Here is a 113,271-nt window from a genome sequence, read left to right as displayed (position 1 = left end):
ATCATGAGTGCCACCCTCGCTGTACTGCTCAAAGAGCTCGACCCCGCAATCAAGCTGGAAGTCGTCGAGCTGATGGATTCGGGTGCCGCGGAGAGTTCCAACCCGTGGAACAACGCCGGTACCGGCCACGCAGGCCTCTGTGAGCTGAACTACACGCCACAGGCCGCCGATGGCAGCATCGACATCAAGAAAGCCGTACACATCAATACCCAGTTCGAAGTGTCGAAACAGTTCTGGTCCTACCTGACCAAGAAAGGCACGTTCGGCTCGTCCAAGTCCTTCATCAGCCCAGTGCCGCACCTGAGCTTCGTGCAGGGCGACAAGGGTGTGTCCTTCCTCAAGAAGCGTTTTGAAGTGCTGAGCCAGCACCATGCCTTCGCGGACATGGAATACACCGAAGACAAGGCCAAGATGGCCGAGTGGATGCCGCTGATGATGCCGGGCCGTCCGGCAGATGAAACCATCGCCGCGACCCGGGTGATCAATGGCACCGACGTCAACTTCGGCGCCCTGACCAACCAGTTGCTCAAGCACCTGACCAGCGCACCCGATGCCCAGGTCAAGTACTGCAAGCGCGTGACCGGTCTCAAGCGCAACAAGGACAACGGCTGGACCGTGAGCATCAAGGACGTCAACAGCGGCAACAGCCGCGAAGTCGACGCCAAGTTCGTGTTCCTCGGCGCCGGTGGCGCGGCCCTGCCGCTGCTGCAGGCTTCCGGCATTGAAGAAAGCAAAGGCTTTGGCGGCTTCCCGGTGAGCGGCCAATGGCTGCGTTGCGACAATCCGGAAGTGGTCAAGCAGCACCAGGCCAAGGTCTACAGCCAGGCCGCCGTGGGTTCGCCACCGATGTCGGTGCCGCACCTGGACACACGCGTGGTCGACGGCAAGAAATCCCTGCTGTTCGGACCTTATGCCGGCTTCACCACCAAGTTCCTCAAGCACGGCTCGTTCCTCGACCTGCCAATGTCGGTTCGCGCCGGCAACATCGGTCCAATGCTGGCCGTAGCCCGGGACAACATGGACCTGACCAAATACCTGGTCAGCGAAGTCATGCAGTCCATGGAGCAGCGCCTGGAGTCCCTGCGCCGCTTCTATCCACAGGCCAAGGCGGAAGACTGGCGCCTGGAAGTGGCCGGGCAACGGGTGCAGATCATCAAGAAAGACCCGAAGAAAGGCGGCATCCTGCAGTTCGGTACCGAGCTGGTGGCGGCCAAGGACGGTTCTCTGGCCGCCCTGCTCGGCGCTTCGCCAGGTGCATCGGTGACCGTGTCGATCATGCTGGAGCTGATCGAGCGTTGCTTCCCGGCCAAGGCCAGCGGCGAATGGGCTACCAAGCTCAAGGAAATTTTCCCGGCGCGGGAGAAGGCCCTGGAAACCGACGCGGCGCTGTATCACAAGATCAACAGCGAAAATAACCTGAGCCTGGAACTGGTCGAGCCCAGCAAGGAAACCGAAAGCTGCGCCTGATCTGACGCCCATAAAAAACGCCCCGGCCTGCAAAGGACGGGGCGTTTTTTTATGCCTTCCGAGCGGGTCAGCCGCGGGCGTTGTCCATCAGCTCGATGTAGTCGGCGGCGTTGCGCTGATCCTTGATCAGATCAACGAAGGTCTGGCCGTGCTCATCCTTGCCATCCAGATCCAGACCGGCTGCTACGAAGAAGGTCAGGAAGCGCTCGAAATCGTCGATTCGCAGGCCACGGTAGGCCTTGATCAGTTTGTGCAGGGACGGCGAAGTGGCGTCGACCGGCTCGAAATCGAGGAACAACTTGATCTGCTCGTCGCTGATCTCGTCACCAATCACTTGTTTCTTATCTTTACGCATCGCCGACTCCAGCTCGCAGACATTTCACGGGGCGGGCAGTTTACCCTCAGCCCGCCTCGGGCCTCAACGCGGACGCACGCTGCCGGTGTGCAAGTCAGCCCAGATATGACCATTGGCATAACTGAGAAACTGGCAATACACCGTGTCGTTACGCAGCAGGTCCATCACTGCCCGGTACTGGGCCAGGGGGTAATACAGGGTCAAGGTCCTGGACTTGGCGTCGTACTGGGGCTTTTTCAGGCTTTTGCTTTCACCGTCGAAATTCACCAGTACCTGGCTGATGGTGGCCCCCTTGTTCAGCGGCTTGCCCTTGAGGCGCACCCACACCGTCGATGTCACCGGAATCGGCTGCTGATTGGATTGGCGCTGGCTGCCGATCACCACGGAATACTCGGTCACCTGCAACAGCTGCTGCTGTTCAGGGACCGAGTCGCGCAGGGTCAGGTCGTCAGGCGGCAAGAATTGCCCGTGCAGAGGCGCCGGGGCGGCTGCCAGGGGCAGGCTCAAGCTCAGAAGAAGGGCCGCGCTAGTGCGAATCAATAGGCTCATGACAGGCTCCAATCAAGGGCTGAGCACTCTAGCATGGGTTTTTGCTGCAAATCCTGCACCGCAGTCTGAGGCGCCCGCCGCAGGCTGCGGATACGACAAACGGGGGAACACAATCAGTCGAATTGCGCACGCATCCAGGCGTGGTATTGCGCCACTCCCGGCTCGCCTTCACGAGGCGCCCAACTGGCCTGTTCGCCCTCGCCCACCGGACGGTAAGGCCCGGCCTTGCATTCGAACATCAGGCTGTCGGGCTCAAGCACCACCAGGCCATGGAAAACCCCGGCCGGCAGATCGACACCGACGCAGTCACCACCGGCCTGCAAGACCCGCTTGCCCAGCACCTGGCCCGCCTCATCGAAAATCAGCACACCAAGCCGCCCCTTGAGCACCAGCAGAGTCTCGGCCTTGTCTGCACTCAGGTGCCGGTGCGGCGGAACGTAGGTGCAAGGTTGCAGCCCCACTGCCATGCGATGGCAGGGCTCTTCCATGGCATGGAAGTTGTGGTGCTGACGACCACGGGGATTGGCCGAGGCCTTCTCAGCCAGGTCGCTGAACAACGCTTGATCGAGAAAGCTCGGCCCGGACATGTCTTACATCCCCTTCACGGCGTAAATGCCGGCTGCGTTGCGCCAGTAGCCTTTGTAGTCCATGCCGTAGCCGAAGACGTAGCGGTCGACGCAAGGCAGGCCCATGTAGTCGGCCTTCAGGTCCGGACGGGCCTTGCGATCGTGTTCCTTGTCGATCAGCACCGCGGTGTGCACCGCACGGGCACCGGCGTGCTTGCAGAAGTCGATGATGGCGCCCAGGGTGTGACCTTCATCAAGAATGTCGTCGATGATCAGCACGTCGCGATCAATAAAGGAGACTTCCGGCTTGGACTTCCAGAACAGCTCGCCGCCGCTGGTTTCGTTGCGATAGCGAGTGGCGTGCAGGTAGGAGGCTTCCAGGGGGAACTGCAGGTGAGTCAGCAGTTTGCCGGCGAAGATCAGGCCGCCGTTCATGACGCAGAACACCACCGGATTACGCTCAGCCAGTTCTTCAGTGATTTGTGCACCGACACGGGCGATGGCCGCCTCGACTTCAGCTTCGGTGTACAGGCAGTCAGCCTCGCGCATGATTTGACGGATATGCTCGAGATCAGCGGACATGGCGCTCTCCAAGGGGGTGGCAGTTTCGGAAAAGCGGGCAAAGGTACGCATCCGGCCCGATCAGATCAAGCGTTTCTGGACTAACGTACTTTATGTCTATAGGACAACAACCCCGGATAGATTAATCTAGGCCGTTTTTTTTGCCCGCCGCCGGAGCCTTTCCCTATGCCCATCCGTGAGATCCGCCATCCGCTGATCCGACACAAACTTGGCCTTATGCGCCGCGCAGACATTAGCACGAAGAACTTTCGCGAGCTCGCTCAGGAAGTCGGTGCCCTGCTGACGTACGAAGCCACCAAAGACCTGCCCCTGGAAAGCTACGAGATTCCAGGCTGGTGCGGCCCTGTCCAGGTCGAAAAAATCGCCGGCAAGAAGATTACCGTAGTACCGATCCTGCGCGCCGGTATCGGCATGCTCGAAGGCGTGCTGAGCCTGATCCCGGGCGCCAAGGTCAGCGCCGTGGGCGTGGCCCGCAACGAAGAAACCCTGCAGGCTCACACCTACCTGGAAAAACTGGTTCCGGAGATCGACGAACGTCTGGCGATGATCATTGACCCGATGCTGGCCACAGGCAGCTCCATGGTTGCCACCATCGACCTGCTGAAAAAAGCCGGCTGCCGGGATATCCGCGCCATGGTCCTGGTGGCCGCCCCCGAAGGCATCGCCGCCGTCGAGCAGGCGCACCCGGATGTGACCATCTACACCGCTTCCATCGATCAGAAGCTCAACGAGCATGGCTACATCATTCCAGGCCTGGGTGATGCCGGTGACAAGATCTTCGGCACCAAGCAGAAGGACTCCTGATCATGCAGGATGAGTTCAACGATCCGCTCTGGCGCCAGGTATTGTCTGGCGCGCAGATGCTCTTCGTGGCCTTTGGTGCCCTGGTGTTGATGCCGCTGATTACCGGTCTTGACCCGAACGTGGCGCTGTTCACGGCGGGTCTCGGGACTCTGTTGTTCCAGGTAGTGACCGGCCGCCAGGTGCCGGTCTTCCTGGCGTCAAGCTTTGCCTTCATCACTCCGATCATTCTCGCCAAGGGCCAGTTCGGCCTCGCGGCGACCATGGGCGGGGTGATGGCGGCGGGCTTCGTCTACACCTTTCTGGGCCTCGCGGTGAAGATCAAGGGCACCGGTTTCATCGACCGCCTGCTGCCACCCGTGGTCATCGGCCCGGTGATCATCTCCATCGGCCTGGCCATGGCCCCGATCGCCGCCAACATGGCCATGGGCAAGGCTGGCGACGGCAGTGAGCTGATTCATTACCAGACGGCGATGATGATCTCGATGCCGGCGCTGCTCACCACGCTGATTGTCGCGGTGTTCGGCAAAGGCATCTTCCGCCTGGTGCCGATTATTTCCGGGGTGCTGGTGGGCTTTGCCCTGTCCTTCTACTTCGGCGTGGTGGACACCGCGAAGATCGCCGCCGCTCCCTGGCTGGCGCTGCCGCACTTCACCGCCCCGGAGTTTAACTGGCAGGCGATCCTGTTCATTGTCCCGGTGGCCCTGGCGCCGGCCATTGAACACATCGGCGGGGTGATTGCCGTCGGCAGCGTGACCGGTCGCGACTACCTGAAGAAGCCCGGCCTGCATCGCACGCTGTTCGGTGACGGCATCGCCACCACTGCTGCCGGCCTGTTCGGCGGTCCGCCCAACACCACCTATGCCGAAGTGACTGGCGCGGTGATGCTGACCAAGAACTACAACCCGAAAATCATGACCTGGGCGGCGGTCTTCGCCATCACCCTGGCCTTTATCGGCAAGTTCGGCGCGCTGCTGCAAAGCATCCCGGTGCCGGTGATGGGCGGGATTCTCTGCCTGCTGTTCGGTTCAATTGCAGCGGTGGGCATGAACACCCTGATCCGTCACAAGATCGATCTGGGGGAAGCCCGCAACCTGGTGATCGTTTCGGTGACCCTGGTGTTCGGCATCGGCGGCGTACTGGTAGGAACCGGCACCGGTCCGGACGACTTCGGCCTCAAGGGCATTGCCCTGTGCGCCATCGTCGCCATCGTGCTGAATCTGGTACTGCCGGGTAATGACGGCTGGAAGAACAAGAAGGCCGACGAGCCTCTGATCTGAAGACGCGTTCGCCGGCAAGTCCGCTCCGCAGGAGCTGGCTTGCCGGCGAAGCTGTTTACAACGCCAACGGCGCCCTGGCGCACAAGGTGTTCAAGGCCTGCGCCCATTGCGGGTCGTCATTCAGGCACGGGATCAACACCAGATCCTCACCTCCGGCTTCGCGGAACTGCTCACGACCGCGATCACCAATTTCCTCCAGGGTCTCGATGCAATCGGCAACAAAAGCCGGGCACATCACCATGACCTTCTTCACCCCCTGCTTGGCCAACTCATCAAGCCGTGCCTCGGTGTAGGGCTCGATCCATTTGGCCCGCCCCAAACGCGACTGGAACGACACCGACCAGGAGCCTTGCGCCAACCCCAGATGCTCGGCCAGGGCCGAGGCCGTCCGCATGCACTGAGCGCGGTAACAGGTGGCCAGCACCTGCGCAGAGGCGTTGCGGCAACAGTCGGCATCCTTGAAGCAATGCTGGCCGGTCGGGTCCAGTTTGGTCAGGTGCCGCTCCGGCAGACCGTGAAAGCTCAGCAGCAGATGATCATGCTCCTGGGCCAGGTAGGGTCTGGCGCTGGCCGCCAGGGCCTCGATGTACTCCGGCTGATCGTAGAAGGGTTGCAGCACGCTGAACTGCACATCCAGCTTGTGCTCGCGCACCACACGCTTGGCCTCTTCGATCACCGTGGTCACGGTACTGTCGGCGAACTGTGGATAGAGCGGTGCCAGGGTGATTTTCTTCTGCCCCTGGGCCACCAACTTGAGCAGTGCCGACTCGATCGAAGGCTGGCCATAACGCATTGCCAGCTCCACTGGCCCCTGTTTCCACTGCTCGCTCATCACCTGTTGCAACCGGCGGCTGAGCACCACCAACGGCGAACCGTCCTCCCACCAGATCGATGCATAGGCGTGGGCAGACTGCTCCGGGCGCTTGATCAGGATCAGCGACACCAGCAAGCGCCGCACCGGCCAAGGCAGGTCGATGACATAAGGGTCCATGAGAAATTGGTTGAGGTAGCTGCGCACATCCGCCACCGAAGTGGAGGCCGGCGAACCGAGATTGACCAGGAGCAACGCGTGATCGGTCATGCAACGTCCTATTTCAAAGGCGGCTGGACACATCGTCCAGGGCCGCGGACAAATCAGTGAACTGGAAAGTGAAACCCGTCTCCAGCAAACGCGCGGGAACGGCACGCTGGCCGCCCAGCAACAGCAACGACAGCTCACCCAGCGCCAGGCGCAAGACAAAGGCCGGCAGCGGTATCAGCGCCGGCCGGCGCAGCACCCGCCCCAGGCTCTTGGCGAACTCACGGTTGCGCACCGGCTTCGGCGCGCAGGCATTATAAGGACCCCGTGCCTCATCCTGATGCACAAGAAAATCAATCAGGGCGATTTGGTCATCGATATGAATCCACGGCATCCATTGCCGACCGTTACCGATCGGCCCGCCCAGCCCCAGCTTGAACGGCAGCAGCAGGCGCGACAAAAAGCCGCCCTCGGACGACAGCACCAAACCGGTGCGCACCAGCACTACGCGCACGCCCAAGGCCTCGGCCCGCTGAGCGGTTTCTTCCCAGGCAATGCACAACTGGCTGGCAAAATCCTCGTTGACCGGAGGTGAATCCTCGCTCAGTTCCCGCTCGCCACCGTCGCCATACCAACCTACTGCCGAGCCAGAAACCAGAACCCGGGGTTTATGCTCGCGAGTTTCAAGCCAGGCCAGCAGGGTTTCGGTGAGGGCAATACGGCTGCTCCACAGCAGCGCCTTGCGCTTGTGGGTCCAGGGCCGATCGGCAATCGGCGCTCCGGCCAGATTGATCACCGCATCCAGCGGCGCCTGGTCCAGCTCTTGCAAAGTTCTGATGGCCCGCACTTGGGGACCGCACAGAGCGGCCACTTTTTCGGGATGGCGCGTCCATACACTCAATTGGTGACCCTGGGCCTGCCAGTAACGGCACAGCGCACGCCCGATCAAACCAGTACCGCCGGTCAGCAATATATGCATGACATCTTCCTCGCGTGGCGTTTTACCCGAATCACTAGTCTATTTTTATAGGCAGGGATCTTTTCAATCGGACAGGCTGTGACTTAACGATAGACAACTTGCACAACCGATGACGCCGAAAGCTATACCAAAAAACAATATTGTACAGGTTTTAGTAGCGGCGTAATCTGTACAGACTGGTAAACGAGGCCCCTATGACAGTACCCATCGCAATCATTGGTACCGGCATCGCCGGACTCTCCGCCGCCCAGGCACTTCGAGATGCCGGGCACAGCGTCCAACTCTTCGACAAGAGCCGCGGCAGCGGTGGGCGCATGTCGAGCAAACGCAGCGATGCCGGCAGCCTGGACCTGGGGGCCCAGTATTTTACCGCTCGCGACCGCCGTTTCGTTACCGAAGTCCAGCGCTGGCAAGCCAAGGGCTGGGTCGCCGAATGGGCGCCGCAACTCTACAACTCCCACGGCGGACAACTCAGCCCTTCTCCCGATGAACAGACCCGCTGGGTCGGCACGCCACGCATGAGCGCCATCACCCGCGCCCTGATCGGCGACCTCGAAGTGCACTTCGCCTGCCGCATCACTGAAGTCTTCCGTGGCGAACAGCACTGGCACCTGCAGGACGCCGAAGGCTTTACCCACGGCCCCTTCAGCCACGTAGTGATCGCCACGCCGGCACCGCAAGCCACCGCTTTGCTGGCCGCCGCGCCGAAGCTCGCCGGAGTCGCCGCCGGGGTGAAAATGGACCCGACCTGGGCTGTCGCACTGGCCTTCGATACGCCCCTGGAAACCCCCATGGAAGGCTGCTTCGTCCAGGACAGCCCGCTGGACTGGCTGGCCCGCAACCGCAGCAAGCCCGGACGCGACAGCCATCTCGACACCTGGATACTGCACGCCACCAGTGCCTGGAGCCGGCAACACATCGACCTCAGCAAAGAGGCCGTGACCGAGCAATTGCACGGGGCCTTCGCCGAATTGCTGCACAGTGTCATGCCCGCCCCAACCTTTAGCCTGGCCCATCGCTGGCTCTACGCAAGACCGGCCGCCAGCCATGAATGGGGTGCCCTGGCCGATGCCGACCTGGGGCTGTACGTATGTGGCGACTGGTGCCTGTCCGGCCGGGTCGAAGGCGCTTGGCTCAGTGGCCAGGAAGCCGCACGCCGTTTGCACGAGAGCCTGCAGTGAATCGACTCAACCCGCGCAAACTGCTGCTGTCGAAATGGACAGCAGCCCACCCGCAACACCGCGAGAAACACTTTCTGGTCACTGAGCTTTTCTGCGACGAAGAAGGCACCGTGCTGGACATCGAACTGCAAGCCGTACTCACCCGGCGCAGCCAGCGCCTAAGCTGGCAAACCCTGCTCAACGACAGCGACTGGCGAATGGGCTGGCAGTAATTCGACAACCTGCCGGGCAATACCTGTACAAATAAATTGACTTGTACAACTTTAATTCTATGATGAAGACAAGTTGTACAACGTTTCGTTTTTGTACAGGTAAACCCCGGAGGTTGCATCATGTCCGCCAAGCCGAAAATTGCCATCAGCGCCTGCCTGATGGGCGTCGAGGTCCGCTACAACGGTGGGCACAAGGAGTCTCGCCTGTGCAGCCGAGTACTCAGCGACTACTTCGATTTCGTGCCCCTGTGCCCGGAAGTCGCGATCGGCATGGGCACCCCCCGCGAACCTATTCGGCTGGTCGGCGACCCTGAGCAACCCCGGGCCGTAGGCACCGTGGACGCCAGCCTGGATGTCACCTTGCCCCTGGCGGAATACGGCGAGCGCATGGCGGCCCAGGTAAATGACATCTGTGGCTACATCTTCATGCAGAACTCGCCATCCTGTGGTCTGGAGCGGGTCAAGGTGTACCAGGTCAATGGCATTCCCCATAGAAACGGCGGCCGGGGCATCTACGCCCAGGCATTCTGCGCACAGCACCCCGATCTGCCGGTGGAAGAAGCCGGACGCCTGAACGACCCGGTCCTGCGGGAAAACTTCCTGACCCGGGTCTACGTCTATCGCGACTGGCAGGCACTGCTCAAGCAAGGCCTGACCCGCCGCGCCCTCACCGACTTCCACTCGCGCTGCAAATACCTGCTGATGGCTCACCATCCCGTGCAGTACAAGACCCTGGGCAATCTGCTGGGCAGCATGGGCAAGGGCGATCCGAACCTGATCGGCCCGCGCTATTTCAGCGAGCTGATGGCGGCCTTGAGCAAATGCGCGACCCGGGGCACCCACAGCAATGTGCTGCAGCACCTGAGCGGCTATCTCAAGCAGTCCATCAGCCCCGAAGACAAGCAGGAAGTGCAACACGTGATCGGCCAGTACCGCCACGGCATCGTGCCTCTAGTCGTGCCGCTGACCCTGCTCAAGCACCACTTTCGCCAGCACCCCGATCCCTACATCGCCCAGCAGCTGTACCTGCAGCCACACCCGGAAAACCTCAGCCTGCGCAACGCGATCTGAGCCATGAAACAACCCGCTCAAGAAGCCGACAACAGCGCCCAGTACCGCCGCGCCCTGGATCAGGGTTGGCTGCCGATTCGCGAAGTGGCGCGCCAGACCGGGGTCAACGCCGTAACCCTGCGGGCCTGGGAGCGCCGCTACGGATTGATCGTGCCCTTGCGTACGCCCAAGGGTCATCGCCTGTATTCCCAGGATCAGGTGCTGGAGATCCAGACCATCCTTACCTGGCTCAATCGCGGGGTCGCGGTCAGCCAGGTCAAGCACCTGCTGGACAGTGCCCCCACCGCCAGCACACCGGCCGAGAATGACTGGCAGCGCCTGCGTCAGACCCTGAGCCTGGCCATCAGCCAATTGGCCGAACGCAAGGTCGACGACACCTTCAACCAAGCCATGGCGCTGTACCCACCCCGCACACTGTGCGAACACCTGCTGATGCCGCTGCTGGCGGAGCTGGAGCAACACTGGCAGGGCCAGTTCGGCAGCCAGATGGAACAGGTGTTTTTCTACTCCTGGCTGCGCAGCAAGCTGGGCGCGCGGATCTACCACAACAACCGCCAACTGCAGGGCCCACCGCTGCTGCTGGTCAACCAGTCGGACCTGGCCCTGGAACCCCATCTATGGCTGACCGCCTGGCTGGCCAGCAGTGCCGACTGCCCGGTGGAGGTCTTCGACTGGCCGCTGCCCGGCGCCGAACTGGCCCTGGCCATCGAACGCCTGCAAGCCCGCGGCCTGCTGCTGTATTCCAGCAAGGCGCTCAATCCTGCGCTGTTGCCCAGGCTGCTCAACGGCATTGCCTGCAAAAAAATCATCGCCGGACCCGCGGTGTGCATCCACCCCTACGACTGGTCCGTATGTATCACTGAAATCGCTGATCTGTACCTGGCCCAGGACCCGATCTCGGCCTGCCAGGCGCTGCTTGAGCGAGGACTCTTTTGAACCGGGAATCAGCATGCAATTGATCTGGCTGCGCAGCGACCTGCGCCTACATGACAACACCGCCCTCTGCGCCGCCACCCAGCGTGGCCCCACCGTGGCCGTGTACCTGCTGAGCCCGGAACAATGGCAAGCACATGACGATGCCCCCTGCAAGGTCGACTTCTGGCTGCGCAACCTGCAGCACCTGAGCACTGCCCTGGGCCGGCTGAACATTCCTCTGCTGATTCGCAGCGCAGCCACCTGGGACCAGGCGCCCCACGTCCTGCTGGAACTGTGCCGGCAACTGCAGGTACGCATGCTGCACTTCAACCAGGAGTACGGCATTCACGAGAGCCGCCGCGATGCCGCCGTGACCAGGGTCCTGGAAGAAGCCGACATCAGCGTCCAGGGTTACCTCGATCAGTTACTGTTCCAGCCCGGCAGCGTGCTGACCCAGAGCGGCGGCTACTTCCAGGTGTTCAGCCAGTTCCGCAAGGTCTGCTACAGCCGCTTGCACAGCGCGCTGCCAGCCCTGGTCGCCAGCCCTAAGGCGCAATCGCCACTGTCGATCCAAGCCGATCCTGTACCCCGCCATATCGATGGCTTCCCACGCCCCAGCCAGTCACTGCGTGATCTGTGGCCGGCAGGTGAAGATCAAGCCCTGGGCCGTCTGCAACAGTTCACCGACGAGCAGATCGACTACTACCAGAGCGAACGCGACTTCCCGGCCAAGCCCGGCACCAGTCAGCTTTCACCCTACCTCGCCGCCGGGGTGATCTCGCCCCGCCAGTGCCTGCACGCTGCCTTGCGCTGTAACCAGGGAGAGTTCGAAAGCGGTAATCCCGGGGCCGTCACCTGGATCAACGAACTGCTGTGGCGCGAGTTCTACAAACACATCCTGGTGGGCTACCCACGTGTTTCCCGGCACCGTGCCTTTCGCCCGGAAACCGAAGCTGTGGCCTGGCGCGACGCCCCTGAGGAACTCGCCGCCTGGCAGGAAGGCCGCACCGGCCTGCCGATCATCGACGCCGCCATGCGCCAACTGCTGGAAACCGGCTGGATGCACAATCGCCTGCGGATGGTGGTGGCCATGTTCCTGACCAAGAATCTGTTGATCGACTGGCGCGAGGGCGAGCGTTTCTTCATGCGCCACCTGATCGACGGCGACCTGGCAGCGAACAATGGCGGCTGGCAGTGGAGCTCCTCCACCGGCACCGACGCCGCGCCCTACTTCCGCATCTTCAACCCTGTAAGCCAGTCGGAGCGCTTCGACGCCGAAGGACGCTTCATCAAGCACTGGCTGCCACAACTGGCGGGGTTGAACAAAAAAGATATCCACAACCCCGGAGCCATGGGCGGCCTGTTCGCTGTCGCCGATTACCCGGCGCCTATGGTCAACCTGTCGATGTCCCGGGATCGGGCATTGGCGGCGTTCAAGGCGCTGCCTTCGCGCCAGGATGTGGGAGGCGCCCATGAGTGACTTCCTCGACCGCTTCGCCCGGGATTTCGCCAGCCTCGACAAGCACAGCCTGCAACGCCTGGACCAGCTCTACAGCGAGGACATCCAGTTCACCGACCCGCTGCACGAGGTCAATGGTCTGCCACGCTTGCGGCATTACTTTGCAGAGCTGTACGCCAATGTCAGCGAACTGCGCTTCGAATTCCACGGTGTCGACACCTGCACCGAAGGCCAAGGCTATCTGCGCTGGACCATGAGCTACCGCCACCCGCGCCTCAAGGGCGGCCAGATGATCCGGGTCCCCGGCTGCTCGCACCTGCACTGGCGCGACGGCAAGGTCTACCGTCATCGGGACTATTTCGACGCCGGTGCCTTGCTCTATGAACATCTGCCGCTACTCGGTGCGGTGATTGCCTGGTTGAAAAGGAGGCTCGGATGAACCCTGCAATGCCACGGCGGATCTGGCTCACCGGCGCCAGCAGCGGCATCGGTGCGGCGCTGGCCGAAGAACTGCTCAAGACTGGCGCCCAATTGGCCGTCAGCGCTCGCTCGCGCGAGCCCCTGGAAGCGCTGGCCCTGCGTTATCCGGGCCGGGTGCTGGTGGTGCCCGGCGATCTCACCGACGCCCTGCAGGTGCGCGAGATCGGCAAGCGTATCGCCCAGGCCTGGGGCGCACTGGACACCGCGATCCTCAATGCCGGGACCTGTGAATACATCGAGGTGCAGCAATTTGACGCGACGCTGATCGAGCGCGTGCTGAGCAGCAACCTGCTGTCCGCCAGCTATTGCATCGAGGCTGCTCTACCGCTGTTGCGCGCCGGCAATCGCCCGCATCTGGTAGGGGTGGCCAGCTCCGTGACCTACCTGCCGCTGCCTCGGGCCGGCGCCTATGGCGCTTCCAAGGCAGCCTTGCGCTATCTGCTGCAATCCTTGCGCATCGACCTGGCTGCCGAGGGCATTGACGTCACCGTGGTCAGTCCCGGCTTCGTCGATACCCCGCTCACCGCGCGCAATGACTTTGCCATGCCCATGAGCTGGCCCGCCGCCAAGGCTGCGCGGCATATCTACAAACGCCTGTCACACCGGGATCTGGAGATCGCTTTCCCCGCCCCGTTCATCTTCGGCCTCAAGCTGCTGTCCTGGCTACCCGGCCGCCTGCAACTGGCCATCGCCAAACGCCTGGCCCGCACAGGGAGTGCATCGTGAAAATCGCCATTATCGGTAGCGGCATTGCCGGCCTGACCTGCGCCTACGTCCTGAACCGTCGCCATGACATTCGGGTTTATGAGGCCGGCAGCTGGATCGGCGGTCACACCCACACCGTGGATGTCAGCCTGAACGGCGAGACCCAGTCTGTGGACACCGGTTTCATCGTCTTCAACGACTGGACTTACCCCAACTTCATCCGCCTGCTGGGACAGATCGGGGTCAAGTTCAAACCCACCGAGATGAGTTTCTCGGTGTGCGATCCCGCCTCGGGCCTGGAATACAACGGCAACAACCTCAACAGTCTGTTCGCCCAGCGACGCAATCTGCTATCGCCCGGGTTCTGGGGCATGCTGCGGGACATCCTGCGCTTTAACAAAGCGTCGCTGCTCGATTTGCAGCAACAGCGGATCGCCGCCGACACCACACTCGGCGACTACCTGAAAAGCCAGGGCTACGGCGAGCGTTTCATCCAGCACTACATCGTGCCCATGGGCTCGGCGATCTGGTCGATGTCACGGGTGCAGATGTTGGGCTTTCCCCTGCAGTTCTTTGTGCGCTTCTTCAAGAACCATGGCCTGCTGTCGGTGAATAACCGTCCGCAGTGGTGCGTGATCGAAGGTGGCTCAAGCCGCTACATCGAACCGCTGACCGCCTCGTTCCGCCAGCACATCCGCCTCGACTGCCCGGTGCAACGAGTCGAGCGCGACGAGGCTGGCGTGCTGATCCACAGCGCCGCCGGCAGCGAGCGCTTCGACAAGGTAGTGTTCGCCTGTCACAGCGACCAGGCCCTGCAACTGCTGGCCAGCCCCAGCCAGGCCGAGCGAGAGATTCTCCAGGCCCTGCCCTACGCCGACAACGACGTGGTGCTGCACACCGATACCCGGCTTCTGCCCCGCCGACGCCTGGCCTGGGCCAGCTGGAACTACCGCCTGGACGCCAGCGGCGAGAAAGCCGCCGCCGTCACCTACGACATGAACATCCTGCAAGGCCTGAAGAGCGACACCACCTTCTGCGTCAGCCTCAACCAGACCGCAGCCATCGACCCGACGCAGATCCTGGCCCGTTTCACTTACGCCCACCCGCAATACAGCCTAGATGCGGTGGCGGCCCAGGGCCGCTGGAATGAACTGCAAGGCGCCCAGCACAGCTTCTACTGCGGCGCCTACTGGGCCAACGGCTTCCACGAAGACGGCGTGGTCAGCGCCTTGCGCGTGGCCCAGGCCTTTGGTGAACAACTGTGAACAGTGCCCTGTACAGCGGCTGGATCAGTCACCGGCGCTTTGCCCCCAAGGGCCATGCCTTCCGCTATCGCATCGGCCTGCTGTACCTGGATCTGGATGAGCAGGACAGGGTGCTGGGGCTTTCGCCCCTGGCAGGCCAGAGTCGCTTCGCGCCGTTCGCCTTCCGTGAAAGCGACTACCTGACATCCTTCACCGGCCAGGGCATGCGCCTGATCGACGCGGTACGCCAGCAAGTGGCGCAGGCGATAGGTCATGTGCCCGGGGGCGCAGTTCGCCTGCTGACCCAGGTACGCAGCTGGGGCCTGGCGTTCAACCCGGTGAGTTTCTTCTACTGCTTCGAGGCCGACGGGCAACTGGCGGCGATACTCTGCGAGGTCACCAACACCCCCTGGCGCGAGCGCTACCAATATGTACTGCCGGCCCGCCCAGGCAGTGCCACGGCTCCCGAGCACCAGCACTTCGCCGTGGCCAAGGCCTTTCACGTGTCACCGTTCCTGCCCCGGGACCTTGAGTACCGCATGAGCTTCAGCCCACCAGCCGAGCGGCTCGGGGTGCACATGGCCGACTGGCAGGGCGAGTCCAAGGTGTTCGACGCCACCCTCAGCCTGCAACGCCAGCCCCTGGATCGCCGCAGCCTGCACCGGTATCTGCTGCGCTTTCCGTGGATGACCGCCAAGACCTGCCTGGCCATCTACTGGCAGGCCCTGCGCCTGGCCGGCAAAGGCATCAAGTTCTTTCCTCACGAGGCCGCCGACGGCGCCTATCGCACAGCCGCTGTACAACCCAAGGATCGCCGCCATGAAATCCTCTAGCGTATCGGCCAGAACTACCCTGTTCAGCACCCACAGCCTCACTGCCAGCCTGCTGCGCCGTGGCGTACTGCGACAATTGGCGCAACTCAAGCACGGACAACTGCTGATCATCGAAGACGGCGAGCGCCTGGTCTTTGGCAGCGACAGCGCGACCCTGATCGGGGAAATCCATATTCATGACAGCAGCGCCTGGGGGCTGGTAGCCAGCAGCGGTTCGATCGGCGCCGGTGAGGCCTTTATCCACGGCTACTGGAGCACCCCGGATCTGACGGCAGTCATCCGTGTATTCGTCAGCAACCTTGAGGTACTGGACGCCATGGAAGGCGGCCTGGCGCGACTCGGTCGGCCCCTGGTGCGCGGCCTGCACTGGCTCAATCGCAACACCCGCAAAGGCTCGCAGAAAAACATCGCTGCCCATTACGACCTCGGCAACGAGCTGTTCGAGCAGTTTCTCGACCCCACCATGATGTATTCCGCCGCACAGTTTCGCAGCGACGAAGACAGCCTGGAGCAGGCCCAGTTGAACAAGCTGGAACGCATCTGCCAGAAACTCGCCTTGCAGCCCGAGGATCACCTGCTGGAGATCGGCACCGGCTGGGGCAGCATGGCGCTGTATGCGGCCCAGCATTACGGCTGCCGCGTGACCACCACCACCCTGTCCAAGGAGCAGTTCGCCTTTACCCGGCAACGCATCGACGCCGCCGGCCTGCAGGATCGGATCACCCTGCTGCTGGAGGACTATCGCGACCTCACCGGGCAATACGACAAGCTGGTGTCCATCGAGATGATCGAAGCCGTGGGCCATCGCTTCCTGCCCACCTACTTCAAGCAGTGCGCGCAGTTGCTGAAAAGCAACGGCCTGATGCTGCTGCAAGCCATCACCATCCGCGACCAGCGTTATGAACAGGCGAAGAACGGCGTGGACTTCATCCAACGCTACATCTTCCCTGGCGGCGCGCTGCCCAGCGTGCAAAAGATGCTCGAAGTGGTCGGTCGCGACACCGACATGAATCTGCTGCACATGGAGGACTTCGGCCTGCACTACGCCCGGACCCTACGCCTGTGGCATGAGAACTTCCGTCGCGCCCACAGCCGCCTGAGCGAGCTGGGCTATGACCAGTACTTCCTGCGGCTGTGGGAGTTCTACCTGTGCTACTGCGAAGGCGGCTTCCTGGAGCGCAGCATTGGCACCGCGCAGATGCTCCTGGCCAAACCCTCGGCAGTGCCACAACCTTTGCTGGGCCGTTTCGATGCGTAAGCAACTGGCCAACGCCCTGCTGTTCCAGCTGGGCTGGTTCATCTGCGTGCTGTCTGGCGACAGCGCCTGGCTGCTGCTGGGGGTGGCGATCCTGCTGGCGCATTTTCGCTGGATCGGCAGTTGGGCCGGGGAAAGTCGGATGATTGTCGGCGTCGCCCTGATCGGCATCACCCTGGACAGCTTCCTGCACTGGCTGGGGGTGTTTCAGTTCCAGCAAGTAAGCCTGCTGATTCCCCTATGGCTGATGCTGCTCTGGATCTTGCTGGGCACCACCCTGCGCCACTGCCTGGCATGGACGGCACGTCCCTGGTGGCTGGCCAGTATCCTCGGGGCGCTGTGCGGACCACTGTCCTATTACGCTGGCGGCCGCTTGGCCGGAGTGACCTTTGCCTATGGCCTGTGGCCGACCTTGCTGGGGCTGGGCCTGCTCTGGGGAGTACTGCTGCCGCTGTTTCACGTGCTTGCGCGTCCCACCGAAGAAGCACCGCAACCGGCCCCTCAGGACTGAGCGTCCGTCAGGGCTCTCACACAGCCCTGGCCCACTGCCTTACACTGCGCGCCTATGACTAACATCCCCGTTACCCCCATCCCCGAACCGGCCATCAGTTGCTCGACCTGCGCCGCTTGCTGCTGCCAGCTGGAAGTGATGCTGATCACTGACACCGGGGTGCCCGAGCGCTTTATAGAAACCGATGACTGGGGGGGCGAAGTCATGCGCCGCCTGGGCGACGGCTGGTGCGCAGCACTGGATCGCGACAGCATGCGCTGCACTATCTATGAGTTGCGGCCGCTGATCTGCCGCGAGTTCGAACTGGGAGAGGCGGACTGCCTGAGCGAACGCCGGGGAATCGCCACGGCATATCGCTGAACCGTTTTTTTCACGACTCGAAACGCTGAACGCTACCAGGACTTTTCCACAGCAGAGGAAGCACCTGGGCAAAGTGCGTGACATCGCCACTGGTCCAGAAGCGCGCCTCACGGGCGACTCCTCGCGCACGCAGGTCACTCTCGTCAAGCAGGCGCTGCAACTGCCGGGCAACCGCCGCACCGGTGTCGATCAGGCTGATGTGGGCAGGCAGCATCTGCACCAGCACCGGCTTGAGAAACGGGTAATGGGTGCAGCCCAGGATGATGGTGTCGCAACCGGCGGCCAGCAGCGGTTCGACATAGCCCTGCAACAGCTGGCACAGGGCGCTGCTGTTGAGGTCGCCGTTTTCGATCATTTCCACCAAGCCGGGGCAGGGCTGGGTGACCACCTTCACATCAGCGGCAAAGCGATCGAGCAAGGCGGCGAACTTGGCGCTCTGCAAGGTGCCGGTGGTCGCCAGCACGCCGACCACGCCGCTGCGGGTCGCGGCCGCTGCGGGCTTGACCGCAGGTTCCATGCCGACGATGGGCCAGTCCGGGAAGTCCCGGCGCAGCTCGGCCACCGCGGCCACGGTCGCCGTGTTACAGGCCAGTACCAGTGCCTTGGCGCCCTGCTCGCGGAAGAAGCGCGCCATCAGAGCACAACGCTGGCGAATGAACTCGGGAGTCTTTTCACCGTAGGGGATATAACCGCAGTCCCCCAGGTAGAGCAGCGACTCTTGAGGCAGCAGTTGCTGTATTTCCGCCAGCACCGAGAGGCCGCCGACGCCGGAATCGAAGACTGCTACCGGAGCCTCACCCATGGCGACTACCACAAACGGTGCAGCCCGGATCGCGCTTGACCCGCAGCTCACGGAAACGCGTGCCCAGGGCATCGATCAGTAACAATCGGCCCACCAGAGGCTCACCAAATCCGGCCAGCAGCTTCAGGGCTTCCAGCGCTTGCAGACTGCCCACTGTGCCCACCAGCGGGCCAAGTACCCCGGCTTCACTACAGGTCAGCTCGGCTTCGCTGCCATGCCCGTACAAGCAGTGGTAGCAAGGGCTTTCCGGGCGCCGCGGGTCGAACACCGACAACTGCCCTTCCAGGCGAATGGCCGCGCCGCTGACCAGAGGCTTGCCGGCGGCCACGCAGGCAGCGTTCACCGCCTCGCGAGTGCCGAAGTTGTCAGAGCAATCGAGGACCAGATCCACCGCAGCCACCGCAGCGGCCAAGGTGTCTTCATCCAGTGCCACGGGGTGAGGCACCAGGCGGATTTCCGGATTGAGGGCGGACAGCCGGCTGATGGCCGAGTCCACCTTGCTGACCCCGACACTGGCGCTGTCATGAATGATCTGGCGTTGCAGATTGGTCACATCCACCGTGTCGAAGTCCGCCAGGTGCAGTTCACCGATACCGGCAGCGGCCAGGTACAAGGCTGCGGGGGCACCCAGGCCGCCGAGACCGACGATCAGTACCCGGCTTTGCTTGAGGCGCAGTTGGCCGTCGATATCGACGTGCTGCAACAGAATCTGCCGGCTATAACGCAGCAGCTCCTGATCCGTCAGCACGGCAAACACCCAAGGCTGATGCGCTCATGCCCACCCAGGTCGACGCGACTGTGGACCTCGATAAAACCCTGGGCCGTCAACAATTCACGCACGGCTGCTGCCTGGTCGTAGCCGTGCTCCAGCATCAGCCAGCCGCCGCCTTCCAGATGTTGCGGAGCCTGGGTGACGATCAGGCGCAGGTCGTCCAGGCCATCCTTGCCCGCCACCAGGGCACTTTCGGGTTCGAACCGCACATCGCCGGCCACCAGATGGGGATCGGCCTCGGCAATATAAGGAGGGTTGCTGACGATCAACTGGAAGCGCTGGGACTCGACGGCGCTGAACCAGTGGCTGCTGAGCACGGTGACGTTGTCCAGTTGCAGGCGCTGGCGGTTGCGCTCGGCCAGGGCCACGGCCTCCAGCACCCGGTCCACGGCCGTAACCTTCCAGGCTGGACGTTCGCTGGCCAAGGCCAGGGCGATGGCGCCGCTGCCGGTCCCCAGGTCGAGGACCTTGGCCGGAGTCGCTGGCAGCAGTTCCAACGCCGCCTCCACCAGCAGCTCCGTGTCGGGACGCGGGATCAGGGTGTGCGGTGCCACTTCAAGATCCAGTTTCCAGAAGCCCTGCTGGCCGAGGATGTAGGCCACCGGTTCGCCGGAACGGCGTCGTTGCAGGTATTCAGTGAACAGCAACACGGCCTCGCTGGGCACGATGCGCTCAGGCCAGGTATGGAGAAAACTCCGCGGCTTGCCCAGGGCCGCTGCCAGGAGCAGTTCGGCATCCAGGCGCGGCGTCGGCGAATCGGGTAATTGGGCTGCGCGCAGCAGGCTGGCGATGATGGTCATTTACTCACCCAATGCCGCAAGTTGATCGGCCTGATACTCAGCCAGCAGCGGTTCAATCACGGCCTCGACGCCCCCGGCGAGGATTTCGTCCAGGGAATACAGGGTCAGGTTGATCCGGTGATCGGTGACCCGGCCCTGAGGGAAATTGTAGGTACGAATACGCTCGGAGCGATCCCCCGAGCCCACCAGCAGCTTGCGCTCGCTGGCGATGGCATTGGCCGCGGCGCTGGTCTGCTGGTCGTTGAGCTTGGCCGACAGCCAGGACATGGCCCGGGCCCGGTTCTTGTGCTGGGAGCGCTCTTCCTGACACTCCACCACGATGCCCGAAGGAATGTGGGTGATGCGGATCGCCGAGTCGGTCTTGTTCACGTGCTGACCGCCGGCGCCCGAAGAGCGGTAGGTATCGATGCGCAGGTCCGCCGGGTTGATCTCGATGGCTTCCTGTTCGTCCGGCTCGGGCAGCACCGCCACGGTGCACGCCGAGGTGTGGATGCGACCCTGTGATTCGGTGGCCGGTACCCGCTGCACACGGTGCGCGCCGGACTCGAACTTGAGCTTGCCGTAGACGTTCTCGCCTTCGACCCGGGCAATGACTTCTTTATAGCCGCCGTGCTCACCCTCGTTTTCCGAGAGGATCTCCAGCCGCCAGCCACGCCGCTCGGCGTAGCGCGAATACATGCGGAACAGGTCGCCGGAAAAGATCGCCGCTTCGTCACCGCCGGTGCCGGCGCGGATTTCCAGGAACACGTTACGCCCGTCGTTGGGGTCCTTGGGCAGCAGCATGCGTTGCAAGGCGCTTTCCAGCTCGGCCAATTGCTCCTTGGCCTCGCGCACTTCCTCGGCGGCCATTTCCCGCAGGTCCGGGTCATTGTCCTTGAGCAGCGCCTGGGCACCCTCGAGGTCGGCCTGGACCTTGAGCACCTGTTTGTAGGAGGCGACGATCGGCTCGACTTCCGCGTATTCCTTGGAATAGGCGCGGAACTTGGCCTGATCGGAAATGACCTCAGCATCGCCGAGCAAGGCGGTCAGTTCCTCGAAACGATCCTGGAGAATGTCCAGCTTACTGAGCAGTGACGCTTTCATTACGGGGTTTTATCCGATGAGCCCTCACCGAGGGCAAAGAGTTCTTGAGCCATGGCCAACGCATCGAGGCGGCCTTCGGCGGACAGCTTTTTCAGCTGCACGCTCGGCGCGTGCAGCAGTTTGTTGGTCAGGCCACGGGCCAGTTGGGCCAGTACATCCTCGGCGCTGGAGCCATTGCTCAGCAGGCGCAGAGCCTTCTGCAGTTCTTCATCACGCAGGCGCTCGCTCTGCTGACGATAGGCCTTGAGCACATCAACCGCCGCCAATTCACGCAGGCGCACCATGAAATCCTCGGCGCCGATGTTCACCAGCTCCTCGGCTGCCTGGGCCGCGCCCTGACGGCTCTTGAGGTTTTCCGCGACCACTTCGTGCAGGTCATCGACGGTGTAGAGGTAAACGTCGTCCAATTCGCCGACTTCAGGTTCGATATCCCGGGGAACGGCGATATCCACCATGAAAATCGGCTTGTGCTTACGCAGCTTCAGCGCGCTTTCCACCGCCCCCTTGCCAAGGATCGGCAACTGGCTGGCAGTGGAACTGATCACGATATCGCTGTGCACCAGCTCTTGGGGAATGTCCGACAACAGCACCGCGTGCGCGCCGAACTGCTCGGCCAGGAGGCTGGCCCGCTCCAGGGTGCGGTTGGCCACGACGATGCGCTTGACCCCAAGGTCGTGCAGATGGCGGGCCACCAGGGTAATGGTCTCGCCGGCACCGATCAGCAACGCCTGACTGCGCTGCAGATCGCTGAAAATCTGTTTCGCCAGGCTCACCGCAGCAAAGGCCACGGACACCGGGTTCTCACCAATGGCAGTATCGGTGCGTACTTGCTTGGCGGCACTGAAGGTAGCCTGGAACAGCCGGCCCAGCAGCGGGCCGACGGTGCCGGCCTCACGGGCCACGGCGTAGGCGGACTTCATCTGCCCGAGAATCTGCGGCTCGCCCAGCACCAGCGAATCCAGCCCCGACGCCACCCGCATCATGTGACGAACTGCCGCATCATCTTCATGCACATAGGCACTGGCACGAAGCTCGTCTAGGCTCAGGTGGTGATATTCCGCCAGCCAGCGCAGCACCACATCCGCAGAAAGATGATCCTGTTCTACATAAAGCTCACTGCGATTGCAGGTGGAGAGGATCGCAGCTTCGCGGCTGTCGGTGAGTCGGCAGAGCTGCTGCAAGGCCTCAACCAACTGCTCAGGGGTAAAGGCCACGCGCTCGCGGACGTCTACAGAAGCAGTCTTGTGGTTAATACCGAGTGCAAGGAAGGCCATTCAAGGTCGCTGATGATGTCGAGAAGCCGGCAATTGTCCTACTTCGACCGACGCAGAACAACTACCGCCGACTATTGTCCTAATAGACTGCCTCTGTTCTGGCATCCCGTTGAGTCTCGGTTATGTTTGACCGAAGGCTTGTGTCATGATGATCCGACCGCAGGTTAGTCGCCCTCTTCCTATATGAATAGATCTTCCGCGTTGCTCCTCGCCTTTGTCTTCCTCAGTGGTTGCCAGTCACTGGCCCCCGTTTCATCGGACGCTACGTCGCCGGTGGAAGACAGCACCCCCGCCCCTGAAAAGCCCAAGGTCTATTCATCGTTCAGCGAAGACACCATCTTCAGCCTGCTGAGCGCTGAACTGGCGGGCCAGCGCAATCGTTTCGACATTGCCCTGGACAACTACGTGACCCAGGCCATCAACACCCAGGATCCGGGCATCTCCGAGCGCGCCTTTCGCATTGCCGAGTACCTGGGAGCCGACCAGGCAGCCCTGGACACTTCGCTGATCTGGGCCAAGAACGCTCCAGACGATCTGGAAGCACAACGGGCTGCCGCCATCCAGCTGGCCCGCGCCGGTCGTTATGACGACTCCATGCTCTATATGGAGAAAGTTCTGCAGGGCAAGGGCGACACCCATTTCGACTTTCTTGCGCTGTCGGCTGCCGATACCGACCAGGACACCCGCAATGGCCTGATGAAAAGCTTCGATCGCCTGCTGCAGAAGCACCCGCACAACAGTCAACTGATCTTCGGCAAGGCCCTGTTGATGCAGCAGGATGGCGACGCCAAGGATGCCCTGAGCTTGCTGGAGCAGAATCCGCCGGAAGACGGCGAGGTGGCGCCGCTGTTGTTGCGCGCCCGTCTGCTGCAGAGCCTGAGCCGCGGCAAGGAAGCCCTGCCGCTGCTGGAAAAAAGCATCCGCAAATACCCGGACGACAAGCGTCTGCGCCTGACCTACGCCCGCATGCTGGTAGAACAGGACCGCATGGAGGACGCCAAGACCCAGTTCTCCAGCCTGGTCCAGCAGTACCCGGAAGACGATGAACTGCGCTATTCACTGGCGCTGGTGTGCCTGGAGGCCAAGGCCTGGGAAGAGGCCAAGGGTTACCTGGAAGACCTGATCGCCCGGGAAAGCCACGAAGACTCCGCACACCTGAACCTGGGACGAATCGCCGAAGAACTCAATGATCCGCAAGGGGCCCTGATCGAATACGCCCAGGTCGGACCGGGTAACGATTACCTGCCAGCGCAACTGCGTCAGGCCGATATCCTGATGAACAACGGCCGTACCGACGAGGCGCAAAAGCGCCTGGTGGCAGCCCGCGATGCCCAGCCCGACTACGCCATCCAGCTGTATCTGGTCGAAGTCGAAACCCTGTCGGCGAACAATCACGGCGATCGCGCCTGGAACGTTATTCAGCAGGCGCTGCAACAGTATCCCGATGACGTGAACCTGCTCTATACCCGTGCCATGCAGGCGGAAAAACGCAATGACCTGGCACAGCTGGAAAAAGACCTGCGCCTGATCATCCAGCGCGAGCCGGATAACGCCATGGCCTTGAATGCCCTGGGCTACACCTTGTCGGACCGCACGACCCGCTACACCGAAGCCAAGGCACTGATCGAGCAAGCCCACCAACTGACCCCGGAAGACCCGGCGGTGCTGGACAGCCTGGGCTGGGTAAACTTCCGCCTGGGCAACCTCGAGGAGGCCGAACGCCTGCTGCGCCAGGCCCTTGAGCGCTTCCCCGACCAGGAAGTCGCGGCGCATCTGGGCGAAGTGCTGTGGAACAACGGCAAGCAGCGCGAGGCCAAACAGATCTGGAGCAAGTTCATCAAGGATCAGCCCGATAGCCCCGTATTGCGCGACACCATCAAACGCCTGACCGGATCAGAGACTCTTTAAGACTATGTTTTTGCGCCACGTAATTGTTTTCAGCCTTATCGCCCTGCTTGCCGGCTGTGCCGGTTTTGGCGCCCGCGAGTCAGTCCAGGGCCAGGGCAACGCTGCCCAATGGCGTCAGCACAAGGAACTGCTGACCGGCCTCGATGGCTGGCAGATCAACGGCAAAATCGGTATTCGCGCGCCCAAGGATTCCGGCAGCGGCACGCTGTTCTGGCTGCAACGCCAGGACTATTACGACATTCGCCTGTCCGGTCCGCTGGGTCGTGGTGCTGCACGCCTGACCGGTCGCCCCGGCCAGGTCAGCCTGGAAGTGGCCAATCAGGGTCGTTACGAAGCGGCCAGCCCGGAAACTCTGCTTGAAGAGCAGATGGGCTGGAAACTGCCGGTCTCCCACCTGGCCTGGTGGGTTCGCGGTCTGCCTGCCCCAGACAGCAAAAGCCGCCTGACCCTGGATGGCGACAGCCACCTGGCGAGCCTGGAACAGGATGGCTGGCAAGTGGAATACAGCAGTTACTCCGAACAGAACGGCTACTGGCTGCCCGAGCGCATCAAACTGCATGGCAGCAACCTTGACGTCACCCTGGTGATCAAGGAATGGCTGCCACGCAAGCTGGGGCAATGACATGTCCCTGGAAAAGCTGACCCTGCCCTCCCCGGCCAAACTTAATCTGATGCTGCACATTCTGGGTCGCCGTGAAGACGGCTACCACGAGTTGCAGACGCTGTTTCAATTTCTCGACTATGGCGATGAAATCACCTTCGCTCTCCGCGATGACGCAGAGATTCGCCTGCACACCGAGTTCGACGGCGTGCCTCACGACAGCAATCTGATCGTCAAGGCGGCGAAAAAGCTCCAGGAACAGTCCGGCTGCACCCAGGGCATCGATATCTGGATCGACAAGATCCTGCCCATGGGCGGCGGCATCGGCGGCGGCAGTTCCAATGCCGCCACTACCCTGCTGGGCCTCAATCATCTCTGGCAACTGGGCTGGGATGAAGATCGACTGGCTGCATTGGGGCTGACCCTGGGGGCCGACGTTCCAGTTTTCGTACGTGGGCACGCTGCGTTCGCTGAGGGCGTGGGTGAAAAACTCACCCCCGAATACCCCGAAGAACCCTGGTACCTGGTGCTGGTCCCGCAAGTGTCTGTAAGTACAGCAGAAATTTTTTCCGATCCGCTGTTGACACGTGACACTCCGCCCATTAAAGTGCGCCCCGTTCCCAAGGGAAACAGCAGAAATGACTGCCTTCCGGTAGTCGCAAGGCGTTATCCAGAAGTACGTAACGCATTGAATTTGCTAGGTAAATTTACCGAAGCAAAACTGACTGGAACTGGAAGTTGTGTGTTTGGGGGCTTCCCAAGCAAAGCTGAAGCTGATAAAGTCTCGGCCCTTCTTACAGAGACCCTTACAGGGTTTGTAGCAAAAGGAAGCAACGTTTCGATGTTGCATCGCAAGCTGCAAGGTCTGCTCTAAAGGAATCGAGTATCAGGTACTCGAAGCAACAGATACAGGGGCGTCGCCAAGCGGTAAGGCAGCAGGTTTTGATCCTGCCATGCGTTGGTTCGAATCCAGCCGCCCCTGCCATTTTCCTTATACTCATCCAGGTATACCCTCAGCCTTCAGGTACTGCGCGTGTCCAAGATGATGGTCTTTACGGGGAACGCTAACCCCGATCTGGCTCGGCGTGTAGTACGTCAGCTGCATATCCCTCTCGGTGACATCTCTGTTGGAAAATTCTCCGACGGCGAAATTACTGCCGAGATCAATGAAAATGTCCGCGGTAAAGACGTCTTCATTATTCAGCCGACTTGCGCTCCGACCAACGATAACCTGATGGAACTCGTCGTGATGGCTGATGCCTTCCGCCGCTCCTCAGCGACTCGTATCACTGCTGTTATTCCTTATTTTGGTTATGCCCGTCAGGATCGCCGTCCGCGTTCCGCACGTGTGGCTATCAGCGCGAAAGTCGTGGCTGACATGCTCACCGTAGTCGGCATCGACCGTGTTCTCACGGTTGATCTGCATGCTGACCAGATTCAGGGTTTCTTCGATATCCCGGTAGATAACATCTACGGCTCCCCGGTTCTGGTGGATGACATCGAAGACCAGCGTTTCGAAAACCTGATGATCGTGTCCCCGGACATTGGCGGCGTCGTGCGTGCACGTGCCGTGGCCAAGTCGCTGGGCGTGGATCTCGGGATCATCGACAAGCGTCGTGAGAAAGCCAATCACTCCGAAGTGATGCATATCATCGGCGACGTCGAAGGACGCACCTGCATTTTGGTCGATGACATGGTCGATACCGCCGGCACCCTGTGCCACGCGGCCAAGGCCCTGAAAGAGCATGGCGCAGCCAAGGTCTTTGCCTACTGCACACACCCTGTGCTGTCGGGTCGAGCCATCGAGAACATTGAAAATTCCGTGCTGGACGAGCTGGTGGTGACCAACACCATCCCGCTGTCCGCTGCAGCACAAGCCTGTGCGCGTATCCGCCAACTGGATATCGCACCGGTAGTTGCCGAGGCGGTCCGCCGCATCAGCAATGAAGAATCGATCAGCGCGATGTTCCGCTAAGGGCTAGTCCCTGGCAAAACATCCCGATGACGAAAAGCGCCCCGTCCCAACCTGTGTTGGGACGGGGCTTTTTTGCCCATATCGCCTTTAGCGCTGGTCGCAAACGCTGGGGCGAGTGTGGTTATTTTGGAGATACAACATGAACGATTTTACTCTGAATGCTGAACTGCGTTCCGACCTGGGGAAAGGTGCGAGCCGCCGCCTGCGTCGTCTCGCAAGCCTGGTTCCAGCTGTAGTTTACGGTGGCGACAAAGCCCCTGAATCCATCAGCATGCTGGCCAAAGAAGTGGCCAAGCTGCTGGAAAACGAAGCTGCCTACAGCCACATCATCGAACTGAACGTTGGTGGCACCAAGCAGAACGTCGTGATCAAGGCCCTGCAACGTCACCCGGCCAAAGGCCACGTGATGCACGCTGACTTCGTTCGCGTAGTTGCTGGTCAGAAACTGACCGCCATGGTTCCAGTGCACCTGATCAACGAAGCTGCACCGATCAAGAAAGGCGGCGAGATCTTCCGCGCAGCCACCGAGATCGAAGTTTCCTGCCTGCCGAAAGACCTGCCTGAGTTCATCGAAGTCGACATGGCTGAGACCGACATCGGCACCGTGATCCACCTGTCCAACCTCACCGCTCCTAAAGGCGTTGAGTTTGTTGCTCTGGCACACGGCAACGACCTGGCAGTCGCCAACGTCTACGCACCACGTGTTGCTTCTGAGAAAGAAGAAGGCGCAGCAGAGTAATTCACTCTGACGCCGGAGTTGAGCGGAACACATCGCGGACTGGAACGTAGCGAGAAAGCGGGCGAGAACGCGAAGTTTGCCGCAAGGCAACCAAGCTCTTGTCGTCCCCTTTCGCCGTAGCACCGGTTGCGGCGATGTTATCCACCACTCCAAAGAAGGGCCCCTATCGTGACTGCCATCAAACTGATCGTTGGCCTGGGTAATCCAGGCGCCGAATACGAACAGACCCGGCATAACGCAGGGGCCCTTTTTGTTGAGCGCATCGCCGAGAAACAAGGTGTCAGCCTTGTCGCCGATCGCAAATATTTCGGCCTGACCGGGCGCTTCAGTCACCAGGGTCAGGACATTCGTCTGTTGATTCCCACCACCTACATGAACCGCAGCGGCCAGGCCGTGGCGGCGCTTGCCGGCTTCTTTCGCATCAACCCGGAAGAGATCCTGGTGGCCCACGACGAACTCGACTTGCCACCCGGCGTTGCCAAGCTCAAGACCGGCGGCGGGCATGGCGGTCACAACGGACTGCGGGACATCATCGCGCAGCTCGGCAATCAGAATACCTTTCACCGCCTGCGGCTCGGCATTGGCCACCCGGGTGTTGCCAGTATGGTTTCAAACTTTGTCCTGGGTCGTGCGCCACGCGCCGAACAGGAAAAACTCGATGCCAGCATCGATTTTGCCCTCGGCGTGCTGCCGGATATCTTCGCCGGTGAATGGAACCGCGCGATGAAAAACCTGCACAGCCAGAAGGCCTGACTCTACTCCTCGGGGAATACACCATGGGATTCAATTGCGGCATCGTCGGCCTGCCTAACGTCGGCAAGTCCACCCTGTTCAACGCCCTGACCAAATCCGGGATCGCGGCCGAGAACTTCCCCTTCTGCACCATCGAGCCCAACAGCGGCATCGTGCCGATGCCCGACCCGCGCCTGGACGCCCTGGCGGCGATCGTCGTGCCGGAGCGCGTGCTGCCGACCACCATGGAGTTCGTCGACATCGCCGGCCTGGTGGCCGGTGCCTCGAAAGGTGAAGGCCTGGGTAACAAGTTCCTGGCCAACATCCGCGAAACCGATGCCATCGCCCACGTGGTCCGCTGCTTCGAAGACGACAACGTGATCCACGTGTCCAACAGCGTCGATCCCAAGCGCGACATCGAGATCATCGATCTGGAACTGATCTTTGCCGACCTCGACAGCTGCGAAAAACAGCTGCAGAAAGTCGCCCGCAACGCCAAGGGCGGTGACAAGGATGCCGTGGCCCAGAAAGCCCTGCTGGAGCAGTTGATCGCCCACTTCACCGAAGGCAAGCCGGCCCGTAGCCTGATGAAGGACATGAGCGCCGACGAGAAGCTGATCATCCGCGGCTTCCACCTGCTGACCACCAAGCCGGTGATGTACATCGCCAACGTTGCCGAAGACGGCTTCGAGAACAACCCGCTGCTGGACGTGGTCAAGGCCATCGCCGAAGAAGAAGGCGCGATCGTGGTGCCGGTGTGCAACAAGATCGAAGCGGAAATCGCCGAGCTTGAAGACGGCGAAGAAAAGGACATGTTCCTCGAGGCCCTGGGCCTGGAAGAGCCTGGCCTGAACCGGGTGATCCGCGCCGGCTACGAAATGCTCAACCTGCAGACCTACTTCACCGCAGGTGTGAAGGAAGTTCGTGCCTGGACCGTACGTGTCGGCGCCACCGCGCCACAAGCGGCCGCCGTGATCCACACCGACTTCGAAAAAGGCTTCATCCGTGCCGAGGTCATCGCCTACAACGACTTCATCCAGTTCAAGGGTGAAGCCGGTGCCAAGGAAGCCGGTAAATGGCGCCTGGAAGGCAAGGAATACATCGTCAAGGACGGCGACGTGATGCACTTCCGCTTCAACGTGTGATCCCCTTCAGCCCCATTGCCTGGCAATGGGGCTGATTCCCCCGCTACATCCAGCGGCCTCAGAAGTAAGTGGTCGCCCCCGCGAAGAACGCCCGTCCGGGCACGTAGAAGTTGGTCGATCCGTCCCGCAGGTCCTTGTCCATCAGGTTCTGTACCCCACCGTTCAACGTCAGCCATTTGGTCAACGCCAGGTTCGCCGTCAGGTCATAGGTGGTGTAGGACTGCACGAAATCATTGCTCAGACCCCGCTGCTTGCCGACGTGCTGCGCCGACAGTTCGGTGCTCAAACGGTCATTGATCTGCCAGTCCAACGCGCTGAATGCCGACAGTTTGGGTGAGCTGATCAGATCTTCGCCCGTGCTCAGGTTCCGGCTTTCCAGCATGTAGGTGGCGTTGGTGCGCCACGTCACCGAATCACCCAACGGCACCCGGGCGGTGCCTTCCCAACCACGGGTGCGGGCCTTGTCGACGTTTTCCAGCATGGTCCACCAACGGCCCTGGTACTGGCCCAGCGGGCCGTATTCGATCTTGTCGGTGAAGTCGGTGTGGAAGTAGGTCAGGCCCGCCTCCCAGCCGTCATGATCGAACGACAGGCCGATTTCCTTGTTGGTGCTGGTTTCCGGCATCAGGTTCGGATTGCCGGCCATCCAGCAACTGCCGGTGACATAACCCAACGGACGCAACGAACCACAACCACGGCCACCGGACTCGGTCGCTGCTCCCGCACTGCCCTCCTTCAGGCTCGGCGCACGAAAGCCCTTGGAAACACCCCCACGCACGGTCCAGTCCGGGTGCGGGTGATAGACCACATAAGCCCGCGGACTGTTGTGGTTGCCGTACTTGTCGCTGTGGTCGAAGCGGTTGCCCAGGGTCAGGGACAGGTTGTCCAGCAGGAACAGTTCATCCTCGATAAAGGCCGCCGAGTAATCGCCCTTCAAGGTCGAGCCGCTAACCGGCGTACCTTGGTAATCCACCGGCACGGTGCCGAGGGTATTGGTGTTGGTCAGTTCTTCACGCTTCCATTGCCCACCCAGCGTCAGGCGCTGATCCACCAGCAGTTCGAAGGGCAGATTGAGACTGCCCTCGACAATCTTCTCCTCGGAGTTGGCTTTGCCCATATCCAGATCGTTGCGGTACTTGTTCAGGTAGGCATCGAGCTTCGTGGTACCAAAACTCCAATCGCCGGTGTGGGACAGGATGTAGCTGTCGCGAGTCAGTCGGCTGGGACCAAAGGCGCCACCAATGGTATCGCCCCAATCACCAAAGGTTTTCTTTGATGCCCAGGAACGCTCAACGCCATGCACCGCCTCGAAGGACAAGCTCTGTTCTTCGTTGATCTGCCAGTCCAGCAGCGCATTTACGCTCTGATTCTTGGAACCGCCTGCACCGTCGTCGTACATGAAATCGCCTTGGGCATCGCGCCGCGCCTCGACTTCATCCGCTGCCCGACGCGTGACGTTGGCCCCCAGGCGTAATCCCAGGGACTCGGTCAACGGCCCCGAGGCATTCGCGCTGTATTGAGTGGTCTGGCCGCGATCGGAGTCCTTGGGCACGGTGATGTGGGTGCTGGCCGAACCGGTCCAGGTCCGCGAGACCTTGCGGGTGATGATGTTGATCACCCCGCCCATGGCGTCCGAGCCGTAGAGCGACGACATCGGCCCACGGACGATCTCGATGCGCTCGATCATGTTCGGCGAGATCCAGTTCAAGTCCTGACGCGCCAGGTCACGACGATAACTCAGGTCAGCGGAGCTACCGACGCGCTTGCCGTCCACCAGAATCAGCGTGTACTTGTCGTCCAGGCCCCGCAGCTTGATCTTCGACTGCTCGCCCACCGGGCCGAAACCACCGGTCACCCCCGGCACCCGACGCAACAGAGTGTTGAGGTCGTAGACCGGCTGGCGCTCGATTTCCTCACGGGTGATGACGCTGACGCTGGCTGGGGCATCCTTGAGGTCCGTGGCGCCGCCGGTAGCGGTGACAAACGCGGTGTCCAGTTCCAACGGCGCCGGTTTGACCTCTTCTGAGGCCTCGCCGGCCTGCGCCAGCGGAGCCAGCAGGCCGACACCGGCACTGAGCAGAAGCGAATTGAACAGGCAGGAGCTGACTTTCATTACAAACGATCCTTGTCGATTCAGTGCACCTTGGTGGTGCGCCAGGAATAGGGGACCGAAGTGTAATGCTAATAAATATCATTTAGAAATAGGAATGTTTCTTGACCGATACCTTTCGGCCCGTGCCCATGTGCAAACACGGCCCCGCAACCACCCCCGTTCGCGAGCGGTTCCAAGGCCGATGCTTCCAACGCCGAAGGCTCAGCAGATTTCCTCGTACGGCAGGCCCACATAGTTCTCGGCAATGTTCACCAGGCCCGCGTGGGAGTTGAGGAAATACTCGCGGTCGGCCTGCTGCATCTTGTGCTCCCAGGCGTCATGGTGCTCGCCGAAATCGTGCAGCAGGTTGGTCATGAACCAGCTGAAACGCTCGCCCTTCCACACCCGGCGCAAAGCCAGCTCGGAGTACTTGTCCAGCAGTTCGGTACGCCCCTCGCGGTAGACCTTGACCAAGATCCGGTACAGGTAACACACATCGGAAGCCGCAAGATTCAGGCCCTTGGCCCCGGTGGGCGGCACGATGTGCGCAGCGTCCCCCACCAGGAACAGCTTGCCGTACTGCATGGGCTCGACCACATAGCTGCGCAGCGGCGCGATGCTTTTCTCCAGCGCCGGCCCGGTGACCAGATCCGCCGCCACCTCCGCCGGCAGACGGGCCTTGAGTTCGCTCCAGAAACGTTCGTCGGACCAGTCTTCGACCTTGTCGCTCAGCGGCACTTGCAGGTAGTAGCGGCTGCGGGTCAGGGAACGCTGGCTGCACAGCACAAAGCCGCGCTCATGCTGGCCATAGATCAGCTCGTGGTTGACCGGCGGGGTATCGGACAGCAGGCCCAGCCAGCCGAAGGGGTACTCGCGCTCATAGTGGGTCAGTACCTGCTCGGGAATGCTCTTGCGCGCCACGCCATGAAAACCATCGCAACCGGCGATGTAGTCGCAATCGATGCGGTGCTGCTGGCCGTCCTTTTCATAGGTGATGTAGGGCTGCGCGCCCTTCATGTCGTGGGGCTGCACCTGGTCCGCCGAGTAGATGATCGGTGCCCCGCTGGCAGCGCGGGCTTCCATCAGGTCACGGGTGACTTCGGTCTGGCCGTAGACCATCACCGTCTTGCCCCCGGTCAGGGCCTTGAGGTCGATGCGCACGCGCTTGCCGCCCATCAACAGCTCCACCCCTTCGTGAACCAGGCCTTCGGCGTCCATGCGCTGCGCCACTCCAGCCTCGCGCAACATGTCCACCGTGCCCTGTTCCAGCACCCCGGCGCGGATGCGGCCGAGTACGTATTCCGGGGTCTGGCGCTCGACAATCACTGTGTCGATGCCGGCCTTGTGCAGCAGTTGGCCCAGCAGCAGGCCGGAAGGTCCGGCACCGATAATCGCAACCTGAGTTTTCATTATTGTCGTCTCATTAGGGCATTCCAGTGGGCCGACAGGCGCAGACTGGAATTTATGGTTATTGTTGTACCCCTGCATTTTTGCCGACAGAAACGCGGAAAAATGGTGATAAGCCACGCTAAAAATGCACTTTTGAAAACAACGTTCGATTATCGAGCACTCCAGCCAAGCCCTTGCCAAGGTCGCGTCCGATGAAAGCCAGCCGCTCCAGCATCCCGGTGTTCAAGCTCTATGGGGAAAACCAGGCCTGGCCGACTCCGGACCTGCTGCACTGCGAATCCATCCCCAAGCGCAGCAGCCTGCACCACTGGGAGATCAAGCCACACCGTCACGCCGACCTCTATCAACTGCTCTACGTGCAACGCGGCCAGGCCCTGGTGGAGGTCGAGGGACGGCGCCAGGACGTGCGCGAGGCGACGATCCAGGTGGTGCCGCCGCTGATGGTCCACGGCTTTCAGTTCTCGGAAAACATTCAGGGTTACGTGCTGACCCTGGGCGCGCCCCTGGTAGCCCAGCTGGAAGCGCAACTGGGTGCGCCGCTGGCGGTGCTGGCCAGCGCTGGCTGCTACCCCGTGGGCCGCGACCGCCACAGCCTCAACACCCTGTTCAAGGCGCTGATGGATGAATACGAAGGCAGCGCCGCCGCTCGCGATTTGTTGCTGCACTCGCTGGTCAACGTGCTGGTGGTATGGATCAGTCGCCGCGGCCAGCAGAACACCCCGCCGAGCAATCGCGGCGAGCGCAATCAGCAGCTGTTGGGGCACTTCATCAAGCTGGTGGAGCGCCACTATCAGCAACACCCCACGGTGGAATCCCTGGCCCACCGCATCGGCCTGTCCAGCGTGCACCTCAACACCCTGTGCCGGGAGCTGGCCGGGCAGAGCGCACTGCAGATCCTGCACCAGCGCCTGATGCTGGAAGCCAAGCGCGGCCTGATCTACACCAACATCAGCATCAGCCAGCTGTCGGACAACCTGGGGTTCAGCGACCCCACCTACTTCTCACGCTTCTTCAAGCGCCTCAGCGGCCAGTCGCCCAACGCCTTCCGCCAGAGTGCCGGGCAAGAAGCCAACAGCCCCTGAGGCGCCACGAGTTTTGTGCAGGTAGCCGATTTCTCTTAACAAATCTCGCCACACGCTCGCCGGGGCGGCGGTCCTGCGGACCGCGCCACATATCCATCCTATTGATTCAAAAAGAAAATATTCGAATAAAAGGTTTGGCACGCTAGTTGAGAAGCTCAGCCGGCGCGCCAGGAGCCACCTCCTGCCAGCGCCCCCTATAACAATAAGGCAGACCTTCTCATGCACCCGACCTCCTCGCGCCTGCGCGCCCTTGCACTCACTTCAAGCCTGCTGTTGACCGCCCACGCCCCCTGGCTCCAAGCCAGCGAAGGCGGCGTTTCCTCCTGGCCCATGGGCATCGAACTCTACGGCATGGGCATCCTGCCGCCGCCCGGCACCTACGCCCAGGTCTTCGTCGGCAACTACCTGGCCGACAGCCTGCGGGACGACGCCGGCCACCGCACCGCCCGCATCGATTTGCGCGTCACCAGTGTGGTGCCACGCTTTGTCTGGGTCACCGAGCAACAGGTGCTGGGGGCCCAACTCGGTTTCCACGCCCTGCTGCCGCTGAACGACATACGCCTGAACATCCAGAACGGCCCCCACGATCACAAGCGCGGCATCGGTGACGCGCACCTCGGCCCGGTACTGGGCTTTCATCACAGCGACAAATTCCACAGTGCCCTCGGGGTCGATTTCGTCCTGCCCAGCGGCGGCGAATACGACAAGAACGACCTGATCAACCTGGGGAACCACTACTACACCGTGCAGGCGGTGTATGCCATGACCTACACCGACCCCCAGGGGTTCAACGCCGATGTGCGCCTGATGCACGACTACAACTTCGAAAACCGCGCCACCCACTATCAGTCCGGGCGCGAGCTGCACGCCGACTACAGCCTCGGCTGGGGCGTGGGCAATGGTTGGGTGATCGGCGTCGGCGGGCACGCCTATCAGCAGATCAGCGACGACAAGTGCAGCGTCACCGATTGCGCCGCCGCGGCCCAGGTGCAGGCCAGCGACGGCCATCGCGGCCGCTCGTTCTCCATCGGTCCGGCAGTGCAGTTCAGCAGCAAACAGGGCTGGTCGCTGAGCGCCAAATGGCAGGATGAATCGGCGGTGCGCAATCGCGCTGAAGGCCAGACCTACTGGCTGAAATTCACCAGCGCACTCTGAACCGCCGAGTGGCGGGCCAACTCGTGCCCAAGCGCAGGAGAGGGCCCGCTCAGCGGCCCTTGAGGCGATAGCTGACCTGGGCCCGGCTCATGCCGAGCATCTGCGCCGCCGCGGTGATATTGCCCCCGGAGCGCTCCAGGGCCAGACGCACCAGGCGCCGTTCGATCTCTTCCAGCGAAGTGCCCAGGGCCGGTGCCCGCCCGGTGAGAAACGCTTGCAGGCTGGCCAGTTCCGGCTCTTCGACCGGGGCTTCATCTGCCCGGGCCGGGGCCACGGGCTGGGCCGCTTCCCGTAGCGCCGCTGGCGACAGGCGGCCGTCGGCGTTGAGGCCGATGGCGGCGCCCGCCAGCGGCGTCCCCGCCTCGCTCAGATGCACCACGTCCATGACTTCGCCGTCGCTGGCGGCGATCACGCCCCGCTCGATCAGGTTCTGCAACTCGCGGATATTGCCCGGGAAGCGATAGGTCAGCAGCGCATTCACCAGCCGCGTGCTGAAACCCGCCAACTGACGGCCGTGACGCTGGCTGAAGCGATGCAGGAAGTAACTCATCAACAGCGGAATGTCTTCGCGTCGCTCACGCAGGGGCGGCAGGTGAATGGGAAACACATTCAGGCGATAGAACAGGTCCTCACGAAAGCGTCCGGCTTCCACCTCGCGCCGCAGGTCGAGGTTGGTCGCGGCAATCACCCGCACATCCACCTGCATCGGCTCAGTAGCGCCCACCCGCTCGATCTCACCTTCCTGCAAGGCACGCAGGATCTTGCTCTGGGCCGAGAGGCTGAGGGTGGCGATCTCATCGAGGAACAGGGTGCCGCCATGGGCCCGCTCAAAACGTCCGGGCCGCGAACGATCGGCGCCGGTAAAGGCCCCCCGCTCCACCCCGAACAGTTCGGCCTCCACCAGGTTTTCCGGCAGGGTCGCGCAGTTCAGCGCCACCAGCGGCTTGTGCCGGCGGGCGCTGGCCTGGTGCAGATGGCGCGCGAACAACTCCTTGCCCACCCCCGACTCCCCGGTCAGCAGCACCGTGGCCTGGGTCGGCGCCACCCGCTGCAACAACTGGCTGGCGGCCACGAACGCCGCCGAGATGCCCACTCGTTGCCCCTCGCCCAACGGCGCCGGCAGATCGGCGACCTGAGTCTCCTGCCCCGTGGCATAGGCACTGCGGCTGAGAAAATCCCCAGGGTCGAGGTACATCAGGTCGATATCGATGTCGTCCCACTGCTGGGCCGGTTTGCCGACAATCCGGCAGGCCGGCTGGCCCATCGAGCGGCACTCCAGCTCGCGAAACACCACCAGCCGCCCCAACAGCGACGAAGCGTAGCCGCTGGCATAGCCGATCTCCATCCAGCAGGCCGGCTCGCCGCCCAGGCCATAGGCGGCGATATGCTCGTCATCCTCCAGCGAGTTGTGCCACAGAAACTCCGAATAGAAATGCCCGATGCTGGAGTCGATCTCGAAGCGCACCACCTCGACATTGACCATGCCTTCGAGCATGTGCAGGCGCGGCCCGGCGCTGTAGAGGCTGGCGTGGTCGCCGTCCGGCCACTGCTCGCTGACCTGGGCCGCGTCCCGGGCGCCGGCCTGCCAGCCGATGCGGGTGATCAGGCCACGAGCTTTGTCCAAGCCCAGGGCTTCGATCAATTCGCGCCGGATGGAGCCGAACGCCGAACCCTGCATCAGCATCATCCGCTGCCCGCACAGCCAGATGCTGCCGTCCTGGGGCGCAAAAGCCACGGTCTCGGCCAGTTGCTCGGCCGAAGGCAGGCCGCTGGCCTCGAACTGGCTGGCGCGATCGACGATCAAGCGCTTGTGCCGCCCCAGCATCTGCTTGAGGAAATCTTCATCCACAGGACGGCCGGGCTGGCTGGAAGGAGAACGGGTCATGGGCAATCAACAGGCAGTTCAGGGGCCTTGCAGTATGCCCCGGCGCTTTTCCGGGTCAATCGCCATCCCCCGTCGCCGTCGGTGCTGCACAAGTTCTGGCCGATAACCGCACAGTTTCCACGAGCGCCCATGGAGTGCCGAGCTTTCGACAACCTCGCGACTTCTCTGCATAAATTTCCGCAGCCCGCGCCTGATGCCGCGTGGCGGGCTCGCTCAAAAATCCGAAACAAACAAATAACTAATTGTTTTTAAAAGATATTTTTCAAAAAAAAGCGCGTGGCACGATAGTTGTTATGCACAGGCAGATGCTCATCCATAACAACACAACAGGTGACCTTGCCATGCCTTCCGCCCGCCTTGCGCCTCCTCTGCCCTCCCCCCCGGCTCTGGACGAGCGCTCCTTGCGCAACCTTGCCCGCCTCGGCTGAGACGCCGTCGTCACGGCCCCATCCCCACCCTCACGCGCCATCGGCTTGATTGCTGACAGCCGAGCCATGGCCACGAACCAGAGAGAACCCCATGACTGCGACTCGACCTGCCTATCAACACCTGGAACTGCAACCCATCGCCGCAGACTGGCGAGCCGGCAGCAGCGGCCGGGAGCTACCCGTCTACGACCCGTTCACCGGGCAATGCCTGCTGCAGATCAGCCTGGCCAACCGCCAGGACCTGGATCAGGCCTATGCCAAGGCCCGCCAGACCCAAGGCCAATGGGCCGCCAGCAGCCCGGCGCAACGCAGCGAGGTATTGCTCAACGCCGCGCGGATCTTCGATGAACGCCGTGAAGAAATCATCGGTTGGCTGATCCGCGAATCCGGCAGCACGCGGATCAAGGCGCAGATCGAATGGGGCGCGGCCCGCGCCATCATCGTCGAGGCCGCCAGCCTGCCCAGCCGGGTGCACGGGCGGATCGTCGCCTCCAACGTCCCCGGCAAGGAAAGCCGCGTCTACCGCAAGCCGCTGGGGGTGATCGGGGTGATCAGCCCGTGGAACTTCCCCCTGCACCTGAGCGCCCGCTCCCTGGCCCCGGCGCTGGCCCTGGGCAACGCGGTGGTGGTCAAGCCGGCCAGCGACACCCCGGTGACTGGCGGCCTGCTGCTGGCGCGGATCTTCGAGGAAGCCGGGCTGCCCGCCGGGGTGCTCAGCGTGGTGGTCGGCGCCGGGGCGGAAATCGGCGACGCCTTTGTCGAGCACCCAGTCCCGGCGTTCATTTCCTTTACCGGCTCGACCCAGGTCGGCCGCAACATCGGGCGCATCGCCAGTGGCGGCGAGCACCTCAAGCACGTGGCCCTGGAGCTGGGGGGCAACAGCCCGTTCGTGGTCCTGGCCGATGCCGACCTGGAGCAGGCGGTGAACGCCGCGGTGGTGGGCAAGTTCCTGCATCAGGGGCAAATCTGCATGGCGATCAACCGCATCATCGTCGAGCAGCCGGTTTTGCAGGCCTTTACCCAGCGCTTTGTCGAACGGGTCAAGGCCCTGCCCTACGGCGACCCGAGTCTGGCGGCCACGGTGGTCGGCCCGGTGATCAACAGCAAACAACTGGCCGGCCTGCAGGACAAGATCCGCCTGGCCCTGGCCGAAGGCGCGACCTTGCTGGCGGGGGGCCCGGCTTCGGGCAATGTGCTGCCGCCCCACGTGTTCGGCGACGTGCACGCCGACATGGAAATCGCCCGCGAAGAAATCTTCGGCCCCCTGGTGGGCATCCAGAGCGCGCGGGATGCCGAGCACGCCCTGGAGCTGGCCAATGCCAGTGAATACGGGCTGTCCAGCGCGGTCTTCAGCGCCAACCCCGAGCGCGGCGTGCAGTTCGCCCAGCGCCTTCAAGCGGGGATGAGCCACGTCAACGACATGCCGGTCAACGATGAGCCCAACGCGCCCTTTGGCGGCGAGAAGAACTCCGGCCTGGGCCGTTTCAACGGCGACTGGGCAATCGACGAATTCACCACCGACCACTGGATCACCCTGCAACACACACCACGTCCCTATCCCTTCTGAGCAGGGCGCTTATCAACCGAGTCACCTCATAACAATACGGAGTACGCAATGTCCTCGCTCCTCAACAGCCCCGCTGCACAGCGGACCCTTGCCTTGTGCCTGGCCCTGCCCCTGATGGTGCTGGCCGGTCCGGCCGCCGCCGATGGCGACGGCGTCTGGAAAAACGGTGAAAACGTCTACGCCAAGGTCTGCGGCCACTGCCACGAAAAGCAGGTCGGCCCGCAGATCAAGGGGCGCCAACTGCCGCCGCCCTACATCACCGCGGTGGTGCGCAACGGCTTTCGCGCGATGCCGGCCTTCCCGGCATCGTTCATCGACGACAACGCCTTGCAGCAGGTCGCCGAGTACATCTCCAACGCCCCGGCCCCGGCCGCCCAACCTTGAGGAGACGCCCATGAACATTGAACGTCGCTCACTGCTCAAGGGCATGGCCCTGGGCGGCCTGGCCAGCGTCGCGGTGACCGGCCCCGGCCTGGGCCTGGCCAACAGCGTGCTGGGCCCGTCCACCGGCCCACGGCTACCGACCCTGGCCCTGGTCAGCCCCGCCGTCGCCGACTCGGCTTTCGTCCAGGGGATCAACGCCAGCTCGGTAGCGCGCCAGGTCAGCGTGCAGCGCTGGGAGGGCAACCTGGCGTCGCTCCAGGCGCTGCAGCAGCGCCTGGGCAGCGGCCGGCCACAACGCCTGATCGGCCTGCTGGACGACGCCAGCGCCGCCCTGCTGCTGGACCAGGCCCGTAGCGCCGGGGCCCGGGTGCAATGGCTCGGCCAGCACCACAGCGATGCCCGGAGCTCGCGCCACCAACTGCTGGGCACCGCCGCCGCCCATGGCTGCGCCCTGCAACTGGGCCTGCAACTGAACGCCTGTGGCGCCGGTTTCAGCCTCAGCGAACAACGCCTGCTGGCACAGCCGGCGTTCCAGGCCGGCGCTCGCGCCCGCGATCCGCGCAGCGCCGAACAATGGGCCGCCATCCTCGGCTACAGCCTGGCCGAACTGACCCGCGGCCGCCTCGGCCAGGCGCCTTTGGCCAGCCCACGGGCCACGCCGCTGAGCGGCCATTTCGTTTCGTTTTCGATCGAGGCTTGAAGGAGCTGATCCCATGACTGAGCAAACCCAGAAGCCACTGCTGCCCCGGGGCGTGAATGCGGCCCACTTCAATAAAGCCATCGCCCAGTTCCGAGCATTGCTGGGGGACGAGAACGTCCTGGTCAAGGACGACCAACTGGTGCCCTACAGCAAGATCATGATGGCGGTGGACACCGCCGAGCACATGCCTTCGGCCGCGGTCACCGCCACCAGCGTCGAGCAGGTGCAGGGGGTGGTGAAGATCTGCAACGAACACAAGATCCCGGTCTGGACCATCTCCACCGGACGCAACTTCGGCTACGGTTCGGCCGCCCCCGGCCAGCGCGGCCAGGTGATTCTCGACCTGAAGAAAATGAACAAGATTCTCCACGTCGACCCGCAGCTGTGCACCGCACTGGTGGAGCCCGGGGTCACCTACCAGCAGCTCTACGACTACATCCAGGAGCACAACCTGCCGCTGATGCTGTCCTTCTCGGCGCCCTCGGCCATCGCCGGTCCCCTGGGCAACACCATGGACCGCGGCGTCGGCTACACCCCCTACGGCGAACATTTCCTCATGCAGTGCGGCATGGAAGTGGTGCTGGCCAACGGCGACGTCTATCGCACCGGCATGGGCGGGGTCAAAGGCGACAACGCCTGGCAAGTGTTCAAGTGGGGCTACGGCCCGACCCTGGATGGCATGTTCACCCAGGCCAACTACGGTATCTGCACCAAGATGGGCTTCTGGCTGATGCCCAAGCCGCCGGTGTTCAAGCCGTTCGAGATCAAGTTCGAGAACGAGTCGGACATTGCCGAGATCGTCGAATTCATCCGCCCGCTGCGCATCGCCCAGGTGATTCCCAACTCGGTGGTGATCGCCGGCGTGTTGTGGGAAGCGGCCACCTGCAACACCCGCCGCTCCGACTACACCAGCGAGCCGGGGGCCACCTCCGAGGCCATCCTCAAGCAGATCCAGAAGGACAAGAACCTCGGTGCCTGGAACGTCTACGCCGCCCTGTACGGCACCCAGGAGCAAGTGGACGTCAACTGGAAGATCGTCAACCAGGCCCTCAAGGCCCTGGGCAAGGGACGCATCGTCACCCAGGAAGAAGCGGGCAACACACAACCGTTCCTGTACCGCTCGCAACTGATGTCCGGGGTGCCCAACCTGCAGGAGTTCGGCCTGTACAACTGGCGCGGCGGCGGTGGCTCGATGTGGTTCGCCCCGGTGAGCCAGGCCCGCGGCAGCGAGTGCAACAAGCAGCAGGCCCTGGCCAAGCAGGTCCTCAACAAGCACGGCCTGGACTATGTCGGCGAATTCATCGTCGGCTGGCGCGACATGCACCACGTGATCGACGTGCTGTACGACCGCAGCAACCCGGAGGAAACCCTGCGCGCCCACGCCTGCTTCGCCGAACTGCTGGATGTGTTCGAGCAGCACGGTTATGCCGTGTACCGGGTCAACACCGCCTTCCAGGAGCGGGTGGCGCAGAGCTACGGCCCGGTCAAGCGCAAGGTCGAGCACGCCATCAAGCGCGCCCTGGACCCGAACAACATCCTCGCCCCGGGCAAGTCCGGGATCGATCTGGCCAACCCCTTCTAAATCGCACACACGCCCCGTCGGCCTGGCGCCACGGGGCCCTTTGAAGCACAGGAAAATCCATGAAGTACACCCCACTGCTAGCAGCTCACGCCCTGTTGCTGGCTGCCCCCCTGGCCCTGGCCGACGGCGATGCGGTCCTCGGCAAGACTCTGTTCAGCGCTCAATGCGGCTTCTGCCACAGCGTCGAGAACGGCAAGCACCTGATGGGCCCCAGCCTGCAAGGCGTGTTCGGCCGGGCCAGCGGCCAGGCCCAGGGCTTCAGCTATTCCAGTGCCCTGCAAGGCGCAGGCCTGCACTGGAACGACGCCACGCTGGAGCGCTGGTTGAGCAACCCGGCGACCCTGGTACCGGGCAACAAGATGATGTTTCCCGGCCAGGCCGACCCGCAGAGCCGGCAACACCTGATTGCCTACCTGAAAAGCCTGCACTGAGGCCGCAGGCAGCGACGCCTCAACTAGCACTACGCTGAAACGAAAACGCCCGGAGCATGGCCCCGGGCGTTTTTTTACGCGTCGAACAACCGCGCGTCAGGCTTTGCGGGTACGTGGCAGGAAGATCGCCAGCACTCCGAACAGCGGCAGGAACGAGCACAGGAAGTACACGTACTCGATGCCATGGAGGTCCGCCAGGTGCCCCAGCAGCGCCGCGCCGATCCCGCCGAAACCGAACATCAAACCGAAGAACACCCCGGCGATCATGCCGACGTTGCCCGGCACCAGTTCCTGGGCGTAGACCACGATGGCGGAGAACGCCGAGGCCAAGATGAAGCCGATCACCACGCTGAGGACGCTGGTCCAGAACAGGTCGACATGGGGCAGCAGCAGGGTGAACGGCGCCACCCCGAGGATCGAGAACCAGATCACCGCCTTGCGCCCGATCTTGTCGCCGATCGGCCCACCGAAGAAGGTCCCCGCCGCCACCGCACCGAGAAACAGGAACAGGTGCAGTTGCGAACTGGCCACCGATAGGTCGAATTTCTCGATCAGGTAGAAGGTGAAATAGCTGGTGAAGCTGGCCATGTAGAAATACTTGGAGAACACCAGCAGCCCGAGGACCACCAGGGCGCTGATCACCCGGTTCCTCGACAGACCATGGGTCGCCGCCTGGCCCTGCTTGAGCTTGTGCAGGCGCAGATGGTTGGCGTACCAGCGGCTGATGGCGTAGAGCACCACCAGGGCAAACAGCGCGAACAGACCGAACCAGGCCACATTGCCCTGGCCGTAGGGAATGATGATCGCCGCGGCCAGCAAGGGGCCGAACGCGGTGCCGGCATTACCACCCACCTGGAAGCTCGACTGCGCCAGACCGTAGCGCCCGCCTGAAGCCAGCCGGGCGACCCGCGAAGCTTCCGGGTGGAAGGTCGAGGAGCCAATGCCGATCAATGCAGCCGCCAGCAGGATCAAGGCAAAGCTGCCGACCTGGGACATCATCAAAATGCCGATCAGGGTGCAGATCATGCCCGCTGGCAACAGGAACGGCAGAGGCCGTCGATCGGTGTAAAAACCAACCCAGGGTTGCAGCAGGGAAGCGGTGAGCTGAAAGGTCAGGGTGATCAGGCCGACCTGGGTGAAGGTCAGGCCGTAGTTGTCCTTGAGCATCGGGTAGATCGCCGGCAGCACCGCCTGGATCAGGTCGTTGATCAAGTGAGCCAGGGCCACCGCACCAATGATGCGCAGGACCAGTGGACTGCTTTGCGAAGCGGGAGATGCCGTCGTTGCGACGGTCTGAGGGTTGCTGCTAGCCATAGGATTTTCCGTACAACGGGTGGGTGCACAGGGGCAGGTGCGCCAATGTGCCATTTTTTGCTGCGCACACGCCATCCCATTAGCTTGCTAACGACCCACTATCCGCGCCTCGGGGAAGTCCGCTTCAAGCTCGGCCTTGAGCCATTGGATGAACCACTCCACGTCCTGCGACCATTCAGTGGCCGGGGTCAGCACCCGGTAGCTTTCCAGCTTCACCTGATCCTCCAGCACCCGTACCAGGGTGCCGGCCTTGAGCTCCTCGCGCACCAGCACTTCATTGGCCAGGGCAATGCCGCCGCCGCTTTCGGCCACCGACAGGGCGTGATCGTTGTTCACATAGATCAGATCGGAGCTGAGCTGGATATCCAGACCATTGGCGGCAAACCACAGGTTCCACCACTCACCGTCATCGAAATGAATCAACTCGTGGCGGGCCAGATCCGCCGGGCCCTTGATCGGCTCGATGCCGGCCAGGTAAGCCGGGGTGCAAATCGGAAACACCCGAGGACAGATCAGGCTGACCCGCGACTCGGCATACTGCCCGTCCAGGCCATAGGCGATACCCAGGTCGGCGCTCTTGGCGTCGACTTCGGTGAAGGTGGAGTTCGGCTCGATGGCGAACTTCAAACCCGGACGCACATGGCGCAGCGCCTCCAGGCGCGGGGTCAGCCAGCGCTTGGCAAAACCCGGCACCACCATGATCCGCAGCCAGCGCTCGGCGGCCTTGGGCTGGGCTTCGCGACCGGCCTCGATGATCAGTTGCAGGGCGGCGGCGATCTTGCGGTGGTACTTCTCCCCCGCCGGGGTCAGGATCACCCCGCGCGAGGTGCGTTCGAACAACTGCAACCCGAGCCAATCCTCCAGCAACTTCACATGGCGGCCGATGGCCGGCTGGGTGACATGCAGCGACTTGGAGGCTTCGACATAGCTGCCCAGGCGGGCCGCGGCATCAAAAGCCCGCACCGCATTCAACGGTGGCAAACGCTGTTCGGCCATGGTTTTGCACGCTCTCTGCTATTAAATTATTTAACAGCTGGTATGTTAAAATTGATGTTTCGCCCCCGCAACCCCTCACTGATAATCAGCCCCAGCAGAACAATAAGAACCCGCGCAAAGCCCGTAAAAACAGGCTTTTCACGCATCCGAACACATCTCGATCCTGCCCAAGAAAAACAATATCCATGGCCTGCGCGACAGCCCATGGGGGAATCGGAGGTAAGGCATGAATGCCCTGCATGCGCTGCAAACACTGGCGGTGTCCATCCGCTCGGTGCGCAAGGTCTACGGCGATCCACACAGCGGCCCGGTGGCCCTGAAGCACATCGACCTGGACATCCGCGACAACGAATTCTTCACCCTCCTCGGCCCCTCTGGCTGCGGCAAGACCACCCTGTTGCGGATGATCGCCGGGTTCGAATTTCCGACCCAGGGCGAGATCCTCCTCTACGGCGAGAACATCGCCGAGCGGCCGCCCTTCGAGCGCCCGGTGAACACCGTGTTCCAGCATTACGCCCTGTTCCCCCACATGACCCTGGCCGAGAACCTGGCCTTCGGCCTGGAATCGCGGCCCATGGGCCAGGTGCTGAGCAAGGCGCAGATCGCCGAGCGGGTGCGCGAGATGCTGGCCCTGGTGCAGATGGAGCGCTTCGCCGGGCGCAAGCCCAACCAGCTCTCCGGCGGCCAGCAGCAACGCATCGCCCTGGCCCGGGCCCTGGCGCCCCACCCCAAGGTGCTGTTGCTGGACGAACCGCTGTCGGCCCTGGACCTCAAGCTGCGCCAGGCCATGCGCGAAGAACTCAAGGCGATCCAGGCCAAGACCGGCATCACCTTCATCTTCGTCACCCATGACCAGGAAGAAGCCCTGACCCTGTCCGACCGCATCGCCGTGCTCTCCGAAGGCGAAGTGCAGCAAGTGGGTCGCCCGGAAGAGATCTACGAGCAACCGCGTAATCGCTTCGTCGCCGACTTTATCGGTGAAACCAACTTCATCCAGGCCACCGTCAGCCGCGTCGAAGCCGGCCTGGCCTGGTTTAGCGGTCCCGCCGGAGAGGCACTGCCGGCGCAACCCTGCAACACGGTCAAAGTCGGCCAGCAGGTCACCCTGTCCGTGCGCCCGGAGCGCCTGCACCTGCGTAGCGACGCCGTGGAAGGCGCCCTGGCGTGCCGCATCGAGGCGCAGATCTACCTGGGCACCGACCTGCAATACCAGGTCAGCCTTGGCGACGGCATGCGCCTCACCGTGCGTGCGCCCAACAGCCTCGAACACCATCCGCGCCTGAGCGTGGGCAGCCACGCCGGGCTGGTGTTCGAACGCGGCAGCGCCAGCGTCCTGCTGGATTGACCACGAGGATTCGCCATGCACGCCTCATCGATTTCCCAGCACCTGGAACGGCGCAAGGCCTTGCGCAGCGTTCTCGGAGTCAGCCCGGCGCTGATTGCCATCGGCCTGTTCCTGATCGTGCCGATCCTCATCGTCATCGGTTACTCGCTGATGGAAGCCAACCCCTACGGCGGGGTGAACCAGGTCTTCAGCAGCGACGCCTACACCTCCCTGCTGTTCGAACGGCAACTGGATGACAGCCTGGCCTTCGCCGACTCCTACCTGCTGATCGCCCTGCGCTCCATCGGCATTGCCGGGCTGACCACCCTCATCACCCTGCTGATCGGTTTTCCGGTGGCGGTGTGGCTGGCCATGCAACCAGTGCAGCGCCGGGGCTTGCTGATCTTCCTGATCACCGTGCCGTTCTGGGCCAACCTGCTGATCCGCACCTACGCCTGGATTCTGCTGCTGCGCAACACCGGGGTGATCAACAACAGCCTGATGGGCCTGGGGGTCATCCACGAGCCGTTGCAGTTGCTGTACACCGACGGCGCGGTGCTGCTGGGGCTGGTCTACACCTACGCGCCCTTCGTGGTGCTGCCGATCTACGCCACCCTGGAAAAGATGGACATCCGCCTGTTGGAGGCGGCCCAGGACCTCTACGCCGGACGCTGGCGCACCTTGCGCAAAGTGGTGCTGCCAATCGCCAAGCCGGGGATTTTCGCCGGGGCGATCCTGACTTTTGTGCCCTGCCTGGGGGCGATGATCGCCCCTGAACTGCTCGGCGGCGGCACCCGGATGATGCTCGGCAACCTGATTTTCCGGCAGTTCAGCGACGCCCGTAACTGGCCCTTCGGCGCGGCCCTGTCCCTGGTGCTGATGGCCGCAGTGATGCTGGCACTGACCGTCTACGCCTTGCGCGCCCAGCGCCAGCGAACCCTTCAGGAGGGCGCATGATGATCCGCCTGTTCAAACGCAACGGCCTCGGTGTTCAGGACTTTCCCGGCTTCGGCGGCTTCAGCTTCCTGTTCTACCTGTACCTCTACGCGCCAATCCTGGTGCTGGTGGTGTTCTCCTTCAACGCCAACCAGTCGGCCACTGTGTGGAGCGGTTTCAGCCTCGACTGGTATCGCGCGGCGTTTGCCAACCAGGCCCTGCGCCAGGCGGCGGGCAACAGCCTGCTGATTGCCGTGTGCGCCAGCATGGCAGCCACCGCCATCGCCACCCTGGCAGCCCTGGGCACCTCACGCGGAGCGAAGTTCAAGGGCCTGCAACTGTCCATGGGCGCCATCATGCTGCCCCTGGTGCTGCCGGAAATCGTCGTCGGCGTGGCCACCCTGGCGCTGTTCTCGACGCTGGGGCTGTCCCTGGGCTACGGCAACCTGATCATCGCCCACACGGTGTTCTGCATCCCCTTCGCCTACCTGCCGATCCGCGCCCGCCTCAACGACATGGACCTGTCCCTGGAGCATGCCGCGGCGGACCTGTACGCCGGCCCCTGGCGCACCTTTCGCAAGGTGACCCTGCCGCTGCTGATGCCGGGGATCGTCTCCGGGCTGATGCTGGCCTTCATCGTCTCCCTGGATAACTTCGTGATCTCGATGATGGTGTCCCAGGCGGGCACCACCACCCTGCCGATCTTCATCTTCGGCCTGTTGCGCATGGGCGTGACACCCGACGTCAACGCCGTGTCGACGCTGATCCTCGGCGTCTCGGTGCTGTTCGTCAGCCTCTCTTACCTGTTGAGCAAGAAACACCCTTGAACCGTCCACTGACCTTGGGGAAATACCATGAGCAAGTTGATCGCAAGTCTGGGAACCTCGCTGCTGCTGAGCCTGCCACTGGCGGTACAGGCCGCCGAGAAACTCAACGTCGTGAGCTGGAGCGGCTATTTTTCGCCGGAAATTCTCGCCAAGTTCCAGAAGCAGACCGGCATCGAGGTCACGGTGGACTCCTACGATTCCAACGAAACCCTGCTGGCCAAGCTGAAACAGGGCGGCACCGGTTATGACGTGGCGATCCCGTCCCACCAGTTCATTCCGATCCTGATCCAGGAGCAGTTGCTGGAACGCTTCGATCCGGCCCAGCAGCCCTACTACGCCGGCGTGGTCGACAACCTGAAAAAGCCGACCTGGGACCCTGAAGGCGCCTACTCGGTGCCCTTCATCTGGGGCACCACCAGCGTGGTGCTCAACGGCGAACGCTACACAGGCCCGAGCGACAGCTACAAGGCGCTCTACGAACCGCCAGCGGAGCTGCAGGGGCGGATCAACATGTTCGACTCGGTGAGCGAAGTGATCGACATGGCCAGCCTGTACCTGAACATTCCGCTGTGCAGCGAAGACCCCAAGCAGATGCAGCAGATCCTTGGCCTGCTCAAGGCGCAGAAGCCCTTCGTCAAGACCTACAGCTCCAAGGCCGGGGCTATCCGCGAGAACCTGGCGGCCGGGGAAATCGACATGTCGATGTTCTGGGGCGGCTCGTCGATGCGTGCCCGGGAGATGAAGCCCGGCCTGAAGTACCTCTATCCTAAAGAAGGCGTGCTGGCCTGGGTGGACAACATGGTCATCCCCAAGGGCAGCAAGCACCCGGCGAACGCCAAGGCTTTCATTGCCTTCCTCAGCCAGCCTGAGAACGCCGCCATGACCCAGAACTTTCTCAAGCACCAGAGCCCGATCAAGGGCGTCGAACCCTTCCTCGATGCCGGGTTGAAGGATGCCCCCGAGCTGCACATTCCCGAGGGCACCAAGGTGGTCTTCAGCCAGACCTGCGGCGAAGGCGCGATCCGCCTCGCCGACCGCCTGTGGACCAACCTGATGCGCTGAGCTGCATTGACTTCTGCCGCCCCGGCCTGGATACCGGGGCGTTTCTAAAGCCGTTTGAAAGGCCCCCTGCCATGAACGCCAATCCCCCCAGCGAACTGGTCCTGCTCCAGGCCCATGAACTCGCCGAGCGTATCCGCCTGCGTCAGGTTTCCTGTCGGGAAGTGATGCAGACCTACCTTGCCCACATCGAACGCTACAACCCCAAGGTCAATGCCCTGGTCAGCCTGCAACCGGCCGACAGCCTGCTGGCCCAGGCCGAGCAGCGCGACGCCGAACTGGCCCGTGGCGACTATCGCGGCTGGATGCACGGCCTACCCCACGCGATCAAGGACCTGTCCCTGACCCAGGGCATCCGCACCACCCTGGGTTCGCCGCTGTACCGGGACTTCATCCCCGAGCGCGACGGCATCATGGTGGAACGGATCAAGGCTGCCGGGGCGATCATTATCGGCAAGAGCAACACCCCGGAATTCGGCCTCGGCTCGCAGACCTACAACCCGCTGTTCGGCGCCACCGGCTGTGCCTATGACCCGAGCAAGACCGCTGGCGGCAGCAGTGGCGGCGCCGCCGCAGCCCTGGCCCTGCACCTGGTGCCGGTGGCCGACGGCAGCGACATGATGGGCTCGCTGCGCAACCCGGCGGCCTTCAACAACATCTTCGGCTTCCGACCGTCCCAGGGCCGGGTGCCGTTCGACGACAGCAGCGACCTGTTCATCGACCAGCTCGGCTACGAAGGCCCCATGGCCCGCAGCGTGCGCGACGCAGCCCTGCTGTTATCGGTGCAGGCCGGCGGTGACGCCCGAGCACCGCTGTCCATCGCCGAATCCGGCCAGGGCTTCGCCGCGCCACTGGAGCGCGACTTCAAGGGCACGCGCCTGGGTTGGCTGGGGGACTTCAACGGTTACCTGCCGATGGAAAAGGGCCTGCTGCAACTCTGCGAAAAAGCCTTGGGCGATTTCCGCAGCCTGGGCTGCAGCGTCGAACCGGCCAGCCCGAACTTCGCCCCCGAGCGCCTGTGGAGCAGTTGGCGCACCCTACGCCACTGGATGGTCGCCGGGTCCCTGGGCAGCACCTATGCCGATCCACAGAAACGCACACTGCTCAAGGACGAGGCCATCTGGGAAGTGGAGAGCGGCCTCAAGCTCTCCGCCAGTCAGGTATTCGAAGCCTCAGTGATCCGCAGCGACTGGTACCGCGCCATTTCAAAGCTGTTCGAGCGCTTCGACTACCTGCTGCTGCCCAGCGCCCAGGTCTTCCCCTTCGACAAGCACACCCCCTGGCCGCGCAGCATCGAAGGCGTGGCCATGGACACCTATCACCGCTGGATGGAGGTGGTGATTCCCGGCACCTTGTCCGGCTGTCCGGTGGCCAGTGTCCAGGCCGGCTTCAATGCCGAAGGCCTGCCCATGGGTTTGCAGATCATCGGCAAACACCAGGCCGACTTCGCCGTCCTGCAACTGGCCCACGCCTACGAACAGGCCAGCCGCTGGTTCCAGCGCTGCCCGTCGCCGCTGATTTCGGAGGGGAAGGGATAAACGGTTGATAGCGTAGATAATTTTTTTATAAAAACGCTTGACGCATTGTCGTTCTGCGCGAATAATGCGCGCCACTTGGCTACATAGCTCAGTTGGTTAGAGCATAGCATTCATAATGCTGGGGTCCGGGGTTCAAGTCCCTGTGTAGCCACCAAGTACTAAAAACGGCTTACCGCAAGGTAAGCCGTTTTTTTATGCCCGCAGAAAAGTGCCGGAGATTACGCCGCATTGATCCACAAACGCGACACCTGCATTGAGCCCCCGCCCGGGGTGAGATAGAACACCGGGGCAGTGTGTGTGAGAGCTGCGCAATCCTCACTTCAAGGGCTCGATAATGACAATAAAAAACCACAGGACTTCAGTCGCCCCCTGGCTGTTCTCGCTCCTGGCAATCACCTGTACCCCAGCCTTCGCCGAACAGGCCTCTACCCCGCTCTCCAATCTGCTGACCGCCGCCGTCGCCTGGAAACAGACCGCCGCCGAATTCGAGGCGCTGTACTACCAGGGCTTCAACATTGCCCGCCTGCAACTGGACCGCGCCCTGCAAGAACACAAGGCCGGCGACCGGCCGCTGGCGATCATCAGCGACGTCGACGACACCGTGCTCAGCAGCAACAGCTACTGGGGCTACATGATCAATTCGGGCAAAGAGTTCTTCGATGACGAGGCCTGGGACAAGTGGGTCGCGGACAATGGCCCTGTGGCCACTCCGGGGGCGGTGGAATTCCTCAAGTACGCCCAATCCAAAGGCGTCGAGGTGTTCTACGTCACCAGCCGCGACCAGGGCGAAAAGACATACGAATACGCCCTGGCCAACCTGCGCAAGAACCAACTGCCCTATGCCGATGACCAGCACCTGACGGTGTACCGCGACAGCTCCAACAAAGAGCCGCGGCAGCAGGAAATCGCCAAGGACCACAACGTGGTGCTGATGCTGGGTGACAACCTCAACGACTTCAAACGCAAGTACTACGTGGCCGACGTCAAACAGCGCAGCAGCCTGATGACCGATGACAAGGAACAATTCGGGCGCAAGTTCATCCTCTTCCCCAACCCCACCGACGGCCACTGGCTGAAAGCGATCTTCGGCGATTCCGAACCGCCAGCCACCGCGGAAAACCGCGCCAAGTTCAAGGCCGCGGCCGGAGCTAACGCCTGGCAGGTGAAAGACTAACCACGCAACACACAGCCCCGCACAGGGGCGGCCATGGCTCCATTCGAGCCATGGCCCGCTACAGCGACCATCGCACCGTCACCATGGCATTGCGCGGTTCACCATAGATGTCATTGCCGTAGTAGGTATTGGTGCTGATGCTCTGGTAGTACTTCTTGTCGAAGACGTTGTTCAGGTTAAGCCGAAACTCAAGATGTTCGGACGCCCGATAGCGAGTCATCAGGTCCACCAGGGCATAGCCTTTCTGTTCGACGTACATCGGCGTACCCGAGTCGTAGAAATTCACATCCTTGTTGTAGATCCGGTTCTGGCTATAGAGCCCCCCGCCCACAGTCCAACGATGCAAATCTCCCGGCAGTTGGTAAGTGGTAAAGGCCTTGAACACGTGACGTGGAATATCGGTGTCGAACAGGCGGCCGACATTGTCCTCGTTGCCATCCTTGCGATACTTGGCCTGGGCATAGGTGTAGCCCGCCCCCAGCTCCCAGCCCGGCGCCAGCTCACCGTTGACCTCAAGCTCGATACCTTCGCTGCGCACCTCGCCGCTGGCTTCGTAGCACTGCAGGCTGGAGCACTGAGCGCTGACCACCTGCTTGGCGCGATTCACCTGGTCGATCCTGAACACCGCAGCGCTGGCGGTCAGGGCCCCTTCGAAGTATTCGCCCTTGATGCCCGTCTCGTAGTTCTTACCGACTACGGGCTTGAGCAAGCCACCGGAGCTGTCCACTTCCGCTTGTGGGCTAAAGACATCGGTGTAGCTGGCATACACCGAGTGATGGGCGTCAAGGTCATAGACCATGCCCGCATAGCGAGTGAGGTTGCGGGTGACCTTGTAGTCGGTGCTGGAGGCGGTGCGCACCCCGGCAAAGCGCGTATCCACATCGTAGTCGTACCAGTCCAGGCGCCCACCCAGAATCAGGGTCAGGGGCTCGGCGAGGCTAAAACGTGAGGTGAGGTAGAAACTCTTCAGCTCGGAGTTGCGCTCCTGGCGCCAGTAATCCAGGTCCATCTGCGGCTTGGGCACGCTATGGGGGTCGGGACGGTAGATGTTGGTCCGCGTCTCGTTGTCCTGGAAATTGCCCTTGCCGCGAAAGGCCAGCTCACGCTGACTGGCCCCCACCACCAGCTCATGCTCACGCCCGAACAGGGCAAACGGCCCGGAAGCGAAGAGGTCGTAGCTGTCTTGCTGATCCTTGTAGTGGTACTGACCGACGTACTGGCCGAACTCGTCGAAATCGGTGCCGAAACGCTCGGTCATCGAACCGAGCATCTGCAAGTCGGACCAGGACTTGCTGGCCGACAGCAACAATTTCCAGCCGTTGTCGAAGCGGTACTCCAGGCGACCAAAGGCCGTGACGTTGTTCTGGTCCCAGTACTCCCAGTCACTGCCCAGGTAGGCCGAGCGCGACAGGTGCAGGTGCCGGCCGTCAATCGCCGCAGGCAGCCCGCCCCAGGTCGTGGTGTTATGCGACGCCTGATTGGTAGCACCCACGGTCAGCGTGGTGTTGTCATTCAAGTCGGCCTCGGCAATGCCGTAGAACACCGAACGCTCGGCATCGGCCACGTCCTGGAAACTGTTCTTGCTCTGGTAGGCAGTCACCAGGCGCCCACGCAACGTGCCACTGTCATTGAGGGCACTGGAGGCATCAATTTCGCTGCGATAATTGTCCCAACTACCGGCACTGGCCGTGATGCTCAGGCGCGGGGCGGCAGTGGGCCGCTTGCGCACCATGTTGATCGCCGCCGAAGGGCTGCCCGCCCCCTGCATCAGGCCGGCGGCGCCACGCATGACCTCGACCCGATCGAAGATCGCAGTGTCGGCCGAAGTGCTCATGTCCCGGCTCAGGTAATGGGACATATCGTTGGCCAGGCCATCGACCATGAGGTTCTGCACGGCAAAACCCCGCGAATAGAAAATCGGTCGCTGTGGTCCGTCCTTGGTGATGGAAATGCCCGGGGTACTCTTGAGCACATCCTCCAGGCTTTGCATGTTCTGATCGTCCATGCGCTGGCGGGTGACCACGGTCACCGACTGTGGAGTCTCGCGAATCGACAGGGCCAGCTTGGTAGCCGTCTGCATGGCGCCGGTGGTGTAGGAGCCGGTGTCTTCGGTGGTAGTGCCCAGAGACGCGCCGGTGATCTGGGTCGGCCCCAGATGCAACGCCGCCCCCGTCGGCAACTTGACCAGGGTATAGCGCGCCGGGCCTTCCTGGCGCAGCTGCAAGCCACTGCCGGCCAGCAGCTGCGCCACGCCCTGACTGAAGGAATAATGGCCCTTGAGCCCCTGGGTAACCAGCCCCTGGGTCTGGCTGGAGCCAAAGGACAGAGTAACCCCGCTGGCCGCGGCAAACTCACTGAGTGCAGTCCCCAGTGCCCCTGGCGCAATGTTGAATTCCTGTGCTTCGCCCACCGCCTCCTGGGCCAGGGCAAACGGCGCAACACAGGTGGCCGCCAGCAGCGTGCCAAGGGTGATGCTCAACGCCGTGCGATTGAAACTGCGCCGCAGGGCGGCCTGGGTGAAACGACTCCGGTGGCTCATGTACGCGTCCTATGCCATAGCAGTAAAGGCGGCTGATTGACCGCTCTACTGATGAGCCGAACGCCAGGCGGAATCGGCAAGGCGCATTGACGATTTTTCTTCAAGCGACCATTCGCCCGTCACGCTTGCACACGCACCCAGTACCTGGAAAACCGGCGCACCCTCACCGGCAACGACAATGGCAGGTTGGCCAGCACCCCATCGATATCATCCAGGCGGAAGGCGCCGCTGATCCGCAGTTGCGCAACTTCATCCGCACACCCCAGGTAGCCAGGGCGGTAACGGCCCAGCTCACGGATGAAATCCGCCAGTCGCCAGTCAAGCGCCACCATCTGGCCCCGGACCCAGGCACTCTCGGCATTGTCCGCCACCCGCAGGGCACCCATCTGCCCGGAGCCAAAGGTCAGCGACTGGCCTTCGGCGACCCTCTGGGCATGTTGCGGATCATCGTTCAGGCGCACCTCCACAGCATGTTGCTGAACCGAGACTCGGCTGAAGGCCGGGTCCAGGCGCACATCGAAACGGGTGCCCAGGGCCCGGATGCGGCCATGGGCGGTTACCACCAGCAAAGGCCGCGCCGGGGCCCGGTCTGCGGCAGTAGTGACCTGGATCTCGCCCTGACGCAGGAAGATCAGCCGTTCTTCATGGCTGTAGGCAACGTCGACCCGAGTATCGGTATTGAGGTGCAGCCGCGTACCGTCGGCCAGCAGTTCTTCCCGGCGCTGGCCGGTGCGCGTGGCGAAGTCGGCGCTATAGGGAGACAGCCGATAGCCGCCCAGCAACGCCGAGCCGCCAGCCATCAGCAGCAGTACCTTGAGGCCCTGGCGACGCTGGATGCCCATTTCCGACAAGACCGGCAAGGCAATATCCTGCGGGACCCCACGCAGCTGCTGTTGCAGCCTTTGCACCCGGGCCCAGGCTCGCGCATGTTGCGCATCGGCGCCAAGCCACTGCTGCCAGGCCTGTTGCTGCGCCGCGCTGACCTGTTGATCGTTGAGGATCAGGTACCAGTCCACCGCTGCCTGCAGGTGGGCCTTGTCCAGGAGAGGAGGCGACGGCACGTTCAATCGTCCATCAGTTGTATGCATTGCAGCAGTGCCTTGCCCAGATGATTCTTGACGGTGGTCACCGACACTCCCAACTGCCGCCCGACCTGCACATAGCTCAGGCCATCCAGCTGCACCATGAGGAAAATCTGCCGGGTGCGCGTGCCCAGCCCATCGAGCAAGGCATCGATGGCCAGCAATGACTCGATGATCAAATGATGGGTTTCAGGAGAAATGTCCTGGGGCTCCGGACGTGCCGCCAAAGCCTCCAGATAGGCCTGTTCCAGAACTCTGCGGCGCACCTTGTCGATCAGCAGGCCGCGGGCGATGGTCGCCAGGTAATGACGGGGCTCTCGCAATACCGGCAACTGGCGCAGCGACAGCATCCGCACGAAGGTGTCCTGGGCCAGGTCTGCTGCATCGGCACAGTTGCCGGTGCGGCTGCGCAACCAGCCCTTCAACCAGCCGTGGTGGGCGCCATACAGATCTTCGATCTCCAGCGATATTGAAGCCTTGACCCCTGCGTCCATGATCGACCGTCGCTAATGATAATATCTCTCATTATTATCCAGTCGTTTTTTCATGACAACAGAGTCCCCTTCCCGGCAGACCTGAATGCCGCATACTAGGCCTTTCCGGAAAAACCGCAGCACGCTGCGGTTTTTCCACCCAGGTCAGTTGAACGGCTGCGGACGCGGTGTCTGCGCCGATGACGGCGGCAGCATCGGTAATTTGAAGTCCGGCTGATCGCCGGTCAGGGTTTCCAGGAAGGCCACGATCTGGCCGACTTCCTCAGTGCCCAGCTTGCGCCCCAATTGCAGCCTGGCCATCACGTCAACCGCCTCCTCTAGCTTCCAGTAGGCACCATCGTGGAAGTAGGGATAGGTCAGCGCCACGTTGCGCAGGGTCGGCACCTTGAACAGCATCCGGTCGGCGTCCTTGCCGGTCAGTCCGGCCACGCCCTGGGCTGGGTTCTGGGTGACGTAGGGTTCGATCATGCCCATTTTCTGAAACGAGCCGCCGCCCACCGCCTCGCCGTTATGGCAGGCCACGCAGCCGATGGACTTGAACAGTTGGTAGCCCTTGAGCGCAGTCGGGCTGATGGCCGCCTTGTCGCCCTTGAGCCAGCGGTCGAACGCCGCGTTGGGCGTCACCAGGGTGTCTTCGAAGGCGGCAATGGCGTTGGTGGCGTCTTCGAACCTGATCTCATCGTTGCCATACACACGCTTGAACGAAGCCCGGTACTGGGGAATGGAACGCAGTACGTCCACCGCCAGGTCATGGGTAAAACCCATCTCCCCCGGGTTGGTGATCGGGCCGCTGGCCTGCTCCTGCAGCGTCGCCGCACGGCCATCCCAGTACTGGGCAAAACTCAGCCCAGAGTTGAGCACCGTGGGCGAGTTGATCGGTCCTTGGTGCCAGTTGTGGCCGATGGAGGTGGGCAGGTTGTCGCTGCCGCCCATGCTCAGGTTGTGGCAGGAGTTGCAGGAAATGAAACCGGATTTGGACAAGCGCGGGTCGAAGAACAGCTGCTTGCCCAACTCCACCTTGGCCACATCACTGATCTTCGCCGGCTGCACCGGCAGGATCGGCTCGCTCGGCGTCTCTCCCCGCGCCTCACTCCCCAGCAGCAATCCGAACACAAGTAACCACTTACAACCGTGCATGGCGTCCTCTCATCAGGCTTATGGTTTGCTGCACCATGTGCCCAACCTCCCCCAGCCGCCCTGACTCAGATCAATCGGTGGCCGGGTGCACGCCTGCCTGCGACCCTATGTACAGGGCCGCTGTCTAGCGTCTTGCCACTGGCCCAGCGCACGGTCATGGCCACCTGCCGGCCCTGCTGGCGGCGCCACTGCTGTACATTCCCCTCCACGGACGACACCTCATTTCCCAGTGAACGGAGCTCAACGCGTGTTCTCGATCTTCCCTCCCCGTCACCCACGACTCCTCAGCCTCGGCCTGCTGGCCGCCGCCCTCAGCCTCAGCGCCTGCAACAACCCGCCCTCTTCCACCGCCCTGCCTGCCGCTCCGGAAATCGCTTCGGGCTACCGCACCGACATGCAAACCCGGCATGCCGACAAACACATGGCGGCCGCCGCCAACCCGCTGGCCGCCGAGGCCGGGCGCGAGATGCTGCGCAAAGGCGGCTCGGCCATTGATGCGGCGATTGCCATGCAAGCGGTGCTGACCCTGGTGGAGCCGCAGTCCTCGGGGATTGGCGGCGGCGCGATGATCGTGCTCTGGGACGGCAAGGCCGTGCGCACTTATGACGGTCGGGAAACCGCGCCGGCGGGCGCCACCGAGAAGCTCTTCCTGCAGGCGGACGGCAAGCCGATGCCCTTCCCTCAGGCGCAGATCGGTGGACGCTCGGTGGGCACCCCGGGCGTGCTGCGCGCCCTGGAAATGGCCCACCAGAAACACGGGCGCCTGCCTTGGGCGCAATTGTTCGAACCGGCGATCCGCCTGGCCGAGCAAGGCTTCGCCATCTCGCCACGGCTGCACAGCATGATCAGCGCCGACCCGTTCCTGGCGCGCTCGCCGGACATGGCCGCGTACTTCCTGAATGCCGACGGCACGCCGAAAGCCGTGGGCACCTTGCTGAAAAATCCACAGCTGGCCGCCGTGCTCAAACGCATCGCCCAGGAAGGCCCGGACGCCCTGTACACAGGCCCGGTGGCCGCGGAAATCGTCGCCAAGGTCCAGGGCCACGCCAACCCCGGCAGCCTGTCGCTCAACGACCTGCAAGGCTACCGCGCCAAGGAACGCGCGCCGCTGTGCAGCGACTACAAGCGCTGGCAGGTGTGCGGCATGCCGCCGCCTTCATCGGGCGGTGTGGCGGTGGCGCAGATCCTCGGCACCCTGCAGGCTCTGGAACAACGCGACCCGCGCTACACCCTGGCCAACCTCAAGCCGCAGAAAACCAACCTGCCCGCCGGCCTTGAGCCAGCGCCACAAGCGGTACACCTGATCGCCGAAGCCGAACGCCTGGCCTATGCCGACCGTGGCCTGTACGTGGCCGACAGCGACTTTGTGCCAGTACCGGTGGCCGGCCTGATCGCCCCGGACTACCTGGCCAAACGCGCTGCGCTGATTGGCGAACGCAGCATGGGCAAGGCCGAACCGGGCAAGCCTCAGGGCATCCAGGTGGCTTACGCACCGGACCGTTCGCCAATGCGCATCTCCACCTCGCAAGTGGTGGCGGTGGATGACCTGGGTGGCGCCGTATCGATGACCACCACCGTGGAAGCGGCGTTCGGCTCGCACCTGATGGTCCAGGGCTTCATGCTCAACAACCAGCTGACCGACTTCTCCTTCATCCCCGAGGAAAACGGCCAGAAGGTGGCCAACCGCGTCGAACCGGGCAAGCGCCCGCGCTCGTCCATGGCGCCGACCCTGGTCTTCGACCGCGCCAGCGGCGAACTGCTCGCCAGCGTTGGCTCCCCCGGCGGCTCGCAGATCATCGAGTACGTGGCCAAGTCGCTGGTGGGCATGCTCGACTGGAACCTCGACCCGCAAACCGCAGTCGGCCTGCCCAACTTCGGCAGCCGCAACGGCCCCACAGAACTGGAGAAGGGCCAGTTCAGCCCGGCGCTGAAACAGGCGCTGAAAGCCCAAGGCCATGAAGTGAACGAGATCGACATGACCAGCGGCACCCAGGCCATCGTTCGCGTGCGTGATGCACAGGGCAAGGCGTCCTGGGCTGGCGGCGCCGATCCACGGCGCGAAGGGGAAGCGCTGGGGGATTGAAGGCCCTGCGCTGAACCCGAGGGCCGGCCGTGAGGCTGGCCTTTTTTGTTTGGGGATCAAATTCGTACTGGGAAAACAGAAAGCGACTACTAAAAAACCAGTCCTTTCAAATGGGTTTGTCTGTGTGCTCGCCACAAGATATCCGACAGCACACACAACCTGTCGAAGTGACTGCAAACAGCAAGGCTGAGAACTTCAAGAGGAAAAGATCATGGCCCTAGCAGAGAAAGAACTATTTGAGCGGGATGCCAAACGCAATGTGGGTGAAGAATTATTGGTAGCGATCAAGAGCGTCAAAGCAGGCTGCTATGGTCGTCGGTACGCGATCATCAAGAACAAAAAGGCAACGGTTCCCGACAAGACACTCTCGTTCATAAACCTGCCAACTGATTAAAATTATCTGGACCTCCAGTCACAGAATGTCGCAGCAATGCCGTTGCGACGCCCTCCCCACCCCGCTATCCTTCGCCCGTCGCTGCAACATCAGCGAACGGGCTTGGCGGCCCGAACCACGAAAGGCGCAATAGCGCCAAAACACGAATGCAGGCGCTTTTTTTGTGCCCGCATTTCTGTGTCATGGCGGATTGCGCAGGGACCCCTTCGGGGGTGCCGGTTCCTTTCGTGCCGGTCCGCCAACCTTGTGCAATCCGCCACCCAAATCTGCTTGGCGGCAGACGGTGGTGGTTCCCAATACGAAAGGAGTCGTCACCATGCACCACACTCGAAATCCGTCCTCCCCACACCTCCCGTCACACAAAGCCGGAGGTGCCCGATGACCACTCAATCGCCCCTGACCACCCTCGGTGAAATCCGCTTTTCCCAGTGCGGCGAACACCTGCATCCGCTGTTTCGGGTGAATGCCGACGTGCCGATCAACGACGCCCTGGAACACGCCTCTGCGCTGTTGCATCTGGCAAAGCAATTCACCCTGGAGGCCGCCATGGAGCCGCGGTGCGACCGCTATGCTTGGGCGGCACACTACCTGGCAGAGATGGGCAAGGCACTGATGGACGACGTGCACGCCACGCTCTCTGCATGACCTGATCGTCCCTGAGCCGACGTTGCCTGCGCGGGCAGATCCAGCGATCTGCCCGTACATCGCTTGACGCACTCAGCGACTTGTTTAAGTCCCAGGACGGGACTAGGATCGACGCCATGAGAATTATTGCAGTCAGTCAGTTGAAGGCCTTCTGGGAGAAGTACCCGGACGCAGAACAGCCCTTGCTGGCCTGGGTCGATGAAGCAAGGAAAGCCGAGTGGTCCAACCCTGCGCAGATCAAGGACCAGTATCGCAACGCGAGCATTCTCAAAAGCCGCAGGGTGGTCTTCAACATCAAGGGGAATGAGTATCGACTGATCGTTGCCGTGGCCTATCGCTTCGGCGCGCTCTACATCAAGTTCGTAGGTACCCACCAGCAGTACGATGCCATTGACGCCGACAGCGTAGACATGGAGCAACCCGCATGAACATCCGCCCTATCCACACCGACCAGGATTACCGCGCCGCGCTCAAAAGCGTCTCGCCCCTGTTCGACAACGAACCGCAGCCCGGGACGCCTGAAGGCGATTACTTCGATGTGATGATCACCCTGATCGAGGCATACGAAGCCAGGCAGTTTCCCCTGGACCTGCCCAACCCGATCGAAGCGATCAAGTTCCGCATGGAGCAATCCGGCTTGTCCGCCGCCGACCTGGCGCCGGCCATCGGCCGCACCAATCGCGTCTACGAAGTGCTCAACGGCAAGCGCGCGCTGACCCTGCCGATGATCTGGAAACTGCACCAGCTGTTCGGCATCCCGGCCGAAAGCCTGATCAAGCCGAGCAAATCGTCCTGAGCCACGCTGCCGGGCTTGAGCTTGCCCTTGGGTAAAGGCTCAACCTGCCTGGCAGCCCAACCACCCAAAGGACGCTCCATGCTCACCATCGGCCAAATGGCTCGCTGCCACAGCCTCACCACCAAGACCCTGCGCCATTACGACAGCATCGGCCTGTTCACCCCGGCCCTCACCGGCCGTGACAACGGCTATCGCTACTACAGCCCGGAACAGATCGTGACCCTGGGCCGCATCGTCTGGCTGCGGCAACTGGGCATGTCCCTGGAAGACATCCGCACGCTGGCGGACCAGGGCGGCCTGGACAGCGTGTTGCACATGCAGCAATCACTGCAGGACCACGCCCGGCAGCTGGAAAGCGAGATTGCCCGCAGCCAGAAAGTGCTCGGTCATCTGCAGCGCTATCTGGCGCAGCCGCAACGCCAGATTCCTGCGCCGCAAACGCCGGAAAAAGTGCTCCTGGCGCCGCTGCGAATCATCGGCATGGCCTGGCAGCAGAATGATCCCGGCTCCATCGCCGAACTCTGGCAGCGCTTCGAACCCCGGGAGCAGGAGATCCAGCGACTGGCCGACCCTGTTGGCACTTACGGCATCTGCCAACCTCTGGAGGACGGCCATTGGCGCTACATCGCCGGCTTGCCGGTGGCGGCCGACGCGCCCTTGGTGCAGGGCATGGTGGAACTGGAAATCCCCGGCCGCCACTACGCCCGGGTCGAGCATCACGGCACGGTGCAAACCCTGCCGGAAACCTTCCGCGCCGCCTACAGCGAATGGCTGCCCGCGGCCGGGCTGCTGCCCATCGAAGCCCTGGAGTTCGAGTACAGCGGCGAACGCTTTCTGGGCCCCATGAATCCCCACAGCGTGGTGGAGTTGTATATCCCGTTGAACGCCTGAAACGCCCGGCAGACGGGCCCGTACTGGGAAGACCGCTGGTCTGGGAGCCTGCCCGGGCCAGCCGTTGTCAGCAAAAGTACCGCGGATGCCGTTATGCTCTGCAACCATTCCCAGGTAACCGAGCGAAGGCCCGATGAGTTTCCAGGCAGGTGTGTTGCAGCAGATAACCGGCATCCGTCATGACTTTTCCAACGTGGGCGCTGCCCTGCCGGCCAATCTGTTCTTCTGCTCCCAGGTCCACAGCGGCGAAGTGGTGGAAGCCAGTACCACCCTGCCCAGCGGCATCATTCGTGGCGACGCGGTACTGACCCGCTCGGCCCGGCCGATTGCGGTGGTCACCGCCGATTGCCTGCCGATGTTGATCAGCAGCCACGACGGCGCCTGGGTAGCAGCGGTGCATGGCGGCTGGAAAGGCCTGCACGGCGGGATCATTGCCCATGTGCTGGAGCACTTCGCCGCTCGGGGCATCGGCGTACATCAGTTGCGCGTAGCCATTGGCCCGTCGATCAAGCCTTGCTGCTATGAAGTCAGTGCGGATTTCGTCAACCACCTGTCCGCCAGCCAAAGTCATCTGTGGCCCGCAGCGCAGGCCCCCTGGAGCCGTCAGCAACCGGCCCCCTTGCTGCCGCCCGAGATCACCCCGCCGCAACCGACCCAGGAAGGCTCGCTGTGGTTCGACCTGAGCCGCTATGCCCTGTACTTGCTGCGTGCGGCCGGGATGAGTGATGAACAGGTCGAGTTCAGCCCACTGTGCACCTACTGCTCGACCCCGAAGCTGGCCAGCTACCGGCGCCGGGGCCATCGCGGTGACGAGAAAGCCTTTCAATACTCCTGGATAGCCCGCACATGAGCCCTGTGCTTGCATTGCAAGCCACCACCGCAAACGATCTGGAAACCCTAGTCAACATGCGTATAACGGCGATGCGCGACAGCCTGGAACGCATCGGACGCTTCGACCCGCAGCGCGCCCGAGAACGCTTTGTGGCAAGTTTTGCTTGCGAACGATGCCAATTCATCTGTCTCGACGGACAGCATGTAGGCTTCATTCAGAGCCAAGCCTATAGCGATCATTTGCTTTTGCAGCACCTGTACGTCATGCCTGATTTTCAGGGGCAGGGCATCGGCGAGAAGGCCTTGAAACCTCTGCTTGATCGATCAACCCTGGAACAGTTGCCGATCCGCCTGGATGCCCTGCGTGGCAGTGACTCGAATCGTTTTTATCGACGCCTGGGTTTTGTTCAGGTCAGTGAAAGCGAATGGGATATTCATTACCTTCGCCCGGCAGATCCGCTGCGTCGTGAGTCATCCTGCGCAGACCTGCCTGAATGCCAGTAGGCGTCCCACCCCAAGCGGCGCTAACGTTGCCGCTTCTTCAGACCCAACCAAGGAGTGCCCGTGTCTGACAACCTCTATGCCCCGCCCAAGGCCGAACTGGTCGCGCCGTCCCCCCAAGCGCAGCTGCAACCGTTCTATGTGGTGTCCCGGGCCAAGTTCATCACCCTGTACATCGTCACTTTCGGCATCTACCAGCTGTATTGGGCCTACAAGCACTGGCATCAATTCAGGCATGCCAGCGGCCAGGAGCTGTGGCCCGTGGCCCGGGCGTTTTTTGCGATTTTCTTCACCCACGCGCTGTACCGCGAAGCCGATGCACAGCTCAAGCGCGACGGCCGCAGCCATGACTGGCGGCCCGGTGAACTGGCAACCCTGTTTGTGGTGGGGCTGATCGTCAACAACGTGGTGGATGCCCTGTCACGCAAGAACATCGGCTACCCGGTGACCGACATCGCCAGCCTGGCGCTGCTACCAGTGCTGGCATGGGTCACCTGGCTGGGCCAGCGGGGTCTGAATGCTGCTGCGGGTGATCCCGAGGGTCGCAGCAACGCCCGCTTCACACCCGTCAACTACGTGTTCATCGTGCTTGGGGCGCTGTTGCTGGCGCTGGCCTGCATCGGGCTGATGCTGCCACCGGAATGAGCCCGGAAGGAGGCTCGCCTTAGCGGGTGATTTTCAAGGTTTGGCGCTCGCCGTGACGCTCCAGGGCCAGCTCGATCAGCCGGCTGACCAGCTCGCTGTAGCTCATGCCGGCGGCCTGCCATAGTTTGGGGTACATGCTGATACGCGTGAACCCTGGCAGGGAGTTGACTTCATTGATCAGCACTTCGCCACTGTCAGTGAGGAACACATCGACCCGGGCCAGTCCGGAGCAACCCAGTACCTGGAATGCCTCGATGGCCAGGGCCTGAATCCGCTCGCTATCAGCCGGACTGATCGCCGCCGGTACCACCACCTGAGCCGCCTGTTCGTCGATGTACTTGCTGTCGTAGGAATAGAAGCCCTGGCTGACCACGATCTCGCCACAGCCACTGGCAAGCGGCTGGTCATTGCCCAGCACCGCGCATTCGATTTCCCGCCCGCGCACTGCCGACTCCACCAGCACCTTGTGGTCAAAGCCCAGGGCCAGCTCCACAGCAGCCAGATAATCGGCTTCGCTTTCGACCTTGCTCACCCCCACCGACGAGCCCTGGTTCGCCGGTTTGACGAACAGCGGCAGGCCGAGCTGGTCCCGGGCCTGGGCAAAACCGTAGCGACCACGAGTGGCACGGGTCAGAGTAATAAACGGCGTCACCGCCAGCCCGGCATCGCGCAGCAAGCGCTTGCTGATGTCCTTGTCCATGCACACCGCCGAGCCCAGTACATCGGAGCCAACAAAGGGCAGGTCGGCCATGCGCAACAAGCCCTGCAGGCAGCCATCTTCCCCCAGGGTGCCGTGGACGATGGGGAAGATCACATCGACATGGCCCAGCAGTTCCTGGCTGGAGGTTTCCACCAGTTGCTGACTGGCCTTGCCCGGTACCACCGCCAGTTCGCGGTTGGACTGGTTGAGGGCAATCAGCGCCGGGTTTTCCTGGTTGATCAGAAAGTTCGAGGTGTCATTGAGGTGCCAGTGGCCCTGCTTGTCGATACCGATCAGCACCGGCTCGAAGCGCGAACGATCCAGGGCATCGACGATGTTGCGCGCCGACTGCAACGACACTTCGTGTTCGGCCGAACGGCCACCAAAAATAATTCCGACCCGCAACTTGCTCATGAATGGTTTCCGTTGAAAAAGTGATCGCTGACAACTGTTGGTTTCAGCTGGGGCTGTAGCGCAAATGGATCAACGCCACCCGCTCCTGCTCCTTGTTCTTGCGCTCTTCGATGGCGAACGGCACAAAACCCAGCTTCGGATAGAACAGCAACCCCGCCACATTGCTGTTGAAGCAGGACAGCGTCACCTCGCTGGCCTGGTGCTTGCTGCGAGCGATATGGATCATCTGCCCGATCAGTTGCGCTCCCAGGCCCGCGCCGCGCACCTCTGGGTCGACGATGACATTGCCGATGGTGCAGGTGCCGCCACTGGCCCAGCGATAGAAGTTGGCAAAGCCCACCACCTGCCCATCCAACTCGATCACTGTCGAGTCGCTGCGCTGGGCGATGGAGTCGCGCAGCTGTTCGTGGGTCAGCGGCCAGGTGGCAGCGGGAAAAAAGAAATACAACTCTTGGGGACTGCCCACGAAACTGCAGATCCGCGCAATGTCGGCGTCCGCTACCGGGCGAAAAACAACAGCCATGTTCAGTCTCCTGATACGGGGACATAACGTCCGTGTTGAGGGGCAATCGTGCCTGCAGATTAGTCACCAGCCACCGGGGCAATAGCAAGAGGCAGTTGCAGCACAGAGGCATGCGTTATCGGCTCAGGCCTTGCAGACAAACTCCAAGCCCCTGAGTTAATGTGCGGCTCTTGTGATTGCTCACCAGGACCGTCCAATGGCCAAACCCACCGCTGTCACCGACTGGGTTCACCGCGCGCCGCCCGCCCGGGGCCTGGAGCGCATCGAGGCGTATTTCGCCGGCCATGGTTATGACATGCACCGCCACGACACCTACGCTATCGGCCGCACCCTGCGCGGGGTACAGAGCTTCCAGTACCGTGGCGGCTGGCGCCACAGCCTGCCTGGGGCCACCATGGTCCTGCACCCCGACGAGCCCCACGACGGCGAGGCCGGCACCCACGACGGTTTTCACTACCGCATGCTGTATGTCGAGCCGGCGCTGATCCAGCAAATCCTCGGCGGCCAGCCACTGCCCTTCATTGCCGGCGGCCTGTCCAATGACCCGCGGCTGTTCGCCGCCACCGAGACCCTGCTGCGCAGCGTCGACGGCCCCCTCGATCCGCTGGAACAGGAGGATGCGCTGTTCGACCTGGCCCACGCCTTGAACAGCGTGTCCGGAGTCCCGCGGTCCCGCCAGCGCTTCGACTACGTAGCGGCAGAACGCGCCCGAGAGTACATCCACAGCGCCCTGGACCGGACCCTCACCCTGGACGAGTTGGCAGCCCATAGCGAACGCGACCGCTGGAGCCTGTCCCGGGACTTTCGCCTGCTATTCGGCACCAGCCCCTATCGCTACCTGAGCATGCGCCGCCTGGACCTGGTCCGCGCCCTGCTGGTGCAGGGCCAGTCCCTGGCCAATGCGGCGCTGATGGCGGGTTTCTCCGACCAGAGCCACATGACCCGACAGTTTCGCCAGACCTACGGCCTGCCTCCCGCTCGCTGGCTGAAGATGCTCGGCCGCTGAGCCACACACGATCGTTCAAGAAGCCGGCGCCCCTGCCTGTTTACCCTCAGTGCTCATTCATCACTGAGGTGGACCGCAACATGCAAAACCCTGCCCCGCAAGACGCCTACCAAAGCATCAACTTCGCCAACAAACTCGGCCTGTTCAGCGAACACTGGACCCCCAAGGTGATCGCCGAGATGAATGACTACCAGTTCAAGATTTCCAAGCTGCAAGGGGAATTCGTCTGGCACAGCCACGCCGACACCGACGAAACCTTCATCGTGCTCGACGGCCTGCTGCACATCGACTTCCGTGACGGCCAGGTGTCCATCGCCAGCGGCGAGATGTTCGTGGTGCCCAAGGGCGTCGAACACAAGCCCTGGGCCGAGCAGGAGGTCAAACTGCTGTTGATCGAGCCCAAGGGCGTGCTCAACACCGGCGATCAAGGCGGCGAACGTACGGCACAGAACGACGTCTGGATCTGACCCCGGCCCGAATCTGCAAAGTGGAAAAGGGAATTTCCACCGCACCGGCGGGGTCAGACGCTTTGACACGCCACTCAATCAACGCTGCTGACCGACCGACGGTGTGACAAAACCCCTACGTCGAGGGAAAAAGCACGGGTAAAGTGACGCGCCGATTTTTTCTGTGCGATGGCTCTATCGCGGGGATGCCAGCCTGGTCCCGGCTTTTGATGACGCCCATGGCGCGTCCACTACCTGTTGCGACCCCTGATCCCTGCATGCCGACACCGCACCAAGCCAGCACCACGCCCACCCTGCTTCAAGACCTGCGCACCGGCACCGCGCCCTTGCACGTTGCCCTGGAGAAACGCCTGCCGTTCTTCTGTGAGCGGCTTGATGCGCCCTGGTATCGACGCCTGATCCAGGCCTATTACGGCTTCTATCAGCCCCTGGAAGCGGCCCTGCAGAACAGCGGCCTGATCCCTGCGGGCTATGACCTGAGCCAACGCCTGAAGACCCCGACCCTGTTCGGGGATCTGCGTGCCCTGGGCTTGGATGTTGCCAGCATCGAGGCCCTGCCCCGCTGTGAGCAACTGCCGCCTCTGCACAGCGCCGGAGCCTGCCTGGGCACCCTCTACGTACTGGAAGGCGCGACCCTGGGCGGACAGATTCTGCGCCGGGAAATGGCCCGGCGCCTGGATCTCGATGCCGACAACGGCGGCGCCTTTCTCGACGTCTATGGCACTGCCACCGGGCGGCGCTGGAAGGACTTTCTCGACTACCTGGAGCGCATGCCCGAAGACCCGAGCACACGCCGACACCTGATCAGCGGCGCGCAATCCACATTTGCCTGTTTCGAACGCTGGCTCGACCGCCGCGAGGTGCTGCTATGACCCCCCAAGATTCCCAAACCTTCGAACAGTTGCTGGCCAATTGCGCCAATGAACCCATTCACTCCCCGGGAGCGATCCAGCCCCACGGTGTGTTGCTGACCCTGTGCGAACCGCAACTGCGCATCCAGCAGATCAGTGCCAACGTCGAGACCCTACTGGGCCGGCCCGCCGATTCGCTGCTGGGGCACCCCCTGGAGCAGTTGCTGGGAGAAACAGACGCTCAACGCATCCGTGAAGTGCTGCAACAGGATCAGCTGTTCGATGCCCCGCCGCTGCACCTGTCACTCAACGGAACACCTTTCGAAGCCCTGCTGCATCGCCATCAAGGGGTGCTGATGCTGGAGCTGGAAATCCAGCCCGATCAGCCGCAGCACCAGCACCTCAAGCAACAGACCGAGAATCTCGGGCGCCTGCTGCGGCGCCTGCAAGCGGCCAGGACCCTGCACGAGCTGTACGCCATCAGCGTCGCCGAGATCCAGGCCATGACCGGCTACGACCGGGTGCTGATCTACCGCTTCGAGGAGGAAGGCCACGGCCAGGTGATCGCCGAAGCCACCCGCCCCGACATGGAGGTGTTCAACGGCCTGTTCTTCCCCGCCTCGGACATTCCCCAGCAGGCCCGCGAGCTGTATCGCAGCAACTGGCTGCGGATCATTCCCAACGCCGACTACCAACCGGTGCCGCTGCTGCCGACCCTGCGCCCGGACACCCAGCAGCCCCTGGACCTGAGTTTCGCCACCCTGCGCAGCGTGTCGCCGATTCACTGCCAGTACATGAAGAACATGGGCGTGCTGTCGTCCATGAGTATTTCCCTGCTCAAGGACGATCAGCTCTGGGGCCTGATCAGCTGCGGCAACCGCCAGCCGCTGCTGGTGCCCCACGAACTGCGCATTGCCTGCCAGACCATTGGCCAGGTGCTGTCGTTGCAGATCAGCGCCATGCAAGCCCTGGACCTGAGCCGCCAGCGGGAAGAGAAACTCACCGCCCTGGCCAGCCTCGACCAGGCCATGCGCGACGCCTGCGGCAGTGTTTTCGACGGCTTGACCCAGGCGCCGCAGGTGCTGCTGGACCTGACGCAAGCCGGCGGTGTCGCGATCATTGAGGACAAACAGTTGCATTGCTTCGGCCAGTGCCCGCCCCAGGACGAAATCCGCGCGCTGCATCGCTGGCTGCAAGGCACGGGGGAAGCGGTGTTTGCCAGCCATCACCTGGCCAGCGTGTACCCGCCGGCGGCGAGTTATCAACAGGTCGCCAGCGGCGTCCTGGCCATGAGTCTGCCCAAACCTGTGGATAACGGCGTGCTGTGGTTCCGCCCCGAAGTGAAGGAAAACATCCACTGGAGCGGCAACCCGCAAAAACCCCTGGACCTGGAAAACTCCGACGCCGGCCTGCGCCTGCGACCGCGCACCTCGTTCGAGATCTGGAAGGTGGAAATGGCCGGCATTTCCAGCAAGTGGAGCCACGGCGACCGCTTCGCCGCCAACGACCTGCGGCGCTCGGCCCTGGAACACGACTTGGCGCGCCAGGTCCTGCGTGAACAAGAGGCAGTGCGCGCCCGGGACGAGCTGGTGGCGGTGGTGTCCCACGACCTGCGCAACCCGATGACCGTGATTTCCATGCTCTGCGGCATGCTGCAAAAGGCCTTCAGCTCTGACGGCCCGCATACGTCACGACGCATTTCCTCGGCCATCGACACCATGCAACAGGCCGCCAGCCGCATGAACAACCTGCTGGAGGACTTGCTCGACACCTCGAAGATCGAAGCCGGGCGCTACAGCATCGCGCCACAGCCGCTGGAGGTGAGCCAGATCTTTGAAGAGGCCTATTCGCTGCTGGCCCCCCTGGCCCTGGACAAGGCCATCGACATCAGCTTCCACGCCGAGCCCGAGCTGACCATCAATGCCGATCCCGAGCGGTTGTTCCAGGTGTTGTCGAACCTGGTGGGCAACGCCATCAAGTTCACCCCCAAGCAAGGCAAGGTCGGGGTGGTGGCGATGTCCGACGGCGAGCAGATCGTCTTCAGCGTCCGCGACACCGGGGAAGGCATTCCCGCCGACCAGCTGCCGTTCATCTTCGATCGCTACTGGACCCTGAAGGAAGGCAACCCCAACGGCACCGGCCTGGGGTTGTACATCACCCAGGGCATCATCCAGGCCCACGGCGGCAAGATCGAGGCCCACAGCGAACCGGGCAAGGGCAGCGAGTTCCGCTTCAGCGTGCCCCGCGCCAGCCTCTGATCCAGGCACCGGGGCTGGCACACCGCCCCGGGCGCTCATTCACTCGCCTGCGCCACCAGCCAGTCGCGAAACAACTGGCCACTGGCAGACAGGCGCTTGTGCCGCACATGCACCAGAAAGTCTGCCTGCCCGGTGCGAAACGCCCACTGGCCGACGCGCTGCAACTCGCCCTGGGCCACCAACTCGCTGGCCATGAAATCCCAGCCCAGGCCCACCCCCATGCCCTGCTGCACGGCGCTGAACATCAGCGTCAATTGATTGAAGCCCATGGCCCCTGGCGGCGCGCTGTAGTCCAGGCCGAAATGCCGGAACCAGTCGCGCCAGTCGATGCAGTTCCAGGCCGAGGCATCCAGCTGGATCAAGGGCAGTTCGGCCAGTTGCGCCAGCGCGTCAATGGCCGGCAACTCCAGGCGCCGGCTGGCGATGGGATAGACAATCTCGGCGAACAACGGCGTGGCGGTCAGGGACGACCAATGCCCGGCGCCGTAGAGAATGGCGAAGTCGTGTTCGGCCACGCTGGACTCGTCCATGTCGTTGTTGGCGTGGATGCTCACGGTGATGTCCGGGTGTTGTTTGTTGAACGCCAGCAAGCGCGGAAACAGCCAGAACTGCGCCACCGCATGGGTGCATTGCACAGTAACGGTGTTGGCATCGCGCCCGGCCCGCAAGCGACTGACGCTGCGCAGTAACGCCTCCAACTGAGTGCTGACCTCGGCGAACAGCGAGGCACCGCTGGCGGTGAGTTTCACCCCCCGGGCCTGACGCTCGAACAGTTCGGTCTTGAGCGACAGCTCCAGGGCACGGATCTGCTTGCTCACTGCGCTCTGAGTCAGGCACAGCTCGGTGGCGGCGCGGGTGAAGCTGGCGTTGCGCCCCACCGCCTCGAAGGTCACCAGGGTTTCCAATGGTGGCAAATGACGGGCAAAGCGGCTCATGAGGCATTCCCCAGAAGAATAGGTAGGTGCCTATATATCCTTTGTCCACTCGGTCAGCAATGACTAGGCTGCGCGCTTTGATGAATCGCTGCGAGTGTGTGCATGAAACGCGGAGTTGCTTACGCCGCCCTGGCCGGTGCGGTCTGGGGCCTGGCCATTGTGGTGCCCAGCCTGTTGCCGGAGTTCAGTCCGCTGATGCTCAGCTGTGCCCGCTTCACCCTGTACGGTGCATTCTCCCTGCTCCTGGCTGCGCCCCAGGCCCGGGAGCTGCTGCAACGCCTGACCTGGAGCGATGCCGGGTTGCTGGTGAAGCTGGCGCTGACCGGCAACCTGATCTATTTCATGCTCCTGGCCAGCGCCATCCAGTGGGCCGGGGTGGCCAGCACCGCGCTGATCGTCGGCCTGCTGCCGCTGACCATTACCCTGGCCGGGCGCGGCGACGCCGACGCCGTGCCCTTGCGCCGCCTGCGCTGGCCGCTGCTGCTGGTGTTCGCCGGCATCTGCTGCATCAACCTCGACACCCTGCTGACCGCGCCTGGCGATTCACCCGAGCTGGGCCAGCGCGCCCTGGGCCTGCTCTGCGCCTTTGGCGCCCTGCTGTGCTGGACCTGGTTCGCCACCGACAACGCCCGCTACCTCAAGGGCAGCCGTTTCAACAGCAGCCAGTGGTCGACCCTGTGGGGCATCACCACCGGCCTGATGAGCGCCCTGATCTGGCTGCTGGCGGAGGCTTTCTCCCTGCCGGGCACCCAGGTCGAGGCCAGCGAGCATCGCTGGATGCTGTTCTGGGGCCTGAGCCTGTCCAGTGCAGTGCTGGGTTCCTGGTTCGGCAATCGCATGTGGAATGCCTCGACCCGGCGCTTGCCCCTGACCCTCAGCGGCCAGTTGATCGTGTTCGAGACCCTGTTTGCCCTGCTGTACGGTTTTATCTGCCTGCAACACCTGCCGAGCCTGCTGCAAAGCTCGGCGGCCCTGCTGTTGCTGGCCGGGGTGCTGTGGGCGGTGCGCCGCCACTTGCCCCAGCCCCACTGAACGCGCCTCAGCCCTGGGCCACGGAGCAGGCCGGCAAGGCTGGTGACGCCCGAGGCAAACGCAGCGCCAGGAGAGCCCCGAGCAAGGCCAGCAGGGCGCTGGCCGCAGTGGCCATTTCAATGCCATGAGCCTGATTGCCCTCAGGGCTCAAGGTATTGGCCAGGGACACCAGCAGCGCCAGCCCCAGGGCCCCGCCGATTTGCTGGCTGGTCGAAGCCACCCCCGCTGCCACCCCTTGCTCGGATGCTGCGATACCCTGCCCGGCCGAGACCCACATCGAGGTCCAGGTCATGCTCTGGCCGATGCTCATCACCACAATCCCTGGTAACAGGCCGACAAAACCCAGGCTGCCGGGCAAGGCCAGGTACATCATGCCGATGCCCAGCGCCCCAAGCAGCAAGCCGCTGACCAGGGTCGCCCGCAAGCCGATACGCAGCAGCGCCCGTTCCGCCACCCAGATTCCGGCCGTGCACAGCAGGGTCGAAGGCAGGAACGCCAAGCCGCTCTGCAACACGCTGAACTGGTAGACCTGTTGGAAATACAGGCTGAGAAAGTAGTACTGCACGCCGAAGCTGCTCATGAACAATGCAGTAATCACCATGGCCATGCGCAGTTGTGGATAACCCAGCAAACGCAGCGGCATCAAGGGGTCCGGGCTGCGCTGCTCCAGTCGGACAAACAGCCAGAGCAACGCCAGGGACAGCATCAGGCAAGCCAGGGTCGCCGGCGCGGTCCAGCCCCACTCCGGCCCCTGAACAATGGAAAACACCAGCAAGGTGCCCCCCAGGGTCACGGTCAGGGCACCGCGCAGATCGAACTGACGGCCACGCTGGCGCGCCGGGTCGGCGGGAATCCAGCGCCGGGCCATCAGTGCGCAGGCTCCGGCCAGGGGCACGTTGACCAGGAACACCGCTTCCCAGCCCCAGTACTGGGTCAACACCCCGCCCAGCAAGGCCCCCAGGGCCAGTCCCGCCGCCGAGGCCGCGCTCCACACCGCAAAGGCGCGGTTACGGGCCGGGCCTTCGGCGTACCAGGTGTTGATCAGGGCCAGGGTGGCCGGGAACAGCATCGCCCCGCCCACGCCCTGCACGGCCCGGGCCAGCACCAGCAACAGGGCGCTGCCGCCCAGGCCGCCGGCCAGGGACGCCAGGGCGTACAGGGACTGGCCAATGATGTAGAAACGCCGCTTGCCCAACAGGTCCGCCGCACGCCCGCCCAGCAGCAGGAAGCCGCCAAAGGCCACACTGTAGGCGCTGACCACCCACTGCAATTGCTGGGCGGAGAACCCCAGACGCTGGCCAATGTCCGGCAGGGCAACAAAGACGATGGTGGCGTCCAGGGCGATGATCAACTGCGCGGTGGCCAGCAGTAACAGCATCCAGCCCGACGGCTTGGCTAACGGGGTCGCGGACATCGCGATAATCCTTGTCTGAAATAAGCGGCGCCCAGTGTCATCGATGCCGTTTAAATGATAAATACGCCACTTCCTCTTTCAGTAATGACTTTAATCATGGATCTGAACGCCCTTCGCCTGCTGGTCCGGGTGGCCGAGACCCGCAGTTTCACCCGGGCCGCCGGCGACCTGGGGCTGACCCAATCCGGCCTGTCCCGGGCCATTTCCCGCCTGGAACAGCAACTGGGCGTGCGCCTGCTGCAACGCAATACCCGCAGTGTCAGCCTGACCCCGGACGGCCAGGTTCTGGTGGACCGGGCCGGACCGCTGCTGGCAGAACTGGCCCATACCGAGCACTTGCTGCTGGACCGCCGGGACTCTCCCACCGGAGCGCTGAAGATCAGCACCCCTTCACTGTTCGGGCGCAAGGTGGTGATGCCGGTCATTGGCGAGCTGACCACCCGCTATCGCGAGTTGAGCATCGAGGCGGTCATGACCGATCGGGTGGTGGACATCATCGACGAAGGCTTCGACGCGGTGCTGCGTACCGGGGTGATCAACGACCAGCGCCTGATCGCCCGCCCCCTGGCGCCCCTGCGCTGGGTAACGGTGGCGGCGCCGGCTTATCTGCAGCGCCATGGCACGCCCCGGCAATTGGCGGACTTGCAGCAGCACAACTGCCTCACCGTGCGCAACCTGCGCAGCGGCCGCCTGGTGGACTGGCAGTTCATGGACCAGGGCAAGCCTCTGGACCTGGCGGTGCAGGGGCGGCTGATCTTCGACATCGGCGATGCCCTGGTGGATGCGGTGCTGGGTGGCTTCGGCATCGCCCAGTTGATGGAGTTCGCCGTGCGCGATGCCCTCGACGCAGGCCATCTGGTGCCGATTCTCCAGGCCCATGATGGGCGCTGCCGGGAACTGTCCCTGGTCTACCCGCCCTCACGCCAATGCTCGCCGAAACTCAACGCCTTCGCCGACGCCCTGGGCCAGGTGAGCTGGTAGCCAAGACCCAGTCGGCGGCAGAGCGCTGGACTTGCAGGTGCTGGATCACACCCAGCAGACGTTGACTCAAACCTCACCGGCCTGGGGCAACTGACGACCGTCAACGGCGTCGCCAATGGTCAGGAAATGCCCACCCGCTACATGGTGCAGGGTGCGCAGCGAGTCCTGACCCTCGAAGTGCCAACGCCCTTCGCTGAACACTCGGGTATCGGCCTGGGCCGCAATCACCTCACCGAGGAACAGGTCGTACTGCTGGTGATTGTGGGGCTCGGGCAACAGCCGGCATTCCAGCCAGGCCACGCAACCTTCCAGCAGCGGAGCCTCAAGGGCCTGGCCGGCAAAGGTCGATAAACCATAGGCGCAAAACTTGTCGCGCCCGGCGTGGTGCAGCTCCAGTCCAGAGCTGTTGCCCAGGCTCTGCACAATGTCCACTTGAGCGGCGCAGGGCACGTTGAGGACGAAGGTGCCCGAAGCCTCCAGCAGCTGCCGGGTCCAGGTGGACTTGTCGAGCACCACGGCAACTTTCGGCGGCTCGAAATCCAGGGGCATCGCCCAGGCCGCGGCCATGATATTGCGCTGGCCACCATGGGCCGCGCTGACCAGCACCGTAGGGCCGTGATTGAGCAGGCGGTAGGCCTTTTCCAGAGGGACCGAACGACGAAATGCAGGCATGGCAGGCTCCTGAAAAAAATCCGATTGTAGCCCTATCCAGCCCTCGGGCAGACCGCGGCATTGGATGGATTTTCTGGATAATCCGTCCAGCCGCCGACGGCTTATCCACGCCCTTCCAAAGACTAGACTCAGCCTTCACCAACCGTCGAAGGAGCCGCACCATGGCCGATCATTCCCTGAACAACAAAGTCGTGTTGATTGCCGGAGGGGTGAAAAACCTCGGCGGCCTGATTGCCCGTGATCTTGCCAGCCACGGGGCCAAAGCCGTGGCCGTGCACTACAACAGCAGCGCCAGCCAGGCCGACGCCGAGCGCACCCTGGCGGCGCTCAAGGACCTGGGGGTCGAGGCCCACGCCTGGCAGGCCGACCTCACCAGCGCCAGTGCCGTGGAGCGTCTGTTCAGCGAGGTCAAGGCGCGTTTCGGCAAGATCGACATCGCCATCAACACCGTGGGCAAGGTGCTGAAAAAACCCATAGTCGACATCAGCGAAGACGAGTACGACCAGATGTTTGCGGTCAATGCCAAGAGCGCGTTCTTCTTTATCAAGGAAGCCGGCAAACACCTGGAGGACAACGGCAAGCTGGTGACCCTGGTGACGTCGCTGCTGGGAGCCTTCACCCCGTTCTATGCCGCCTATGGCGGTTCCAAGGCCCCGGTGGAACACTTCACCCGGGCCGCAGCCAAGGAGTTCGGCGCCCGCGGCATCTCGGTCACCGCTGTAGGGCCAGGCCCCATGGATACACCGTTCTTCTACCCTGCCGAAGGGGACGACGCGGTGGCCTACCACAAGAGCGCCGCGGCCCTGTCGCCTTCGAGCAAGACCGGACTCACTGATATCGAGGATGTGGTGCCCTTCATTCGTCACCTGGTGACCGAGGGTTGGTGGATCACCGGTCAGACCTTACTGATCAACGGCGGCTACACCACCAAGTAATCCTGGCGCCCAAGGGGTAAATTGGCCTGCCGAGCCGCTGCATCGATCGCCTCGGACGATGCCGCGATCCATTGCCGCTCGGCGTCCCCCGGACCAGGATCGTTCATACGATGGATAAGCTTGAACAATACCGCGTGTTCATCCAGGTGGCCGACATGGGCAGCTTCATCAAGGCCGCCCATGTCCTGGAACTGCCACGGGCTACCGTCTCCTCCGCCGTGCAGCAACTGGAAACCGGCCTCGGCACGCGCCTGCTGCACCGCACGACCCGGCATGTGCAATTGACCGCCGACGGCGCCATCCTTCTGGAGCGAGCCCGGCGTCTGCTGGCGGATGCATCCGAACTCAGCCAACTGTTCCAGCATCGCCAGGTGGATGTCAGTGGACGTCTGAACATCGACGTACCCAGCCGCATCGCCCGGCGCCTGATCGTGCCCGCCCTGCCCCAATGGCTGGCGCAATACCCCGACCTGCAACTGGCGCTGGGGGCCTGCGATCGCAGCATCGACCTGGTCCAGGAAGGCATCGACTGCGCGATCCGCGTCGGCAGCCTGGCGGACAGCAGCCTGATCGCCCGTCCCCTGGGGCGCCTGGCGCTGATCAACTGCGCCAGCCCCGCCTACCTCGCCGAACATGGCGAGCCTCGAAGCCACCAGGACCTGCAGAACGGCCAGTGGATGGTGGGCTACGCCTCCCCGGACACGGGTCGAGAGCAGCCCTGGGAATACCTGCAGGAAGGTCGCGAGCACCTGCTGGGCCTGCCCAGTCGGGTGATCGTCAACAACGTCGAGAACTACATTGCCTGCTGTCGCCAGGGCCTGGGGCTGATCCAGGTGCCGCGCTTCGATGTGCAGCATCTACTGGAGCGCGGCGAACTGGTGCAGGTGCTTCATGAACTGCCGGTGGCGCCCATGGAAATCAGCGCACTGTACCCCGACCGCCGCCATCGCTCGCGCCGTCTCAATGTGTTCATCGAATGGTTTGCCGAACTGATCAAACCGCACCTGGAGGCTTGAAGCCGACCTGCAGAACGTGAGATGAAAGCGCCTTCAACGGATTGAGGCCACCGGACCATGACGCACCTGAACATCACCGCCCCGCAGCCTGACGACGTGCATGAACTGCTAGCTTTTGAACAAGAGAACCGCGTTTTTTTCGAGGCCTCGATCAACGCCCGACCCGCCGCGTACTACTGTGCCGAAGGCGTCGCCGAAGCCATCGCCCAGGCTCGACAGGACGCCGAAGCGGATCGCGGCTATCAATTCCTGATCCGTGAAAACTCACAGCTGGTGGGACGCATCAACCTGCACCGGGTGCAGCGCGCCTACTTCAATTGCGCCGAACTGGGCTATCGAGTGGGCGTCCGTTTCAACGGCCGCGGCATCGCCAAGGCGGCGGTGGAGCAAGTCCGGCAACGGGCCTTTGGGGAGTTGCAACTGAGCCGCATCGAAGCCAACGCCCGCCCGGAGAACCTCGGCTCGGTGCGGGTACTGGAGGCGTCAGGGTTCTCCCGCTACGGCCATTCACGCCGCAGCTTCCTGCTGCACGGGCAGTGGTTCGACCGTTTGCATTACGAATGCCATGGGCCGTTGCAACACTGAAACCCTCCGCGTCCGCTGGGCCAGGCGGACGCGAAACTTGAACCCTCAGCGTGACACTCAGCTGGACAGCTGACTGGCGAACTGCCCCACCGCGCCCACCACTTTCTGCGCACCGTCCTGGATCTCGACGATCACCGCGCCGGCCTCCGCCGCCAGAGTCAGGCCCTGCTCGGCTTGCTGGCGACCTTCGGCCATCAGCTCCACCGCCGAGCGGGCCATGTCCTGGTTGTGCCGGACCACGCCGACGATTTCGTCGGTGGCGTTGCTGGTACGCGAGGCCAGTTGTCGGACCTCGTCGGCGACCACGGCGAAACCGCGCCCCTGCTCACCGGCCCGAGCGGCCTCGATCGCCGCATTGAGGGCTAGCAGGTTGGTCTGCTCGGCAATCCCGCTGATGGTCTTGACGATGCTGCCAATCACCAGGGACTGCTCGTTCAGGGCTTCAATACCGTCACCGGCGTCTTGCATGCACTTGGCCAGGTCACGCATCACGTCCAGGGTTTGGGTGACCACCGCCGAGCCGCGCTGGGCGCTGGTATCGGTTTGGCGGGAGATGCTATAGGCGATGTCGGCGGCCTCGGCCACCGAGCGTTCCTGGTTCACCTGATCGGTGATCAGGGTGGCGAACTTCACCACTTTGTACAGCTGGCCGTTGGCATCCAGCACCGGGTTGTAGGAGGCGTCGAGCCACACGACACGCCCCTGGCTGTCGATACGCTTGAAGCGGTCGGCGACATACTCGCCAGCGTTCAGGCGCGCCCAGAACTCCTGGTAAGACGGCCCCTCATATTCCTGGGGTTCGCAAAACAGACGGTGGTTCTGGCCCTGGACTTCATCGAGGCGGTAACCCATGCAGGCCAGAAAACGCGGGTTGGCGGTCAGCACCCGGCCTTGCAGATCGAACTCGATCACCGCAGTGGAACGCAGCAACGCCGCCATCAGGTTTTCATGCTCGCAGGCGCTTTCCACCGACGCCGTCTGGTCGCTGCAGATCAGCGAGTAGTGGTCCAGGCGCCCGGCGCTGTCATGGACCGGCTGCACGCAGGTATGCAACCAGGCGTCGCGGCCGTCGCCCCGCTGCAGGCGCAACTGGCCGATATAGCCTTCGTTGCGCCCCAGGGCCGCCTGGAAAGTGCGATACAACTGCGTCGCCTGGGTGTGGCGCGACACAATCTGCTCCAGGGGCTGCCCACAGAGCTGTTGGCCATCAAGGCCCAAGGTGCGTGTGAAGTTCTGGTTGACCCGACGGATCACCCCCTCGCCGTCCAGTTCGATGCTGAGCACCTGGGTTTCCAGACAGGCCTTGAATTGCTGCAGAGCATTCAGCTCGTCGCTCAAGGTGGCAAGCTGTTGCTTCAAACGTTTGTTGAACATGGATACACCGACAGACTAAGAGTGGATACAGCGACCCTCTTGCCATCGGCGCTGCGTGACCTTTCTCCAAGCCGTGCGCAGCGTTTCAGAATATTCTTAAGACCTCTTCGGAAATTTCCTCAAGACCATCGGGGCCGGCGAACGCCGTGCCGAGAGGATGAGCGGTGCCCCGTCACCGGGGCCCCACGACTCAGGTCGACAGTTGATTGGCGAACTGACCCACCGCGCTCACCACTTTCTGTGCGCCGTCCTGGATCTCGACGATCACCGTGCCGGCTTCTGCGGCCAGGGCCAGGCCCTGCTCGGCCTGCAGCTTGCCTTCGGCCATCAACTCCACGGCTTCACGGGCCATGTCCTGGTTCTGCCGGACCACGCCGACGATTTCTTCGGTGGCCTTGCTGGTACGCGAGGCCAGTTGCCGGACCTCATCGGCGACCACGGCAAAACCCCGTCCCTGCTCACCGGCACGGGCTGCCTCGATCGCCGCATTGAGCGCCAGCAGGTTGGTCTGCTCGGCAATGCCGCTGATGGTCTTGACGATGCTGCCAATCACCAGGGATTGCTCGTTCAGGGCGCCGATACCTTCGCCGGCCTCCTGCATGTGTTTGGCCAGATCACGCATGACGTTCACCGCCTCGGTGACCACCGTGGTGCCGCGCTGGGCGCTGTTGTCGGTCTGCAACGAGGTGCTGTAGGCAATGTTCGCCGCTTCGGCCACGGCCATTTCCTGATTCACCTGATCGGTGATCACCGTGGCGAACTTCACCACCTTGTAGAGCTTGTTGTTGGCGTCCAGCACCGGGTTGTAGGACGCCTCCAGCCAGACCACCCGGCCGTGGGCATCGATCCGCTTGAAGCGTTCAGCGATGAATTCCCCGGCATTCAGGCGTCTCCAGAACGCCTGGTAGGCCGCGCTGTTGTACTCCTCCGGCTCACAGAACATGCGGTGATGCTTGCCCTTGATCTGCGCAAGGCTGTAACCCATCCCGGCCAGGAAACGGTCATTGGCGGTCAGCACATGGCCATTGAGATCGAACTCGATCAGCGCGGTGGAACGCATCAGCGCGCCGATCAGGTTCTCGTGCTCGCGGGAGGCCTCGATGGTGCGGGTCAGGTCGCTGGAAAAGATCGCGAAGTACTTGATCCGGCCCTCTGAGTCGCGAATCGGCTGGGAAATGGCGCGCAGCCAGGCTTCCTCACCGTTGCCCCGCAACAAGCGCACCGCCCCGGCAAAATGCTCGCCCCGGGCCAGGGTCGCCTTGAAGCGCTGATGGAACTCGTCGTGCTTGACGTGTTCCGGGACGATGTCCTCCAGGGCACGGCCCACCAGATCGCCTCCCTTGTAGAGCATTTCCTGGGCGAAGTTGTGGTTGACCGATTGAATCCGTCCATCGGCGCTCAAATTGATCACGAGCATCTCGCTTTCAAGACTTTCCTTCACTTGCTGAAGGCTCGAGAGTTCTTCACGAAGCGCCGACAACTCTTGCTTCAAGCGTTTATTGAACATGAGGATGCACCGGGGACGGGGGACTGAAAAAATGGGCTGCTTTGGGCCTAACATCGGCCCTGAAAGTATTTTCTTAATAGCAACTGCGACTTGTCCGACCAAAAAATTTCAACGGCAGGCAAAGCCCGTCGATACGGGGCTTTCGCCGAAGATTCATCGCCGCGTTGGAGCGCGTATAGTCGGCTTCTGGAAATTCCACGGCGATCGACGGAGTTGGACTATGGACGCAACACGCAAGGCACTTTTCCAGCAGGCGGCAGCCCGGATCGGCCACAGTTTCGAAGGCGAGATGCGCATTGGCGGCAACTATGTGCCGGCGGTGCGTAACGGTGATGAGGTCTATGTCAGCGGGCAGATCCCGCGCATCGACAACACGGTGATGGTGGTCGGCCGGGTGGGTGCCGAGACGTCCCTGGAGCAGGCTCGGCACGGGGCACAGATTTGTACCCTGCGAGCCCTGGCGATCCTGGAACAGATGCTCGGCGACCTGCAGCGGATCAAGCGCATTCTGCGAATCAACGTCTATGTGCAGAGCGCGGCGGACTTCACCCAGCAGAGCGAAGTGGCGGATGGCGCCTCAGAGATCCTGTATTCAGTGTTTGCCGAGGCCGGCGTGCACACACGCACTTCGCTGGGGGTCTATCAGTTGCCGAAAAACGCCTCGGTGGAAGTCGACATGATCGTTGCCCTGCACCCCGAGCCAGGCGACGCCTGAGGGCACGACACCGGAGTCAGCTGCCGTTGTTGCGGCACTGACCCACCACCTGATATTCGATGGTCTTGAGCTGACCGGCGGAGTCTTCATAAGTCATGCGCGAGGGCACCACCTCGCAGGACTTGGCCGCAGGCGTCACATTGACCACCCTGGCGATATCCAGCGCCATGCCATAGCGGTAGCTCTGCACCACCGGGGCCGGTTTGCCCTGGCTTGCGGCATAGCGCTCCATGGCCTTCTGGTTCTCCAGCATGGCGCGGGTAAAGGTGCGATCACCACCGCCCTCGGCCAGGGCCAGGGCAGAAATGGACAGCAGCAACGCGGCGATACTCAAGTTGAACAGCTTCATGACAGTTTCCTCGTCCAGTTGACTCCAGCGAGGATAAGGAACCGACCCTGTCAGAATGATCGCGGGCACATTACTTATCTGTAATGCCCCTTAAGGCAACTTCCCCCCCATTGCCATCGCCCCTGTTCATGGGGGTTTCAGAGGCTTTGGCCGAGCGCTACCAGCGTCCTTTCTTGCACAATTGTAATCACCGGGTCACCTCGCCGTTATCGACTGTTTGCAACTATCGACAGCGACTTTCAGGGCGCTTCTGCGCCGGTCAGTCCCCCCAATAAGAACGCCTCTGGCGATATAAAAGTTGATAGTTGCCAACACTCAGGAGCGACCCCATGCGAATCAATCACCCTCTGTCCCTGTCCGTGCTTGCCGCGGTACTGGGGCTGTGTCCCGTGGCGGCGGTAACCGCCGAGGAACGACCCGAAGGCTTTGTCGAAGGCAGCCGCCTCGACCTGTTGCTGCGCAACTACTACTTCAACCGCGATGATCGCAAGGGCCAGTCCAGCCCCACCGGCAACGGTTACTCCGAAGCCTGGGCCCAGGGCCTGATCGGCAAGTTCGAGTCCGGCTTCACCCAGGGCACGGTCGGCTTCGGCATCGATGCCTTTGCCATGTACGGCCTCAAGCTCGACTCCGGCAGCGGGCGCAGCGGCGGCCGTGGCTCCTTCGGCATGCTGCCGGTGAACCACGACAACGAGCCCGCCGACGGCTATGGCAAGGCCGGCGGCGCGGTGAAACTGCGAGCCCTGGACACCGTGGTGAAAGTCGGCGACGTGTTCCCCAAGACGCCGGTGGTGCATTACGGCGACTCGCGCCTGCTGCCGGAAAGCTTTCGCGGGGTGACCCTGGAAAACACCAGCCTCGACGGTCTCAACCTGCAGGGCGGGCGCCTGCACGCCATGAGCCAGCCCGACAGCAGCGGCATGCGCGACGGCTTCGCCACCTTCTACGCGGGCAAGGTCGACTCGCCCTGGGTCGGCTACTTCGGTGGCGACTACAAGTTCAACCCCAACCTCAGTTTCAGCCTCTACAGCAGCCGCCTGAAAGACGCCTGGGATCAGTACTACTTCGGCACGGCGGTGAACTACCCAGTGTCCGACGACCTGACCCTGTTCAGCGGTTTCAACTATTACAAGGCTGTGGACGAGGGCAAGAAACTGCTGGGCGAGTTCGACAACAACATCTGGAGCGCCAAGGTCGGCGCCACCTATGGCGCCCACACCCTGGCCCTGTCGCACCAGCGCAACAACGGCAACGACGACTTCGACTACCTGCGCCAGTCGGACTCGATCTTCCTCGACAACTCGATCCAGTACAGTGACTTCAACTCGCCCAAGGAGCGTTCGTGGATGGTCCGCTACGACCTCGACATGCAGACCTTCGGCATCCCCGGTCTGTCGTTCATGACCCGCTACGCGCGCGGCAGCGACGCCGACTACAGCCACGCCAACTCGGTGTACATGCGCCGCGACGCAGCGGGTGATCCGCTGACCGATCAGCGTCGCTGGGAGCGGGACATCGAAGCCAAGTACGTGTTCCAGGGCGGCACGCTCAAGGACCTGTCCCTGCGCATCCGCCAGGCGACCATCCGCTCCAGTCAGTTCGAGTCCGACCTGGAAGAATTCCGACTGATCGTCGAGTACCCCCTGGCCCTGCTCTGATGTACCTGGCCGGGCAGGTTGACGCCTGCCCGGTGTTAAAACTTCTTCACAGACGCATGGCTTTCAGAACTGTAATATCGGCCTCACCTTCTCGTTAGGTTGGCCTCCATATACTCCTGAACACACCCGAATCCGCCGTGATTCCACCCGGCCGGCGAGCTTGTCAGGAGAAACACCATGGGTCCCACCCGACTATTGTTGATCGGCCTTCTGGCCACTACCGGCTCCGCCGTCTGGGCATCTGATGGCAGCGAACGCCCACAGCAGGTCCGCGACACCTTCCTCGCCAGCCAGGAACAGATTCACGGCAACGCCAGTCAGCAAACAGCCGCGGCTGGCACCGGCACTTCCCCTCGCGACGCTGGCGCATCCGCTACGACCGAGGAAGATATTTAACGGCGATGGCCTACCGAGCACATTCATCTCTTGAAGCGTTTTTTTGATGCTCCTTTGGAAAGAGATGAATTTTTAGCGTCCCGCATGGGGCGCTTTTTTTTGCCCGAGAATTACCGGCCATGCTGGGCTTTTTCAGCCGCTGCCGCAGGCTGCGAACACCTGCGCAGGAGGCGCCGTTCTTTACCGCGCTGAAGGTCCTGCGGACCTTTGCGCAGCTTCGCCTTGGCTCAGCAGCGGCTACAGGGATGCAAAAGAGACACAGGTGTTAACGAGATACATCTGTTAACAGGCCGAGCCAGGACTAGCGTGAAGGGATCATTCCAGCACAGGGAGAGCCGGGTAATGCAATTCCGATCCAATGGTTATCGCCTGCTCAAAGGACGACACACACAGATCGGTAGAATCTACGCGATAACCGCCGTGACCGAACAGCGACGCCCGATGTTCAGCGACTTCTACCTGGGGCGGCTGGTGGTCGAACAAATCAGGGCCCAACACGAAGCGGGACTCATCCACTCCCTGGCCTGGGTGGTCATGCCTGATCACATTCACTGGTTGTTCCAACTGCAGAAATGCTCGCTGGAAGAGTCCTTGTGCCGGCTCAAGTCACGAAGCGGGCGCAACATCAACCAGCGCCTGAACCAGCGTGATCGACTGTGGCAAAAAGGGTATTACGAACGGGCCATCCGTCGCGAAGCAGACCTCAAGGCGCTTGCCCACTACATCATCTACAACCCGGTTCGAGCGGGACTGGTCCAGCGCGTAGGCGACTATCCCCTGTGGGATGCCGCCTGGCTCTAACCCACCCGCCCTGTAGCCGCTGCTGAGCCCGCGAAGCTGCGCAAAGGTCCGCAGGACCTTGCCTGACGATCCCCCGCCGAACCCGCAGCGGCCTCAAGAACGCCGCGGCCCTTCGTGCCGTTCGCAGCCTGCGGCAGCGGCTACACAAATCCCCGATCGGCACTGGCCCTGTAGCCGCTGCTGAGCCACGGCGAAGCTGCGAAAAGGTCCGCAGGACCTTGCCTGACGATCTCCCGCCAAACCCGCAGCGGCCTCAAGAACGCCGCGTCCCTTCAACGGAGTGCCGCCCAGCCCGCTCACAGCCTGCGGCAGCGGCGACAGGCGCTAGTCCTCTTCCTTGCGGTGCGCCCATTGGTACAGCGCCGGCAGAACCAGCAAGGTGAGGATGGTGGACGACAGGATGCCGCCAATCACCACGGTCGCCAGGGGCCGTTGCACTTCGGCGCCGGTGCCGGTGGCCAGGGCCATGGGGATAAACCCCAGGGACGCCACCAGCGCGGTCATCAGCACCGGACGCAAACGGGTCAGGGCGCCTTCGTGAATGGCCGTGGACAAGGGGCGCCCTTCCTCGCGCAGGTTACGGATAAAGGCAATCATCACCAGGCCGTTGAGTACAGCGACACCGGAAAGTGCAATAAACCCCACCCCCGCCGAGATCGACAGCGGAATATCCCGCAACCACAGGGCCATGATCCCGCCGGTCAGGGCAAAGGGAATGCCGGTGAACACCAGCAGGCCGTCCTTGAGGTTGTTGAACATCATGAACAACAACCCGAACACCAGCAGCAGCGCCACCGGCACCACCACTTGCAGGCGCTGGGACGCCTCCTGCAATTGCTCGAACTGGCCGCCCCAGGTGGTCCAGTACCCCGCCGGGACCTTGACCTTCTCGCCAATCAACGCCGTGGCTTGCTCGACAAATGAACCGATATCCCGCCCGCGAACGTTGGCGCTGACGATCACCAGGCGCTTGCCGTTCTCGCGGCTGACCTGATTGGGGCCCAACACCAGATCGAGGCTGGCCACTTCCGACAGGGCGATAAAACCGATCTGCCCGTTGGCCGTGCCCGCGGTCGCCGGGATCGGGATCAGCAGCCGCGACAGGCCGTCAATGTCGGTACGCAGTTGGTCCGAGAGACGCACCACCATGTCGAAGCGCCGGTCGCCTTCATACAGGGTGCCGGCCTGGCGCCCGCCCACGGCCACCGCAATGGTGTCTTGCACATCGCCCACATTCAGGCCGAATCGCGCCGCCTTGTCGCGGTCGATATTGATGGTCAGCACCGGCAGGCCGGAGGTCTGCTCGACCTTGACTTCCGAGGCACCGGACAAGCCCTGCAGGGCCGTGGCGATTTCATTGGCGGTCTTGTTCAGCACGGTCATGTCGTCACCGAACACCTTGACCGCCACATCGCTGCGCACCCCGGAAATCAGCTCGTTGAAACGCAGTTGGATCGGCTGCGACAGTTCATAGGCGCTACCCGGCACCAGGGCGCTGGCGCGCTGGATATCGGCAATCAATGCCTCCCGGGACTTGCCCGGGTCCGGCCATTGCGCCTTGGGCTTGAGCATCACGTAACTGTCGGAAATATTCGGCGGCATCGGGTCCGAGGCGATCTCCGCGGTGCCGGTGCGGGCAAACACCCGCTCGATCTCCGGCACCTGCGCCAGCAGGGTTTTCTCCAGGCGCTGCTGCATGTCCACCGACTGCGTGAGGCTGGTGCCGGGCACCCGCAGAGCCTGTTGGGCGAAGTCGCCTTCGCTGAGGCTGGGAATGAATTCACTGCCCATGCGGCTGGCCAGCACACCGCTGCCCAGCAGGATCGCCGCGGCCGCCGCGAAGGTCGTCGCACGATGGCCCATGACCCAGTCCAGCACCGGCGCGTAGCCACGCTTGGCGCTGCGCACCAGCAGGTTTTCCTCTTCCTTGACCTTGCCGGTGACGAACAGCGCAATGGCCGCCGGGACGAAGGTCACCGAGAGGATCATCGCCCCCAGCAGGGCCATGACCACGGTGAAGGCCATGGGGTGGAACATCTTCCCGGCCACCCCGGTCAGGGCGAAGATCGGCAGGTACACCACCATGATGATCAACTGGCCGAAGATCAGCGCACGCCGGGCCTCCTTGGCCGCGGCAAAGACTTCATGCAGGCGTTCGGAGCGAGTCAACATGCGGCCGTGGTGCTGCTGGGCATGGGCCAGGCGGCGGATGGCGTTCTCCACAATCACCACCGCGCCGTCGACGATGATGCCGAAGTCCAGGGCGCCGAGGCTCATCAGGTTGGCGCTGACCTTGTTGCTGAACATGCCGGTGAAGGTGAACAGCATCGACAGTGGAATCACCAGGGCAGTGATCAGCGCGGCGCGGATGTTGCCCAGGAACAGGAACAGAATCACGATCACCAGCAACGCGCCTTCGAAGAGGTTCTTCTTCACCGTGGCGATGGCTTTTTCCACCAGATTGGTGCGGTCGTACACCGTGACCGCCACCACCCCTTCGGGCAGCGAGCGGTTGATCTCTTCGAGCTTTTTCGCCACAGCCTGGGACACGCTGCGGCTGTTCTCGCCGATCAGCATGAACACCGTCCCCAACACCACTTCCCGGCCGTTCTCGGTGGCCGCGCCCGTACGCAGTTCGCGGCCGATCTGCACCTGGGCGACATTGCGCACGCGGATCGGCGTGCCGTCGCTGCTGCTGATGACGATGTTGGCGATGTCCTCGATGGACGCCAGTTGCCCCGGCGCACGGATCAGCAACTGCTCGCCGCTGCGCTCGATGTAGCCGGCGCCGACGTTGGCGTTGTTGCGCTCCAGGGCCGTCACCAGATCATTGAGGGTCAGCTTGTAGGCCGCCAGGCGCTTGGGGTCCGGAGCGATCTGGTACTCCTTGGCGAAGCCGCCGATGGTGTTGATCTCCGCCACGCCCTGCACGTTGCGCAACTGCGGCTTGATGATCCAGTCCTGGATCACCCGCAAGTCGGTGGGGGTGTAGGGCGTGCCATCTTCCTTGCGGGCACCGTCCTCGGCCTCCACGGTCCAGAGGAAGATTTCCCCCAGCCCGGTGGAGATCGGCCCCATCACCGCCTCCACGCCTTCAGGCAATTGCTCACGAGCCACTTGCAGGCGCTCGTTGACCAGTTGCCGGGCGAAGAACAGGTCGGTGCCGTCCTTGAAGATCACCGTCACCTGGGACAGGCCCGAGCGCGACAGCGAGCGGGTCTGCTGCAACCCCGGCAAGCCGGCCATGGCGGTCTCGATGGGAAAGGTGATGCGCTGCTCGGTTTCCAGCGGCGAAAACCCTGGCGCTGCGGAGTTGATCTGCACCTGGACGTTGGTGATATCGGGGACCGCGTCGATCGGCAGCTTCTGGTAGCTGGCGATGCCGACCCCGGCCATCAGCAGCACCGCCAACAGGACGATGATGCGCTGCTCGATGGCGAATTGAATGAGGCGCTCAAACATGGGAAATCACTCTGTGCTGTGACCGATCAATGGCCATGGTCGGCCGAGCCTTTGCCCAGCTCGGACTTGAGGGTGAAGCTGCCACGGGTGGCGACCCGGGCACCGGCGGCCAGGCCTTCGCGGATCTCGACGAAACCGTCCTGAGTGGCCCCGGTGACCACCGGCGTGGCCTGGAAGCCCTCGGCCACCCGGACAAACACCGAAGGCCGGTCTTCCACGGTCTGGATCGCCGTCTGCGGCACGCTGACCGGCGCTTCGAAGGCCTCGGTGGCCACTTGCACCGAGACGAACAGCCCCGGGCGCCAGGCGTCATCGGGGTTGGCCAGGGTCACCCGCACGGTGGCGGTCCGGGTCTGCTCCCCCAGCAAGTTGCCGACGTAGGCCACCTGGCCCTGGACCTGGGTCCCCAGCTCACTGGAGCTGACATGCACCGCCTGACCGACCCGGACTTTGTCCAGGTCCTTGGGAAACACCCCGAAGGTGGCCCAGACCCGGGACAGGTCCGACAGGGTGAAAGCGGCGCTGGTTTCGCCCACCACTTCGCCGACGCTGAGGTGTTTCTCCACCACCACGCCATCGAACGGCGCGCGCATTTCATAGCGATTGCCCCCCACCAACTGCGCACTGCCACTCAGGGCATTCATCTTCTGCCGGGCGTTGTCGAGGGCGATTTGCGCTTCTTGCAGGGTCTGCCGCGCCAGCAGGTAATCCTGCTCGGCGGAGATCTGGTCGACCCACAACTGGCGTTCACGCTCGAAAGTGGTACGGGCCAGTTCCACCCGCCGCCCGGCAGCCGCCAATTCACTGCGCAGGTCAGACACCTGCTGGCTGGCAATGACCGCCAGCAGTTCGCCGCGCTTGACCGCCTGACCGAGATTGACCTGCACCGACTCCACCACGCCGGCAGCCCGCGGCACGATGTGGGAGGTGCGATCCTCGTCAAAGCGGATTTCCCCCGGCAGGCTGAGCAGGCGGTTGAGGCGCCGGGGCCCGGCCTCGGCCAGCTCGATACCGGCCGCCTGGATCTGCTCGGGGCTGAGCTCCAGATGCCCTTCAGGTTCGTCTTCGCCATGCCCGGCCGGCTCTGCCACTGCAGGTGCCTGGGTGCGGGCGGGGGTAGCGAACAGGTCCGGCAGCAGCAAGGCCGCCGCTCCCAGGCCGACCACCGCTGAAATGGCCATGACAAGGCTGCGTTTTTTATCCATGGGTGCTCCTGACAATCGATGTTCGGCAGCGCGAGAAGCGCCTTACGAGGTAGGCGGAAAGAAAAGTTCGTCGAGAGCCCGGTGCCATTCATGGACGCACCAGTGCCGGGGCGGCTCATCCGGCGGCGCCAGCGGTGCACCGCTGCAATCGCTGACCAGCAGGGCGGCCAGGCACGCGAGGCCCCTCAACCAGGCTTTCACCAACGGCTGAGGTCGCCGTAGATGCGTTCGATCCGCACCCAGGCATCGGTGGTTTGCGCCACGGCGGCAAGGTACTGGCTGCGAGCGCTGATCAAGGTGCGCTGGGCATCCAGTACTTCGAGGAAGCTGAACTTGCCCATCTCGAAGCCCCGGGTGGCACTGTCCACTGCGCGCTGGGCCGCGGGCAGGATGATCTGGTTGAACGACTGCACCTCGCCCCTGGCGGTGCTCCACTGCTCCAGGGCCTGGCGGGTTTCGCTGCGCAGGCGCAGCTCGGTGGCGTTGCGCAGGTCCCGGGCCTGATCGGCGCGCCGGGCGGCAGACAGCACATTGCCCTGGTTGCGGTTGAACAGCGGCAGCGGCATCGACAGGCCCACCAGGTTCACCCGCTCGCGGGCACTGGCGTCGTACTGACTGCCTACGCTGACGTCGAGGTCGGGAATGCGCTGGGCTTTTTCCAGGCCCAGGGACGCCTCGCGCTGGACAATCTCCTGCTCCGCCAGACGCAGCTCCGCGGTCTCCTGCAACCGATTCAACAATTGCGCCGAAGCCGGCGGAGTGACCACCGCCAGCGAGGGCTCCTGCACGGCGGCAAAGTTCGTGGTGGCAGCGCCTGTGATCCTGGCCAACTGCCGATAGGCATTGTCCTGCTCCATCTGGCCACGATTGAGTTCCAGGCGAACTTCTGCCAACTGCACCTGGGCCCGGGTGGCCTCGACCGGCGAGGCCTTGCCGGCATTGACCCGCCCCTGGGCCACCGTGACACCGCGCTCGGCCAGGGCCAGGGAACGCCCGGCCAGTTGCGTGCGCTCCTGGGCCCGCAGGGCGGCGTAGAAAGCCTCCAGGACATCGGCCCGCAGCTGGTTGCCCCGTCGCTCCAGTTCCAGGGCCGCCAGCGCCTGGCCGCGGCTGGCCAGTTCCACCCGAGCGCCGCGCTTGCCTCCCAGTTCCAGCGCCTGGCTGAGTTTGACCGAGGTGGTGCGGGTATCCCTGCGGGTGTCCTCGGCATCCACCGACAGCACCGGGTTGGGCATCAGCCCGGCCTGTTGGCGAGCGCCCTGGGCGATCTCGATCTCCCAGCGTGCGGCGGCCAGTTCGGGGTTGTTGGCAAAGGCATTGGCCAAGGCGCTATCCAGGCTCAGCGCGGGTGGCTCGGCAGCACTCGGAGACTGCGCCAGCAGCGCCAGCAGCAGCGCCGCAGAGCAGCGCCAGGCTGCCCGGGGAAGTGTTCTCGGGAAAGTCGGCATAACAGGTTCCGGCCCCTATAGAGGCAACGTTTCTGCGAAAGTGCAGCGGAACATATCGGTGGTTATTCAACAGCGCCCTGGCCGATATGGAACTGCAACAGTTCGCCCATTGACTGGGAGAGTTTCAATATCGACCAAGGGTAACTTTCGCTGCTTATCAGCAGGGTGGCGCAAAGATTACAAATCCGTTAGCAAAGGTTCTGCATCAACGTTCTGTATTAACATTCCGCCATCCAAAGACAATGCCAGACTTACTTTAAAACGCTCCAAACAAAGTTAAAGGCGTCTCAAGCTGCCTGCATGAAAGTGCACTTTTAAATTATTAATCCCGTCATTTACAGCAACTTTCTTTTACTGCCCCTTATCGCCGAGAACCTCATCAGCATGCGTATCCTGGTTATCGAAGACGAACTTAAAACTGCCGACTACCTGCATCAGGGACTGACTGAAAGTGGATATGTGGTGGATTGTGCCAATACCGGCGCAGATGGCCTGCACCTGACCCGCCAGCACGCCTACGACCTGGTGATCCTGGACGTCAACCTGCCGCAGATCGACGGCTGGGGCGTGCTGTGCCAGATCCGCCAGGACAGCAACACCCGGGTAATGATGCTCACGGCCCAGGGACGGCTGGCGGACAAGATCCGGGGGCTGGACCTGGGGGCCGATGACTACCTGGTCAAGCCGTTCGAGTTCCCCGAACTGCTGGCCCGGGTCCGCACCCTGATGCGCCGCAGCGAACAGGCAGCGGTGCCCGACGTACTCAGGGTCGCCGACCTGGAACTGGACCAGGGCCGGCACCGGGCCTTTCGCGGTAAACAACGCATCGACCTGACCACCAAGGAATTCGCCCTGCTGCACCTGCTGATGCGTCAGAGCGGCGTAGTGCTGTCCCGGACCCAGATCATCTCCTTTGTCTGGGACATGAACTTCGATTGCGACACCAACGTGGTGGAAGTCTCGATCCGTCGCTTGCGAGCGAAGATCGACGACCCTTTCGAGCGCAAACTGATCCACACCCTGCGGGGCGTGGGCTACGTACTCGAAGAGCGCGACTGAGCCGCACGATCGCCTCGCCGGCCAGACCACCTTTTTGCTCATGCATCTGCTGATGCCCCGCCGGCTCCAGTTGCTCGATCTCGATCCCGTCCGGCACGCCTTACATGCTCTCCCTGGCAACAGCTCTGTAGAATGCCTGCTCCATTCTCAGCGCAAGGGACCGACATGCCTCATCAGCCTTGGATCTTTGGCCTTGTCATCGCCGTACTCGCCAGCACCGCTGGCTGGGCGCCTGCCCAGGCCGCAGCACTGGACTGCGAGCACATCAGCGTCAGCGAACAGATCGATCGCTGCGCCCGGCAGGACAAGGATCGCGCCGACGCTGCGCTCAACCAGAGCTATCAGGCACTGCTAGTGCGGGTCCACAACCTGTATCCCAGCAGCCTGCTGCAAGAACAGGAATACCTCGGCAAATTGAAGAATGCCCAGCGTGCCTGGATCAAATACCGCGACAGCAGCTGCGTGCTGGAGGCCTTCGAAGTGGAACCGGGCAAGCCGGCCCACGTCACCCTGATCAACCGCTGCGTGACCCGCCTGAGCAACGAGCGCACCCGCTACCTGGACCAACTGCTACCCAAATAATCGCACCCGCTGAAGAAAATTCGCGAAGCTGATCAGTAGCCCCCATCAGGTTGCGCCGATGCGTGCCGAGCCTCGCCCACGCGCCCACCAAAGTAGCCGGCACTGGCCACCCCCACCGCCCCCATCACCGCGCAATAGATCACGCAGATCCATGGGCTCCAGGGCATCAGGGCAATCAGCAACAACGGCGTGGTGCTGGCCCAGAGGGCATAGGCGATGTTGTAGGTGAAGGAAATGCCCGAGACGCGAATCCGCGGTGGAAACAGGCTGACCATCACCGATGGCACCGCCCCCACCACCCCGCAGCCCAGGCCGGCGATGGCGTAGGCCAGGCCGATCCACTCACCGCCGCTGATCAGGCAGCCATAGAGCACAGCGATGCCCAGGGGCAGCAGCAGGCTGTAGAGCATCACCGTGCGCCAGGCGCCGAGGCGGTCGACGATCAGCCCGGCCAGGATGCAGCCGATGTTGAGGAAAACGATGCCCAGGCTACTCAGAGCAAAGGTATGGCTGGCGCTCATGCCGAAGCTCTTCTGCATCATGGTCGGGGTGATGACCACGAACACCACCACCGCCGAGGTCAGCACGCAGGTGAGGATCAGCGCCGGCAGGATCGCCAGCCGGTGCTCGCGCAGCACGGTGCGCAGGGGCAATTCGCCCGCGCTGTCGCGTTGGTTCTGCAGGGCCACGAACACCGGGGTTTCACTCAGCCAACGGCGCAGCCAAACGCCGATCACGCCAAACACCCCGCCCAGCAGGAAGGGGTAGCGCCAGGCGTGATCGAGGATTTCCTCGGGGCTGAAGACCCGCGCCAGCAGGGTCGCGGTCAGCGCGCCCAACAGGTAGCCGAAGGTCAGGCCGGCCTGGAGGAAGCCCAGGGCATAACCGCGATGGGCCCGTGGCGCGTGCTCGGCGACAAATACCCAGGCACTGGGCACTTCGCCCCCCACGGCGGCGCCTTGCAGCACGCGCAGCGCCAACAGCAGCAAGGGCGCGAAGTAACCGATCTGGGCATAGGTGGGCATGATGCCGATCAGCAGGCAAGGCAGCGCCATCATCAGGATGCTCAGGCTGAAGACCTTCTTGCGCCCCAGCCGGTCGGCGAAGTGGGCCATGAGAATGCCCCCCAGGGGCCGGGCCAGGTAGCCGGTGACGAAGATCCCGAAGCTTTGCAGCAGGCGCAGCCATTCGGGCATTTCCGGAGGGAAGAACAGCTGGCTCAGGGTCAGGGCGAAAAATACGAAGATGATGAAATCGTAGATTTCCAGGGCGCCGCCCAGGGCGGCCAGGCCCAGGGTCTTGTAGTCGGCGCGGGAAAAGCGCGCCGGCGACGACTCAGTGGAAGGGGTCATAAAAGCAACTCGGAGGGTGGCAATCAGCAAGGCTGCACATGGTCTATGCAATCGTCCCGAGGAACAACCATCAGTCGTTGGCGACCCGGGCTATAGACGAGCCCTTGGCCATGGCGATGGCGGCCTGGATCGCGGCGCGGGCCTGGGGGCTGTTTTTCCAGCAGCTGGAGCCCACCAGGGCCGAGGCCTGGGTGACGATGTCCAGGGCATCGGCGGCGGCCAACTGGCTCAGGGAAATGATCCCCAGTTGCTCCAGGCGCCCCACCACTGTGGGCCCGACACCCTTGACCTTGAGCAGTGCGGCGCGTTCTTCGGGGGAAAATGACATCGGCTTTGAGTCCTTTGCAGTCCGTGGCAATTGCCGCATTCTTGCACAGTTCTCGGCCGCCTCAGCCTGGGGCGGCCGTCTTCCTTATAAACATAAGAAATCCGAGGTACTGACGTGGCCGCTGATATTCAAGATAGCCGCTCCGCCCGCTTTGCCCTGCGCTGTTCGAACTGGGCTGAACGCTGGTTTCCCGATTCCTGGGTGTTCGCCGCACTGGCGGTGATCATCGTCACCCTGGCCACCCTGGCCATGGGCGCCAAGCCCACCGATGCCGCCAGGGCCTTCGGTGACGGCTTCTGGAGCCTGATTCCCTTCACCATGCAAATGGCCTTCGTGGTCATCGGCGGCTATGTGGTGGCCAGCTCGCCGCCAGCGGTGAAGCTGATCGACAAGCTGGCGCGCATCCCCAAGAACGGCCGCTCAGCGGTGGCCTGGGTGGCGCTGATTTCCATGGTCGCGTCCCTGCTCAACTGGGGCCTGTCCCTGGTGTTCGGCGGCCTGCTGGTACGAGCCCTGGCCCGACGCACCGAACTGCGCATGGATTACCGCGCCGCTGGGGCGGCCGCCTACCTCGGCCTGGGCGCTGTCTGGGCCCTGGGGCTGTCGTCCTCGGCCGCGCAGTTGCAGGCCAACCCCGGCAGCCTGCCGCCGTCGATCCTGGCCATCACCGGGGTGATTCCTTTCACCCAAACCATCTTTCTCTGGCAGTCGGGAGTGTTGCTGCTGGCCCTGATCGTCGTCTCGCTGATCGTCGCCTACGCCACCGCCCCGGGGCCCAACAGTGCCCGGGATGCCCAGGCCTGCGGGGTCGACCCGAGCTTCAGCATGCCCAAGCCGCAACCGCGGACCCGCCCCGGCGAGTGGCTGGAGTACAGCCCGTTGCTGACCATTCTCCTGGCGCTGCTGGCCGCCGGCTGGCTGTATCACGAGTTCGCCACCAAACCGGCGATCACCGCGATCTCCGGGCTCAACACCTACAACTTCCTGTTCCTGATGGCCGGCGCCCTGCTGCACTGGCGCCCGCGCAGCTTCCTCGATGCCGTGGCCCGGGCGGTGCCCACCACCACCGGGGTGCTGATCCAGTTTCCGCTATACGGTTCCATCGCCGCGCTGATGACGGTGGTCAAGGGCGTGGACGGCCAGACCCTGGCCCACCACATCTCGACCTTCTTCGTGCAGATCGCTTCCCACGACACCTATGCCCTGCTGATGGGCCTGTACTCGGCGGTGCTGGGCTTCTTCATTCCGTCGGGCGGCGGCAAGTGGATCATCGAAGCGCCTTATGTGATGCAGGTGGCCAATGACCTGCAATACCACCTGGGTTGGGCCGTGCAGATCTACAACGCCGCCGAGGCCTTGCCGAACCTGATCAACCCCTTCTACATGCTGCCGCTGCTGGGAGTACTGGGCTTGAAGGCCCGGGACCTGATCGGTTTCTCCTTCGTCCAGTTGCTGGTGCACACCCCTCTGGTGCTGGTCCTGCTCTGGGCCCTGGGCACCACCTTGGCCTACTTGCCGCCCGTGATCCCCTGAAGGCTTGCCGAGCCCGCTCCGCCAAGACGGAGCGGGCCTGTGGATAAGTCTTCTTCGACGCGGATTTCAGACTTTTCAGAGGCCATCGCAGTGGACTCCTGAAGCATTCCTGTAGTCTTTGCGTCATATTCGGTTGTTACCGTGCCACCGAAATAGTTTGTAACGAATTTCCAGATCGACGTGCAAGGAGCCGACATGAGCGACGATACCGACCAGCGCGACACCCCCGAAACCAACGCCGACCAACCCACCGACACCAGCCGCCGCCGCTTCCTTGGCGGCGTTGCCGTTCTTGGAGTCGGCGCCACCCTGAGCGCCTGCAGCAAGCCCGGCGAACCCGCTGGCAAACCGGATGCACGTCCGCTCTCCCCCACTGAGCTGGACAAGGCGCTGCGCGATCAGGTGAAGAACGTGGTGGTGCTGTTCGCCGAGAACCGCAGCTTCAACAACCTGTTCGCCAACTTCCCCGGCGTGGAAAAACCGCTGTCGGCCCTCAAGCCCGAAGCGTTCCAGCAACGGGACCGCGATGGCAGCCTGCTGTCGAAACTGCCACCCATTTGGGGCGGCATCCTGCAAGTGGGGCCACAGACCCTGGACGGCATCACCTACCCGGTGGAAACCCAGTTCCAGGAAAACCTGCCCAATGCGCCGTTCGCCCTCAAAGGCCCCAGCGGCGAGGACCTGCCCCTGGGCCTGGTGACCCGCGACCTGTGGCACGTGTTCTACCAGAACCAGATGCAGATCAACGGCGGCAAGAACGATGGCTTCGTGGCCTGGGCCGACTCCGGTGCCCTGACCATGGGTCACTACGCCCAGACCCGTTACTCCCTGCGCCTGTGGGATGTGGCGCGAGAGTTCGTGCTTTGTGACAACTTCTTCCAGGGCGCCTTCGGCGGCTCCTTCCTCAACCACCAATACCTGATCAGCGCCAAGGTGCCGTTCTACCCCGACGCGGCCAACTCGGTGGCCAAGTCGCAGATCGCTACCTTGCAGGGCGACGACCCCAAGGGCACGCGCCTCAAGCCCCTGGACAAGTCCCCGGCCAGTGCCATGGACGGTGCGCCGCAGTTCGGCCCCAGCGCCCTGACCCCGGACGGTTACGCGGTCAATACCATGGCCCCGCCCTACTGGCCGACCTGGATCCGCGACCCGGAGCGCCCGGACTACGCCAAGCCCGATCTGCCCAGCGTGCTGGTGCCCCAGACCCACGAACACATCGGCGACAAGCTGTCGAAGAAGAACGTCGACTGGGCCTGGTACGGCGGTGCCTGGCAGGCCACTCTGGAGCAGTTCAAGGATTCCGGCGGGATTCCCAAGATCCCCAACTTCCAGTACCACCACCAGCCGTTCAACTACTTTGTGCGCCAGGGCCCGGAGAATCCGGCCGAGCGTGCCAAGCGCCTGCGCGACGGCGGCCTGGGGGACGAGTCGAGCACCAACAAGTTCTTCGCCGACGCCGAGGCCGGCAAGCTACCGGCGGTGACCTTCTACAAACCCCAGGGCAACCTCAACCTGCACGCCGGCTATGCCGACGTAGCCGCCGGCGACCGGCATATCGACCGGGCTCTGAAAGTGCTGCGGGAAAGCCCGCAATGGAAAAACATGGTGGTGATCGTCACCGTCGACGAAAACGGCGGCTGGTGGGACCACGTGGCGCCGCCCCAGGGTGATCGCTGGGGCCCGGGCACGCGGATTCCGGCGCTGGTGGTGTCGCCGTTCGCCCGCAAAGGCACGGTGGATCACACGGTGTATGACACGGCCTCGATCCTGCGGCTGATCACCCGGGTGTTCCAGCTGGAAACCCTGGACGGCATCAAGGAGCGTGATGAGGCCATGATTGCCCGGGGCCAGAAGCCCATGGGCGATCTGACCAACGCCCTGCACTTCAGCGTCTGACCCCGGCGGGGCCCGCAACAGGCCCGCCAGCCACCGCAGAACCGAAGCTCAAGATCCGCTTCGGCTCTGCGGCACCGGCGCCAATAATAGCTATGTGATATCACGCACTTTACCCATCCACCCGACGGGTAATATCCTGCGCGCCACCTATTTGTTTCATCAGTTTTCCGATTGGAAAGGGAGTTCGTCGTCATGATCGTAGGCATCGACCTGGGGACCACCAACAGCCTGGTGGCGGTCTGGCGCGACACCGCCAGTGAGCTGGTGCCCAACGCCCTGGGCCAGCTCCTGACCCCCAGCGTGGTGGGCCTGGACGATGAGGGCCGGGTGCTGGTGGGCCAGGCCGCCCGGGAACGCCTGCACACCCATCCGCAACTGACCACCGCATTGTTCAAGCGCTACATGGGCAGCGCCACCGAAGTGCGTCTGGGGGATCGTCTGTTCCGCCCGGAAGAACTCTCGGCCCTGGTGCTCAAGAGCCTCAAGGAGGATGTCGAGCGCACCTACGGCGAGCCGGTGGAAGAGGCGGTGATCAGCGTGCCGGCCTACTTCAGCGACGCCCAGCGCAAGGCCACGCGGATCGCCGGCGAGCTGGCCGGGCTCAAGGTGGAAAAGCTGATCAACGAACCCACTGCCGCGGCCCTGGCCTACGGCCTGCACCAGCGCGACAAGGAAACCTCGTTCCTGGTCTTCGACCTCGGTGGCGGCACCTTCGACGTGTCGATCCTGGAGCTGTTCGACGGGGTCATGGAAGTCCGCGCCAGCGCCGGTGACAACTTCCTCGGCGGCGAAGATTTCGACAGCCTGCTGCTGGAGCACTTCATCGAACAGCAAGGCCAGGCGGCGGACTTTCCCGAGCGCCAGAGCGTGCTCCAGGCCCTGCGCCGGGAAGCCGAACGGGTACGCCGTGCCCTGGGCCAGGAACCCAGCGCCGAGTTCAGCCTGCGCGTCGACGGCCGGCACTGGACCCAGACCATCACCCAGGCGCAGTTGGCCAACCTCTACACGCCCCTGCTGGAACGCCTGCGGGCCCCCATCGAGCGGGCCCTGCGCGATGCGCGAATCCGCGTCAGCGACCTGGATGAAATCCTCCTGGTGGGCGGCGCAACCCGCATGCCCCTGGTACGCAAGCTGGCGGCCGGATTGTTCGGGCGTTTTCCGTCCATCAGCCTCGACCCCGACGAAGTGGTGGCCCAGGGCGCGGCGGTCCAGGCCGCCCTCAAGGCACGCTCCGCGGCCCTGGAAGAAGTGGTCCTGACCGACGTCTGCTCCTACACCCTGGGCATCGAAACCTCCCAGCAGTACGGCAACCAGATCGAGGGCGGGCATTACCTGCCGATCATAGAGCGCAACAGCGTGGTGCCGGTGAGCCGGGTCAAGACCGTGCAAACCTTGCACGACAACCAGGAGCAGGTGCTGCTGAAGATTTTCCAGGGCGAGAGCCGCCTGGTGCGCGACAACGTCGCCCTCGGCCAGCTGGAAATGCAGGTGCCCAAGCGCCCGGCCGGTGAAGTCTCGCTGGACGTGCGCTTCACCTACGACATCAACGGCCTGCTGGAAGCCCAGGTGAGCATTCCCCTGACCGGTGAGAGCCGTTCCCTGGTGATCGAGAACAACCCCGGGGTGCTGACCCCGGAAGAAATCCAGGAGCGGCTCAAGGCCCTGGAGCAACTCAAGGTTCATCCCCGCGACCAGCAGGTGAACACCCTGCTCAGCGCCCGCCTGGAACGTCTGTATCAGGAAAGCCTTGGGGAATTGCGCGAACAGATCGGCTATTGGGCCGGGCAATTCCAGCAAGTGCTGGACACCCAGGACGAGCGCAAGATCCGCGAAGTGCGCAACCAACTCAGTGAACAGTTGCAGAGACTGGAAAACGGCCACTGGCACTGAGGAGCGGCGACATGGACTGTTGGACCCTGCTGGAGCTGCCGGACGATGCCGATGAGCGCAGCATCAAGCGCAGCTACGCCAAACGCCTGAAAACCACCCGTCCCGATGAGGATGCCGAAGGCTTCCAGCGTCTGCGCGAGGCCTACGAGCGGGCGCTGCAACTGGCTCGCTGGCGGGAAGAGGAACAAGAACGACCGACTTCCCACACGACGCTAGCCAGCACGCTCCCGACCATGACACCGGCGAATGACGCCAACCTTCGACATTGGTCGCAACTGCTGGAGATCCAACCCGCGGTTCAAGCGCTGCCAATCACCCGGCAAACCGACGACCCGGCACAGCCTCTGCTGCTGAACCTGAGTCGGCACACACTGCCACAGCGCTGGCAACAGGCCTTGGACCTGGATTGTGCGCCAGCTTTTGAAGCCGGTTTGCTGCGTCTTTGCTTCGAACAGCCAGGGCTTCGCACTGCCATCACCACCTGGGCGGTGCAGCACCTGCAATGGCTGACACCCTGGCAGCAGGTGCACATGACACCCTGGGAAGAAGAGGCGCTGACCAGCGGGTTGTTGCAGCAATACCGGCAGACCCTGCAAGAGCTTCTGGAAACCCGGCAGGAACCGGAATTCCTCCATTCCCTCGAAACCTACAGTAAACAGCCCTGGATGCAGGTGTTCGACCGTCGACAGGAATGGCAACGAATCGTCATGCAATTGCTGTACGACACGCAGTGGAGCCTGCCGTTGCTCGACCGAGTCTGCCAACTCCTGGGCTGGGACGATGCCTGCGGGGTCCATCCGGAACCCGCCTGGATCTGGCATAGCCTGATCCAACGCTGTGAGCAGGAAGCCTTCTTCCACGCCCTGCAAGCCAAGGCGCAAGACCACAAGACCTGGGCACCTGAAGTTCAGGCGGCGCAACTGCTGCTCAATCCCTTGTCACGCCGGCAACAGCAGAACCTGATCCTGGACTTCGGCGTAGACCACTGGGTCGCTTGCCAGGATCTTGCGCAAACCCTGAGCGGGCGTTACCCGCAACTGATTGAGCGTCTGCCCTGTAGCGACGTTTTCTTCTGGCGCAAGTTCATGCCTCGGCCCCCAGCGGCGCAGACCTGGATCAGGGTCTGGGCTGCCCTGGCTCTGGCCTTGACCCTGTTCTTCCTTAATCAGGAGGATCATTCAGCAATGCCTGCCTTGTTATTCGGGGGAACGATCGCGTTGATTCCCACGGCGGTGGCACGCTTGATCATGCTCCTGCTCTGGGTGCCCACATCTCATCAGATGATTGCCCTTGATCTGTGGCTCAGCGAACGCCTGCTGCCCAGACGTCTGAACCCCCATGGCGAGTGGCTGGTATTGCGCCACGCAGTCCCCCAGTTGGCGATGCTTGCAGTTTTCGCGGCCTTGCTGGGACCGCTGGGGATGGCTGGATACTCGGGTTTCATCCTGATCGGCCTGTTGCATGACAAACGGATCGGGCATCTGGACCCAGGTTTCAGTGAAAGACACCCTTACCTGACTGCGTTGCACTGGAGCCACTGGAGCCCACTGCAAGTTATTTTCCTGCTGCTCATGAGCGGCATCATCCTGGCGTGCCGAATCCATTATCCCGCCTATCCTCTGACACGCTTGCTGCCTGGTTGAACAGGTACGGGCCGAACGTTCATTTACACAATGCCTTTCCCCCTGCATGGGGTTCACGCTGAAAAGGATCTGAGCATGTTCAAATTCGCAGGAATCTCCCTGGCCCTGGCGGCCGCCGCGTTGAGCACCAGCGTCATGGCCGATGTCGAGGTCGATCTGGGCAGTCCGCAACGTGTCACCCAACTCTTCGCCTACCCCAACAACTGCAACGTGATCTGCTATCGCAACTGGACCCTGGAGCAGACGGTGGAGCACTACCTGACCCAGAGCGTGCAGCGCGATGGCTACAGCGCGGCCAAGGTCAGCGTGAAAACCGCCAACGACAAGGTTGTCGCCTCCATCAGCGGCGTGCCCGAGGGCTACGACAAGCCGTTGAGCGCCCTGCTCGATGCCGGCGACCTGGCCTATAAAGGCGCCAGCCAGCTCAATGCCGATGGCAAATGGGCCTACAGCTGGTACCTGTTCCTGCCTCTGGGCATGGCCCTGGAAAACCGCAAGAGCGTCGAGCTGCTGCACTTCCCGCCGGACTATTCATTGACCCAGGCCCAGGACTATCTGGAGTCGGCCACCACCGATCGCTGGGCCACCCTGCTCACCGTCAACGGCATTGCCGCAGAGCAAACGCCGGCGTACCAGACCATTGTCGACATCGCACCGATCGCCGCGCCATCGAGTGCCGGCAAGGACCTGGAAGGGGTCTACAGCTACTTCAACAACTACCAGACCACCATGGTCAAGCAGGTCAGCCAGAACGCCAGCGGCGCGGCCTTGCCGATGGTGGCTTTCGGTGCGCCCGTGCGTAACTGGCTCAAGCAGCAATATGGGGTCACGGTGAATGTGCTGGGCCTGGCGCAAATCAGCCCCAGCGAAGGCGTGAAGGTGCCGGTACTGGGCTCCAACCACCCGAGCTACATCTGGTACGCGGCGGACCCGGACAACTATGACAACGACGAGGCCAAGGCCGACGCCGCAGGGCTGAAAGTCATGGGACAGGATTTGAGTGCGGCCTGCTGGCAGGCCGGTATGGGCAGCAAGCCGGGGACGGATCCGAGCACCCTGCTCAGCAGTTGCACCCAGACCTGGCAGGTGACACAAAAAGAGCAGACCTGCGAGTTGTTCTACACCTCGGTACGCAAGCTGACCGAGCAACAGGCCGCGGCCAAGTGCAGCAGCGCACCGGTCACGACCCAGCTCAAGCAGCTCAAGGCACCGGCACCGGCGCCAAGCACCGAGGTGCCGCACCTCTGAAGTCCGCCGCTGGCCGCTGCGCCTTCACGCAGCGGCCAGCCCGCATTCAGACGGCGCCGAGGGGACGCAGGCGATATTGCGGTGGCAGTTGTTCGAAACCGCTGATGGTCGTGTCCAGGCTCTTCCAGCGACCGTCCTTGATCCCGTAGATGCAACCGTGGATCGACAGGCTCTGCCCGCGATGCCAAGCGTTCTGCACGATGCTGGTATGGCCGACGTTGGCCACTTGCTGGATCACGTTCAGTTCGCACAGGCGGTCGACTTGTTCTTCTTCCGTGGCCAGTTGTGCCAGCGCCTCGCGGTGCTCGTAGTACAGGTCACGGATCGAACGCAGCCAGCCATCGATCAGGCCAAACTGGCGATCCTGCATCGAGGCGCGCACGCCGCCGCAACCATAGTGGCCGGTGACCAGGATGTGTTTGACCTTGAGTACATCCACCGCGTACTGGATCACCGACAGGCAATTGAGGTCGGTGTGCAGCACGACGTTGGCCACGTTACGGTGCACAAACAGGTCGCCCGGCAACATGCCGACGATCTCGTTGGCTGGCACCCGGGCGTCCGAGCAGCCGATCCACAGGTACTCCGGAGTCTGCTGGCGGGCCAGCTTGGAGAAGAATTCCGGATCTTCCTGCTTGATCGCTTCGGCCCAACGCGCGTTGTTATCAATCAGATCTTGTAGTTCGTTCATGCTGTGAAGCCTCAAGAATGATGCGCAGCTTTGACAGACGAGTGCCTGTCGAGGTCACGCCAATAACGGCAGATACCGGTTATCCCTGCCGGGGAATCTTCACCGGGGCTGTGGGTCCACCCTGCAAGCCCCTAAAAGTATGAGCAATCGCCATGACCGAATCACGACGCCCCTTCAACGCGCCCCAGCCCGAGCCGATCGACGATGATCAGGATCGCATGGGGTCCATGGAAGAACTGCATTTCGATGACGACGAACCCGGCGCCCTAAGCAGCACCGGCCTCACCAGCGACGGCTCCAGCGACGACGACCTGAGCCCGGAAACCCTGATCCGCGAGGATGGGGCCCGTTCTGCCCGGGAAATCGGCGCCGATAAACCGGCGGACTGGGATCTGAGTATTGTCGATGCCACGGACATTGGGGGTGGCAGTGGTCTGGATGAAGCCGAACTGGCGCGCCGCGACCCGCTGGACGGCAAACCCTGAGCTCGGCGCCACATTTAATGACGCCCTCTCCCGCAGGAGCCGGCTTGCCGGCGAAGAGGCCCTCAAGCCATACATCGCCGCGAATGGCGTCTTCGCTGGCAAGCCAGCTCCTACAGCTGCCTGCGTGCTGGTTGAAGGCTCAGTCGACCAGGGTGCAGGCCATCACCAGGGCGTCTTCGCGACCACCCACCGCCGGGTAATAGTCGCGGCGGCGCCCGACTTCATTGAAGCCATAACGCTCGTAAAGCCGATAAGCGGTCTGGTTGCTGGAACGCACTTCGAGGAAACATTCGCGCGCGTCCTTTTGGTAGGCGCGCTTCATCAGCTCTTCCAGCAGCCGCAGGCCCAGGCCGCGGCCCTGGCTTTCCGGCTTGACGGTGATGTTCAGCAGATGCGCCTCGTCAATGATCACCTGGATCACCCCGTGGCCCACCTGCTGGCTGCCTTCGAACATCAGCCAGACTTCGTAGGACTTGAAGGCATCCATGAAAATGCCCCGGGTCCAGGGGTGACTGAACGCGGCATATTCGATTTTCAGGATGGCATCCAGGTCCGCCTCGGTGGCCAGGCGGAAGGTCAACGCGTCACTCATTGGTCATTGTGCTCATCAGTGCTTTTCCAGCGCGTCATCAATCGACGCATGGCTTGCCAGACATCAGCCTTACGCTGTGGCTCTTCCATTAATAGTTCCAGGCCGGGCAAGGCCCAGGCCGAACCCAGGCCTTCGACCTGCAGTTCACGGTTGTAGGATTCAGCGTTGGCTTCCCCGGCGAAACGTACGGCCGGCAGACCGATCAGCCACAGGCAGACGCAGGGCTCTTCTTCGATTCGCACGCCGACAAAGGCCTGGACGAAGTCCCGGGCGGCTTCCGGCCCTTGGTCGAGGTTGCCCCGGGTCAGCATCGGCCAGCGCACCGGCTCGGCGAGGATCTGCGGGCTGTCCGGCAGGCCGGCGGCGCGCAGCATGTCCTTGAGCAGCAAGTAGGCCGGGTCGCGGCTCTGGAAGGCTTCGCCTGTGGGTAACTCCACCAGCAGCAGGCAACGGCCGGCCCGCAACAGCTGCAGGGCGAAGCGCGGCGGAGGAACCACCGGCGCCTTGACCACCGGAGCCGGGGCTTCTTCGCCCTCGGCCACTGGCTTGCTGGCTGACTTTGCAGGCGTGGTGGAAGGACGCGGCACCTCGATCTTCGGCCGTTCGACGGTCCTTGCAGCCGCCGCCGGGGCCTTGGCCTCGACCACAGGGGCAGGCGGGGCCTGCACCTCGGGTTCCGGCAAGGCCAGCAATTCAGGACGCGAAGGGGCGGCAAAGGGCAATTCGCTGCGCGGCAGCCAACTGACCACCTGCATGGCGGACAGATAAGCGCGACGACGGGACTCGATAAGCAAAGGTCGGCCACTTGTGGATAACTGAGGTGGGGGATTCTACCGTCCTTCGCCAAAGATCGCCTGCTGTTGATTGCGCGCAAAAGCGACAGTCCGTCTCATACCTGGACCTGGGGGTGAATCGTCGGCCCCCTGATGCAGTACAATCGCCGCTTTTCATTGCCAACCAGCCGGCCATTCCGATGATCGAACCCAAGCGCGTCTTGCGCGCCCTCGCCGAACACTGGGCACTTCTGGAGCCGCTGTGCGAGCACTTCGACCAAGGCACCCTGAGTCTTGCCGAACTGCGTTCACAGCTGTCTGCCCAACAACTGGACAGTACGCCCCAGGACATCACCCACCTGCTGGACGTATGGATACGCCTGGACATCCTGGTCCCGGTGGCGAAAAGCCCGAACCGTTTCGAGCTCAATGCGCAGATCCACGACTTCCTCGCCTACCTGCGCCGTGAACACCGCCTGGGCCTGTGCCTGGAGATCGAAGCCTACCTGCGTCACCTGGAGCGCCTGGCCGGTTACATCCAGGACGCCTTCGATGTGCGCGACGGCAACGACCTGGCGCGCCAGTTGCGGCTGCTGGACATGCGCGTGCGCGATGTCCTGAAGAAGCTCGCCAACGACGAACAGGCCTTGGTGGCCGTGGCCGAGCGGGCCAAGACCAGCGACCGGCAGATTCCCCTGCGCCAGCGCTACGCTGAGGTGCTGGCCACCTGGGACGAATACGTCGAGCCGATGATTCAGTTGGTGAACGCCGACGGCGCCTTCGAACAGGGCGTGCGCAAGGTGGAGAACGTCCTGCTGCGCCTGCTCACCGAGCAACAGCGCCTGGGCCATCTGGTGGACGACGACATGCTGTTGCGCACCCACGCGCGCATCCTGGAAATGCAGACCAGCGCCCAGTTGACCCTGCGTCACGCCCGGGAGCTGCTGCTGCCGTTGCGTGAGGAAGCCCGCCGCCACAACGCCGTGACCCGCGGCGCCGCCCTGGCCCTGGCGGCCATCCGCCGCAAGGGCATCGACGCGGTGCCCCAGGCGGCGATGCCGATGTTCACCCGTCCGCAGAGCACCTTCCTCGGCAGCTCCGGCCAGGTGGAAGCCTATGTCTACGCCCTGGCCCGCTTCGAGCCCAAGCCGGCGCGTTTCCCCAAGGCCCACAAGACCCACAAGGGCCTGGCTCCCAAGGCGCCGCGCACGGTTCGGGAAATGCTCGAGCGCTGCGAAGACGCCCTGCCGATGCCGGACCTGATGAGCTGGCTGCTGGACCAGGAGCCGGATGGCGCCACCGACGAATTGCTGTACTGGTTCTCCCGCCTGTCCCGGGAAAAACGTTTCAAGCGCGAGCGCCTAGAACGCCGCGACTACCACACCCAGGAGCACCAGGTCAGCCTGCGCTCCTTCGCCCTGCTCTCGGCCCGCGATGACACCGCCGAGCATTCTGCGAGCAACGCCCATGCATCTTGATCTTTCCGAACTGTCCCAGCTGGCGCCGATCTTCCGCGAGCTGTTCAAGGGTTACCACGTCAGCCGCCGCGACCCGGAGCTGTACGCGCAATTGTCGAACTTCCAGGACCAGTACCGCACGCTGTTCAAGGCCCTGGGCTTCGAACTGGTGTGCGACACCCGCGGCTTCTACTACTTTGTCCCCGACAACGCCGCCGCCCAGGTGAACAAGACCGCCCAGCGCCTGGCGCTGTTCACTTTCATCCTGGTGGAGCATCTGGCCGACCAGGGCCGCGACCCGATTGCCGTGCTCGATGGCGGCAGCCTCGGCCGTGACGAACTGCCGTCCTTGCTGGAGAAATACCGCGACCTGTTCATCCAGGCCGAAGTACAGACCCAGGAAGAGCTGGAAGAGAAAATCATGCGCCGCATGACCCAGCTGGGTTTTGCCGTCGAGGAACCGGGGATCTACCGCTTCCTGCCGCCAATGCACCGCTTCCTCGACGTTTGCCTGTCGGTGCAGCAGGACCGCGACCTGGCCGCCAGCCTGCACAGCGTGCTGCCGTTGCCGACCCCGGTGCTGGTGGACAACGACAGCGACGAGAAACTGCTGCAGACCGATGACCCGCTGGACCTGAGCGAATTCGACGAGTCCGAAGAAAGTGAAGAAGACGCGCTGGCCCGGGCCATCGCCGAAGAACAGGAGCTCGACGCATGAGCAAGGAACGCTACGGCATCCGCCGCTTTGCCCTACTGAACACCGCCGGCTACAGCTTGGGCCTGTTCCCCCTGGAAGAGCCGCTGTCGGTCTACGGGGCCAACAACCTGGGCAAGTCGGCGTCGATCAACGCCCTGCAATTCCCGATCCTGGCACGCATGTCAGACATGAGCTTCGGCAAGTACAGCCTGGAACAATCCCGGCGCTTCTACTTCGCCTCCGACACCAGTTACATCCTGGTGGAAGTCTCGCTGCCCCACGGCCCTCATGTGATTGGCGTGGTCGGGCGCGGCCCGGGCGGCGGTTTCGGCCACCAGTTCTTCGCCTACGCCGGCCAGCTGGACCTGGCGCATTACCAGAAGGACGACACCTGCCTGCGGCAGAAGGAGTTGTTCACCAACCTGGAACGCCAGGGCCTGAAGGCCTATGAACTCAAGCCGGATGAACTGCGGCGCCTGCTGGTAGGCGGCCACACCTCAATTCCACTGGACCTGACCCTGATCCCGCTGCGCTCGACCAGCGAGCAGAGCCTGAAGACCTTCCGCGCGCTGTTCATCAACCTGCTGCACATGCGCGAGATCACCGCAGCCAAGCTCAAGCAGCTGTTCCTCGATGCCTTCGAGCACAGCCTGCGCTCCGGCAGCGTCGACTACATCGCCGCCTGCGACGAAGCCTTCCGCGATGTGCGGCGCATGGAGCAGGACTACAACTCCCTGGTGGCCGCGGGCCCTCTGGTGGAAGCCCTGGCCAACGGCGTGAAGCAGCGGGACATTCTGCGGGGCAAGCTGCATCGCCTGTCGCCCCTGCTGGATTCGCTGCTGGGTACGTGGTCGGACTACGCCGGCGCGCGCAAGGAAGAGCTGACCATCCAGGCCGAGCACTACCGTAATGAGCAGGACGCGCTGCAAAACGACCAACGCAGCAGCACCCAGGAAATGATGCGCCTGGAACGGGAAATCACCGGCACCCAGCGTTGGCTCGGCGAGCTGTCGGTGCTCAAGCACCGCTTCGCCCTGGTGGATGACGTCAAGGTCCTGGAACAGCAACTGCTGGCAGCCAAGGATGCCCACGATGAACTGGCCGGCGCCCTGGCCCAGTCCCGGCAGTTCTCCGCTGAAGATTTGGAAGAACGCCTGCGGGATCTGGAAAAGCGCCTGAAGTCGGTCAAGCAGCAACTCGATCACGCTGACAACAACAGCTATGCACGCCTGCGCGAGGAGTTCTCCCAGCAGGACGTGGAGCGCCTGATGCGCCTGTTCAACAGCGCGCTGTTCAGCCTGCCCCTGGGCGAGCACGGCATCGCCCTGGACGACAACGGCGAGTGGGTGAAGTCGGTGGAGCTGATCCTCGATGGCTTCAAGGGCGAGCGTTTCGAAGTGCCGGGGTTGACCATCGACATCTCCCACATTGAGCCGCCAGCCCTGCAGGCCCTGGCCGACCGCGCCGCCCTGCGGGATCAGAAAGAGCGCCTGGAAAAAGAACTCAAGCAGCTCAAGACCCAGGCCGCCGTGGCTGCCGACCGCGCCGCGAGCAAGACCCAGACCGAAGCCCTGTACCAGCAGGTACTGGATGCGCAGAAGGCCCTGGAAGACTTCCGCCGTGCCCAGACCCTGAGCGCCGAGGAAGGCGAGAAGCTGGAGCAACTGGCGCAGATGGAAGCCGCCCAGGACGAACTCAAGCGTTCCAGCGATGCCTTTACCGAACGCGTCCAGCAACTGTCGGCCAAGTTGCAACTGGTGGGCCGGCAGATCGCCGACATGGAAGCCAAGCAACGCACTCTGGATGACGCCCTGCGTCGCCGTCAGCTGCTGCCCGCAGACCTGCCGTTCGGCACGCCGTTCATGGACCCGGTGGACGACTCCATGGACAACCTGCTGCCACTGCTCAACGACTACCAGGACAGCTGGCAGGGCTTGCAACGGGTCGACGGGCAGATCGAGGCGCTGTATGCCCAGGTACGCCTCAAGGGCGTGGCCAAGTTCGACAGCGAAGATGACGTCGAGCGCCGCCTGCAGTTGCTGATCAACGCCTATGCGCACCGTACCGACGAAGCCTTGACCCTGGGCAAGGCACGCCGCGCCGCGGTGACCGATATCGCCCGAACCCTGCGCAATATCCGCAGTGACTACGACAGCCTGGAACACCAGCTGGCGCTGTTCAACCGCGAGATCAACAAGCGCCAGGTGTCTAACCTGCAGAGCTTCCGCATCGTCCTGGCGCCGAACAAGGAAGCCCTCAAGCACATCGACCAGATCATCCACAGCGCCGGCCAGTACGAGGAAGGCGAGACCCTGTCGGTGTTCGACCTGAGCCAGAGCGCCGAGCAGGACAACAAGAACGAAGAAGCCAAGGAGTACCTGGCGCGGTTGGTAGCAGCCAACCACAACCAGTTGGGCCTGAAGGACTTGTTCGAGCTTGCGTTCGAGATCACCAAGGTCAACGGCCAGCCGGTGATCCACACCGACATCGATGGCGCGGCGTCCAACGGCACCACCATGACCATCAAGGCGCTGACCAACATGTACCTGTTGCTGCACTTGATGGACCGCGACCAGGCCGGGCGCATTCGTCTGCCCTATTACCTCGACGAGGCAGCGGACATCGACGAACGTAACCAGGCGGCGCTGCTGGAAACCAGCCTGCAGCTGGGCTTCGTGCCGATCCTGGCCAGTGTGAAGCCGCAGGTGTCGGCCCAGGTCGCCATCGACCTGGAAGGCGGCAGCGGACCGAACGGCATCTACATCGACGAGGCGGACTGGAAGTTCATCCGTCGTCACGATCAGGTCAAGGCGACGCTGAACGTGGAACCCGAAGCAGAAGCGGAACTGGACGAAGTCTGATTCCGTAACGCCGCAACGAAAAAGGCAGCACTCTTTCGAGTGCGGCCTTTTTTATTGGACAGCTTTTGTAGGAGCTGGCTTGCCAGCGAAGGCGTCCTCTAGAAGAACGCAGGACTTGAGGGTCTCTTCGCCGGCAAGCCGGTTCCTACAACAGGGTTACTTACCCAGGGGGATCTTGGGAGCCCAGGTCAGCCATTCATCCTCGAACTTGTCGAACAGCGGGAAGGTCTGCTGGGGACGGGCCGGGTTGCCCATGCGTTCGCCATCCGGGGTGGCGAAGGCAATGCCGCCCTGGATCAGGGTTTCCAGGGATTCGGTGCGCACTGTGGCGCCCTTGAACAGGCCAAAGTCCACACCAAATCCGCTGCTGTTCCAGAAGCGCGTGCCACCACGAATCAACGGCGCGTATTTGGGTTCGATGAGGATATGGATCAGTACCCGGTCGGCGGTCTGTCCCAGTTCGTAGCCGGTGACCTTGCCCACGGTCACTTCCCGGTAAGTCACTGGGACACCCACCTTCAGCGAACCACGGCGAGCAGCACTCAGCACCAGGCTCAGACCCGCTTCCTGGGAGCTGGCTTCCGGTGGCTGCGGCAAGGCGACAAAGCTGGTTTGCACGCCCTGGTTCTTCGCCGCGGGCTGAACTTCGATGTATTGACCGGTCACCAGGGTTTCCAGGTTCGAGGTCTTCATCAGCCCCAGTTCCGGCTTGACCACCCAGAACTGGCTGCCGACCCGGGCAATACGTTCCGGCACTTCGGTGATCCGCGCCTTGAGCATTACCGATTGCAGGTCGGCGCTGAGGGTCACTTCTTCCAGTTTGCCCACATCCAGGCCCTTGAAGCGCACCGGCGTTCCGGCACGCAGCCCATCGGCGCGATCGACCTTGATGTTGACCAGGGTGCCGCGCTGCGCCGCCTCTTCCTGGTTGGCGAACAGACGGAACCGCGGAATGCGCTTTTTCAGCGGCACGTTGGGCAGCGGCGTCTCGAAGGCGATGCCGCCGGCCATCAGGCTTTGCAGCGACTCACTCTTGATCTGGATACCGCCAGTGAGGCCGCCCGTAAGGGTTATGCCACTGACGTTCCAGAAGCGCGTCGAGCCGTTGACCAGTCCCTCGTATTCTTTCTCGATATGAACACCGATCACCACTTGCTTGCGGGTGTGGGAGAACTGATAGCTCTGCACCGAACCGACCTTGACCTGTTTGTAGAGAATCGGACTGCCCACCTCCAGGGAGCCGAGATTGTCGGTAAAGAGCACCATGTGCAGGCCGGGTGCCCGCAGGTCCAGGGGAGGCGCCTTGGCCCGGGCTTCGAATTCCCGCTGGGGGGCGGCGCCCTTGTCACCGGGGCGGATGGCAATGTAGTTACCTTTCACCAAGGCCTCGAGCCCCGTGATACCCGCCAGGGAGATCGAGGGTTTGACGGTCCAGAACTGAGTGCCCTGGACCAGATAGTCCTCGGCCAGTGGATCGAGGGTCAGCTCGGCGGTGGCACTAGTCAGGTCGGAGTCGACCTTCAGGGCTTTCAGGCTGCCCACCTGGATGCCTTTGTACATCACAGGCGTGCGCCCAGCCTGCAGGCCTTCGAAATCGGTGAGTTTGACCTTGACCCGGATGCCCGCCTGGGCGGCATCGAAATCTTCGTATAGGCGGAACGGCAGGCTCGGGTCGGTGGGCGGGCTGTCCCTGCGATTTTCCGGAGTGGCGAACGCGATACCGCCGGCCACTATGCTGGACAGGGACTCACTGCGCACTTTTACCCCGGACAGATTGGCGTCGATGCTGATGCCGCTGGCGTTCCAGAAGCGCGTGTGTTTGCGCACCAGATTGGCGTAGGTCGGTTCGATGTAGACCTTGAGCTCGACTGTGTTCTGATCCTCGGAAAGCAGGAAGCTCTTGATCTGTCCGACCTGGATTTGTTTGTAGAAGACCGGACTGCCGCGGCTCAACGACCCCAGGCGTTCGGCCTTAATGGTCAGGTGCAGACCAGGCTTGGCATCCGATAACGGCGGCTCTTCAGCCAGGGCCTTGAACTTGCGCGTGGGCTCTCCTTCTCCGGGATTGACCGCGATGTAATTGCCTGAGACCAGGGTTTCCAGACCGGTGATCCCGGCCAGGCTGACACTGGGCTTGACCAGCCAGAAGCGGGTGTTGGTCTTCAGGTACTGTTCGACATCCTTGTTCATTTCGACCGTGGCAATCACCCCCTTGGAGTTGCCCTCATCGTCCAGAGCCAGAGTCTTGACCTTACCCACAGGCATGCCTTTGTAGACCACTTCGGTCTTGTTGGCCTGTATTCCTTCGCCGCTTTCAAAGCGCAACTGGATCTCGATACCGGTCTGGCTGTAGGCACGCCAACCCAGCCAGCCACCGATGATCAAGGCAATCAGGGGCAGCACCCAGATGGCCGACCAGTTGGAGGCCGGGCGGGTTTTGGCGGTAGGCAAATCACTCATGGTCGTCGTCCGACTCCGTGTTATCCCAGATCAGTCGGGGATCAAAAGTTACTGCGGCCAACATGGTCAGGATCACCACGCTGGCAAAGGCGACCGCACCGAGATTGGCCTCGATACTGGCCAGCCGGCCAAAGTTGACCACCGCCACCAGAATGGCGATGACGAAAATATCCAGCATCGACCAACGACCGATGAACTCGATAAAGCGGTACATGATAATCCGTTGCCGCGCTGACAGTGGCTGGTGACGCTGCACCGAGAACAGCAACAGGGCAATGCCCACCAGTTTGAAGGTAGGCACCAGAATACTGGCGACAAACACCACGGCGGCGATGGGGAACATACCGTGCTGCACCAGCTGGATGACCCCGGACATGATGGTGCTGGGGTCGCCCTGCCCCAGTGAACTGACGGTCATGATCGGCAGGACATTGGCGGGTATATAGAGAATGGCGGCGGTAAGCAGCAGGGCCCAGGTACGCAGGATGCTGTTGGGGCGCCGTGGGTGTACCAAAGCTCCGCAACGAGTGCAGGTCTGCCCGTCGCTGTCGGCCTCCTGCCGGTTCAATTCATGGCATTCAGTGCAAATCAGAATGCCTGCATCAATGGCCCGCATGTATGTCTTCTCCCGATAGCGCCTGCCAGACCTGATGAGGCGACATCACCACTTCCAGCCAGACCTGCACCAACAACAGACTGATGAAACACACCAGCCCCAGGCCTACGGTGATGGAGGCCATGTCGGCCAACTTGACGATGGCCACCAGTACGCCCATCAAGTAGACCTCGAGCATGCCCCAATCGCGCAAATGGTGATAAATGCGATAGAGCAGCAAACCGTAACTACGGCCGATGTTCCAGCGGATACTTAGAAGCACCAGAAGTTGGCAAATCAACTTGAGCAATGGAATGCCCATGCTGCACAGGAATACCACCAGCGCTACGCCTTCCATGCCGGTATCGAACAGGCCTTGTACCCCACTCCAGACCGTATCTTCGGAAGACTGTCCCAATAGATTGAGCTGCATGATGGGTAGAAAGTTCGCCGGCACGTAGAGCAATAAGGCGGCGATTACCAGAGCCAGGCTGCGTTCGACCACATTGTGCCGATGGGCATACAGCTCATAGCCACAACGCGGGCACTGGGCTTTCTCGCCAAGGGCGAGCGTTGGCTTGCGCATCAGCAGGTCGCACTCATGGCAGGCAACCAGGTCGTCCAGTGGTAGTTCTGACAACCCGGGGGCGTCAACCGGATCTGGCATAGAGGGCTCTGGAATTGGAAAAAGTAGCGGCTATTCTAGTGTTCCAATTCGAAAATAACTGTGCAATTTTGTTTGCGAATAAGAGCAATTTTTCTCCGCGCAAAGACAAAACCCCAATTGCTTTCGCAATTGGGGTTTCGGAATTTAATCTTGACGATGACCTACTCTCACATGGGGAAACC

The 113,271-nt window shown here is 62.8% G+C and carries 105 protein-coding genes, 2 tRNA genes and 4 pseudogenes (1 of these 111 only partly in view); 70 read left to right on the top strand and 41 right to left on the bottom strand.

Translation table 11 applies throughout. The features are described 5' to 3' along the window. A protein-coding gene (gene mqo / locus PQT43_RS21440; RefSeq protein WP_102860278.1) for a malate dehydrogenase (quinone) crosses the window boundary here: on the top strand, positions 1-1,467 show its 3' portion. 45 nt of this gene lie to the left of the window's left edge; 1,467 of the gene's 1,512 nt are visible here — the last part of the coding sequence; the start codon falls outside the window, past its left edge; the stop codon is at positions 1,465-1,467. 67 nt (positions 1,468-1,534) lie between these two features. Here mqo and PQT43_RS21435 read toward each other — a convergent pair whose 3' ends face one another. The 4 genes from PQT43_RS21435 to PQT43_RS21420 form a co-directional block, all read right to left on the bottom strand. Further along, on the bottom strand, positions 1,535-1,822 hold the full coding sequence (locus PQT43_RS21435) for a PA4642 family protein (RefSeq protein WP_102860277.1): 288 nt from the start codon (positions 1,820-1,822) through the stop codon (positions 1,535-1,537). 63 nt (positions 1,823-1,885) lie between these two features. Further along, a complete protein-coding gene (locus PQT43_RS21430) occupies positions 1,886-2,371 on the bottom strand; it encodes a hypothetical protein (protein WP_272754551.1) in 486 nt (161 codons plus the stop codon). Between the two features lie 113 nt (positions 2,372-2,484). Further along, the gene (locus PQT43_RS21425; RefSeq protein ID WP_272754549.1) at positions 2,485-2,958 is read right to left on the bottom strand and encodes a WbuC family cupin fold metalloprotein; all 474 of its coding nucleotides are present in this window, start codon (positions 2,956-2,958) and stop codon (positions 2,485-2,487) included. 3 nt (positions 2,959-2,961) lie between these two features. Continuing rightward, the gene (locus tag PQT43_RS21420; RefSeq protein ID WP_042941423.1) at positions 2,962-3,519 is read right to left on the bottom strand and encodes a hypoxanthine-guanine phosphoribosyltransferase; all 558 of its coding nucleotides are present in this window, start codon (positions 3,517-3,519) and stop codon (positions 2,962-2,964) included. Positions 3,520-3,684: 165 nt separating this feature from the next. Between PQT43_RS21420 and upp the strand changes: the two genes are divergently transcribed. Next, positions 3,685-4,323 carry a uracil phosphoribosyltransferase gene (gene upp / locus PQT43_RS21415; RefSeq protein ID WP_011063386.1) on the top strand — a complete coding sequence of 213 codons (639 nt, stop codon included), beginning with the start codon at positions 3,685-3,687 and terminating at the stop codon, positions 4,321-4,323. Positions 4,324-4,325: 2 nt separating this feature from the next. Further along, positions 4,326-5,600, top strand: coding sequence for a uracil-xanthine permease family protein (locus PQT43_RS21410; protein ID WP_016965962.1), 1,275 nt, complete (start codon positions 4,326-4,328; stop codon positions 5,598-5,600). Positions 5,601-5,655: 55 nt separating this feature from the next. Here PQT43_RS21410 and hemH read toward each other — a convergent pair whose 3' ends face one another. Then, complete coding sequence (gene hemH / locus PQT43_RS21405) at positions 5,656-6,681, bottom strand: ferrochelatase (protein WP_102860273.1); 1,026 nt, start codon at positions 6,679-6,681, stop codon at positions 5,656-5,658. Positions 6,682-6,694: 13 nt separating this feature from the next. Continuing rightward, positions 6,695-7,597 (bottom strand): TIGR01777 family oxidoreductase, encoded by a 903-nt coding sequence (locus tag PQT43_RS21400; protein WP_102880896.1) that lies wholly within the window; start codon positions 7,595-7,597, stop codon positions 6,695-6,697. Between the two features lie 194 nt (positions 7,598-7,791). Here PQT43_RS21400 and PQT43_RS21395 point away from each other — a divergent pair, with 194 nt between their 5' ends. From PQT43_RS21395 to PQT43_RS21340, 12 genes are all read left to right on the top strand, one after another. Continuing rightward, entirely contained in the window at positions 7,792-8,778 is a 987-nt protein-coding gene (locus PQT43_RS21395; protein WP_102880897.1) for an NAD(P)/FAD-dependent oxidoreductase, read from the top strand. Further along, entirely contained in the window at positions 8,775-8,990 is a 216-nt protein-coding gene (locus tag PQT43_RS21390; RefSeq protein WP_102860270.1) for a TIGR02450 family Trp-rich protein, read from the top strand. Before PQT43_RS21395 ends, PQT43_RS21390 begins: the two co-directional genes overlap by 4 nt. A gap of 120 nt (positions 8,991-9,110) precedes the next feature. Continuing rightward, entirely contained in the window at positions 9,111-10,061 is a 951-nt protein-coding gene (locus PQT43_RS21385) for a YbgA family protein (RefSeq protein WP_213665937.1), read from the top strand. A 3-nt stretch (positions 10,062-10,064) separates the two neighbouring features. Continuing rightward, positions 10,065-10,997 (top strand): MerR family transcriptional regulator, encoded by a 933-nt coding sequence (locus tag PQT43_RS21380; RefSeq protein ID WP_253084992.1) that lies wholly within the window; start codon positions 10,065-10,067, stop codon positions 10,995-10,997. A gap of 13 nt (positions 10,998-11,010) precedes the next feature. Further along, complete coding sequence (phrB, locus tag PQT43_RS21375; RefSeq protein WP_110652231.1) at positions 11,011-12,456, top strand: deoxyribodipyrimidine photo-lyase; 1,446 nt, start codon at positions 11,011-11,013, stop codon at positions 12,454-12,456. Further along, positions 12,449-12,874 (top strand): nuclear transport factor 2 family protein, encoded by a 426-nt coding sequence (locus tag PQT43_RS21370; RefSeq protein WP_102860266.1) that lies wholly within the window; start codon positions 12,449-12,451, stop codon positions 12,872-12,874. The genes phrB and PQT43_RS21370 overlap by 8 nt, the downstream gene beginning before the upstream one ends. Then, positions 12,871-13,641, top strand: coding sequence for an SDR family NAD(P)-dependent oxidoreductase (locus tag PQT43_RS21365; RefSeq protein ID WP_110596335.1), 771 nt, complete (start codon positions 12,871-12,873; stop codon positions 13,639-13,641). Before PQT43_RS21370 ends, PQT43_RS21365 begins: the two co-directional genes overlap by 4 nt. After that, positions 13,638-14,885, top strand: a complete 1,248-nt coding sequence (locus tag PQT43_RS21360) for an NAD(P)/FAD-dependent oxidoreductase (protein WP_102880903.1) — start codon at positions 13,638-13,640, stop codon at positions 14,883-14,885. The genes PQT43_RS21365 and PQT43_RS21360 overlap by 4 nt, the downstream gene beginning before the upstream one ends. Then, positions 14,882-15,697: a DUF1365 domain-containing protein gene (locus tag PQT43_RS21355; RefSeq protein ID WP_272754547.1), complete on the top strand. Its 816-nt coding sequence runs from the start codon at positions 14,882-14,884 to the stop codon at positions 15,695-15,697. The genes PQT43_RS21360 and PQT43_RS21355 overlap by 4 nt, the downstream gene beginning before the upstream one ends. Further along, positions 15,684-16,955 (top strand): SAM-dependent methyltransferase, encoded by a 1,272-nt coding sequence (locus PQT43_RS21350; RefSeq protein ID WP_102880905.1) that lies wholly within the window; start codon positions 15,684-15,686, stop codon positions 16,953-16,955. The genes PQT43_RS21355 and PQT43_RS21350 overlap by 14 nt, the downstream gene beginning before the upstream one ends. After that, positions 16,948-17,463, top strand: coding sequence for a DUF2878 domain-containing protein (locus PQT43_RS21345; RefSeq protein WP_110652228.1), 516 nt, complete (start codon positions 16,948-16,950; stop codon positions 17,461-17,463). The genes PQT43_RS21350 and PQT43_RS21345 overlap by 8 nt, the downstream gene beginning before the upstream one ends. A 54-nt stretch (positions 17,464-17,517) precedes the next feature. Then, the gene (locus PQT43_RS21340; protein ID WP_253084994.1) at positions 17,518-17,823 is read left to right on the top strand and encodes a YkgJ family cysteine cluster protein; all 306 of its coding nucleotides are present in this window, start codon (positions 17,518-17,520) and stop codon (positions 17,821-17,823) included. Between the two features lie 10 nt (positions 17,824-17,833). Here the strand turns inward: PQT43_RS21340 and murI are convergent, their stop codons facing one another. The 5 genes from murI to hemA are packed head-to-tail and all read right to left on the bottom strand — an operon-like array spanning position 17,834 to position 22,554. Then, entirely contained in the window at positions 17,834-18,625 is a 792-nt protein-coding gene (gene murI, locus PQT43_RS21335) for a glutamate racemase (RefSeq protein WP_110596333.1), read from the bottom strand. Beyond that, positions 18,618-19,373 carry a molybdopterin-synthase adenylyltransferase MoeB gene (locus PQT43_RS21330; protein WP_267268891.1) on the bottom strand — a complete coding sequence of 252 codons (756 nt, stop codon included), beginning with the start codon at positions 19,371-19,373 and terminating at the stop codon, positions 18,618-18,620. Before PQT43_RS21330 ends, murI begins: the two co-directional genes overlap by 8 nt. Further along, positions 19,367-20,197 (bottom strand): peptide chain release factor N(5)-glutamine methyltransferase, encoded by an 831-nt coding sequence (gene prmC, locus PQT43_RS21325; protein ID WP_110596332.1) that lies wholly within the window; start codon positions 20,195-20,197, stop codon positions 19,367-19,369. Before prmC ends, PQT43_RS21330 begins: the two co-directional genes overlap by 7 nt. Then, positions 20,198-21,280, bottom strand: a complete 1,083-nt coding sequence (gene prfA, locus PQT43_RS21320) for a peptide chain release factor 1 (protein WP_102860257.1) — start codon at positions 21,278-21,280, stop codon at positions 20,198-20,200. It abuts the gene before it with no gap. Beyond that, entirely contained in the window at positions 21,280-22,554 is a 1,275-nt protein-coding gene (hemA, locus tag PQT43_RS21315) for a glutamyl-tRNA reductase (RefSeq protein WP_102880910.1), read from the bottom strand. The genes prfA and hemA overlap by 1 nt, the downstream gene beginning before the upstream one ends. A gap of 183 nt (positions 22,555-22,737) precedes the next feature. Here hemA and PQT43_RS21310 point away from each other — a divergent pair, with 183 nt between their 5' ends. From PQT43_RS21310 to ychF, 8 genes are all read left to right on the top strand, one after another. Next, on the top strand, positions 22,738-24,462 hold the full coding sequence (locus PQT43_RS21310) for a tetratricopeptide repeat protein (protein ID WP_267268892.1): 1,725 nt from the start codon (positions 22,738-22,740) through the stop codon (positions 24,460-24,462). Between the two features lie 4 nt (positions 24,463-24,466). Then, positions 24,467-25,084 (top strand): lipoprotein insertase outer membrane protein LolB, encoded by a 618-nt coding sequence (gene lolB, locus PQT43_RS21305; protein WP_170001508.1) that lies wholly within the window; start codon positions 24,467-24,469, stop codon positions 25,082-25,084. A gap of 1 nt (position 25,085) precedes the next feature. Beyond that, the gene (gene ispE, locus PQT43_RS21300) at positions 25,086-25,937 is read left to right on the top strand and encodes a 4-(cytidine 5'-diphospho)-2-C-methyl-D-erythritol kinase (RefSeq protein WP_102880912.1); all 852 of its coding nucleotides are present in this window, start codon (positions 25,086-25,088) and stop codon (positions 25,935-25,937) included. A gap of 36 nt (positions 25,938-25,973) precedes the next feature. Beyond that, positions 25,974-26,048, top strand: a tRNA-Gln gene (locus tag PQT43_RS21295). 48 nt (positions 26,049-26,096) lie between these two features. Beyond that, entirely contained in the window at positions 26,097-27,038 is a 942-nt protein-coding gene (locus PQT43_RS21290; protein ID WP_003171603.1) for a ribose-phosphate pyrophosphokinase, read from the top strand. A gap of 139 nt (positions 27,039-27,177) precedes the next feature. After that, positions 27,178-27,777, top strand: coding sequence for a 50S ribosomal protein L25/general stress protein Ctc (locus PQT43_RS21285; protein WP_102880913.1), 600 nt, complete (start codon positions 27,178-27,180; stop codon positions 27,775-27,777). Between the two features lie 168 nt (positions 27,778-27,945). After that, positions 27,946-28,530 carry an aminoacyl-tRNA hydrolase gene (pth, locus tag PQT43_RS21280; RefSeq protein WP_213665938.1) on the top strand — a complete coding sequence of 195 codons (585 nt, stop codon included), beginning with the start codon at positions 27,946-27,948 and terminating at the stop codon, positions 28,528-28,530. Between the two features lie 23 nt (positions 28,531-28,553). Beyond that, positions 28,554-29,654, top strand: a complete 1,101-nt coding sequence (ychF, locus tag PQT43_RS21275) for a redox-regulated ATPase YchF (protein WP_102880915.1) — start codon at positions 28,554-28,556, stop codon at positions 29,652-29,654. A 58-nt stretch (positions 29,655-29,712) separates the two neighbouring features. On the opposite strand, the gene PQT43_RS21270 is transcribed toward ychF, so the two are convergent. Together PQT43_RS21270 and pobA are read right to left on the bottom strand one after the other, a co-directional pair. Next, positions 29,713-31,767 carry a TonB-dependent receptor domain-containing protein gene (locus PQT43_RS21270; RefSeq protein WP_267268893.1) on the bottom strand — a complete coding sequence of 685 codons (2,055 nt, stop codon included), beginning with the start codon at positions 31,765-31,767 and terminating at the stop codon, positions 29,713-29,715. Positions 31,768-31,968: 201 nt separating this feature from the next. Beyond that, a complete protein-coding gene (pobA, locus tag PQT43_RS21265; RefSeq protein WP_102880917.1) occupies positions 31,969-33,156 on the bottom strand; it encodes a 4-hydroxybenzoate 3-monooxygenase in 1,188 nt (395 codons plus the stop codon). A 191-nt stretch (positions 33,157-33,347) separates the two neighbouring features. On the opposite strand from pobA, the gene PQT43_RS21260 reads away from it, so the two are divergent. Then, entirely contained in the window at positions 33,348-34,238 is an 891-nt protein-coding gene (locus PQT43_RS21260) for a helix-turn-helix domain-containing protein (RefSeq protein ID WP_267268894.1), read from the top strand. Between the two features lie 219 nt (positions 34,239-34,457). Beyond that, positions 34,458-35,393: a SphA family protein gene (locus tag PQT43_RS21255; protein ID WP_267268895.1), complete on the top strand. Its 936-nt coding sequence runs from the start codon at positions 34,458-34,460 to the stop codon at positions 35,391-35,393. A 49-nt stretch (positions 35,394-35,442) separates the two neighbouring features. Here PQT43_RS21255 and PQT43_RS21250 read toward each other — a convergent pair whose 3' ends face one another. Beyond that, entirely contained in the window at positions 35,443-37,278 is a 1,836-nt protein-coding gene (locus tag PQT43_RS21250; protein WP_253085001.1) for a sigma-54-dependent Fis family transcriptional regulator, read from the bottom strand. Positions 37,279-37,797: 519 nt separating this feature from the next. Here PQT43_RS21250 and PQT43_RS21245 point away from each other — a divergent pair. Genes PQT43_RS21245 through PQT43_RS21225 form a run of 5 tightly spaced genes read left to right on the top strand, consistent with a single transcriptional unit; the run spans position 37,798 to position 42,370 of the window. Then, entirely contained in the window at positions 37,798-39,273 is a 1,476-nt protein-coding gene (locus tag PQT43_RS21245; protein ID WP_110596326.1) for an aldehyde dehydrogenase family protein, read from the top strand. 48 nt (positions 39,274-39,321) lie between these two features. Further along, positions 39,322-39,657 carry a c-type cytochrome gene (locus PQT43_RS21240; RefSeq protein WP_102880922.1) on the top strand — a complete coding sequence of 112 codons (336 nt, stop codon included), beginning with the start codon at positions 39,322-39,324 and terminating at the stop codon, positions 39,655-39,657. Between the two features lie 10 nt (positions 39,658-39,667). Next, positions 39,668-40,357, top strand: a complete 690-nt coding sequence (locus PQT43_RS21235; RefSeq protein WP_272754545.1) for a hypothetical protein — start codon at positions 39,668-39,670, stop codon at positions 40,355-40,357. A 13-nt stretch (positions 40,358-40,370) separates the two neighbouring features. Then, positions 40,371-41,939, top strand: a complete 1,569-nt coding sequence (locus tag PQT43_RS21230) for an FAD-binding oxidoreductase (protein ID WP_102880924.1) — start codon at positions 40,371-40,373, stop codon at positions 41,937-41,939. A 59-nt stretch (positions 41,940-41,998) separates the two neighbouring features. Then, on the top strand, positions 41,999-42,370 hold the full coding sequence (locus PQT43_RS21225; RefSeq protein ID WP_102880925.1) for a c-type cytochrome: 372 nt from the start codon (positions 41,999-42,001) through the stop codon (positions 42,368-42,370). Between the two features lie 96 nt (positions 42,371-42,466). Here PQT43_RS21225 and PQT43_RS21220 read toward each other — a convergent pair whose 3' ends face one another. Further along, positions 42,467-43,684, bottom strand: a complete 1,218-nt coding sequence (locus tag PQT43_RS21220) for an MFS transporter (RefSeq protein ID WP_123393968.1) — start codon at positions 43,682-43,684, stop codon at positions 42,467-42,469. Between the two features lie 87 nt (positions 43,685-43,771). Then, on the bottom strand, positions 43,772-44,680 hold the full coding sequence (locus PQT43_RS21215) for a LysR substrate-binding domain-containing protein (RefSeq protein ID WP_272754543.1): 909 nt from the start codon (positions 44,678-44,680) through the stop codon (positions 43,772-43,774). A gap of 226 nt (positions 44,681-44,906) precedes the next feature. On the opposite strand from PQT43_RS21215, the gene PQT43_RS21210 reads away from it, so the two are divergent. From PQT43_RS21210 to PQT43_RS21180, 7 genes are all read left to right on the top strand, one after another. Further along, positions 44,907-46,025: an ABC transporter ATP-binding protein gene (locus tag PQT43_RS21210; protein ID WP_110596323.1), complete on the top strand. Its 1,119-nt coding sequence runs from the start codon at positions 44,907-44,909 to the stop codon at positions 46,023-46,025. Between the two features lie 15 nt (positions 46,026-46,040). Beyond that, positions 46,041-46,961 (top strand): ABC transporter permease, encoded by a 921-nt coding sequence (locus PQT43_RS21205; protein WP_267268896.1) that lies wholly within the window; start codon positions 46,041-46,043, stop codon positions 46,959-46,961. Further along, entirely contained in the window at positions 46,958-47,767 is an 810-nt protein-coding gene (locus tag PQT43_RS21200; protein ID WP_110596322.1) for an ABC transporter permease, read from the top strand. Before PQT43_RS21205 ends, PQT43_RS21200 begins: the two co-directional genes overlap by 4 nt. Positions 47,768-47,794: 27 nt before the next feature. Next, positions 47,795-48,829 (top strand): ABC transporter substrate-binding protein, encoded by a 1,035-nt coding sequence (locus PQT43_RS21195; protein ID WP_267268897.1) that lies wholly within the window; start codon positions 47,795-47,797, stop codon positions 48,827-48,829. A gap of 71 nt (positions 48,830-48,900) precedes the next feature. Then, on the top strand, positions 48,901-50,364 hold the full coding sequence (locus PQT43_RS21190) for an amidase (protein ID WP_253085004.1): 1,464 nt from the start codon (positions 48,901-48,903) through the stop codon (positions 50,362-50,364). Between the two features lie 77 nt (positions 50,365-50,441). After that, positions 50,442-50,518: transfer RNA gene (locus tag PQT43_RS21185), tRNA-Met, on the top strand. A 180-nt stretch (positions 50,519-50,698) separates the two neighbouring features. Next, complete coding sequence (locus tag PQT43_RS21180) at positions 50,699-51,538, top strand: 5'-nucleotidase, lipoprotein e(P4) family (RefSeq protein WP_267268899.1); 840 nt, start codon at positions 50,699-50,701, stop codon at positions 51,536-51,538. Between the two features lie 58 nt (positions 51,539-51,596). Here the strand turns inward: PQT43_RS21180 and PQT43_RS21175 are convergent, their stop codons facing one another. The 4 genes from PQT43_RS21175 to PQT43_RS21160 all read right to left on the bottom strand — a co-directional run bounded on the left by PQT43_RS21175 (position 51,597) and on the right by PQT43_RS21160 (position 56,766). Further along, complete coding sequence (locus PQT43_RS21175; RefSeq protein ID WP_272754541.1) at positions 51,597-54,077, bottom strand: TonB-dependent siderophore receptor; 2,481 nt, start codon at positions 54,075-54,077, stop codon at positions 51,597-51,599. A 119-nt stretch (positions 54,078-54,196) separates the two neighbouring features. Further along, positions 54,197-55,138 carry a FecR domain-containing protein gene (locus PQT43_RS21170; RefSeq protein ID WP_253085007.1) on the bottom strand — a complete coding sequence of 314 codons (942 nt, stop codon included), beginning with the start codon at positions 55,136-55,138 and terminating at the stop codon, positions 54,197-54,199. A 2-nt stretch (positions 55,139-55,140) separates the two neighbouring features. Next, positions 55,141-55,653: a sigma-70 family RNA polymerase sigma factor gene (locus PQT43_RS21165; RefSeq protein WP_213665947.1), complete on the bottom strand. Its 513-nt coding sequence runs from the start codon at positions 55,651-55,653 to the stop codon at positions 55,141-55,143. Positions 55,654-55,797: 144 nt separating this feature from the next. Then, on the bottom strand, positions 55,798-56,766 hold the full coding sequence (locus PQT43_RS21160; protein WP_272754540.1) for a cytochrome-c peroxidase: 969 nt from the start codon (positions 56,764-56,766) through the stop codon (positions 55,798-55,800). A gap of 271 nt (positions 56,767-57,037) precedes the next feature. On the opposite strand from PQT43_RS21160, the gene ggt reads away from it, so the two are divergent. The 9 genes from ggt (at position 57,038) to PQT43_RS21115 (ending at position 63,576) form a co-directional block, all read left to right on the top strand. Further along, a complete protein-coding gene (gene ggt / locus PQT43_RS21155; RefSeq protein WP_267268902.1) occupies positions 57,038-58,873 on the top strand; it encodes a gamma-glutamyltransferase in 1,836 nt (611 codons plus the stop codon). 211 nt (positions 58,874-59,084) lie between these two features. Then, the gene (locus PQT43_RS21150; RefSeq protein ID WP_253165717.1) at positions 59,085-59,267 is read left to right on the top strand and encodes a hypothetical protein; all 183 of its coding nucleotides are present in this window, start codon (positions 59,085-59,087) and stop codon (positions 59,265-59,267) included. Between the two features lie 378 nt (positions 59,268-59,645). Further along, positions 59,646-59,912 (top strand): DUF3077 domain-containing protein, encoded by a 267-nt coding sequence (locus tag PQT43_RS21145; RefSeq protein ID WP_159898355.1) that lies wholly within the window; start codon positions 59,646-59,648, stop codon positions 59,910-59,912. A 116-nt stretch (positions 59,913-60,028) separates the two neighbouring features. Continuing rightward, on the top strand, positions 60,029-60,340 hold the full coding sequence (locus PQT43_RS21140) for a type II toxin-antitoxin system HigB family toxin (RefSeq protein ID WP_072450953.1): 312 nt from the start codon (positions 60,029-60,031) through the stop codon (positions 60,338-60,340). Next, a complete protein-coding gene (locus PQT43_RS21135; RefSeq protein WP_016967390.1) occupies positions 60,337-60,708 on the top strand; it encodes a helix-turn-helix domain-containing protein in 372 nt (123 codons plus the stop codon). Before PQT43_RS21140 ends, PQT43_RS21135 begins: the two co-directional genes overlap by 4 nt. A gap of 78 nt (positions 60,709-60,786) precedes the next feature. Continuing rightward, positions 60,787-61,599, top strand: a complete 813-nt coding sequence (locus PQT43_RS21130; RefSeq protein ID WP_272754539.1) for a MerR family transcriptional regulator — start codon at positions 60,787-60,789, stop codon at positions 61,597-61,599. A gap of 133 nt (positions 61,600-61,732) precedes the next feature. Further along, positions 61,733-62,449, top strand: a complete 717-nt coding sequence (locus PQT43_RS21125) for a polyphenol oxidase family protein (RefSeq protein ID WP_253085011.1) — start codon at positions 61,733-61,735, stop codon at positions 62,447-62,449. Then, the gene (locus tag PQT43_RS21120) at positions 62,446-62,934 is read left to right on the top strand and encodes a GNAT family N-acetyltransferase (protein WP_272754538.1); all 489 of its coding nucleotides are present in this window, start codon (positions 62,446-62,448) and stop codon (positions 62,932-62,934) included. The genes PQT43_RS21125 and PQT43_RS21120 overlap by 4 nt, the downstream gene beginning before the upstream one ends. 60 nt (positions 62,935-62,994) lie before the next feature. Then, on the top strand, positions 62,995-63,576 hold the full coding sequence (locus PQT43_RS21115; RefSeq protein ID WP_110596310.1) for a DUF4234 domain-containing protein: 582 nt from the start codon (positions 62,995-62,997) through the stop codon (positions 63,574-63,576). 19 nt (positions 63,577-63,595) lie between these two features. Here PQT43_RS21115 and ddlA read toward each other — a convergent pair whose 3' ends face one another. After that, a complete protein-coding gene (gene ddlA / locus PQT43_RS21110; protein WP_267268909.1) occupies positions 63,596-64,690 on the bottom strand; it encodes a D-alanine--D-alanine ligase in 1,095 nt (364 codons plus the stop codon). Positions 64,691-64,733: 43 nt separating this feature from the next. Continuing rightward, entirely contained in the window at positions 64,734-65,213 is a 480-nt protein-coding gene (locus PQT43_RS21105; protein WP_123393932.1) for a GNAT family N-acetyltransferase, read from the bottom strand. Between the two features lie 196 nt (positions 65,214-65,409). On the opposite strand from PQT43_RS21105, the gene PQT43_RS21100 reads away from it, so the two are divergent. From PQT43_RS21100 to PQT43_RS21085, 4 genes are all read left to right on the top strand, one after another. Next, a complete protein-coding gene (locus tag PQT43_RS21100) occupies positions 65,410-66,219 on the top strand; it encodes an AraC family transcriptional regulator (RefSeq protein WP_102860222.1) in 810 nt (269 codons plus the stop codon). Between the two features lie 80 nt (positions 66,220-66,299). Next, positions 66,300-66,686, top strand: a complete 387-nt coding sequence (locus PQT43_RS21095) for a cupin domain-containing protein (RefSeq protein ID WP_102880955.1) — start codon at positions 66,300-66,302, stop codon at positions 66,684-66,686. A gap of 257 nt (positions 66,687-66,943) precedes the next feature. Continuing rightward, a complete protein-coding gene (locus tag PQT43_RS21090) occupies positions 66,944-67,558 on the top strand; it encodes a biliverdin-producing heme oxygenase (protein WP_267268910.1) in 615 nt (204 codons plus the stop codon). Further along, positions 67,555-69,795 (top strand): ATP-binding protein, encoded by a 2,241-nt coding sequence (locus PQT43_RS21085; RefSeq protein ID WP_267268911.1) that lies wholly within the window; start codon positions 67,555-67,557, stop codon positions 69,793-69,795. Before PQT43_RS21090 ends, PQT43_RS21085 begins: the two co-directional genes overlap by 4 nt. 35 nt (positions 69,796-69,830) lie before the next feature. Here PQT43_RS21085 and PQT43_RS21080 read toward each other — a convergent pair whose 3' ends face one another. Further along, the gene (locus tag PQT43_RS21080; protein WP_102880958.1) at positions 69,831-70,730 is read right to left on the bottom strand and encodes a LysR substrate-binding domain-containing protein; all 900 of its coding nucleotides are present in this window, start codon (positions 70,728-70,730) and stop codon (positions 69,831-69,833) included. Between the two features lie 102 nt (positions 70,731-70,832). On the opposite strand from PQT43_RS21080, the gene PQT43_RS21075 reads away from it, so the two are divergent. Further along, the gene (locus PQT43_RS21075) at positions 70,833-71,762 is read left to right on the top strand and encodes a DMT family transporter (RefSeq protein ID WP_123393928.1); all 930 of its coding nucleotides are present in this window, start codon (positions 70,833-70,835) and stop codon (positions 71,760-71,762) included. Between the two features lie 7 nt (positions 71,763-71,769). On the opposite strand, the gene PQT43_RS21070 is transcribed toward PQT43_RS21075, so the two are convergent. Next, positions 71,770-73,176 (bottom strand): MFS transporter, encoded by a 1,407-nt coding sequence (locus PQT43_RS21070; RefSeq protein WP_272754537.1) that lies wholly within the window; start codon positions 73,174-73,176, stop codon positions 71,770-71,772. 96 nt (positions 73,177-73,272) lie between these two features. Here PQT43_RS21070 and PQT43_RS21065 point away from each other — a divergent pair, with 96 nt between their 5' ends. Then, positions 73,273-74,157 (top strand): LysR family transcriptional regulator, encoded by an 885-nt coding sequence (locus PQT43_RS21065; RefSeq protein WP_102880960.1) that lies wholly within the window; start codon positions 73,273-73,275, stop codon positions 74,155-74,157. A gap of 66 nt (positions 74,158-74,223) precedes the next feature. On the opposite strand, the gene PQT43_RS21060 is transcribed toward PQT43_RS21065, so the two are convergent. Next, positions 74,224-74,829, bottom strand: a complete 606-nt coding sequence (locus PQT43_RS21060; RefSeq protein ID WP_102880961.1) for a flavin reductase family protein — start codon at positions 74,827-74,829, stop codon at positions 74,224-74,226. 161 nt (positions 74,830-74,990) lie between these two features. Here PQT43_RS21060 and PQT43_RS21055 point away from each other — a divergent pair, with 161 nt between their 5' ends. The 3 genes from PQT43_RS21055 to PQT43_RS21045 all read left to right on the top strand — a co-directional run bounded on the left by PQT43_RS21055 (position 74,991) and on the right by PQT43_RS21045 (position 77,365). Beyond that, entirely contained in the window at positions 74,991-75,764 is a 774-nt protein-coding gene (locus PQT43_RS21055; RefSeq protein WP_102860213.1) for an SDR family oxidoreductase, read from the top strand. Positions 75,765-75,874: 110 nt separating this feature from the next. After that, entirely contained in the window at positions 75,875-76,780 is a 906-nt protein-coding gene (locus tag PQT43_RS21050; RefSeq protein ID WP_102880962.1) for a LysR family transcriptional regulator, read from the top strand. 57 nt (positions 76,781-76,837) lie between these two features. Then, positions 76,838-77,365: a GNAT family N-acetyltransferase gene (locus PQT43_RS21045; protein ID WP_267268912.1), complete on the top strand. Its 528-nt coding sequence runs from the start codon at positions 76,838-76,840 to the stop codon at positions 77,363-77,365. A 57-nt stretch (positions 77,366-77,422) separates the two neighbouring features. On the opposite strand, the pseudogene PQT43_RS31505 reads toward PQT43_RS21045, so the two are convergent. The 4 pseudogenes from PQT43_RS31505 to PQT43_RS31490 form a co-directional block, all read right to left on the bottom strand. Beyond that, positions 77,423-77,857, bottom strand: a pseudogene (locus tag PQT43_RS31505) (methyl-accepting chemotaxis protein); the annotation flags it as partial. 108 nt (positions 77,858-77,965) lie between these two features. After that, a pseudogene (locus PQT43_RS31500) lies at positions 77,966-78,739 on the bottom strand (PAS domain-containing protein); the annotation flags it as partial. A 190-nt stretch (positions 78,740-78,929) separates the two neighbouring features. After that, positions 78,930-79,361: pseudogene (locus PQT43_RS31495) on the bottom strand (methyl-accepting chemotaxis protein); the annotation flags it as partial. Positions 79,362-79,523: 162 nt separating this feature from the next. Beyond that, positions 79,524-80,156: pseudogene (locus PQT43_RS31490) on the bottom strand (PAS domain-containing protein); the annotation flags it as partial. 310 nt (positions 80,157-80,466) lie between these two features. Here PQT43_RS31490 and PQT43_RS21030 point away from each other — a divergent pair. Continuing rightward, positions 80,467-80,961 carry a RidA family protein gene (locus tag PQT43_RS21030; protein ID WP_102860208.1) on the top strand — a complete coding sequence of 165 codons (495 nt, stop codon included), beginning with the start codon at positions 80,467-80,469 and terminating at the stop codon, positions 80,959-80,961. Between the two features lie 16 nt (positions 80,962-80,977). On the opposite strand, the gene PQT43_RS21025 is transcribed toward PQT43_RS21030, so the two are convergent. Beyond that, entirely contained in the window at positions 80,978-81,310 is a 333-nt protein-coding gene (locus PQT43_RS21025) for a DUF2790 domain-containing protein (RefSeq protein ID WP_102860207.1), read from the bottom strand. 329 nt (positions 81,311-81,639) lie between these two features. Between PQT43_RS21025 and PQT43_RS21020 the strand changes: the two genes are divergently transcribed. The 3 genes from PQT43_RS21020 to PQT43_RS21010 all read left to right on the top strand — a co-directional run bounded on the left by PQT43_RS21020 (position 81,640) and on the right by PQT43_RS21010 (position 84,165). Then, a complete protein-coding gene (locus PQT43_RS21020) occupies positions 81,640-82,968 on the top strand; it encodes an OprD family porin (protein ID WP_267268913.1) in 1,329 nt (442 codons plus the stop codon). Positions 82,969-83,145: 177 nt separating this feature from the next. Beyond that, positions 83,146-83,364 (top strand): hypothetical protein, encoded by a 219-nt coding sequence (locus PQT43_RS21015; protein ID WP_272754536.1) that lies wholly within the window; start codon positions 83,146-83,148, stop codon positions 83,362-83,364. A 342-nt stretch (positions 83,365-83,706) separates the two neighbouring features. Then, a complete protein-coding gene (locus PQT43_RS21010; protein WP_272754535.1) occupies positions 83,707-84,165 on the top strand; it encodes an REP-associated tyrosine transposase in 459 nt (152 codons plus the stop codon). 324 nt (positions 84,166-84,489) lie between these two features. Here the strand turns inward: PQT43_RS21010 and PQT43_RS21005 are convergent, their stop codons facing one another. The 3 genes from PQT43_RS21005 to PQT43_RS20995 all read right to left on the bottom strand — a co-directional run bounded on the left by PQT43_RS21005 (position 84,490) and on the right by PQT43_RS20995 (position 90,280). Then, positions 84,490-87,627, bottom strand: coding sequence for a CusA/CzcA family heavy metal efflux RND transporter (locus PQT43_RS21005; protein ID WP_272754534.1), 3,138 nt, complete (start codon positions 87,625-87,627; stop codon positions 84,490-84,492). A 26-nt stretch (positions 87,628-87,653) separates the two neighbouring features. After that, positions 87,654-88,832 carry an efflux RND transporter periplasmic adaptor subunit gene (locus PQT43_RS21000; RefSeq protein ID WP_110652197.1) on the bottom strand — a complete coding sequence of 393 codons (1,179 nt, stop codon included), beginning with the start codon at positions 88,830-88,832 and terminating at the stop codon, positions 87,654-87,656. Positions 88,833-89,029: 197 nt separating this feature from the next. Next, positions 89,030-90,280 carry a TolC family protein gene (locus PQT43_RS20995; RefSeq protein ID WP_110596299.1) on the bottom strand — a complete coding sequence of 417 codons (1,251 nt, stop codon included), beginning with the start codon at positions 90,278-90,280 and terminating at the stop codon, positions 89,030-89,032. A gap of 384 nt (positions 90,281-90,664) precedes the next feature. Between PQT43_RS20995 and PQT43_RS20990 the strand changes: the two genes are divergently transcribed. Then, positions 90,665-91,339: a heavy metal response regulator transcription factor gene (locus PQT43_RS20990; protein ID WP_102860200.1), complete on the top strand. Its 675-nt coding sequence runs from the start codon at positions 90,665-90,667 to the stop codon at positions 91,337-91,339. 165 nt (positions 91,340-91,504) lie between these two features. Next, the gene (locus tag PQT43_RS20985) at positions 91,505-91,921 is read left to right on the top strand and encodes a lysozyme inhibitor LprI family protein (protein WP_102880972.1); all 417 of its coding nucleotides are present in this window, start codon (positions 91,505-91,507) and stop codon (positions 91,919-91,921) included. 32 nt (positions 91,922-91,953) lie between these two features. Here the strand turns inward: PQT43_RS20985 and PQT43_RS20980 are convergent, their stop codons facing one another. Continuing rightward, complete coding sequence (locus PQT43_RS20980; RefSeq protein ID WP_102880973.1) at positions 91,954-93,273, bottom strand: MFS transporter; 1,320 nt, start codon at positions 93,271-93,273, stop codon at positions 91,954-91,956. A gap of 70 nt (positions 93,274-93,343) precedes the next feature. Continuing rightward, entirely contained in the window at positions 93,344-93,601 is a 258-nt protein-coding gene (locus PQT43_RS20975) for a Pathogenicity locus (RefSeq protein WP_102880974.1), read from the bottom strand. A gap of 114 nt (positions 93,602-93,715) precedes the next feature. Here PQT43_RS20975 and PQT43_RS20970 point away from each other — a divergent pair, with 114 nt between their 5' ends. From PQT43_RS20970 to PQT43_RS20950, 5 genes are all read left to right on the top strand, one after another. Further along, complete coding sequence (locus tag PQT43_RS20970) at positions 93,716-95,134, top strand: short-chain fatty acid transporter (protein ID WP_102880975.1); 1,419 nt, start codon at positions 93,716-93,718, stop codon at positions 95,132-95,134. Between the two features lie 195 nt (positions 95,135-95,329). After that, positions 95,330-97,030: an acid phosphatase gene (locus PQT43_RS20965; protein WP_102880976.1), complete on the top strand. Its 1,701-nt coding sequence runs from the start codon at positions 95,330-95,332 to the stop codon at positions 97,028-97,030. Positions 97,031-97,222: 192 nt separating this feature from the next. Further along, entirely contained in the window at positions 97,223-98,920 is a 1,698-nt protein-coding gene (locus tag PQT43_RS20960; protein WP_123393920.1) for a molecular chaperone HscC, read from the top strand. An 11-nt stretch (positions 98,921-98,931) separates the two neighbouring features. Beyond that, positions 98,932-100,563 carry a J domain-containing protein gene (locus PQT43_RS20955; RefSeq protein WP_267268917.1) on the top strand — a complete coding sequence of 544 codons (1,632 nt, stop codon included), beginning with the start codon at positions 98,932-98,934 and terminating at the stop codon, positions 100,561-100,563. 75 nt (positions 100,564-100,638) lie between these two features. Continuing rightward, complete coding sequence (locus PQT43_RS20950) at positions 100,639-101,811, top strand: hypothetical protein (RefSeq protein WP_102880979.1); 1,173 nt, start codon at positions 100,639-100,641, stop codon at positions 101,809-101,811. Between the two features lie 46 nt (positions 101,812-101,857). Here PQT43_RS20950 and can read toward each other — a convergent pair whose 3' ends face one another. Next, positions 101,858-102,502 (bottom strand): carbonate dehydratase, encoded by a 645-nt coding sequence (gene can / locus PQT43_RS20945; RefSeq protein WP_016963568.1) that lies wholly within the window; start codon positions 102,500-102,502, stop codon positions 101,858-101,860. Between the two features lie 152 nt (positions 102,503-102,654). On the opposite strand from can, the gene PQT43_RS20940 reads away from it, so the two are divergent. Beyond that, complete coding sequence (locus tag PQT43_RS20940) at positions 102,655-102,987, top strand: hypothetical protein (RefSeq protein WP_047306113.1); 333 nt, start codon at positions 102,655-102,657, stop codon at positions 102,985-102,987. A 139-nt stretch (positions 102,988-103,126) separates the two neighbouring features. Here PQT43_RS20940 and rimI read toward each other — a convergent pair whose 3' ends face one another. Beyond that, positions 103,127-103,579 (bottom strand): ribosomal protein S18-alanine N-acetyltransferase, encoded by a 453-nt coding sequence (gene rimI, locus PQT43_RS20935; protein WP_047285456.1) that lies wholly within the window; start codon positions 103,577-103,579, stop codon positions 103,127-103,129. Beyond that, entirely contained in the window at positions 103,576-104,373 is a 798-nt protein-coding gene (locus PQT43_RS20930; protein WP_110596293.1) for an energy transducer TonB, read from the bottom strand. Before PQT43_RS20930 ends, rimI begins: the two co-directional genes overlap by 4 nt. Positions 104,374-104,552: 179 nt before the next feature. On the opposite strand from PQT43_RS20930, the gene mksB reads away from it, so the two are divergent. The 3 genes from mksB to mksF are packed head-to-tail and all read left to right on the top strand — an operon-like array spanning position 104,553 to position 109,367. After that, a complete protein-coding gene (mksB, locus tag PQT43_RS20925) occupies positions 104,553-105,830 on the top strand; it encodes an Mks condensin complex protein MksB (RefSeq protein ID WP_180988442.1) in 1,278 nt (425 codons plus the stop codon). Further along, complete coding sequence (gene mksE, locus PQT43_RS20920; RefSeq protein ID WP_272754532.1) at positions 105,820-106,527, top strand: Mks condensin complex protein MksE; 708 nt, start codon at positions 105,820-105,822, stop codon at positions 106,525-106,527. The genes mksB and mksE overlap by 11 nt, the downstream gene beginning before the upstream one ends. After that, positions 106,524-109,367 carry an Mks condensin complex protein MksF gene (gene mksF / locus PQT43_RS20915; RefSeq protein WP_060844649.1) on the top strand — a complete coding sequence of 948 codons (2,844 nt, stop codon included), beginning with the start codon at positions 106,524-106,526 and terminating at the stop codon, positions 109,365-109,367. Before mksE ends, mksF begins: the two co-directional genes overlap by 4 nt. A 156-nt stretch (positions 109,368-109,523) precedes the next feature. Here mksF and PQT43_RS20910 read toward each other — a convergent pair whose 3' ends face one another. Genes PQT43_RS20910 through PQT43_RS20900 form a run of 3 tightly spaced genes read right to left on the bottom strand, consistent with a single transcriptional unit; the run spans position 109,524 to position 113,089 of the window. Next, complete coding sequence (locus PQT43_RS20910) at positions 109,524-111,827, bottom strand: PqiB family protein (protein WP_110596290.1); 2,304 nt, start codon at positions 111,825-111,827, stop codon at positions 109,524-109,526. After that, positions 111,820-112,443, bottom strand: a complete 624-nt coding sequence (locus PQT43_RS20905; RefSeq protein WP_102860187.1) for a paraquat-inducible protein A — start codon at positions 112,441-112,443, stop codon at positions 111,820-111,822. The genes PQT43_RS20910 and PQT43_RS20905 overlap by 8 nt, the downstream gene beginning before the upstream one ends. Further along, positions 112,430-113,089, bottom strand: coding sequence for a paraquat-inducible protein A (locus tag PQT43_RS20900; RefSeq protein WP_110652189.1), 660 nt, complete (start codon positions 113,087-113,089; stop codon positions 112,430-112,432). Before PQT43_RS20900 ends, PQT43_RS20905 begins: the two co-directional genes overlap by 14 nt. Positions 113,090-113,271 lie beyond the last annotated feature (182 nt).

The sequence above is a fragment of the Pseudomonas sp. BLCC-B112 genome (assembly GCF_028550695.1).
Classification (GTDB): Bacteria; Pseudomonadota; Gammaproteobacteria; order Pseudomonadales; family Pseudomonadaceae; genus Aquipseudomonas; species Aquipseudomonas danubii.
Note: the sequence above shows the minus strand (reverse complement) of the source record. Positions and strands in the feature narration are given on the sequence as shown.

Coding starts and splice junctions, on each gene's coding strand:
- PQT43_RS20900 (WP_110652189.1), bottom strand. CDS start 113,089: ATGCCAGATCCGGTTGACGCCCCCGGGTTGTCAGAACTACCACTGGAC.
- pobA (WP_102880917.1), bottom strand. CDS start 33,156: ATGAAAACTCAGGTTGCGATTATCGGTGCCGGACCTTCCGGCCTGCTG.
- PQT43_RS21180 (WP_267268899.1), top strand. CDS start 50,699: ATGACAATAAAAAACCACAGGACTTCAGTCGCCCCCTGGCTGTTCTCG.
- PQT43_RS21045 (WP_267268912.1), top strand. CDS start 76,838: ATGACGCACCTGAACATCACCGCCCCGCAGCCTGACGACGTGCATGAA.
- PQT43_RS21175 (WP_272754541.1), bottom strand. CDS start 54,077: ATGAGCCACCGGAGTCGTTTCACCCAGGCCGCCCTGCGGCGCAGTTTC.
- PQT43_RS21240 (WP_102880922.1), top strand. CDS start 39,322: ATGTCCTCGCTCCTCAACAGCCCCGCTGCACAGCGGACCCTTGCCTTG.
- PQT43_RS21370 (WP_102860266.1), top strand. CDS start 12,449: ATGAGTGACTTCCTCGACCGCTTCGCCCGGGATTTCGCCAGCCTCGAC.
- PQT43_RS21255 (WP_267268895.1), top strand. CDS start 34,458: ATGCACCCGACCTCCTCGCGCCTGCGCGCCCTTGCACTCACTTCAAGC.
- PQT43_RS21210 (WP_110596323.1), top strand. CDS start 44,907: ATGAATGCCCTGCATGCGCTGCAAACACTGGCGGTGTCCATCCGCTCG.
- PQT43_RS21380 (WP_253084992.1), top strand. CDS start 10,065: ATGAAACAACCCGCTCAAGAAGCCGACAACAGCGCCCAGTACCGCCGC.
- PQT43_RS21125 (WP_253085011.1), top strand. CDS start 61,733: ATGAGTTTCCAGGCAGGTGTGTTGCAGCAGATAACCGGCATCCGTCAT.
- PQT43_RS21085 (WP_267268911.1), top strand. CDS start 67,555: ATGACCCCCCAAGATTCCCAAACCTTCGAACAGTTGCTGGCCAATTGC.
- prmC (WP_110596332.1), bottom strand. CDS start 20,197: ATGACCATCATCGCCAGCCTGCTGCGCGCAGCCCAATTACCCGATTCG.
- PQT43_RS21385 (WP_213665937.1), top strand. CDS start 9,111: ATGTCCGCCAAGCCGAAAATTGCCATCAGCGCCTGCCTGATGGGCGTC.
- PQT43_RS21150 (WP_253165717.1), top strand. CDS start 59,085: ATGGCCCTAGCAGAGAAAGAACTATTTGAGCGGGATGCCAAACGCAAT.
- PQT43_RS21270 (WP_267268893.1), bottom strand. CDS start 31,767: ATGAAAGTCAGCTCCTGCCTGTTCAATTCGCTTCTGCTCAGTGCCGGT.
- PQT43_RS21145 (WP_159898355.1), top strand. CDS start 59,646: ATGACCACTCAATCGCCCCTGACCACCCTCGGTGAAATCCGCTTTTCC.
- PQT43_RS21105 (WP_123393932.1), bottom strand. CDS start 65,213: ATGGCTGTTGTTTTTCGCCCGGTAGCGGACGCCGACATTGCGCGGATC.
- PQT43_RS21250 (WP_253085001.1), bottom strand. CDS start 37,278: ATGACCCGTTCTCCTTCCAGCCAGCCCGGCCGTCCTGTGGATGAAGAT.
- PQT43_RS21060 (WP_102880961.1), bottom strand. CDS start 74,829: ATGCCTGCATTTCGTCGTTCGGTCCCTCTGGAAAAGGCCTACCGCCTG.
- PQT43_RS21095 (WP_102880955.1), top strand. CDS start 66,300: ATGCAAAACCCTGCCCCGCAAGACGCCTACCAAAGCATCAACTTCGCC.
- PQT43_RS21100 (WP_102860222.1), top strand. CDS start 65,410: ATGGCCAAACCCACCGCTGTCACCGACTGGGTTCACCGCGCGCCGCCC.
- upp (WP_011063386.1), top strand. CDS start 3,685: ATGCCCATCCGTGAGATCCGCCATCCGCTGATCCGACACAAACTTGGC.
- PQT43_RS20940 (WP_047306113.1), top strand. CDS start 102,655: ATGACCGAATCACGACGCCCCTTCAACGCGCCCCAGCCCGAGCCGATC.
- PQT43_RS20955 (WP_267268917.1), top strand. CDS start 98,932: ATGGACTGTTGGACCCTGCTGGAGCTGCCGGACGATGCCGATGAGCGC.
- PQT43_RS21245 (WP_110596326.1), top strand. CDS start 37,798: ATGACTGCGACTCGACCTGCCTATCAACACCTGGAACTGCAACCCATC.
- PQT43_RS21025 (WP_102860207.1), bottom strand. CDS start 81,310: ATGAAGCTGTTCAACTTGAGTATCGCCGCGTTGCTGCTGTCCATTTCT.
- rimI (WP_047285456.1), bottom strand. CDS start 103,579: ATGAGTGACGCGTTGACCTTCCGCCTGGCCACCGAGGCGGACCTGGAT.
- PQT43_RS21365 (WP_110596335.1), top strand. CDS start 12,871: ATGAACCCTGCAATGCCACGGCGGATCTGGCTCACCGGCGCCAGCAGC.
- PQT43_RS21225 (WP_102880925.1), top strand. CDS start 41,999: ATGAAGTACACCCCACTGCTAGCAGCTCACGCCCTGTTGCTGGCTGCC.
- PQT43_RS20965 (WP_102880976.1), top strand. CDS start 95,330: ATGAGCGACGATACCGACCAGCGCGACACCCCCGAAACCAACGCCGAC.
- ddlA (WP_267268909.1), bottom strand. CDS start 64,690: ATGAGCAAGTTGCGGGTCGGAATTATTTTTGGTGGCCGTTCGGCCGAA.
- PQT43_RS21190 (WP_253085004.1), top strand. CDS start 48,901: ATGAACGCCAATCCCCCCAGCGAACTGGTCCTGCTCCAGGCCCATGAA.
- PQT43_RS21345 (WP_110652228.1), top strand. CDS start 16,948: ATGCGTAAGCAACTGGCCAACGCCCTGCTGTTCCAGCTGGGCTGGTTC.
- PQT43_RS21165 (WP_213665947.1), bottom strand. CDS start 55,653: ATGGACGCAGGGGTCAAGGCTTCAATATCGCTGGAGATCGAAGATCTG.
- murI (WP_110596333.1), bottom strand. CDS start 18,625: ATGGGTGAGGCTCCGGTAGCAGTCTTCGATTCCGGCGTCGGCGGCCTC.
- PQT43_RS21350 (WP_102880905.1), top strand. CDS start 15,684: ATGAAATCCTCTAGCGTATCGGCCAGAACTACCCTGTTCAGCACCCAC.
- PQT43_RS20975 (WP_102880974.1), bottom strand. CDS start 93,601: ATGTCATTTTCCCCCGAAGAACGCGCCGCACTGCTCAAGGTCAAGGGT.
- PQT43_RS21020 (WP_267268913.1), top strand. CDS start 81,640: ATGCGAATCAATCACCCTCTGTCCCTGTCCGTGCTTGCCGCGGTACTG.
- PQT43_RS21135 (WP_016967390.1), top strand. CDS start 60,337: ATGAACATCCGCCCTATCCACACCGACCAGGATTACCGCGCCGCGCTC.
- PQT43_RS20910 (WP_110596290.1), bottom strand. CDS start 111,827: ATGAGTGATTTGCCTACCGCCAAAACCCGCCCGGCCTCCAACTGGTCG.
- PQT43_RS21140 (WP_072450953.1), top strand. CDS start 60,029: ATGAGAATTATTGCAGTCAGTCAGTTGAAGGCCTTCTGGGAGAAGTAC.
- PQT43_RS20960 (WP_123393920.1), top strand. CDS start 97,223: ATGATCGTAGGCATCGACCTGGGGACCACCAACAGCCTGGTGGCGGTC.
- PQT43_RS21215 (WP_272754543.1), bottom strand. CDS start 44,680: ATGGCCGAACAGCGTTTGCCACCGTTGAATGCGGTGCGGGCTTTTGAT.
- PQT43_RS21070 (WP_272754537.1), bottom strand. CDS start 73,176: ATGTCCGCGACCCCGTTAGCCAAGCCGTCGGGCTGGATGCTGTTACTG.
- mksF (WP_060844649.1), top strand. CDS start 106,524: ATGAGCAAGGAACGCTACGGCATCCGCCGCTTTGCCCTACTGAACACC.
- PQT43_RS20990 (WP_102860200.1), top strand. CDS start 90,665: ATGCGTATCCTGGTTATCGAAGACGAACTTAAAACTGCCGACTACCTG.
- phrB (WP_110652231.1), top strand. CDS start 11,011: ATGCAATTGATCTGGCTGCGCAGCGACCTGCGCCTACATGACAACACC.
- PQT43_RS21195 (WP_267268897.1), top strand. CDS start 47,795: ATGAGCAAGTTGATCGCAAGTCTGGGAACCTCGCTGCTGCTGAGCCTG.
- ispE (WP_102880912.1), top strand. CDS start 25,086: ATGTCCCTGGAAAAGCTGACCCTGCCCTCCCCGGCCAAACTTAATCTG.
- PQT43_RS21065 (WP_102880960.1), top strand. CDS start 73,273: ATGGATCTGAACGCCCTTCGCCTGCTGGTCCGGGTGGCCGAGACCCGC.
- mksB (WP_180988442.1), top strand. CDS start 104,553: ATGATCGAACCCAAGCGCGTCTTGCGCGCCCTCGCCGAACACTGGGCA.
- PQT43_RS21205 (WP_267268896.1), top strand. CDS start 46,041: ATGCACGCCTCATCGATTTCCCAGCACCTGGAACGGCGCAAGGCCTTG.
- PQT43_RS21410 (WP_016965962.1), top strand. CDS start 4,326: ATGCAGGATGAGTTCAACGATCCGCTCTGGCGCCAGGTATTGTCTGGC.
- PQT43_RS20995 (WP_110596299.1), bottom strand. CDS start 90,280: ATGCCGACTTTCCCGAGAACACTTCCCCGGGCAGCCTGGCGCTGCTCT.
- lolB (WP_170001508.1), top strand. CDS start 24,467: ATGTTTTTGCGCCACGTAATTGTTTTCAGCCTTATCGCCCTGCTTGCC.
- PQT43_RS21340 (WP_253084994.1), top strand. CDS start 17,518: ATGACTAACATCCCCGTTACCCCCATCCCCGAACCGGCCATCAGTTGC.
- PQT43_RS21090 (WP_267268910.1), top strand. CDS start 66,944: ATGCCGACACCGCACCAAGCCAGCACCACGCCCACCCTGCTTCAAGAC.
- ychF (WP_102880915.1), top strand. CDS start 28,554: ATGGGATTCAATTGCGGCATCGTCGGCCTGCCTAACGTCGGCAAGTCC.
- PQT43_RS21235 (WP_272754545.1), top strand. CDS start 39,668: ATGAACATTGAACGTCGCTCACTGCTCAAGGGCATGGCCCTGGGCGGC.
- PQT43_RS21310 (WP_267268892.1), top strand. CDS start 22,738: ATGAATAGATCTTCCGCGTTGCTCCTCGCCTTTGTCTTCCTCAGTGGT.
- hemA (WP_102880910.1), bottom strand. CDS start 22,554: ATGGCCTTCCTTGCACTCGGTATTAACCACAAGACTGCTTCTGTAGAC.
- PQT43_RS21395 (WP_102880897.1), top strand. CDS start 7,792: ATGACAGTACCCATCGCAATCATTGGTACCGGCATCGCCGGACTCTCC.
- PQT43_RS21130 (WP_272754539.1), top strand. CDS start 60,787: ATGCTCACCATCGGCCAAATGGCTCGCTGCCACAGCCTCACCACCAAG.
- can (WP_016963568.1), bottom strand. CDS start 102,502: ATGAACGAACTACAAGATCTGATTGATAACAACGCGCGTTGGGCCGAA.
- PQT43_RS21430 (WP_272754551.1), bottom strand. CDS start 2,371: ATGAGCCTATTGATTCGCACTAGCGCGGCCCTTCTTCTGAGCTTGAGC.
- PQT43_RS21030 (WP_102860208.1), top strand. CDS start 80,467: ATGGACGCAACACGCAAGGCACTTTTCCAGCAGGCGGCAGCCCGGATC.
- PQT43_RS21015 (WP_272754536.1), top strand. CDS start 83,146: ATGGGTCCCACCCGACTATTGTTGATCGGCCTTCTGGCCACTACCGGC.
- PQT43_RS21285 (WP_102880913.1), top strand. CDS start 27,178: ATGAACGATTTTACTCTGAATGCTGAACTGCGTTCCGACCTGGGGAAA.
- PQT43_RS21050 (WP_102880962.1), top strand. CDS start 75,875: ATGGATAAGCTTGAACAATACCGCGTGTTCATCCAGGTGGCCGACATG.
- PQT43_RS21200 (WP_110596322.1), top strand. CDS start 46,958: ATGATGATCCGCCTGTTCAAACGCAACGGCCTCGGTGTTCAGGACTTT.
- PQT43_RS20905 (WP_102860187.1), bottom strand. CDS start 112,443: ATGCGGGCCATTGATGCAGGCATTCTGATTTGCACTGAATGCCATGAA.
- PQT43_RS21010 (WP_272754535.1), top strand. CDS start 83,707: ATGCAATTCCGATCCAATGGTTATCGCCTGCTCAAAGGACGACACACA.
- PQT43_RS20980 (WP_102880973.1), bottom strand. CDS start 93,273: ATGACCCCTTCCACTGAGTCGTCGCCGGCGCGCTTTTCCCGCGCCGAC.
- PQT43_RS21055 (WP_102860213.1), top strand. CDS start 74,991: ATGGCCGATCATTCCCTGAACAACAAAGTCGTGTTGATTGCCGGAGGG.
- PQT43_RS21075 (WP_123393928.1), top strand. CDS start 70,833: ATGAAACGCGGAGTTGCTTACGCCGCCCTGGCCGGTGCGGTCTGGGGC.
- PQT43_RS20950 (WP_102880979.1), top strand. CDS start 100,639: ATGTTCAAATTCGCAGGAATCTCCCTGGCCCTGGCGGCCGCCGCGTTG.
- PQT43_RS21120 (WP_272754538.1), top strand. CDS start 62,446: ATGAGCCCTGTGCTTGCATTGCAAGCCACCACCGCAAACGATCTGGAA.
- PQT43_RS21230 (WP_102880924.1), top strand. CDS start 40,371: ATGACTGAGCAAACCCAGAAGCCACTGCTGCCCCGGGGCGTGAATGCG.
- PQT43_RS21420 (WP_042941423.1), bottom strand. CDS start 3,519: ATGTCCGCTGATCTCGAGCATATCCGTCAAATCATGCGCGAGGCTGAC.
- PQT43_RS21005 (WP_272754534.1), bottom strand. CDS start 87,627: ATGTTTGAGCGCCTCATTCAATTCGCCATCGAGCAGCGCATCATCGTC.
- prfA (WP_102860257.1), bottom strand. CDS start 21,280: ATGAAAGCGTCACTGCTCAGTAAGCTGGACATTCTCCAGGATCGTTTC.
- PQT43_RS21260 (WP_267268894.1), top strand. CDS start 33,348: ATGAAAGCCAGCCGCTCCAGCATCCCGGTGTTCAAGCTCTATGGGGAA.
- PQT43_RS21400 (WP_102880896.1), bottom strand. CDS start 7,597: ATGCATATATTGCTGACCGGCGGTACTGGTTTGATCGGGCGTGCGCTG.
- PQT43_RS21435 (WP_102860277.1), bottom strand. CDS start 1,822: ATGCGTAAAGATAAGAAACAAGTGATTGGTGACGAGATCAGCGACGAG.
- PQT43_RS20985 (WP_102880972.1), top strand. CDS start 91,505: ATGCCTCATCAGCCTTGGATCTTTGGCCTTGTCATCGCCGTACTCGCC.
- hemH (WP_102860273.1), bottom strand. CDS start 6,681: ATGACCGATCACGCGTTGCTCCTGGTCAATCTCGGTTCGCCGGCCTCC.
- PQT43_RS21000 (WP_110652197.1), bottom strand. CDS start 88,832: ATGGATAAAAAACGCAGCCTTGTCATGGCCATTTCAGCGGTGGTCGGC.
- mksE (WP_272754532.1), top strand. CDS start 105,820: ATGCATCTTGATCTTTCCGAACTGTCCCAGCTGGCGCCGATCTTCCGC.
- PQT43_RS21425 (WP_272754549.1), bottom strand. CDS start 2,958: ATGTCCGGGCCGAGCTTTCTCGATCAAGCGTTGTTCAGCGACCTGGCT.
- PQT43_RS21220 (WP_123393968.1), bottom strand. CDS start 43,684: ATGGCTAGCAGCAACCCTCAGACCGTCGCAACGACGGCATCTCCCGCT.
- PQT43_RS21080 (WP_102880958.1), bottom strand. CDS start 70,730: ATGAGCCGCTTTGCCCGTCATTTGCCACCATTGGAAACCCTGGTGACC.